Annotated in this window: 99 protein-coding genes, 3 tRNA genes, 1 other RNA gene and 5 pseudogenes (2 of these 108 only partly in view); 55 read left to right on the forward strand and 53 right to left on the reverse strand. The window is 68.0% G+C overall.

All coding sequences use genetic code 11. The features are described from left to right. A protein-coding gene (locus BKA16_RS20165) for an FAD-dependent monooxygenase (protein WP_183372356.1) crosses the window boundary here: on the forward strand, positions 1-942 show its 3' portion. The gene continues 276 nt to the left of window position 1, outside the view; only the last 942 of its 1,218 coding nucleotides appear in the window; its start codon lies off the left edge, out of view; it ends in the stop codon at positions 940-942. 19 nt (positions 943-961) lie between these two features. Here the strand turns inward: BKA16_RS20165 and BKA16_RS20170 are convergent, their stop codons facing one another. Together BKA16_RS20170 and BKA16_RS20175 are read right to left on the reverse strand one after the other, a co-directional pair. After that, positions 962-2,236: a glutaminase gene (locus BKA16_RS20170; protein ID WP_183372357.1), complete on the reverse strand. Its 1,275-nt coding sequence runs from the start codon at positions 2,234-2,236 to the stop codon at positions 962-964. Between the two features lie 160 nt (positions 2,237-2,396). Next, complete coding sequence (locus BKA16_RS20175; RefSeq protein ID WP_183372358.1) at positions 2,397-4,040, reverse strand: long-chain fatty acid--CoA ligase; 1,644 nt, start codon at positions 4,038-4,040, stop codon at positions 2,397-2,399. Positions 4,041-4,113: 73 nt separating this feature from the next. Between BKA16_RS20175 and BKA16_RS20180 the strand changes: the two genes are divergently transcribed. From BKA16_RS20180 to BKA16_RS20205, 6 genes are all read left to right on the forward strand, one after another. Further along, complete coding sequence (locus BKA16_RS20180) at positions 4,114-4,773, forward strand: nitroreductase family protein (RefSeq protein ID WP_183372359.1); 660 nt, start codon at positions 4,114-4,116, stop codon at positions 4,771-4,773. Positions 4,774-4,802: 29 nt separating this feature from the next. Continuing rightward, positions 4,803-5,144, forward strand: coding sequence for an EthD family reductase (locus tag BKA16_RS20185; protein WP_183372360.1), 342 nt, complete (start codon positions 4,803-4,805; stop codon positions 5,142-5,144). A gap of 86 nt (positions 5,145-5,230) precedes the next feature. Continuing rightward, positions 5,231-6,286 (forward strand): zinc-dependent alcohol dehydrogenase, encoded by a 1,056-nt coding sequence (locus BKA16_RS20190; RefSeq protein ID WP_183372361.1) that lies wholly within the window; start codon positions 5,231-5,233, stop codon positions 6,284-6,286. 167 nt (positions 6,287-6,453) lie between these two features. After that, positions 6,454-6,780, forward strand: a complete 327-nt coding sequence (locus tag BKA16_RS20195) for a carboxymuconolactone decarboxylase family protein (RefSeq protein WP_183372362.1) — start codon at positions 6,454-6,456, stop codon at positions 6,778-6,780. Positions 6,781-6,785: 5 nt separating this feature from the next. Beyond that, complete coding sequence (locus BKA16_RS20200; protein ID WP_183372363.1) at positions 6,786-7,223, forward strand: cupin domain-containing protein; 438 nt, start codon at positions 6,786-6,788, stop codon at positions 7,221-7,223. Beyond that, a complete protein-coding gene (locus BKA16_RS20205; protein ID WP_183372364.1) occupies positions 7,220-8,077 on the forward strand; it encodes an aldo/keto reductase in 858 nt (285 codons plus the stop codon). Before BKA16_RS20200 ends, BKA16_RS20205 begins: the two co-directional genes overlap by 4 nt. Before the next feature lie 130 nt (positions 8,078-8,207). Here the strand turns inward: BKA16_RS20205 and BKA16_RS20210 are convergent, their stop codons facing one another. Continuing rightward, positions 8,208-9,956 (reverse strand): ABC transporter ATP-binding protein, encoded by a 1,749-nt coding sequence (locus BKA16_RS20210; protein WP_183372365.1) that lies wholly within the window; start codon positions 9,954-9,956, stop codon positions 8,208-8,210. Next, positions 9,953-11,617, reverse strand: a complete 1,665-nt coding sequence (locus BKA16_RS20215) for an ABC transporter transmembrane domain-containing protein (RefSeq protein ID WP_183372366.1) — start codon at positions 11,615-11,617, stop codon at positions 9,953-9,955. Before BKA16_RS20215 ends, BKA16_RS20210 begins: the two co-directional genes overlap by 4 nt. Before the next feature lie 126 nt (positions 11,618-11,743). On the opposite strand from BKA16_RS20215, the gene BKA16_RS20220 reads away from it, so the two are divergent. The 8 genes from BKA16_RS20220 (at position 11,744) to BKA16_RS20255 (ending at position 19,983) form a co-directional block, all read left to right on the forward strand. Further along, positions 11,744-12,562 (forward strand): helix-turn-helix transcriptional regulator, encoded by an 819-nt coding sequence (locus tag BKA16_RS20220; RefSeq protein WP_183372367.1) that lies wholly within the window; start codon positions 11,744-11,746, stop codon positions 12,560-12,562. A gap of 125 nt (positions 12,563-12,687) precedes the next feature. Next, the gene (locus tag BKA16_RS20225; protein WP_183372368.1) at positions 12,688-13,737 is read left to right on the forward strand and encodes an iron-siderophore ABC transporter substrate-binding protein; all 1,050 of its coding nucleotides are present in this window, start codon (positions 12,688-12,690) and stop codon (positions 13,735-13,737) included. Between the two features lie 62 nt (positions 13,738-13,799). Continuing rightward, positions 13,800-14,696, forward strand: coding sequence for a siderophore-interacting protein (locus BKA16_RS20230; protein ID WP_183372369.1), 897 nt, complete (start codon positions 13,800-13,802; stop codon positions 14,694-14,696). Continuing rightward, the gene (locus tag BKA16_RS20235; RefSeq protein WP_183372370.1) at positions 14,693-15,748 is read left to right on the forward strand and encodes an iron chelate uptake ABC transporter family permease subunit; all 1,056 of its coding nucleotides are present in this window, start codon (positions 14,693-14,695) and stop codon (positions 15,746-15,748) included. Before BKA16_RS20230 ends, BKA16_RS20235 begins: the two co-directional genes overlap by 4 nt. Continuing rightward, positions 15,745-16,812, forward strand: a complete 1,068-nt coding sequence (locus BKA16_RS20240) for a FecCD family ABC transporter permease (RefSeq protein WP_343067543.1) — start codon at positions 15,745-15,747, stop codon at positions 16,810-16,812. Before BKA16_RS20235 ends, BKA16_RS20240 begins: the two co-directional genes overlap by 4 nt. Then, positions 16,809-17,615: an ABC transporter ATP-binding protein gene (locus tag BKA16_RS20245; RefSeq protein WP_183372371.1), complete on the forward strand. Its 807-nt coding sequence runs from the start codon at positions 16,809-16,811 to the stop codon at positions 17,613-17,615. Before BKA16_RS20240 ends, BKA16_RS20245 begins: the two co-directional genes overlap by 4 nt. A gap of 90 nt (positions 17,616-17,705) precedes the next feature. Further along, the gene (locus BKA16_RS20250) at positions 17,706-19,316 is read left to right on the forward strand and encodes a carboxylesterase/lipase family protein (protein WP_183372372.1); all 1,611 of its coding nucleotides are present in this window, start codon (positions 17,706-17,708) and stop codon (positions 19,314-19,316) included. 37 nt (positions 19,317-19,353) lie between these two features. Next, the gene (locus BKA16_RS20255; protein WP_183372373.1) at positions 19,354-19,983 is read left to right on the forward strand and encodes a TetR/AcrR family transcriptional regulator; all 630 of its coding nucleotides are present in this window, start codon (positions 19,354-19,356) and stop codon (positions 19,981-19,983) included. Positions 19,984-20,137: 154 nt separating this feature from the next. On the opposite strand, the gene BKA16_RS20260 is transcribed toward BKA16_RS20255, so the two are convergent. The 3 genes from BKA16_RS20260 to BKA16_RS20270 form a co-directional block, all read right to left on the reverse strand. After that, positions 20,138-20,941: a hypothetical protein gene (locus tag BKA16_RS20260; protein WP_183372374.1), complete on the reverse strand. Its 804-nt coding sequence runs from the start codon at positions 20,939-20,941 to the stop codon at positions 20,138-20,140. Positions 20,942-21,829: 888 nt separating this feature from the next. Beyond that, on the reverse strand, positions 21,830-23,425 hold the full coding sequence (locus tag BKA16_RS20265; RefSeq protein WP_183372375.1) for an ATP-binding cassette domain-containing protein: 1,596 nt from the start codon (positions 23,423-23,425) through the stop codon (positions 21,830-21,832). Further along, complete coding sequence (locus BKA16_RS20270) at positions 23,422-25,029, reverse strand: ATP-binding cassette domain-containing protein (protein ID WP_183372376.1); 1,608 nt, start codon at positions 25,027-25,029, stop codon at positions 23,422-23,424. Before BKA16_RS20270 ends, BKA16_RS20265 begins: the two co-directional genes overlap by 4 nt. A gap of 41 nt (positions 25,030-25,070) precedes the next feature. Here BKA16_RS20270 and BKA16_RS20275 point away from each other — a divergent pair, with 41 nt between their 5' ends. The 7 genes and pseudogenes from BKA16_RS20275 to BKA16_RS24350 all read left to right on the forward strand — a co-directional run. After that, complete coding sequence (locus BKA16_RS20275) at positions 25,071-25,682, forward strand: TetR/AcrR family transcriptional regulator (RefSeq protein ID WP_221246930.1); 612 nt, start codon at positions 25,071-25,073, stop codon at positions 25,680-25,682. Positions 25,683-25,752: 70 nt separating this feature from the next. Then, positions 25,753-26,736: an ABC transporter substrate-binding protein gene (locus BKA16_RS20280; RefSeq protein ID WP_246371836.1), complete on the forward strand. Its 984-nt coding sequence runs from the start codon at positions 25,753-25,755 to the stop codon at positions 26,734-26,736. Next, on the forward strand, positions 26,733-27,371 hold the full coding sequence (locus BKA16_RS24110) for an iron chelate uptake ABC transporter family permease subunit (protein WP_343067545.1): 639 nt from the start codon (positions 26,733-26,735) through the stop codon (positions 27,369-27,371). The genes BKA16_RS20280 and BKA16_RS24110 overlap by 4 nt, the downstream gene beginning before the upstream one ends. Then, complete coding sequence (locus BKA16_RS24115; RefSeq protein WP_281378503.1) at positions 27,353-27,742, forward strand: FecCD family ABC transporter permease; 390 nt, start codon at positions 27,353-27,355, stop codon at positions 27,740-27,742. Before BKA16_RS24110 ends, BKA16_RS24115 begins: the two co-directional genes overlap by 19 nt. Further along, entirely contained in the window at positions 27,739-28,620 is an 882-nt protein-coding gene (locus tag BKA16_RS20290; protein WP_183372378.1) for a FecCD family ABC transporter permease, read from the forward strand. The genes BKA16_RS24115 and BKA16_RS20290 overlap by 4 nt, the downstream gene beginning before the upstream one ends. Before the next feature lie 48 nt (positions 28,621-28,668). Beyond that, positions 28,669-29,957 (forward strand): IS3 family transposase gene (locus BKA16_RS20295; RefSeq protein ID WP_183369294.1). Its coding sequence is split into 2 segments (ribosomal slippage): positions 28,669-28,963 and positions 28,963-29,957, totalling 1,290 coding nucleotides; the frame shifts between segments, so codons are not numbered across the junction. An 87-nt stretch (positions 29,958-30,044) separates the two neighbouring features. Then, a pseudogene (locus tag BKA16_RS24350) lies at positions 30,045-30,419 on the forward strand (recombinase family protein); the annotation flags it as partial. A gap of 186 nt (positions 30,420-30,605) precedes the next feature. Here the strand turns inward: BKA16_RS24350 and BKA16_RS23685 are convergent. From BKA16_RS23685 to pgm, 4 genes are all read right to left on the reverse strand, one after another. Continuing rightward, on the reverse strand, positions 30,606-31,103 hold the full coding sequence (locus BKA16_RS23685) for a hypothetical protein (RefSeq protein ID WP_221246932.1): 498 nt from the start codon (positions 31,101-31,103) through the stop codon (positions 30,606-30,608). A gap of 76 nt (positions 31,104-31,179) precedes the next feature. Beyond that, positions 31,180-31,252, reverse strand: a tRNA-Ala gene (locus tag BKA16_RS20305). A 117-nt stretch (positions 31,253-31,369) separates the two neighbouring features. Beyond that, positions 31,370-32,113, reverse strand: coding sequence for a DsbA family protein (locus tag BKA16_RS20310; RefSeq protein ID WP_343067546.1), 744 nt, complete (start codon positions 32,111-32,113; stop codon positions 31,370-31,372). Positions 32,114-32,257: 144 nt separating this feature from the next. Next, positions 32,258-33,898, reverse strand: coding sequence for a phosphoglucomutase (alpha-D-glucose-1,6-bisphosphate-dependent) (gene pgm / locus BKA16_RS20315; protein ID WP_183372379.1), 1,641 nt, complete (start codon positions 33,896-33,898; stop codon positions 32,258-32,260). A gap of 67 nt (positions 33,899-33,965) precedes the next feature. On the opposite strand from pgm, the gene BKA16_RS20320 reads away from it, so the two are divergent. Genes BKA16_RS20320 through BKA16_RS20335 form a run of 4 tightly spaced genes read left to right on the forward strand, consistent with a single transcriptional unit; the run spans position 33,966 to position 36,831 of the window. After that, the gene (locus BKA16_RS20320; protein WP_183372380.1) at positions 33,966-34,589 is read left to right on the forward strand and encodes an alpha/beta fold hydrolase; all 624 of its coding nucleotides are present in this window, start codon (positions 33,966-33,968) and stop codon (positions 34,587-34,589) included. Further along, positions 34,586-35,440 (forward strand): ATP-binding cassette domain-containing protein, encoded by an 855-nt coding sequence (locus BKA16_RS20325; RefSeq protein ID WP_183372381.1) that lies wholly within the window; start codon positions 34,586-34,588, stop codon positions 35,438-35,440. The genes BKA16_RS20320 and BKA16_RS20325 overlap by 4 nt, the downstream gene beginning before the upstream one ends. A gap of 1 nt (position 35,441) precedes the next feature. After that, positions 35,442-36,482, forward strand: a complete 1,041-nt coding sequence (locus tag BKA16_RS20330) for an ABC transporter permease (RefSeq protein WP_183372382.1) — start codon at positions 35,442-35,444, stop codon at positions 36,480-36,482. Between the two features lie 10 nt (positions 36,483-36,492). Then, positions 36,493-36,831, forward strand: a complete 339-nt coding sequence (locus tag BKA16_RS20335) for a DUF488 domain-containing protein (protein ID WP_382425656.1) — start codon at positions 36,493-36,495, stop codon at positions 36,829-36,831. Here BKA16_RS20335 and BKA16_RS20340 read toward each other — a convergent pair. Next, entirely contained in the window at positions 36,821-37,369 is a 549-nt protein-coding gene (locus BKA16_RS20340) for a TetR/AcrR family transcriptional regulator (protein WP_183372383.1), read from the reverse strand. The two genes, BKA16_RS20335 and BKA16_RS20340, sit on opposite strands and share 11 nt — an antisense overlap. A gap of 158 nt (positions 37,370-37,527) precedes the next feature. Between BKA16_RS20340 and BKA16_RS20345 the strand changes: the two genes are divergently transcribed. The 8 genes from BKA16_RS20345 to mdlC all read left to right on the forward strand — a co-directional run bounded on the left by BKA16_RS20345 (position 37,528) and on the right by mdlC (position 49,862). Continuing rightward, on the forward strand, positions 37,528-39,174 hold the full coding sequence (locus tag BKA16_RS20345) for a long-chain fatty acid--CoA ligase (RefSeq protein WP_183372384.1): 1,647 nt from the start codon (positions 37,528-37,530) through the stop codon (positions 39,172-39,174). A gap of 334 nt (positions 39,175-39,508) precedes the next feature. Beyond that, positions 39,509-40,534, forward strand: coding sequence for a CocE/NonD family hydrolase (locus BKA16_RS20350; protein ID WP_183372385.1), 1,026 nt, complete (start codon positions 39,509-39,511; stop codon positions 40,532-40,534). 109 nt (positions 40,535-40,643) lie between these two features. Further along, positions 40,644-42,299: an FMN-binding glutamate synthase family protein gene (locus tag BKA16_RS20355; protein ID WP_183372386.1), complete on the forward strand. Its 1,656-nt coding sequence runs from the start codon at positions 40,644-40,646 to the stop codon at positions 42,297-42,299. A 111-nt stretch (positions 42,300-42,410) separates the two neighbouring features. Beyond that, the gene (locus BKA16_RS20360; protein WP_183372387.1) at positions 42,411-43,178 is read left to right on the forward strand and encodes an SURF1 family cytochrome oxidase biogenesis protein; all 768 of its coding nucleotides are present in this window, start codon (positions 42,411-42,413) and stop codon (positions 43,176-43,178) included. Continuing rightward, entirely contained in the window at positions 43,179-44,978 is a 1,800-nt protein-coding gene (locus tag BKA16_RS20365) for a molybdopterin-dependent oxidoreductase (protein ID WP_343067547.1), read from the forward strand. Positions 44,979-45,009: 31 nt separating this feature from the next. After that, positions 45,010-46,467, forward strand: coding sequence for an NAD-dependent succinate-semialdehyde dehydrogenase (locus tag BKA16_RS20370; RefSeq protein ID WP_183372388.1), 1,458 nt, complete (start codon positions 45,010-45,012; stop codon positions 46,465-46,467). Positions 46,468-46,547: 80 nt separating this feature from the next. After that, positions 46,548-48,203, forward strand: a complete 1,656-nt coding sequence (locus BKA16_RS20375; RefSeq protein WP_183372389.1) for an FMN-binding glutamate synthase family protein — start codon at positions 46,548-46,550, stop codon at positions 48,201-48,203. A gap of 27 nt (positions 48,204-48,230) precedes the next feature. Next, on the forward strand, positions 48,231-49,862 hold the full coding sequence (mdlC, locus tag BKA16_RS20380; RefSeq protein WP_183372390.1) for a benzoylformate decarboxylase: 1,632 nt from the start codon (positions 48,231-48,233) through the stop codon (positions 49,860-49,862). 75 nt (positions 49,863-49,937) lie between these two features. Here mdlC and BKA16_RS20385 read toward each other — a convergent pair whose 3' ends face one another. The 10 genes from BKA16_RS20385 to BKA16_RS20430 all read right to left on the reverse strand — a co-directional run bounded on the left by BKA16_RS20385 (position 49,938) and on the right by BKA16_RS20430 (position 57,816). Beyond that, positions 49,938-51,206, reverse strand: a complete 1,269-nt coding sequence (locus BKA16_RS20385) for an NAD(P)/FAD-dependent oxidoreductase (protein WP_183372391.1) — start codon at positions 51,204-51,206, stop codon at positions 49,938-49,940. A 320-nt stretch (positions 51,207-51,526) separates the two neighbouring features. After that, positions 51,527-51,899: a transfer-messenger RNA gene (gene ssrA / locus BKA16_RS20390) on the reverse strand. A gap of 126 nt (positions 51,900-52,025) precedes the next feature. Continuing rightward, positions 52,026-52,784: a hypothetical protein gene (locus BKA16_RS20395; protein WP_183372392.1), complete on the reverse strand. Its 759-nt coding sequence runs from the start codon at positions 52,782-52,784 to the stop codon at positions 52,026-52,028. 11 nt (positions 52,785-52,795) lie between these two features. Continuing rightward, the gene (gene smpB, locus BKA16_RS20400) at positions 52,796-53,269 is read right to left on the reverse strand and encodes an SsrA-binding protein SmpB (protein WP_183372393.1); all 474 of its coding nucleotides are present in this window, start codon (positions 53,267-53,269) and stop codon (positions 52,796-52,798) included. 34 nt (positions 53,270-53,303) lie between these two features. Further along, positions 53,304-54,209, reverse strand: a complete 906-nt coding sequence (gene ftsX / locus BKA16_RS20405) for a permease-like cell division protein FtsX (protein WP_183372394.1) — start codon at positions 54,207-54,209, stop codon at positions 53,304-53,306. 33 nt (positions 54,210-54,242) lie between these two features. Continuing rightward, complete coding sequence (gene ftsE / locus BKA16_RS20410) at positions 54,243-54,929, reverse strand: cell division ATP-binding protein FtsE (protein WP_183372395.1); 687 nt, start codon at positions 54,927-54,929, stop codon at positions 54,243-54,245. Positions 54,930-54,956: 27 nt separating this feature from the next. Further along, positions 54,957-55,415, reverse strand: a complete 459-nt coding sequence (locus BKA16_RS20415) for an Rv3103c transmembrane domain-containing protein (protein WP_183372396.1) — start codon at positions 55,413-55,415, stop codon at positions 54,957-54,959. After that, on the reverse strand, positions 55,408-56,337 hold the full coding sequence (locus BKA16_RS20420) for a mechanosensitive ion channel family protein (protein ID WP_183372397.1): 930 nt from the start codon (positions 56,335-56,337) through the stop codon (positions 55,408-55,410). Before BKA16_RS20420 ends, BKA16_RS20415 begins: the two co-directional genes overlap by 8 nt. A gap of 5 nt (positions 56,338-56,342) precedes the next feature. Beyond that, positions 56,343-57,455, reverse strand: a complete 1,113-nt coding sequence (gene prfB / locus BKA16_RS20425) for a peptide chain release factor 2 (RefSeq protein ID WP_183372398.1) — start codon at positions 57,453-57,455, stop codon at positions 56,343-56,345. A 4-nt stretch (positions 57,456-57,459) separates the two neighbouring features. Then, positions 57,460-57,816 carry a hypothetical protein gene (locus BKA16_RS20430; protein WP_183372399.1) on the reverse strand — a complete coding sequence of 119 codons (357 nt, stop codon included), beginning with the start codon at positions 57,814-57,816 and terminating at the stop codon, positions 57,460-57,462. A gap of 73 nt (positions 57,817-57,889) precedes the next feature. On the opposite strand from BKA16_RS20430, the gene hisN reads away from it, so the two are divergent. Beyond that, positions 57,890-58,687, forward strand: coding sequence for a histidinol-phosphatase (gene hisN, locus BKA16_RS20435; RefSeq protein WP_183372400.1), 798 nt, complete (start codon positions 57,890-57,892; stop codon positions 58,685-58,687). Positions 58,688-58,821: 134 nt separating this feature from the next. Further along, a complete protein-coding gene (locus BKA16_RS20440) occupies positions 58,822-59,154 on the forward strand; it encodes a VOC family protein (protein ID WP_183373216.1) in 333 nt (110 codons plus the stop codon). Between the two features lie 23 nt (positions 59,155-59,177). Here the strand turns inward: BKA16_RS20440 and BKA16_RS20445 are convergent, their stop codons facing one another. Next, the gene (locus BKA16_RS20445) at positions 59,178-59,837 is read right to left on the reverse strand and encodes an MBL fold metallo-hydrolase (RefSeq protein WP_183372401.1); all 660 of its coding nucleotides are present in this window, start codon (positions 59,835-59,837) and stop codon (positions 59,178-59,180) included. A gap of 123 nt (positions 59,838-59,960) precedes the next feature. On the opposite strand from BKA16_RS20445, the gene BKA16_RS20450 reads away from it, so the two are divergent. From BKA16_RS20450 to BKA16_RS20475, 6 genes are all read left to right on the forward strand, one after another. After that, positions 59,961-61,328 carry an acyl-CoA dehydrogenase family protein gene (locus BKA16_RS20450; RefSeq protein ID WP_183372402.1) on the forward strand — a complete coding sequence of 456 codons (1,368 nt, stop codon included), beginning with the start codon at positions 59,961-59,963 and terminating at the stop codon, positions 61,326-61,328. A gap of 25 nt (positions 61,329-61,353) precedes the next feature. After that, positions 61,354-62,580, forward strand: coding sequence for an acyl-CoA dehydrogenase family protein (locus BKA16_RS20455; RefSeq protein WP_183372403.1), 1,227 nt, complete (start codon positions 61,354-61,356; stop codon positions 62,578-62,580). A gap of 149 nt (positions 62,581-62,729) precedes the next feature. Continuing rightward, positions 62,730-64,382 (forward strand): AMP-binding protein, encoded by a 1,653-nt coding sequence (locus BKA16_RS20460; protein WP_183372404.1) that lies wholly within the window; start codon positions 62,730-62,732, stop codon positions 64,380-64,382. An 88-nt stretch (positions 64,383-64,470) separates the two neighbouring features. After that, positions 64,471-65,862, forward strand: a complete 1,392-nt coding sequence (locus BKA16_RS20465) for a lipase family protein (protein WP_183372405.1) — start codon at positions 64,471-64,473, stop codon at positions 65,860-65,862. Positions 65,863-65,891: 29 nt separating this feature from the next. Continuing rightward, positions 65,892-66,515 carry a TetR/AcrR family transcriptional regulator gene (locus tag BKA16_RS20470; RefSeq protein ID WP_183372406.1) on the forward strand — a complete coding sequence of 208 codons (624 nt, stop codon included), beginning with the start codon at positions 65,892-65,894 and terminating at the stop codon, positions 66,513-66,515. Between the two features lie 50 nt (positions 66,516-66,565). After that, positions 66,566-68,266, forward strand: coding sequence for a lipase family protein (locus tag BKA16_RS20475; protein WP_183372407.1), 1,701 nt, complete (start codon positions 66,566-66,568; stop codon positions 68,264-68,266). An 18-nt stretch (positions 68,267-68,284) separates the two neighbouring features. On the opposite strand, the gene BKA16_RS20480 is transcribed toward BKA16_RS20475, so the two are convergent. Continuing rightward, positions 68,285-70,075 carry an alpha/beta fold hydrolase gene (locus tag BKA16_RS20480; protein ID WP_246371838.1) on the reverse strand — a complete coding sequence of 597 codons (1,791 nt, stop codon included), beginning with the start codon at positions 70,073-70,075 and terminating at the stop codon, positions 68,285-68,287. Positions 70,076-70,104: 29 nt separating this feature from the next. Then, entirely contained in the window at positions 70,105-71,985 is a 1,881-nt protein-coding gene (locus BKA16_RS20485; protein ID WP_183372408.1) for a propionyl-CoA synthetase, read from the reverse strand. Positions 71,986-72,321: 336 nt separating this feature from the next. On the opposite strand from BKA16_RS20485, the gene BKA16_RS20490 reads away from it, so the two are divergent. Further along, positions 72,322-72,645 (forward strand): transglycosylase family protein, encoded by a 324-nt coding sequence (locus tag BKA16_RS20490; protein ID WP_183372409.1) that lies wholly within the window; start codon positions 72,322-72,324, stop codon positions 72,643-72,645. Between the two features lie 3 nt (positions 72,646-72,648). On the opposite strand, the gene BKA16_RS20495 is transcribed toward BKA16_RS20490, so the two are convergent. Then, positions 72,649-73,083, reverse strand: a complete 435-nt coding sequence (locus BKA16_RS20495) for a hypothetical protein (protein ID WP_183372410.1) — start codon at positions 73,081-73,083, stop codon at positions 72,649-72,651. 301 nt (positions 73,084-73,384) lie between these two features. On the opposite strand from BKA16_RS20495, the gene BKA16_RS20500 reads away from it, so the two are divergent. Continuing rightward, the gene (locus tag BKA16_RS20500) at positions 73,385-74,626 is read left to right on the forward strand and encodes an alpha-hydroxy-acid oxidizing protein (RefSeq protein WP_183373218.1); all 1,242 of its coding nucleotides are present in this window, start codon (positions 73,385-73,387) and stop codon (positions 74,624-74,626) included. Positions 74,627-74,921: 295 nt separating this feature from the next. Here BKA16_RS20500 and BKA16_RS20505 read toward each other — a convergent pair. The 3 genes from BKA16_RS20505 to BKA16_RS20515 form a co-directional block, all read right to left on the reverse strand. Continuing rightward, positions 74,922-74,995, reverse strand: a tRNA-Met gene (locus BKA16_RS20505). 246 nt (positions 74,996-75,241) lie between these two features. Then, a tRNA-Met gene (locus BKA16_RS20510) sits at positions 75,242-75,318 on the reverse strand. Positions 75,319-75,423: 105 nt separating this feature from the next. Further along, on the reverse strand, positions 75,424-76,671 hold the full coding sequence (locus tag BKA16_RS20515) for an MCE family protein (protein ID WP_183372411.1): 1,248 nt from the start codon (positions 76,669-76,671) through the stop codon (positions 75,424-75,426). 198 nt (positions 76,672-76,869) lie between these two features. Between BKA16_RS20515 and BKA16_RS20520 the strand changes: the two genes are divergently transcribed. Further along, positions 76,870-77,160: a hypothetical protein gene (locus BKA16_RS20520; RefSeq protein ID WP_183372412.1), complete on the forward strand. Its 291-nt coding sequence runs from the start codon at positions 76,870-76,872 to the stop codon at positions 77,158-77,160. Between the two features lie 70 nt (positions 77,161-77,230). Here the strand turns inward: BKA16_RS20520 and BKA16_RS20525 are convergent, their stop codons facing one another. After that, complete coding sequence (locus BKA16_RS20525) at positions 77,231-80,215, reverse strand: UPF0182 family protein (protein ID WP_183372413.1); 2,985 nt, start codon at positions 80,213-80,215, stop codon at positions 77,231-77,233. A gap of 121 nt (positions 80,216-80,336) precedes the next feature. Between BKA16_RS20525 and BKA16_RS20530 the strand changes: the two genes are divergently transcribed. Continuing rightward, entirely contained in the window at positions 80,337-80,906 is a 570-nt protein-coding gene (locus tag BKA16_RS20530; RefSeq protein WP_183372414.1) for a PPA1309 family protein, read from the forward strand. A 10-nt stretch (positions 80,907-80,916) separates the two neighbouring features. Here BKA16_RS20530 and BKA16_RS20535 read toward each other — a convergent pair whose 3' ends face one another. Beyond that, a complete protein-coding gene (locus tag BKA16_RS20535) occupies positions 80,917-81,969 on the reverse strand; it encodes a YlbL family protein (protein ID WP_183372415.1) in 1,053 nt (350 codons plus the stop codon). A gap of 71 nt (positions 81,970-82,040) precedes the next feature. On the opposite strand from BKA16_RS20535, the gene BKA16_RS20540 reads away from it, so the two are divergent. The 3 genes from BKA16_RS20540 (at position 82,041) to BKA16_RS20550 (ending at position 85,677) form a co-directional block, all read left to right on the forward strand. Continuing rightward, complete coding sequence (locus BKA16_RS20540; protein ID WP_183372416.1) at positions 82,041-83,396, forward strand: zinc-dependent metalloprotease; 1,356 nt, start codon at positions 82,041-82,043, stop codon at positions 83,394-83,396. Between the two features lie 74 nt (positions 83,397-83,470). Beyond that, positions 83,471-84,301, forward strand: coding sequence for a hypothetical protein (locus tag BKA16_RS20545; protein WP_183372417.1), 831 nt, complete (start codon positions 83,471-83,473; stop codon positions 84,299-84,301). Between the two features lie 62 nt (positions 84,302-84,363). Then, a complete protein-coding gene (locus tag BKA16_RS20550; protein WP_183372418.1) occupies positions 84,364-85,677 on the forward strand; it encodes an ABC1 kinase family protein in 1,314 nt (437 codons plus the stop codon). Positions 85,678-85,776: 99 nt separating this feature from the next. Here the strand turns inward: BKA16_RS20550 and BKA16_RS20555 are convergent, their stop codons facing one another. The 16 genes and pseudogenes from BKA16_RS20555 to BKA16_RS20630 form a co-directional block, all read right to left on the reverse strand. Next, a complete protein-coding gene (locus BKA16_RS20555; protein ID WP_183372419.1) occupies positions 85,777-86,055 on the reverse strand; it encodes a WhiB family transcriptional regulator in 279 nt (92 codons plus the stop codon). Positions 86,056-86,478: 423 nt separating this feature from the next. Then, positions 86,479-86,847 (reverse strand): tyrosine-type recombinase/integrase, encoded by a 369-nt coding sequence (locus BKA16_RS20560; RefSeq protein ID WP_281378504.1) that lies wholly within the window; start codon positions 86,845-86,847, stop codon positions 86,479-86,481. Beyond that, positions 86,831-87,094: pseudogene (locus tag BKA16_RS24355) on the reverse strand (tyrosine-type recombinase/integrase); the annotation flags it as partial. The gene BKA16_RS20560 and the pseudogene BKA16_RS24355, both read right to left, overlap by 17 nt. A 333-nt stretch (positions 87,095-87,427) precedes the next feature. Beyond that, a pseudogene (locus BKA16_RS20570) lies at positions 87,428-87,724 on the reverse strand (integrase core domain-containing protein); the annotation flags it as partial. A 4-nt stretch (positions 87,725-87,728) separates the two neighbouring features. Beyond that, positions 87,729-87,920: pseudogene (locus BKA16_RS20575) on the reverse strand (transposase); the annotation flags it as partial. 14 nt (positions 87,921-87,934) lie between these two features. Beyond that, positions 87,935-89,002 (reverse strand): IS110 family RNA-guided transposase, encoded by a 1,068-nt coding sequence (locus BKA16_RS20580; RefSeq protein ID WP_183372422.1) that lies wholly within the window; start codon positions 89,000-89,002, stop codon positions 87,935-87,937. A 179-nt stretch (positions 89,003-89,181) separates the two neighbouring features. After that, positions 89,182-90,350 (reverse strand): IS3 family transposase gene (locus tag BKA16_RS20585; RefSeq protein ID WP_183373082.1). Its coding sequence is split into 2 segments (ribosomal slippage): positions 89,182-90,063 and positions 90,066-90,350, totalling 1,167 coding nucleotides; the frame shifts between segments, so codons are not numbered across the junction. A 198-nt stretch (positions 90,351-90,548) separates the two neighbouring features. Beyond that, positions 90,549-91,712 (reverse strand): annotated as a pseudogene (locus BKA16_RS20590) (IS30 family transposase); the annotation flags it as partial. A gap of 253 nt (positions 91,713-91,965) precedes the next feature. Beyond that, positions 91,966-93,254, reverse strand: a protein-coding gene (locus tag BKA16_RS20595; protein WP_183369294.1) for an IS3 family transposase whose coding sequence is annotated in 2 segments (ribosomal slippage) — positions 91,966-92,960 and positions 92,960-93,254 — 1,290 coding nt in all. Because the reading frame shifts where the segments join, the coding sequence is not laid out codon by codon here. Between the two features lie 199 nt (positions 93,255-93,453). After that, positions 93,454-94,089, reverse strand: coding sequence for a hypothetical protein (locus BKA16_RS20600; RefSeq protein ID WP_183372423.1), 636 nt, complete (start codon positions 94,087-94,089; stop codon positions 93,454-93,456). Positions 94,090-94,244: 155 nt separating this feature from the next. Next, positions 94,245-96,251 (reverse strand): ATP-dependent DNA helicase UvrD2, encoded by a 2,007-nt coding sequence (locus tag BKA16_RS20605; protein WP_183372424.1) that lies wholly within the window; start codon positions 96,249-96,251, stop codon positions 94,245-94,247. 87 nt (positions 96,252-96,338) lie between these two features. Further along, a complete protein-coding gene (locus BKA16_RS20610) occupies positions 96,339-96,596 on the reverse strand; it encodes a mycoredoxin (RefSeq protein WP_183372425.1) in 258 nt (85 codons plus the stop codon). A gap of 30 nt (positions 96,597-96,626) precedes the next feature. Further along, complete coding sequence (nudC, locus tag BKA16_RS20615; RefSeq protein WP_183372426.1) at positions 96,627-97,532, reverse strand: NAD(+) diphosphatase; 906 nt, start codon at positions 97,530-97,532, stop codon at positions 96,627-96,629. Further along, positions 97,532-98,593 (reverse strand): NAD-binding protein, encoded by a 1,062-nt coding sequence (locus tag BKA16_RS20620; RefSeq protein WP_183372427.1) that lies wholly within the window; start codon positions 98,591-98,593, stop codon positions 97,532-97,534. The genes nudC and BKA16_RS20620 overlap by 1 nt, the downstream gene beginning before the upstream one ends. A gap of 9 nt (positions 98,594-98,602) precedes the next feature. After that, positions 98,603-101,971 carry an ATP-dependent helicase gene (locus tag BKA16_RS20625; protein ID WP_183372428.1) on the reverse strand — a complete coding sequence of 1,123 codons (3,369 nt, stop codon included), beginning with the start codon at positions 101,969-101,971 and terminating at the stop codon, positions 98,603-98,605. Beyond that, complete coding sequence (locus BKA16_RS20630) at positions 101,964-105,275, reverse strand: ATP-dependent helicase (protein WP_183372429.1); 3,312 nt, start codon at positions 105,273-105,275, stop codon at positions 101,964-101,966. The genes BKA16_RS20625 and BKA16_RS20630 overlap by 8 nt, the downstream gene beginning before the upstream one ends. 147 nt (positions 105,276-105,422) lie before the next feature. Between BKA16_RS20630 and BKA16_RS20635 the strand changes: the two genes are divergently transcribed. The 4 genes from BKA16_RS20635 to BKA16_RS20650 are packed head-to-tail and all read left to right on the forward strand — an operon-like array spanning position 105,423 to position 108,057. Then, complete coding sequence (locus BKA16_RS20635) at positions 105,423-106,520, forward strand: zinc-binding dehydrogenase (protein WP_183372430.1); 1,098 nt, start codon at positions 105,423-105,425, stop codon at positions 106,518-106,520. A gap of 20 nt (positions 106,521-106,540) precedes the next feature. Then, on the forward strand, positions 106,541-106,984 hold the full coding sequence (locus BKA16_RS20640) for an acyl-CoA thioesterase (protein ID WP_183372431.1): 444 nt from the start codon (positions 106,541-106,543) through the stop codon (positions 106,982-106,984). 3 nt (positions 106,985-106,987) lie between these two features. Next, the gene (locus BKA16_RS20645; RefSeq protein WP_183372432.1) at positions 106,988-107,779 is read left to right on the forward strand and encodes an alpha/beta hydrolase; all 792 of its coding nucleotides are present in this window, start codon (positions 106,988-106,990) and stop codon (positions 107,777-107,779) included. After that, complete coding sequence (locus BKA16_RS20650) at positions 107,767-108,057, forward strand: MGMT family protein (protein WP_183372433.1); 291 nt, start codon at positions 107,767-107,769, stop codon at positions 108,055-108,057. The genes BKA16_RS20645 and BKA16_RS20650 overlap by 13 nt, the downstream gene beginning before the upstream one ends. 302 nt (positions 108,058-108,359) lie before the next feature. Here BKA16_RS20650 and BKA16_RS20655 read toward each other — a convergent pair whose 3' ends face one another. The 4 genes from BKA16_RS20655 to BKA16_RS20670 all read right to left on the reverse strand — a co-directional run bounded on the left by BKA16_RS20655 (position 108,360) and on the right by BKA16_RS20670 (position 111,813). Then, positions 108,360-109,208: a TIGR02569 family protein gene (locus BKA16_RS20655; protein ID WP_183372434.1), complete on the reverse strand. Its 849-nt coding sequence runs from the start codon at positions 109,206-109,208 to the stop codon at positions 108,360-108,362. A gap of 78 nt (positions 109,209-109,286) precedes the next feature. Next, positions 109,287-109,565 (reverse strand): DUF2277 domain-containing protein, encoded by a 279-nt coding sequence (locus BKA16_RS20660; protein ID WP_183372435.1) that lies wholly within the window; start codon positions 109,563-109,565, stop codon positions 109,287-109,289. 104 nt (positions 109,566-109,669) lie between these two features. Then, positions 109,670-110,863: an adenylyltransferase/sulfurtransferase MoeZ gene (gene moeZ, locus BKA16_RS20665; RefSeq protein WP_183373219.1), complete on the reverse strand. Its 1,194-nt coding sequence runs from the start codon at positions 110,861-110,863 to the stop codon at positions 109,670-109,672. After that, complete coding sequence (locus BKA16_RS20670) at positions 110,842-111,813, reverse strand: DUF3152 domain-containing protein (RefSeq protein WP_183372436.1); 972 nt, start codon at positions 111,811-111,813, stop codon at positions 110,842-110,844. Before BKA16_RS20670 ends, moeZ begins: the two co-directional genes overlap by 22 nt. Before the next feature lie 115 nt (positions 111,814-111,928). Between BKA16_RS20670 and fasR the strand changes: the two genes are divergently transcribed. Continuing rightward, positions 111,929-112,579, forward strand: coding sequence for an HTH-type transcriptional activator FasR (gene fasR, locus BKA16_RS20675; protein WP_183372437.1), 651 nt, complete (start codon positions 111,929-111,931; stop codon positions 112,577-112,579). 91 nt (positions 112,580-112,670) lie between these two features. On the opposite strand, the gene BKA16_RS20680 is transcribed toward fasR, so the two are convergent. Together BKA16_RS20680 and BKA16_RS20685 are read right to left on the reverse strand one after the other, a co-directional pair. Next, positions 112,671-112,901 carry a DUF3107 domain-containing protein gene (locus BKA16_RS20680; protein ID WP_183372438.1) on the reverse strand — a complete coding sequence of 77 codons (231 nt, stop codon included), beginning with the start codon at positions 112,899-112,901 and terminating at the stop codon, positions 112,671-112,673. Positions 112,902-112,935: 34 nt separating this feature from the next. Next, complete coding sequence (locus BKA16_RS20685; protein ID WP_183372439.1) at positions 112,936-113,580, reverse strand: ferritin-like fold-containing protein; 645 nt, start codon at positions 113,578-113,580, stop codon at positions 112,936-112,938. Between the two features lie 224 nt (positions 113,581-113,804). On the opposite strand from BKA16_RS20685, the gene BKA16_RS20690 reads away from it, so the two are divergent. Further along, positions 113,805-115,343, forward strand: the 5' portion of a protein-coding gene (locus tag BKA16_RS20690; RefSeq protein ID WP_183372440.1) for a DEAD/DEAH box helicase. 21 nt of this gene lie beyond the right edge of the window; the window shows 1,539 of its 1,560 coding nt (coding positions 1-1,539); its start codon is at positions 113,805-113,807; the stop codon falls past the right edge of the window.

Raw genomic sequence — 115,343 nt, forward strand, 5'->3', positions numbered from 1 at the left:
CTCGGTCGCGACTACCAGCAGCGGTACGGCGGCGTGTACTTCGTCGTACACCGCTCCGACCTCCACTCCGCACTGGTGACGGCAGCACAACGCGCCGGAGCCGAACTGATCAACGATTCGACCGTGGTCGACGTCGTGACCGAAGGCGACCAGGCGTACGTCACACTCGGCGACGGCACGGTGCACACCGCCGACGTCGTGCTGGGCATGGACGGCCTACACTCCACACTGCGCAAGAAGCTGCACGACGACAAGCCCGTCGGCTCCGGATACGTCGCCTTCCGCGGCACCATTCCGATGGAGGAGGCCGAACTCGCCGCCGAACTCGACGACGTGGTGGGCTACATCGGACCGCACTGCCACTTCATTCAGTACCCGCTGCGCAGCGGAACCATGCTCAATCAAGTCGCGGTCTTCCAGTCGCCGGCGTTCCTACGCGGCGAGGAGAAGTGGGGCAGCGCCGACGAACTCCTCCCCGCCTACGACCACTGCCACGACACCGTGAAGTCTGCGCTCAAGCACATGTGGACCGACCGGTGGTGGCCGATGTTCGACCGCGACCCGGTCGACGAGTGGGTGGACGGCCGGATGCTGCTGCTCGGCGACGCCGCCCATCCCCCGCTGCAGTACCTGGCGTCCGGCGCTGTGATGGCGCTCGAAGACGCCAAATGCGTGGCCGACTACGCCGCGGAAGACCTGCACGGCGACAACGCGAACTGGCCGCAGATCCTGCGCGCGGTGAACGCCGAACGCGCCCCGCGCTGCAATCGGATCATCACCGTCGGCCGCATGTGGGGCGACCTGTGGCATCTGGACGGTGCGGGCCGCATCGCCCGTAACGAACTGTTTCGGACCCGCGACACCTCGAGCTACAAGTACACCGACTGGCTGTGGGGCTATGACTCGGCCCGCGACCGGGGGCTCGCCCACATCGGCGCCTGACGCTCCCGGCCGACCGGCCTCATCGGACGATGTCGTCGTGGCCGGCGACCACCGTCACTCGCCCGCCGTCGCCGGGGTCCGGATCCGGCAGCACCCCGTCGGGGTCGATGAGGTACACGTCGTGGCCGTCGAGCGTCAGCCGACGGAGGGCCTCGAGGAGCATGCGACGGCCGACCGGACCGATCGTCGCGACACGCGCCAGACTGATCGCGACCCGCTTCGCCGTGAGGGGATCGTCTTCGAGTTCTCGCAGGACCCGTTCGGCGCCCGCGAAGCGGATGCGTCCCTGCAACGACACGACCTGGACCGCGTCGTCGCCGGTGCCCACGATGCGACGTCCACGAACCACCGACGGGCCCGGCGGCGGCACCTCCATCAGGTGCAGTCCCATCTCCGAGGTGAACCGGCGGAACAGATCCACGCCACGGACACTGTTGCCGTGCCGATCCAGGCGCGGCGAGAACGTCGCGATGCCCACCTGTCCGGGCAGCGCACCGATCACTCCGCCTGCCACGCCGCTCTTGGCCGGGATCCCGACGTTCGTCATCCAGTGCCCGGCACCGTCGTACATGCCGCACGTGGCCATCACGCTGAGTACCTGGCGGACGACCTCGGCCGGCACCACGGGAGCCCCGGTCAGTGGGTTGACGCCGCGGTTCGCGAGCGTGGCGGCCATCAGGGCCAGGTCGTCGACGGTCACCAGCAGCGAACACTGACGCGTGTATCCGGTGACCGCGTCGAGCGGCTCGCCCTCAATGATCTCGTTGGCGCGCAACATGTTCGCCAACGCTCGATTCCGGTAGGCCGTCGCGATCTCCGACTCGTACACGGCACTGTCGACCGTCAACCGGCGTCCGGCGAACGCACTGAGACCGTCGATGATCCGCGACGTCCGCTCCTGTGGCGTCGCGCCGGACGGACCGGCCAACGTGTGCGCCGCGATCGCACCCGCATTGATCATCGGATTCAAGGGTCGGCCGGTGCCCGCCTCGAACGAGATCTCGTTGAACGCGTCGCCGCTCGGTTCCACACTCACCTTCTCCATCACGGCGTCGAATCCCCGATCGGCGAGCGCGAGCGCGTAGACGAACGGTTTGGAGATCGACTGAATGCTGAACGCGACGTCCGAGTCGCCCTGCGAGTAGAGGCGTCCGTCCTCGGTGCATATCGCGACGGCGAGACGGTCCGGATCGGCCGACGCGAGTTCGGGAATGTAGTCGGCAGTCTCCCCCGAGTGATCGGCTTCCACCGATCCGAGAGCTTCGGCTAGATAGTCAGGTATCGGCGATCGCACTCACTCAACGTACCCCGGGGGCGGTCGGCGCGGCGGCGATCGTCTCCCCGTGCGGTCACTGACGCGGGATCTTCTCCACGGCCTCGACGTGAGCCGACTCCTCGACCAGCTTGTCCGGATGACGGATCTCGTGCATCGTCGGCGCCGTCGGCCAGTGAGGTCACCGGCCCGTCTCGCGCATCACGTCGAGCGCGCCGTCCGCCCGCTGTCCGCGCAGCAGCTTCTTGTCGATCTTGCCGACGCTCGTCCGCGGGAGCGCGGTGGTGAAGACCCAGTTCTCGGGGATCCAGAACTTGGCGACGCGGCCGACGAGCCAGGTGCGCAGGTCCTCGGCGCCGACGGTCGCGCCGTCTTCGACGACGACCACCGCACACGGGCGCTCGTCCCACTTCTCGTCGGGAACGCCGATCACCGTGACGTCGCGGATCGCCGGATGCCCGGCCAGGGTGTTCTCCAGATCGACCGAGGAGATCCATTCGCCGCCCGATTTGATGATGTCCTTGGAACGGTCGGTGAGCTTGGCGAAGCCGTCTCGGTCGAGGGTGCCGACGTCGCCGGTACGCAGCCAGCCGTCATGGAACTTGTCGGCGGGACCGTCGGATTCGACGCCGAGATACCCGCCCGCGATCCACGGTCCGCGCAGTTCGAACTCGCCGATGGTCTCGCCGTCTCGCGGGAGCGGTTCGCCCGTCTCCTGGTCGACGATCCGGATCTCGACGCCGGAGATCACTCGCCCCTGGGTGAGGCGTTGTCGCCGGGCGGTCTCGGCGTCGACCCCGCGCGAGGTCCGGCCCACGGTGACCAGCGGCGACGACTCGGTCATCCCCCACCCCTGCACCACGTCGACGCCGTGGTCGGCGAAGCCGTCGAAGAGCGACTCCGATGCGGCGGCGCCGCCGATCACCAGGCGTTGCAGCGAGCCGAGGTCGTGGTCGGGTTCGGCGTCGAGCAGGCGCAGGACGTCGTTCCAGACCGTCGGGACACCGTTGCCGAAGGTCACCGAGAACGTCTCGATCGCCTCGACGATGGTCGGCGGCGCCAGGAAGCGGTCGAGGAGGACCAGGTCGGCGCCCGCCCAGAATCCGCTGTACGGATAGCACCAGGCGGTCGCGTGAAACATGGGGACCGCGACGAGGATGGTGTCGTTGTTGCCGATGCGGAGGGCGTCGACGGCGCTGGTGGCCAGACTCTGCAGCATGATCGAGCGATGACTGTAGGCGACGCCCTTCGGGTTGCCCGTCGTGCCCGTGGTGAAGCAGATGCTGGCCGCGTCCTGTTCGTCGACGACGGTCCACTCACGATCGGGTGATGCGGCGGCGAGGACGTCCTCGTACGACACGACACGCTGGGACGCACCGGCGAACACGGCGTCGTCGATCGTCCCGGAGACGACGATCGTCTCGACGGTGGTCAGCAGGGGCACCACCGGGGCGAACGTCGCGGCGAGCGAATCGTCGACGATCATCACGCGGTCGCCCGCGGCGTTGACCGTGTAGGCGATCTGTTCCGGGGTGAGCCGGATGTTCGCGGTGTGCAGCACCGCGCCCATCGACGGCACCGCGAAATAGGCTTCGAGGTGCTCCTGGTTGTTCCACATGAACGTGCCGACGCGGGCGTCGCCGACCACCCCGAGGTCTTCGAGGGCGTTGGCGAGTCGTCGCGCACGAGCGACGACGTCCGCGTAAGCAGCCGTCCGCCAACCGGTTTCGGTCTTGGTGACGACGGCTCTGTCTGAGCTGTACGCCGCCCCGTGCTCGGCGAGCGTCGAGATGGACAGCGGAGCGCTCATCATCGTGGATTTCATGCCAACTCCCTACGACCGATCGTTTGCTCGGTTACCGTACCGAACAAGCACTCGGCAGATGGGAAGGATCCATATGACAGAGCACCTCCTCGATCTCTCGGCTGAGGAAGTCCTGACGACCACGCGCAGCGTCCGCAAACGACTGGACTTCGACCGACCGGTCTCGCGGGAACTGCTCACCGACTGCGTGCGCGTCGCGCTGCAGGCGCCGTCCGGGTCGAACCGGTGGCTGACGCAGTTCGTGATCGTCACCGACGCCGACCGGCGCAAGGCACTGGCCGACGTCTACCGCAAGGGATACGAGATCTATCGGAAGACGCCGGGCTACATCGGCGTCGTCGACAAGGGCGACGACGCGCGCAACGCCAATCAGCAGCGCACCGCGGCGTCGGCCGACTATCTCGCCGAGAACATGCACCGCGCCCCGGCCCTCGTCGTCGCCTGCGGTCCGGGCCGCACCGAGTCGGGGCCGCCGATCGCCAAGACGACGCTGATGGGCAGCGTGCTGCCGCCGCTGTGGTCGTTCATGCTCGCCGCCCGCAACCGCGGCCTGGGCACCGCGTGGACCACGGTGATGCTGTTCTGCGAGCAGGAGGCCGCCGACGTCCTGGGTGTTCCCAACGACGAGGTGACGATGGCCGCGCTGACGCCCGTCGCGTTCACGAAGGGCACCGACTTCAAACCGGCCATGCGTCCCGACCCCGCAGAAGCCATCCACTGGGATCAGTGGTGACCCGAACCCCGCCGATGGAAGGAACACCCGTGTACAAGCTGTTCGCGTACTGGACCGCACCGAAGCCGGAGGATCGCGAGGCCTTCGAGGAGTATTACGTCAACGAGCACGTGCCGCGGGCGGCCGCCGTCCCGCACCTGGAGTCGATCGTCACGACGCTCACCTCCGACGGGCTCGAGGGCGGTGAGGCCGCGACGTACCGCGTCGCCGAGATGAGCTTCGCCGATCGCGCGGCCTACGAGGCCAGCGCGAAGTCGCCCGAGTGGGCCGCGATGCGCGAGTGTGCGGGCGACATCATCGCCGAGTACGGCGTCGTCATGACCGTCGCCCTCGGTGAGACCGTCGAGGGGACGCCGACGTACCGGGAGTGAGGTCTCCGATCGCGCACGGGTACACCGCGTCGGGACCGTACCGACGCGGCCCATGCGACGACACCGGCCGTCGGTAGTCTCGGGGGATGTCCACCAGTGACGACGCTCCGACGATGCGCGGCGCCCTTGTCCGCCCCACCCGCGACGTCGTTCTCGAAACGCGCCAGGTCCCGGCGGTCGCGCCGGGTCAGGTGCTCGTTCGCAGTCGGATGGTCGGCATCTGCGGTACGGACACCCACGCGCTCGCCGGTCGTCATCCGTTTCTCGACGGCGACTACGCACCGGGCCACGAGGCGGTCGGCGTCGTCGCCGAGGTCGGTGAGGGCGCTTCCGATCTGGTTGCGGGCCGACGAGTTCTACTCAAGCCGAACGTCGCCTGCGGGGAGTGCGCGAACTGCCTGGCCGAGCGGTCCAATGCCTGCGAGCGGCTGACGTGGATCGGATGCGACGTCTCCCGGCACTGGTCGGGCGGCATGGCCGAGTACTTCGTCGCCCCGTTGCGGAATCTGTTCCCCGTACCCGACGGCGTCGACGACGCGACCGCGGTGCTCGTCGAATGCCTCGCGACACCTGTGCACGCGGCGCGGATCGCCGGCGACCTCACCGGTGCGCGAGTCGCGGTGCTCGGCGCCGGGACGATCGGCGTCCTCGCCGTCGTCGCGGCGCTGCATGCGGGAGCCGGTCGCGTCGTCGTGACGGACATGGACGCGGGCAAGCTCGACCGCGCGGTGCGCATCGGCGCCGCCGCCGGAGTCCTCGCCTCGTCCGACGACGCCGACGAGCGGGTGCGCGCCGCCCTGGACGGTCCCGCGGACGTCGTGTTCGACTGCGTCGCAGCGGAGGCGTCGCTGCACCAGGCGGTGCGCCTGGTCCGTCGCGCCGGAACCGTACTGGTCGTCGGCGTCCCGCCGCGGGCCGCGTCGTTGCCGATGCCGATCGTCCAGGACTGGGAGATCCGCATACAGGGCTGTGCGGCCTACACCGAGGCCGATGTGGCCGCCGCGCTCGCCATCGCCGCCGAAGGCGGAGTGCCGACCTCCGAGATCGTGTCGCAGACCGTCGGACTGAGCGAAGTGGCCGCGGCCTTCGCCGCGGCGGCCGCCGATGCGTCCGGAAAGGTGATGGTCGATCCGCGGCGCTGAGCGACGTCCGGCCCGTCGGACCCGGTCGAGATCGGCCAGGTGCTCGCCATGAGCCCGATGCTCCGTCGAAGGAACTGCCAGTACACCCCTCAGCAGGGAATCCCACGCTCGCCTCGGGACGCGTTGAATAGAAGCGTCCGATAGATCCGAGCAGAACAGGAGCCGTCATGAGCGACGACGCTGAGAGCACGAGCGGGTGGACCGGCGGGCGGAACGCCTTCGGAGACTTCGCCCCCGGCATGGTGCACTACACCGACAAAGTCCTCTTCGACGAGGTCTGGGAGCGAGACGGTCTGTCCAAACGCGATCGGAGCCTGGTCACGATCTCGGCGCTGACAGCGCTGGGGAAGATGGATCAGCTGCGGTCCCGCATGTACTCGCGAGTGGCGGGCAGCGTCGTCGGCACGTCCCCGCAGGTCTCGCCGGTCGCGGCCTCGCAGGCCGTCGTGCCGGCGCCGAGATCCCCTGGCGACCCCAGAGACGAACAAGGATGAAAGACATGAGCAACCACTCATTCGAACAGATCTTCCCGCTCGGTCGGACGAACGACGCCTTCGCGCAGTACTTCGTCGGCCAGAGCTACAACGCCCCCGTCACGGATGGAAGCGTGCCGGTCAACAACATCACCTTCGAGCCCGGCTGTCGCAACAACTGGCACATCCACCACGGCAGCGACGGCGGTGGTGACCAGATCCTGCTGTGCACGGCGGGCTCCGGCTGGTATCAGGCGGAGGGTGAGAAGCCGGTCAGCATGGCGCCCGGCACCGCGGTCCGGGTCCCGGCCGGTACCAAACACTGGCACGGAGCCAAGGCCGACTCGTGGTTCAGCCATCTGGCTTTCATCACGCCCGGCGAAGGCGTCAGCAACGAGTGGCTGGAACCGGTCACCGACGACGAGTACGGCCGGCTGGCCGACGACGACGAGGCGAACGCATGAGCATCCTGAACGAGACCTACACCCTGTCCAACGGCGTCGAGATCCCGAAGCTGGGGCTCGGTACCTGGTTCATCGACGACGGCGACGCCGCCGACGCGGTGAGGGCCGCGATCGAGATCGGCTACCGCAACATCGACACCGCCCAGGCCTACGGCAACGAACGCGGCGTCGGCGAAGGCGTCCGCGCCTCCGGCGTGGCCCGCGACGAGCTGTTCGTCTCCACGAAGCTCGCCGCCGAGGTCAAGGACTACGATCGGGCCGTGGCCGCGATCGACGGGTCCCTGGCCGAGCTGGACATCGACTACATCGATCTCATGCTGATCCACGCGCCGCAACCCTGGGAGGACTTCCGCGGCGGCGACTACTCGGACGGCAACCGTGCCGCGTGGAAGGCGCTGGAGGAGGCCTATGAGGCGGGAAGGATCCGCGCGATCGGGGTCTCGAACTTCCTTCCGGACGAGTTGGACGACGTCCTCGAGAACGGCACCGTCGCGGCGCACGTCAATCAGATCCTCGTCCACGCGGGTAACACGCCCCGCGATCTGATCGCCCATTGCCAGGGCAAGGACGTCCTGGTCGAGGCGTACTCCCCCATCGCCCACGGTCAGATCCTGGGCAACGCGCGCATCGCGGCCATCGCGAGGAGGTACGACGTCTCCGTACCGCAGCTGTGCATCCGCTACACGCTCCAGCTCGGCGCGGTCTCGCTGCCCAAGACCGCCGACCCCGACCACATGCGCCCCAACGCCCGGGTCGACTTCGAGATCTCCGAGGCCGATATGGAGGCACTGGCCGACCTGGAGGAGAAGGACTACGGCGAGCACGCCGAGTTCCCCGTCTACCGAGGCGAGTGACCGTGGACGGACGAGTGTCAGCCCAGTCGGGCAGATGCATCTCCCGAGTGATCCGCTGATGAGAACCGCGTCCGGACGGCTCGACGACCGGGTGCCGCCGGGCGCGAACTCGTGGGCGGATCGGAATCGATCATCTGCCGAGGGTCGCAGCGTGCAGACGCGCGTACGCACCGCCTTCTCGGCGCACCAGGTGCCCGTGGCTCCCGCATTCGACGACGCGCCCGCGCTCCATCACGACGATGCGATCAGCCGTCTCCGCGTGTGCGAAGCGGTGGGCGACGATGACCGCGGTCCGCCCCCGGACCACCGCGTCCACGGCCCCGTCCAGAGCTCCGTCCACGCCACCGTGTGCGGTCGCCTCGTCGAGCACCACGACCGCCGGATCCGCCAGCAGCACGCGGGCCAGGGCGAGCTGTTGAATGCGAGCATCATCGAGGTCGTTCCCGAGGACGGCGTCCAGGCCCCCCTCGAGTCGGTGCGCCCAGTCGGCCTCCACCGTGTCCAGAGCCGACCACAGGTCGGTGTCCGAGGCATCGGGATCGGCCAGCCGGAGGTTGTCTGCGAGCGTGCCGGCGAACAGATGGGTGTCCTGCGTGACCAACAGAACCGCGCGCCGGTCGCCGCACCAGGCCTCCGCGGCCGGCACCCCTCCGATGAGTACTTCTCCCGATCGTGGGACGAGTACGCCCGCGATCAGTTGCGCGAGGGTGGACTTGCCCGAACCGGATGCGCCCACGAGTACCGCGGTGCCTCCCGCAGGCACGTCCACGGAGATCTCGTCGAGGACGTCGTCGGCATCCGGTCGATACCTGTACGTCAGCGAGCGAATGCTGATGCCGGCGTCCGCGACCTCCCTGCGGATCGCGCTGTCCGGGTCGACGAGGAGCACGCCCACCAGTCGTCCGAGACCCGCGGCGGCACGCTGCAGGTCGTCGATACTCGACAGCAGTGAGCCGATCGGGGCGAACAGTCGATGGAAGAACAGCGCGGCGGCGGTCACGGCCCCCACCGTCAGGCCCGCATCCGCGACGCGCCAGAAGCCCACGGCCAGAACCGCGGCCAGGCCTAAGAACTCACCCAGGTTGAGGCCGCCGTTGAATCGGTTGCGGGCCTGCGTCGTCTCACGCTGTGTCTCGACCGCGGTGAGGCTCCGCAGCGAGATCCGCGCCAGGTGCTGGGTGTGTGCCCGATCGGCCACCACCGTGTCGGAGCCGCGGACGCTCTCGATGATCGTCTGTCCCCGCGCGGCCTCCTCTCGGCGCAGCCGACGGTACAGCGGCCGGGATCGGCGCAAGAAGCGCATGGTCGTGAGCACCTCGACCGGTACGGCCACCAACGCCGCCAATGCCAACCACGGGTCCAGCGCCACCAGCCCCACGAGCGTCAGGACGATCACGAATGCAGCCTGTACGAACCTGGGCAGTACGCTCGACACGGACTGGGTGATCGCCTCGACGTCCCCGGTGACGCGGGAGACGACGTCCGACGTGCCTGCGTCCTCCACCAGTCGCTGGTCGAGTCGCACCGCGGCGGCGAACACCTCCTCCCGAAGCTCGGCGAGCGCCCGTTGCAGGCAGACGACCAGTAGCCGTCCTCCCACGAGCAGCAGAGCCGCCGACAAGGCCCCGGTCCCGGCGACGAGTCCGGCTCGAACGGCCACGTCGACGAGCTGCCCGTCGTCAAGGACCTCGTCGACGATCTGGCCGAGCAGAATCGGAGTGAGCAGCGACGTCGCGGACCCGAGCAGCAACACCACCGTGGCCGCCGTCAACATGGCCGCCTGACGCCGGAGGAGCGCAGCCAGATGTCGCCAGCTCTCGCGGCCGTCCGCGACTGGCAGATCGCCGGTCTCTGATCCGGCCTCGGAGTTCGGTGTCATCGATCGACTCCTGCCGACGACTCTTGACGGCTCTCGTTCGAGAGTGCGAGTTCTGAGCTGGTCAGGTCGACGACCCGGTGACAGGAGTGCAGCAGGAGACTGCTCGACGTCACGACCACGATCGTGCGACCGAGTCGGCGCAGGCCCTCGGCTACGTGCAGTTCGGTCAGCGGGTCCAGCGCAGACGTGGGCTCGTCGAGAACCACCACCTCCGCCGGCGAGTGCAGGGCGCGCGCGAGCAGCACGCGCTGGCGCTGTCCGCCGGAGAGCCGCCGTCCTCTCTCGCCGACTTGAGCGTCGGGCGATCCCACGTGTTCGAGGACGTCGTCGAGCGCCACCGCCCGGATCACCTCCGCGTCCCAGCCCTCGTCCCCGAGTCCGGTGACGTTCTCGCGCAGGGTGCCCGTGAACACGGCCGCATCGTGAGGCGGGGACGCCACCACCGTCCGATACTCGTCCGGCCCGGCCGCCAGCGCGTCCACTCCGTACACGCTCACCTCGCCTGACCCAGGCAGAGTGCGCAGCGACAGCCGAGCGGACACCGCTCGCGCCATGGCCGCTCCGCTGACCCGCACACCCACCAGGCGCCCGGTGATCGTCTCCACCACAGTGGAGTCCGTCGTCCAGGTCAACGCCGCGGCCTCGGATTCGCGCACCGCGGCGTCCCCGGCGGGAAGTACGAACGGCTCCGACAGAAGCGCGTGCACGCGGTGCGACGAGGCCCGCTTATGAGCCCAGTTGGCACCGAAAGTGCCGATGTACTCGAGCGCCCGCTGAAGGAACTGCGCGAGAGCCACGACGGTCACCAACTGTCCCGGAGTGATGTCTCCGCGTAGAGCCATCCACGCCGCGGCGAACGTGAGCACCCCCAGGTACACGACCGAGACCGCCGTACTCACCGCCTGATAGGTCAGCAGCCGATGTGCCGCCGCGACGGCGCCCCGCATCGATCCCGCGGACGCGACACGGTAACGCCGCACCACCTCGTCTTCTGCGCCCAGGCCGCGCACGATCCGCAGTCCCGACATCACGTCGGTCGCGACCTCGCTGGCAGCGGCGACCGAGGACTGTTCGGCCAGACCCACTCTCTCCAACGGCCGCGCGAGCACCTGCATGCCGAACAGGACCGCGAGGGCTCCCACGAAGACGCCGATCCCGAGCGGAACGGAGATCACCAGCAATGCGATGCCTGCCGTCGACAGAGCCGCCAGTGTCGCACCTTGCAGAGCGATGCTCCACGCCACGCCGGCGACCCGGTACGTGTCCGAACTGGCCACCGACAGCACCTCCCCCGTTCCTCGACGGGCCGCGCGGCCGCGGGGATGCAGCACCCGGCCGATGGCGAGCTGACGAAGATCGTGCTCGCCGTGTCCGTACACGCGAACCATCGCCAGCGCCGCGGACTGATAGCTCAGCGAGAGCACGACGAATACCGCGGCCAGCACCCCGATCCAGAGCGCGAGCGCCGCGGTGTCGCGACGGACGACGGCGAGGTCGACGACGACCCCGATGAGTATCGGGATCGCCGTCTCACATGCCTGGTGCAAGATGTAGCCGAAAGTCGCGAAGCCCAGGCGTCGGCCCCGCCCGTCTCGTGCCAGAGCGAGCGTGAGCATTGAGCCGACAGTGGCCGCCGCGGGAAGCTCGAGGGTGGTGTGCATGAACAGCAACACTAGGTACCGCGGCTTCCCCGGGGCGGACCGTTTCTGTCGTGTATCGGACACACGCGTGATCTCGCCCCGCCACCGGATAGTAAGGTGACCCTTACCGAATAGCGTGGAGGATGCATGACCGCACGAGTGAGCGAACGGCCGATCGAAGGACCGGAGCCCGACCTCTGCGGACGAGCAGTCCCCGAAGGGTTCCTGCTCACGACCACCAGCGAGAGCGTCTGGTGGCACCCCACGCTCGAGCACCGGTGTTCGAGCAGACCTCACCGCCACAGCGAGCACGTCGTCATGTGGCCCGACGTCCGCTCGGCGACGATCACCGTGAGCGGAGAGCTGTGGCCCCTCTCTCTCGGAGAAGGAGCCTGGCTGCCGGCCGGTACCCTCCACTCGGTCAATGAAGCGAACTCAGCCCTGGTGTGCTGCACCCACATCCATCCGCACGCGGTGGAAGCGGAGGCGGGCGAGCCGCATACGGTGACCATGAACACCGCCCTGCGCGAGATGCTGCTGCACCTGGCCCACACCGGAATGGAACGCGACCGCAGACTCCGCGCTCAACAGGTGTGCTTGGAGATGATCGCCGACGAAGCGCAGCCTCCCGTGCGGGTTCCGACACCGGAGGATCCTCGAATCCGCACTCTCGCCGAGGCGATCATGGCCGATCCCGCGGACGACAGTTCGTTGGAGGACTGGGCGTGGCGCACGTCCATGAGTGCGCGAACCATCGCCAGGGCCTTCCGTGCGGAGACCGGTATGACCTTCACGCAGTGGCGAACCCGGGTGCGCATGGTCGCGGCGGTCGAGCTCCTGGGCGTCGGAATGCCGGTGGGACTAGTCGCCAAACGCGTCGGTTACGCGACGACCAGCGCTTTCAGTGCCGCCTTCGGCCGAACGATGGGTCGCCCGCCGCGGCACTATCAGCCGACCCGTGTCTGAGCGACGACGATCGAGGTGTCTGATCTACGACAGGATGTGTCGGCCAGCCGACAGCCTCCCCTCCTAGGATCTTTTAGGTATCCCTAACCTCGTGTCGCATCTCTGCGCCTCCAGAAGGAACCTCCATGCATCGTCCCCGCCTCCCACGTCTCGCCGCTCTCGCCGCCGCAGCGGCCCTGCTCCTCGGAGGATGCAGCACAGCCGATCCGACAGACGACTCCGGCGGCGCACCGGCGTCGTCGGATGCGGCCTTCCCCGTGACCATCGAGCACGCACACGGCAGCACCACGATCGAGAGCAAACCCGAACGCATCGTGACCCTCGGCTGGATGGCCGAAGACGCCGTCGCCTCGCTCGGAGTCGCGCCGGTCGGAGTTCCGAAGAACTATTCGGGCGCCGACGGATACTCGGACTGGTTCAGCGAGTACGTCACCGACGAGCTGCACGCCGAGCTGCCCGAGATCATCGAGGTCGACGGGGAGGGCGAGTTCGACATCGAGCAGATCCTCACGCTGGAACCCGACCTGATCCTCGCGCCGCATTCGGGTATGACCGAGGTGCAGTACGAGCGGATGAGCGAGATCGCCCCCACCGTGCCCTACGCGAAGACCCCGTGGTTCTCCGCCCCGTGGCAGGACTTCACCCGCAACGTCGGACTCGCCATGGGAGAGAAGGAACTGGCCGAGACCCGGATCCGCGAGACCGAGCAGCTCATCGCGGACGCCGCCGCCGATCATCCGGACCTGAAGGGCACCGACTTCATCTACGGGGTGACCCTGTGGGAGGGCGAAACCGAGCTCGGCGTCTACGTCGCAGACGATCCGCGCGTCCAGTTCGTCCACGAATTCGGTCTCGTCGACAGCCCGAGTCTTGAGGCGGCGACGGCGGGCACCAAGGAGTTCACGGGCGGAATCAGTCTGGAGAAGCTCGACACGCTCAAGACAGACGTGTTCATCGGGTGGGAAGGCGGCGCGGGACGGACGGAAGCCACCCTGCAGAATCCGCTCGTGTCCCGCTGGGCGCCGATCGCACGGGGTTCGTACTACATCATGAACGACAAGGGCTTCGCGATGGCGACCAGTGCCCCCACGGTGCTGAGTATCCCGTGGGTTCTCGAACAGGGCTTTCTCGACGACCTGTCGAGCGCCGTCAACGGCGGCGCCGTCATCCGCTGAGCCCATCGCGCATTCCCTCGCCGCGCCCCGCACCTCCCGCATTCGAAAGGACCGACTCTCCCATGTCTGACCTGCCCGACCACTACGAACCGCGTATCCACCGAGCGGAGGTGACGTCGACACAGAGGCTGACGCCCGGCATGATCCGCGTCGTCTTCGGCGGTGCGGACCTGAACGACTTCCCGACCACGGGGGTCGGCGACGAGTACGTCCGGTTCTTCTTTCCCGAGGACCCCGACAAGGTCCCCGGACTGCCTCACATCTCCGGGCGAGGGTGGGAGTTCGCGGACGGGGTGGAGCAGTCGCAGGCGCGGGTGTACACGATCCGACGGCATTCGCCCGGCGCGCTCACCGTCGACTTCGTGGTCCACGACGGCGGTATCGCGGCCGCGTGGGCGTCTCAGGCACGTCCGGGACAGGTGCTCGGCATCAACCCGCCGTACGCGCTGTACGAGCGGCCCCCGACCACGAGGCGCCAGATCCTGGTGGCGGACGAACCGGGCCTGCCCGCGGCGCTGCGGATCGCCGAGCACACGGCCGCAACAGTGCCGACCACGCTGGTGCTCGAGGTCCGCGGTGAAGAACACCGGGTGTCCGCCGAGGTCGAGGGGGTGGACTACCGGTGGTTGTCCGGGACCGGTAACGGACACAAGCCGAGCCAGCTCGAGGACGCACTGCGCCACCTCACCATCGGCGACGACACCTATGTCTGGGTCGCGACCGAGGGCCGTCTGAACAGGGCGATCCGGAAACATCTCCGACACGGACTCGGACTGCCCGCGAGTCACTACAAGTGCATCGCCTACTGGCAGGACGACGCGGAGGCGTGGCGAGCCCGCTACGACGAACTGGGCACGGAGTTCCGAGACCGGATCCGTGCGTTGTGGGCGGACAAGGAACGCGACTCGGAGGAGATCTTCGACGACGTGCAGCGGCTGTATGAGGTCGCCGGCCTGTGACCGCACCGGTGGCCGCGAGCCGGCGACCCGAGACCGCCCGTGGTGTCGCTGCAACTAACCGGTTACGCCTGCTGGGTCTGGTGATCGCCGTCGTGGTTCTCGGGATCACCGTCGTCGTCAGCGTCTGCGTCGGTGCGCGGGACATCGCACCCTCCACGATCTGGGCCGCGATCACGAACTTCGACGTCGGGAACGACGAGCACGTCATGGTTCGCGAGCTGCGCGTGCCCCGCACGGTGGTCGGTCTCATCGTCGGACCGGCATTGGGCGTGTGCGGGGCGCTGATCCAGGCGTACACCCGCAACCCGCTCGCCGACCCCGGCGTTCTGGGCGTCAACGCGGGAGCCACCTTCGGGGTGGCGCTCGCCACCGGGCTGTTGGGATTCACCGCTCCGCTGGCCTATGTCTGGTTCGCGTTGGCCGGAGCCGCCGCGTGCACCATCGTCGTATACGTTCTGGGCGCGCTGGGGAGAAGCGGGGCCACACCGGTGAAGCTCACGATGGCCGGGGTGGCGTTCAGCGCCGTCCTCGGCGGCATGACCAGCGCGATCGTCCTGGCCAACCGCGAGACATTCGACGACATGCGGTTCTGGGGCGTCGGCGCGATCGGCGGCCGGTCGTTGGACACCGTGCTCTTCTTCTGTCCGCTGATCGTCCTCGGTCTGGTGCTGGCCGTGTACGTCGCACGACCGCTCAACGCGCTCGCTCTCGGCGACGACCTCGGTGTCACCCTCGGCGTGAAGACCGGACGGATTCGCATTCTGGTCGTGATCGCCGTGACCCTGCTCGCCGGGACTGCGACCGCGTTGGCCGGACCGATCGGATTCGTGGGCCTGATGGTCCCTCACGCGGTGCGCTGGTTCGTCGGACCGGACCAGCGATGGATCGTTCCGTTCACCGTCGTGATGTCTGCGATCCTGCTTCTGGTCGCCGACATCATCGGCCGCATCATCCTTCCCAGCGGAGAGCTGCGGGTAGGTCTCGTGACGGCGATCGTCGGCGCCCCGGTGCTCATCATGCTCGCCCGACGCCGGTCGGTGAGCTCCCTGTGAACGCTCGACGACAACAGGCCTCGCACTCCATCGACCACGGCTACCGGGCAGTCGCCGTCCGCCGCGGCCGAATCTCCGGCCTCGTCGGCGTCCGCAGCCTCGTGGTCTGCGCCGTCCTGGCCGTCCTCATCCTGGGGCTGGGGATCGTCGCACTCGGAATCGGTACGTACGAGCTGTCTCCGGTCCAGGTGATCAGCGCGTTGGTGGGATCGGACGATACGAAGGCCCGGCTGGTCGTGGTCACGTGGCGCCTGCCGCGGGTCCTATTCGCCGTCGTCTGCGGCGTCGCCCTGGCCGTCTCCGGAGCCATCTTCCAGTCCCTCACCCGCAATCCGCTGGGTTCGCCCGACATCATCGGCTTCTCGACCGGCTCGTACACCGGCGTGGTGTTGACGACGCTCGTGGTCGGCTCCACGGGCTACCTGGATCGGGCGGCGGCCGCGATCGTCGGGGGTTGCGTCACAGCCGCCATCGTGTACCTGCTCTCGTTGAGCCGCGGCAGCGTCCGACCTTTCCGGCTGATCATCATGGGGATCGGTGTCGGCGCGCTGCTGAGCTCCCTCAACTCGGGCCTCATGCTGACCTCGGACGTGGACGCGGCGATGCTCACAGCGGTGTGGGCCGCAGGATCCCTGTACGGCCTCGGCTACGCTCAGCTCTGGCCGATGGTCGTTCTGCTCCTGGTCCTCTTGCCCGTTGTCGCGTCCATCGCACCGGGGATGCGCCAACTGGAGCTCGGCGACGACGCCGCACGCGGTCTGGGCACCCGTGCGAACCGGGTGCGGGCGAGCGCGGTGATCCTCGGTGTGGCCCTGACCGCCCTGGTCACCGCGGCGGCCGGACCGATCTCATTCATCGCCCTGGCCGCGCCGCAGATCGCGCGCCGACTCACCGGCGGCAGCGGTCTCGAGCTCGCTCCCGCCGCACTGGTGGGCGGCTTCCTTCTCCTCGCCTCCGACACCCTCGCCCAGCGGCTCGGCTACCCCGTCGGGGTGGTGACGGTCAGCGTCGGAGGCGCATACCTGGTCTGGCTACTGGCATCGGAATACCGAAAGCGAACATGACACACATCGCAACCGCTCAACCGGCGATCCGGCTCGAGGACGTTCGAGTCGGCTACGACCGCCGCATCGTCTGCAACGACCTGAGCCTGTCCGTCCCCACCGGCAGTTACACCGCGGTCATCGGGCCGAACGCATGCGGAAAGTCGACCATGCTGCGGGCGATAGCCCGCATACTTCCGTACCGTTCCGGCAGCATCCTCCTGGACGGCGAACAGATCTCGGCCGTCCCCACCAAGCGACTCGCGACCAGGCTCGGTCTGCTGCCGCAGACCGCGATCGCCCCGGAGGGCATCCGGGTGGCCGATCTCGTCGCGCGCGGCCGACATCCTCACCAGAGCCTGTTCGACCGCTGGTCGTCGGCGGACGAGGGCATCGTCAATGAGGCGATGGAGGCCACGGGCATCGCCGATCTGTCCGGACGCCTTGTCGACGAACTCTCCGGTGGACAGCGGCAACGGGTATGGGTAGCCATGGTCCTCGCGCAGCAGACACCCATCCTGCTGCTCGACGAACCGACGACCTTCCTGGACATCACTCACCAGTACGGGCTGCTCGAGCTCTTCGAGGTACTGCGTCGAGATCTCAAGCGAACGGTCATCATCGTGCTGCACGATCTGAATCAGGCGGCGCGCTACGCCTCCCATCTCATCGTCATGAAAGACGGCGTCGTCGTCACCGCCGGTCCGCCGGCCGAGATCATCACCGAAGAACTGATCGCCGACGTGTACGACCTATCGTGTCGCATCGTCCCCGACCCGGAGACAGGCGCGCCGATGGTGATTCCCCGGGCGCACCGGACCTGACGGGGGATCTCGACTCTGCCGAGCGGTGCGAGCCGAGAGACGTCGTCTGAATTTCCCACATGTGAGAAATTTTTCCCTACACTGGTGGCCATGAGGCCGACACCGACGAACCTCAGCCCGACGACCACGACCCGACTTCCCGTCCTCGTCCTCCTCGCGACCCTGTGCGTCGTCGCGGGGTGCTCGACGACACCCGGACCGGAAGCGGACCCCTCCTCCACGACCGTGGCGACCACCAGCGGTCACCTGCACGGATCCGCAACGGACACCGGTCGCACGTTTCTCGGCGTCCCCTACGCTGAACCCCCGACCGGAGAGCACCGCTGGTCGCTCCCGCGGGCGGTGGCAGCACCGGACGCCGATGTCGACGCGACCCGCGCGGGCAGTCCATGCCCCCAGAGCCTGCCGGTTCCCGGCGACCACCCCGAGCCGTCCGAAGACTGCCTGACCCTCAACGTCACGACGCCCCATCAGACCGATTCCGACATGCACCTGCCGGTCATGGTGTGGTGGCACGGCGGCGGATACACCTCTGGAGCCGGAAGTTCGTACGACGCGCAACGGCTCGCCGACCGCGGGAACGTCATCGTGGTGACGGTCAACTATCGGTTGGGGATCTTCGGCTATCTGGGGATGCCGGGCATGACGGGCGGAGGCGATTTCGGTCTCGCCGATCAGATCGAGAGTCTGCGCTGGGTGCAGTCCAACGCGTCGGCGTTCGGCGGAGACCCCGACGATGTGACCGTGTTCGGTGAGTCGGCCGGCGCGATGTCGGCCTGTGCGGCGCTGACGTCGCCCACCACCGAAGGCCTGTTCGACAAGGCGGTCATGGCATCCGGGAACTGCATGCTGCGCTGGCCCGACGGCGGCCTCTATCCCGGCGTCCCCGCGCACACGCCGTACACGTCTCGCACCGACAACCAGTCGACCAGTGTCGCCGCGGCCCGACGCCTGGGCTGCGTCGGCGACGACGCCGTCGCCTGTCTGCGTCGACTGCCCGTCAGCCGACTCCTCCGTGAGAACGACGAGTTCTCCGACAACCTGACGTTCGGAACAGACCTCCTTCCCGACGATCCGGCGGAGGTCATCAGGCGTGGCGATCAGCATCGGATTCCCGTGATCACCGGCGGAAACCATGATGAGCAGCGATCATTCGTCGGTGGCCTGCTCACGGCCCAACCGGATGCCGTGACTCCGGCGACCTACCCCGCTCTGATTCGCACGGCGTTCGGCCAACGAGCGCCAGAGGTGCTGTCGAGGTATCCGCTGAGCCGGTTCCCGAGTGCGCCCATCGCCTGGTCGACGGTCACCACTGACGCCGTCTGGTCGTGCCCGACGCTCGAAGGCGCGCGACTGATGAGCGTGCGCGCACCGACCCACGTCTACGAGTTCGCCGACGAGACCGCGCCGAACGTCAACCAGATCACCACCATCCCGCAGGGGGCGGCCCATGCCACCGACACCCCGTACTACTTCGACCTCGGCGGTATGAATCTCCTCACCGAACCGCACCAACGACAGATCGCCGATCAGATGATCGACTACTGGACGTCGTTCGCACACACCGGAACACCCACGATCACGGGAGGTCCCGGCGTCACCGCGGCAGACGCCGACACGAGCCGGGTGCTCCAGTTCGGCACCGCCACGACCCGTGACGTCGACTACGCGGCCGACCATCAGTGCGACTTCTGGATCTGAGCCCCGAATCGCTACCGAGAGCTAGGCCCCGACTCATATGCCGTCCACCCGCGTCGACAACGACACGTTCATCCACCGTGCACGCCGTACCCAGATCATCGACGCCGCAATCGAGGTCGTCGCCGAGGTCGGCGCCGACCGCGCGAGTATCTCGCGGATCGCCGAGCGCGCCGGGATCACCCGCGGAGTGGTCACGTATCACTTTCGTGATCGCCGTTCGTTGTTCGCCGCCGTGGTGGCCCATGTCTACGGTCTCGCCCACGGCGCCCTCGGGGAACGGGTGGATTCTGCCGGGAGTCCACGGGAGTCGTTGCGCACGTTCATCGTCGGGAGTCTGGAGTTCTACGCCGAGTACTCCGTCGAGATGACTGCGCTCTCCGCCATCTACCGGACGCCGGATATACCACGCGCCGATCAAGGCGAACACAGATCCGAACTCACCGACATCGAGGCGATCCTCGACGACGGCATGCGGTCGGGCGACTTCCGTGCTCATGACCCCACGATCATGGCGGCGACGATCCGATCAGCGCTCGACGCCGCGCTCGTCCGCGTACGGGCGGGCGCCGACGTCGGTCACGAGGGCGCCGAACTCTGCGAACTGTTCGACGGCGCGACCCGGGTCCTCCCCGACCTGCCGACAACGGGGCGGATCAGGAAGCGGTGAACGCGCCGAATCCGTGTGGGTCGCGCCTGCCGCGGGTCGATCCTCTCGTGTTCGACTGGAACCGAACGTGTTTCGGGTGTCAGTCGGCACCTTCAGGGAAGTCGGACCGGAGGTCGTGAGCGCGTCACGCGACCCACGGAGTGTGCTCCGGCGATCAGTCAGTGTCTTCCTGCTTGGGCTCTTTGAAGCCGTCGATGCCGAGCTTCTCGCCGATCGCGGCGAGCGCGTCGACGACCGTGCGGCCGCCGAGTTGGGGCCAGCCGGGGTACTGGCCGGGCTGGGTGGAGCCGACGAGTTGTGCGCGAGCGTCGCGTGCATCGTCGAAGTCAGACATGGTTCCTCCTGTGGTGACGCCGCACTGCGCGGCGAACTGGTCGGATGTGAGGGTGGTCGAGTTCATGTCACAGCGCGCCCACGGCGGTGCTCCCTGGGGCCAACCTGCGGGCCCGTAGCCTTGGCCGTCGGTGTATTGCCAGGAGATCTGTCCGGGAACCGATGGGCGGTTCGACGAGTACGCGGCGACGACCAGACGCAGCCCGGCGGGCCGCTGCGGGTACAGGTTCGCGAGGTCGCCTCGGTTGCCGTAGGCGATGACCCGTCGCCGGTCGCCGAGCCATGCCGTGACGCCATCGACGAGATGGTTGATCAGCGTCGAGTGGTCGCCGGTGATCTGCCCGCCCCACGACTCGACGTCGACCATCACGATCATCTTGCGGTGCGGTGTCCCGACCTGTGCCTTGAGTGTCGAGAGGACGTCCTGCCAGTTGGATCGGTACACGACGTAGACGATGAAGCAGTCGAGGCGGCCGGCATCCGCGGCGCGTCGACACCACGCATGGTTGGTCGCCCAGTTCTTGTCGCGGTAGTCGCCATCGTTCGAGCGGATCGCGACGAGCCGGTGCGGATAGGCGTCAGTGATCGGCGTCTGCCATTCGGAGACATCGGCGTACACGGTCATCGGGTGACCTCCTCGCGGATCGCTGCGATGGCGCCGGCGACCGTGCGGCCACCGAGCTGGGGCCAGCCACGATAGTCGCCCCGGAGCGGAGCTGCCGACGCGGCTTCGCGTGCGCAGGTGAGGGAGGATCGTCCGCGGTGTGTCTCCGAGGTGAGCGACGTCGATCGCTCGACCCTCGGCCACAGCGCGTCCAGAGTAGCGGGGGCTCTCGGTCTCGTCTAAGTGGCGGCGGGTAGTCAGTTCCCGCGATTCGTATTCAGAAGCTCGTCTCCGCATGGAATCAAGAGATTCGCGGGGAGGACGCAGACTCCGAGGGTCGAGCCGACGACCCGTTGATCGGCGCTGCGGTGGAACCACGTAGACGACCTCGAACACGGCTCACGAACAAGGAACTAGACGCCATGCGACCAGCTCGTGCACAGGGTATGAGCGTCACGGGATCGCTCGACGAATCGGTATCGGTACACGGTACGGGCGAAGACCCGGTGACGCTCTCCGCAAACGGCGCGGGAGCGTTCGTCCACGGAGGCGCCTCCCAGAACCGAGGTGCGACACCGGGACCCACCGCTGGGCGTTCAACCCCATCGCGATCAGACAGGTCCCCCGCCGGAAACGCCCAAACAGCACGCTGAGGGGTTGCTGTTCCCGGACGCCCGGACGATCGTGGCCACTGCGCGGAGTGTGCTGGCGTCAGCGATGAGGAGATGTTCGGCGATGTCGATGCCATCTGCGGGCAGCGTGGGTTCGTAATCGGCCGGGTCCGCGGAGGTGAGGGTGACGCGCGTGTGTCGCTGGAGGCGATGCTGCGGATGCTGGTGATCTCGGCGTTGGCGGAGACGAGACGCACGTTCTGTTGAGCGAGTTCGCGGACGCGGTGTCGGATGGTGGTCATGCCGGCTGTGGCCCTTGCAGAGTGATGGTGCGGTCAGGGCGCCAGATGGCGGGGTCGCGGTGCGTGACGAAGACGAGAGTCGCATCGAGGTCGGCGAGGGCGTCGGCGATCCGCTCCTCTGTGGCCGCGTCGAGGGCGGAGGTGGCCTCGTCGAGCACGAGCACCGGCGCGTTCTTGAGGAGAGCGCGTGCGATCGCGACGCGTTGACGTTCACCTCCGGAGAGCGCCTGCCCATGAATACCGAGGTGCTGATGGATGCCCAGCGGGTTGCGAGCGATCACCTCGCCCAGTTGGGCGCGCTCGGCTGCGTGAAGGATCTCATCGTCGGAGGCTCCGGGGCGGCCGAGTCTGATGTTGTCGGCAAGCGTACCCGTGAGCACGACTGGGTCCTGGGGGACGTAAGCGATTCTTGCGGTGATCTCTGCCTCCTCGAGTGCAGAGAGCGAGACGCCGCCAAGAGTGACAGCGCCCGCGGCGGGATCATCGAAACGCTGCAACAGTCCGAGGAGCGTACTCTTGCCCACGCCGCTGGATCCGGCGACGTGCACGCGTGCCCCTACGGGAATGGCCGCGGTGATCGCGCGGAGCGCGGGCGGATGCGCGACGTCCCGAAGTCGGATCTCAGAACCTGCCGGAGGGACGGGGTCAGCGGGGACGGGCAGACTCGGCGCCGTCGCGGCCGAATGGTAGGCCGAGCTGTGTGAACGTACCTCGTTGAAGTTCACGCCTGCGAGGGCGAGTTCGTCGATCGGGGCGGACGCCCGGATGGTGAGCACCAGCAACGCAAGAGCTTCCGGCGGGGTCGTGAACTGTCCGGAGACGGCGAGCAGGATCAGCATCCCGGCAATGGGCATGACCGACGCGAGAGAAGACGCGAGGGTTGCGGGCGCCGCGGCCCGGTTGGTGCGCGCCATCGCCTGTTCCTGTCGCGCCCAGACCTCATCCGCGCGGACGAGACCTCGGGTGCCGGCGGCGGTGCGGATCAGCTCGAGGTGGTCGACGAACTCCATCGTCGCTCGCATCGCCTCCTGTTCGATGCGATGACGCTCGGCGTCGGCGCGTTGCAGGTGACTCTGCGCGAGCATCTGCGCGGCGAGGGCGGCCAGCAGCAGGAGGGCGAGCACGCCCGCCTCTCGAGCGCCTGACACGAACCCGACCGCAGCGACCATGAGAAGAGGGGCAAGCGGTGCGCAGATCAACGTCTGCAGCTGGTGGGCGGGCACACCCATCAGCGCCGGTATGCTGCGTCCGGCAACGGTGGTCACGAGCGCACGGTTCTCTGCCGTGAACCATGACAGCTTCGCAGTTGAAAGGGATCGGCCGAGCTGGGCATAAAGGTCGCCGGCCAACCGGGCGCCGCCCAGGTATCCGGCGCGGGAGACCAGCACGGTGGCGACCAACGACACAGCCGCCGCGGCGACCACGGGCAAGACGCCGCCCCGGTCGCGGACCGCGACGGCAAGGACCGTGTAGGCGGTGGCTTCGGCGAGGACCGCGAGCACCCAGCCGGCGCCGATCCAGGCCATCCGCCGTCTCGCCGCGGCCGGAAGACCCGGCCGCACGTGCTCGGGTGCCGAGGTGCTGCGATTCATCGGTCGTCTCCTTCCGCAGGTGCGGCCGCCGGGGCGAGCCTGAGGACATGGTCGGCTCGGAGGGCGAGGCGCGGATCGTGGGTGACCGCCACGACGGTCTTCCCGTCAGCCCGCGCGAGCTCTTCGAGTTCGTCCCAGAAGCGGGTGGCTGTCGCGTCGCCGAGGGCGCTCGTGGGCTCGTCGAGCAGGATCGCGCCCGTCTGCGCGAGGAACGCGCGGGTCAGCGCGACGCGCTGGCGCTCGCCACCGGACAGCAGAGCGGCGTCCGTGTCGAGCGGGAGATCGAGCTGGGCGCGAGCAAGGGCAGCCGTCAGCGTCGCGTCGTCGGCATCGGGGGCGGTCAGGCGAAGGTTCTCGCGGATGCTTGCTGGGAGCACGTCGCCGCTCTGCGGGATCAACAGCACCGCCTCCGGCCGTGCCTCTTCGGAAAACGCTGACACGTCGGTTCCGCCGACTCTGACGATGCCACTCACGGGCGGCTGGAGGCCCGCGAGCACGCGAAGGAGGGTACTCTTTCCCGCACCACTCGGACCCGTGATCGCCGTCACCGCGGACGCCGGTGCGGTCAGGGCGAGCCCGTCGAGGATCGTCCGACCTTCCGCCGAGACCACGATCCCGTCCGCCAGAATGTCTCCCGGCCCATCGACTGCGTTCGCGTCGCCGTGCGGTAGCGCGGGTTCGGCGAGGAGCGCACCGATGCGTGAGGCGGCGTTCCGTCCCGCGGTGACGTAGTCGAGGCCGTGTCCGAGTCGGAGTGCGGGTGTGACGAGGGCGAGGCCGAGCAGGAGGATCGCCGCGAGCACGGCGGACTCCCGGGCGGAGCCGACCGCGTAGGCGATGGCGTAGCTGGACACCGCCTGTAACAGGCCGATGGCGACCGCGGCGGGAGTGGCGACGCGGCGCACCCAGGCGAGCATGCCGGAGGTGAAGCGCCGTGTGGCGTCCGTGTAGTCCGCGAGGGCGCCGTCCGCTGAGCCGTAGCTACGGAAGACATGAATCCCACGGGCGTAGTCATCGACCGCAGTCGTGATCTCGCCCATCACCCGGCCCCGTTCGGCACCGTGTTTCGCCGAGAGCCCCGGGATCCACATGAGGTAGGCCGCCCCGGCAAGCGCCCCCGGGATGAGGGCGAGGAGGGATGCGGGCCCGGCAAGTGTCAGCATCAGAATCACGGAGCACACGGGGACCGCGACGAGAGTGGCTGCCTCCGCGGGGAGGTGAGCGATCATATGGTGCAGCGCAGCGACGTCCTCTGAGACGAGCCGGCGCGAGTGATCCGTCGGGTACGCGGCCAAGCGAGCGGTCGGCAGCCGGAGCAGGCGACCGGCCACCTCGCGCCGCACACGCGCCTCGAACCTCCCCTCGACAGCGTGCGCGAGCCACGAAGCGCCCGCGGCCAGGAGCGCCCCGCACAGCGAGGCGCCGCTGGCCCAACCCACCGGCGCGGGCCCTGGAGTGTCGATCATGCGCACGATCTGCCACATCGCGGCCAGGCCGAACAGGCCTGAGAGCGTCGTGCCGGCCGCTGCGACGGCCAGTGTCGGGAGGGAGGGACGCAGCAGTCGCAGGACGGCCGGGTCGAGGAGAGGTGTCGTAGTTGCCACACCCTAACTATACGCGTATAGTTAGGGTTAGCTAAGACAGAATGGACGACATCGTGAGCAAACTGGATCCCGTGCAGGTCGTGGACGAGGCCCTCGCCGTCGTGCGCTCCGATGGCGAAGCCGCGCTCTCGATGCGGTCCCTCGCCACGAAGCTGGGCGTGACCCCGATGGCGCTGTACCACCACTTCGCAGATCGCGACGCGCTGCTGCTCGCGCTGGTGGAGCGGGTATCCGAAACGATCGTGTTCCCGACGCCGTCGCACGATCCCGCGCGGGACTCTGTCGACCTCGCCCTGTGTCTGCACGGCTTCCTCGTCGAACACCCATGGATGATCCGCCTGATCTCCACCGGCAGGCTCGCAAGCCCGGCCGGCCTCCGGTTTCCGGAAGGGTTCCTCTCCTGCGCACGCCACGCCGGGCTCGATGACGAGGCGGCATTCGTGTTCTACCGCACCATGTTCGCGACCATCCTCGGGCAGGCCACCATCACCTGCGCCAAGCGGAACCGCCCGAGCGTTCTCCCCGAACACGCCGGAGCCCGCCCGCTGCTCCCCGTCGTCACGGAACTGACGCCGCGCTGGCCGGAACTCGACGCGGCGCAGACCCCGGCACGTGTGTTCGAAGCCGTAACAGGCATCCTGCCTTCCGCCTGAGGCCATACCCCACCAGAGAAACGAGAAAAGACCCATGCCCAGATCCGTTCATACCCGTACCGCCTCCGCGATGGCTGCAGTGCTGGTCGGCGCACTGTTGCTCGCCGGCTGCGCCTCCGGACCCGCTGCGCCTTCCACGGACGGATCCGCGCCCGGCGACGGCGCATTCCCGGTGACCATGCACAACGCCTACGGCGACGTCGCAATCAAGAAGAAGCCCGAACGGATCGCCGCCCTCGGCTACGCCGACGTGGCGCTGGCATCGGCGATGGGTGCGGAAGTGGTGCTCGTGCCCGAATCGTTCACGTCGGTCGCCGGAGTAGGCGATGACAAGAACCTTCCGTACATCGACCCGCTCCCCGAGGACACGACCTGGGTGAACCCGATGAGCATCAACGTCGAGCAGGTCGCTTCCACCAAGCCCGACCTCATCCTCGCCACCGCCGCATTCACGCTGGACGAAGCCATGTACCAGCAACTCAGCGACATCGCACCCGTCGTCACCTACGAGAAAGGCCTCTACCAGGCCGCCAGCAAGGAATCCGCGGTACGCGTGGGCCAGGCCCTCGGTGACCCCGGGGCCGCCGATCAACTGATTCAGCAGGCCGACGACGCCATCGCGAAGACGAAGGAAGAACTGCCGAACCTCGACGGCGGCACCTTCCTGTACGGGCAGGCCCGCGACGGCGTGGTCGTGTTCCTGGTCGATCAGGAGAACGTCACGGCCCGGTTCATGCAGCAGCTCGGGCTCGTCTCCCTCCCCGCGATCACGGAACTCGGCGGACAGGGCTCCGTGCCCGGCTCGATCGACGTGAGCTTCGAGCAGGCCCCGCTGTTCAACGACGCGGGCGTGCTGTTCATGACGTACCAGTCCGACGCCCTGCAGCAGAAGTTCGAGTCCGACCCGATCGTGTCCCGGCAACCGATCATGCGGCAGCGGTACGTCCCCGTCGGCCTCGATGCCGCGACCGCCCTGCAAGACCCCAACGTCGCGGCCGTGCCGTGGCTGCTCGAAGAGCTGCGCCCCGGCCTCGAACTCATCCCCGCGACGTGACCCGCCCGCTCGAGGAGGCGGCGGCTGCCCGCCGGCCACGACTCCTCGCAGCGGTGCTCATCGCAGCCATCCTGGTGGGCCTGCTCGCCTCCGCCAGCATCCTGATCGGTTCCCGACCCATTGGCCCCGCCGAGATCATGGCGATCGTCGACGGCAGAGGGTCGGAGGAGGTGCGCACCCTCATCGGCCAGGTACGTCTCCCGCGCACCCTCGCCGGGTTGCTCGTCGGTGCTGCGTTGGCCTGGGCCGGGACGCTCATGCAGGCGATGACCCGGAACCCCCTCGCAGACCCGGGACTGCTCGGCGTCGGATCAGGGGCCGCGTTCGCGGTGACGATCGGTATGAGCTGGCTCGGGCTCCGCTCCGCCCTCGGGATCGCGGCCTCCGCGATCATCGGTGCCGCAGCGGTCACCACGGTCGTGCTCATCCTCGGCCTCCGGGGGCGTGCGGACGGGTCTCAGCTGATCCTCGCCGGAGTCGCCTTCAGTATGACCATCTCCGGCATCCAGTCGGCCATCACCCTGCTGAACCCCCGAGCTCTCGACGCGATGCGAGCCTGTCCGCCGGATCGCTCGCAAGCCCCGACCGCGAGGTCATCACCCTCTCACTCCCGATACTGGCCGCCGGCGCTCTGATCGCACTTCTGCTGGTCCGCCCGATGGACGCGCTCGCTCTCGGCGACGACCTCGCCCGCGGCCTCGGCTCACACCCCCTGACCACCCGAGCGGGCACCGGGCTCGCGGCCGTATGCCTCGTCGGTGCCGCCACCGCGATCGCCGGGCCCATCGGATTCATAGGCCTCATGGTGCCGCACATCGTCCGCCCCTTCACCGGCCCCAGCACCGCACCGCTCCTACTCGTATCCGCGTTCACGGGCGCCGGCTTGGTCCTCACCGCCGACATCCTGTCCCGGATCATCCTCTGGCCGGGAGAGATCCCCGTCGGGATCGTCTGCGCAGCCCTCGGGGCGCTGGCGATGCTCTTTCTCCTCCAGAGACGCCGATGAGCCGAAGCTCGATCGATCACAAACCCGGCGATCGGACCGCATGGCGGTGGGCCGCCGCGTTCCTCGCACTCGCCGGTCTGATCCTCGTCTCGCTCGCTTCCGGCGACCTGCCGCTGACCCCGCAGGAAGTACTCGACGCGTTCCTCGGACGCGCCGACGACTTCACGACGACCGTCGTTCTGTCCTGGCGGCTGCCGCGCGCGCTCACCGCCCTCGCGTTCGGCGCAGCCCTCGGCACAGCCGGCGCGATCTTCCAATCCCTCACCCGCAACCCGCTCGGCAGCCCCGACGTGATCGGCTTCAACACCGGCGCGTACACCGGTGTTCTCCTCATGCTGCTCCTCCTACCGGCGAGCGGGTTCCTCACTATCGCGGTGGCCTCCATCGTCGGTGGGCTCACGACAGCGATCCTCGTGCTCGCCCTCGCTCGTCACACGGGAAGCGGCGGCCGCGGCCTCATTCTCACCGGGATCGCCATCAGCGCCCTTCTCGCCGCGGTCAACACCTGGCTGCTCTACCGCACCGACACCGCCACCGCGACAACCGGTTCCATCTGGGCCGCCGGCACCCTGGACAACATTCGCTGGGCGCAGGCCTGGCCCGCCCTCACAACCCTGGCCGTCATCGGAATCGCCACCGCCGCCGTTCTCCCGACACTTCGCATCCTCACCCTCGGCGACGACCTCGCGACCGCACTCGGCTTACGAGTGCCCCGCACGAGAACAACGCTCACCGTCTCCGCGGTGCTCCTCACCGCCACCACCACCGCGGTCGCCGGACCGATCATGTTCATCGCCCTCGCCGCCCCGCACATCGCGAACACGCTGCTCCCACGCGAACGACCGATCCTCGCCGCAACCGTCTCCGGGGCGATCTGATCCGTCCCGGGATTTCCGGAGGGTTCGTCTCAAGGGAAGATGGATCTCATGGCAGCAGGAACGAAGCACTACTCGGCGGAGTTGAAGCGTGACGCGGTGACGATGGTGGTGGAGTTGGTGGGTCAGGGTTCGACGGAGTGGGCGGCGATGAAGAAGACCGCGGACCTGCTCGGTGTGGGCGCAGCCGAAACGGTGCGCCAGTGGGTGCGTAAGGCCCCCGGCGTCGGGGCCGCCTCGGTCTCCTCGGGCGGCGCTTCGGCCGATACGGCTGAGGAGGTGCGTCGGCTCCGCAAGGAAGTCGCCGAACTCAAACGTGCCAACGGCATCCTGAAGGCGGCATCAGCTTTCTTCGCGGCCGAGATCGACCGGCCACATCGCTGATCGTGGGGTTCATCGGCGCTCACCAGGGAAACCGGGTGGGCGCCGATGGTCTTGTCTGGGGAGTCGATTCGATGTGCCAGGTGCTCACCGAGCACGGTATGGCCATCGCCCCGTCCACGTACTACGAGTACCGTCGGCGGAGTCCGTCGGCGCGCATGCGGGCGGATGCTCGCGTCATCGACGCGATTTTCACCATGCGCCGGCAGCACCCGCTGACCCGCGTCCTGGGCTCACGCAAGACATGGATCATATTGCGCAGCAATGGAATTGATGTGGCGCGCTGCACCGTCGAGCGTCTCATGAGTGAGATGGGCTGGCGCGGGGCGTCGAAGAAAAAGTCCCCGCGCACCACGACCCCCAACCCCGAGCATCACCGGCCGGCCGACCTGGTCGACCGCCACTTCTACGCGGCCGCACCCAACCGGCTGTGGGTGGCCGACTTCACCTACTGCCGCACCGTCGGCGGCTGGGCCTACACCGCGTTCGTCACCGACGTCTTCGCCCGCAAGATCGTCGGCTGGAAAGTCGCCGCGGAGATGACCTCCGACCTGGTCACCACCGCTATCGACAACGCGATTGACAACCGGAAACGTTGTGGCACAACGGCTTTCGATCATCTGATTCATCACAGCGATGCGGGGTCGCAGTACACGGCTCTCGCGTTCGGGCAACGGCTGGCCGCAGCGGGGATCGCCGCCTCGATCGGCAGCATCGGTGACAGCTACGACAACGCGTTAGCCGAATCGGTCAACGCCGACTACAAGAACGAACTCGTCGACAACCAGCCCCGATTCCACGGCGTCGCGGAACTGTCACTGGCCACCGCCGAATGGGTCGCGTTCTACAACCGGCAGCGGCCTCACAGCTACTGCCACGACCTCACCCCCGACCACGCCGAGCGACTCCACTACGATCGGATCGCCACCCTCAATCCGGAGGAGGCACTCACGACCTGAGCTCTCCGGAAACACCGGGATGGATCAGTCCTCGCGTCCATGGCCGAGTTCTACTCCCTCAACCTCGCCCAAGAAGTCCTCAAAGGCATGACCCAGAAGGCGACCATCGGTGGCACGCCCACCAAAGCTCCCATCGGCTACCTCAACGTGCGCACCGCCGACGCAGGCGGCCGCGAGGTTCGAGACATCCAGATCGATCCCGAACGTGCCGACCTCATCCGGTTCGCGTTTACTGCCTACGCCACTGGAGATTGGTCCCTGTCCTCCCTGGCACGAGAGCTGGAGACTCGGGGACTGACGACACGGCCCACACCATCACGACCCGCCAAGCCAGTCACCACGACCGGGCTGCACAAGATCCTTACCAACCCGTACTTCCAGGGCACCGTCACCTTTGGCGGTGTCACCTACGACGGCACCCACGAACCTCTTGTCGATACCGAGACATGGCTGCGCGTCCAAACTCAACTCGACGCCAAGAACGCACGCGGGGAACGAGCCCAGAAGTACGACCACTACCTGAAAGGATCGCTGCACTGCTCCTGCGAGGCCAAACTCATGATCGAACGCCCGCGGGACAACCAAGGCGACCGCTACGAATACTTCACCTGCACCGGCAGGCGCCGCAAACGCAACGGTTGCACACGCTCAGCAGTCCTCGCCCCGCGCATCGAACAACGCATCGAAGCCACCTACGGCACCAATAGCATCACTGAGCAAGAAGCTGCCGCCGTGCGCGCCGTGCTGAACAAGGTGTTCGACCAACTCGAAGCCTCCAGCGACGACGAACGGAAACTCCTCGAAACCCAGCGAGACAAACTCGACGCCGAACGGCTCAAACTCGTCCAGGCCCACTACGCCGACGCGATCCCACTCGACCTGCTCAAGAGTGAACAAGACCGCATCCGTACCGGCCTCGACATCATCAACACCCGGCTCGACAACCTCACGGACACATACGCCACCGCACGCGAAGGACTCGACCAGATCACCAGCATCCTCACCGACCTGGACGACCTCTACAGCAAGTGCGAACCCGCCGAACGACGCCTCCTCAACCGCGCCCTGTTCGACAAGATCGTCATCGACGAAGAGGAAAACGTCACCTACAAAGCAACTGAGCCCGTCGCCGGCATCCTCAGCCACGCCACGGCCGATCGGGGGCTAGAAACGAACCTGCCCCGCCATCAGACGGGGCAAGTTTCGATTTTCTCAACTTACGTGGAGCTAAGGGGACTCGAACCCCTGACCCCCACACTGCCAGTGTGGTGCGCTACCAGCTGCGCCATAGCCCCGTGTTCACTTGTTCGCACTGTTCGCGTGGCCGCCCTGAGTGCGTTGATTAAGTTACCGTATCGGCGAGCGGGCGGCCAAATCGGCAGGTGGGACGGCTACGCGACGGCAGAGCAGGTTCAGGACGGCGACTTGCGGGCCGACGGCGGGTTGGCGATCACATCGTCGAGCCAGCCCGTACCGTCGGTGATTCCGTCGACGCGGGTGCCGGCCGAGAGGACGGTCGGCGTGGCGACGTTGCCGTCGTTCGAGTTGGCGAGCTGCTTGCTCGACTGGTCGGCCATGCTGCGCGCCTCGTCGACCAGGGCGCCGTCGGTGATGCACTTCTGCGCCTCCGGCGTCGCACCGGCATCGGCTGCGAGAGTGGCGATCTCGGCGTTGGACGGGTCGTCGCCCGACTTCGCGAACAGTGCCGAGTGAAGCTTCCAGAAGACGTCGCGGTCTCCCCCGTTGCGAGCCACACAGAGGACGGCGCCCGCACCTCGCGAGGAGAAATCGCCCGAGTCCGATTCGGAGTCCAGGAAGTTGAGCATGTGAAAGCGGACACGGATCGCACCGTCGGCCACCTTCTGCTGAATCGCGGCACCGGAGGAGGCCTCGAAGTCCTTGCAGTGCGGGCACTGGAAGTCTTCGAAGACATCGATCGTGTCCGGAGCGGCTTTGTCGCCGACGATGAAGGCCGCGTTCTCGGCGAGCACCTTGTCGTCGACCGGACCGCCCTTGTCTCGGGTCATGTACAGGACACCGAAGACCACGAGGGCCACCACGATCACCGCGCCGAGACCCATCAGGACATACGACGACCTGCTCGACGTCGCCTGCGGCTCGTACTTGGAATTGACCCGTTCACTGCTCTTGCCCACGGTGTCGACTGTAGCGGTGCGCCCGGTCCCGCCGGATCGGCGTGGGGTTCGCGCCGGTCACAGTCCTCGGCCCGCTCGCTTCCCGGCTCGGACCGCAACCGGCGGAAGACACTCGACCGACAGGCGCGTCGACCGGGCCGGCCTCTACCCCAGCACCGAATCGACCAGCGCCTGGGCCTGCTCCTGAACGCGCGAAAGGTGCTCGGCGCCGCGGAAGCTCTCGGCGTAGATCTTGTAGACGTCCTCTGTCCCCGACGGACGCGCGGCGAACCAGGCGTTCTCGGTAGTCACCTTGAGGCCGCCGATGGCTCGACCGTTGCCGGGCGCCTCGGTGAGGATCGCGGTGATCGACTCCCCCGCCAGCTCGGTGGCGCTCACCTGACCGGCCGAGAGCGCACCGAGACGGGCCTTCTGCTCGCGGTCGGCGGGTGCGTCGATCCGCGCGTACGCCGACTCGCCGTACTGCTCGGCCAGTTCGGCGTACCGCTCCGACGGAGTCTTGCCGGTCACCGCCAGGATCTCCGACGCGAGGAGATCCATGATGATGCCGTCCTTGTCGGTCGACCACGGCCGACCGTCGAACGTCAGGAACGACGCCCCCGCGCTCTCCTCCCCGCCGAACGCCACGGATCCGTCGAGCAGACCGTCGACGAAGTACTTGAAGCCGACCGGCACCTCCATGAGCGGTCGCCGGAGACCGTCGACCACCCGGTCGATCAACGACGACGACACCAACGTCTTCCCTACCGCGGCGTCGGCTCGCCAGCCGTCGCGGTGCGAGAACAGATAGTCGACGGCAACGGCCAGATAGTGGTTGGGGTTCATCAGTCCGGCGTCGCCGGTCACGATGCCGTGACGGTCGGCGTCGGCGTCGTTGCCGGTCGCGATGTCGAACTCCTCGCGTCGGTCGATCAGCGACGCCATGGCATTCGGCGACGAGCAGTCCATCCGGATCTTCCCGTCGGTGTCGAGCGTCATGAATCCGAACCGCGGGTCGACACGCGGATTGACCACCGTGAGCCCGTCGAGGCGGTAGACGTCCTTGATCTCCGCCCAGTAGTTCACCGACGCCCCGCCGAGCGGATCCGCACCGATCTCGACGCCGGCCGCATCGATCGCCGCGAGGTTCACCACCTCACCCAGCGAGGTCACGTACTCACCGGCGAACGGGTACTCGATCACCAGTTCCGACTCGCGGGCACGCTCGAACGGGATCCGCTGCACATCGCGCAGCCCGCCTTCGAGGATCTCGTTGGCGCGCTCCGCGATCGGCGTGGTGATCGGGGTGTCGGCGGGTCCGCCGTTGGGCGGGTTGTACTTGAAGCCGCCCTCGGCGGGCGGATTGTGCGACGGCGTCACCACGATCCCGTCGGCCCGCACACCCGGGTTCTCCGTGTTGAACCGCAGGATCGCCCGTGAGACGGCGGGGGTGGGCGTGTAGTCGTCGTCGACGGCGGTGAAGACGGTGACACCGTTGCCGCAGAGCACCTCGATCGCCGACCGCCACGCGGGCTTCGACAGCAGGTGCGTGTCGAACCCGATGAACACGGGACCCTCGATGCCGGCCTTCTCCCGATGTTCGACGATCGCCTGCGTCATCGCGAGCACGTGATGATCATTGAATGACCCGGCCAGCGACGATCCGCGATGCCCCGACGTCCCGAACACGACCCGCTGACCGGGGTCGGCCGGATCGGGTCGACGCTCGTAGTACGCGTTTTCGACCGCTGCGACGTCGATGAGATCCTCGTCGCGGGCGGGGGTTCCAGCTCTCGGGTGCGCCATGGATCCGATTCTGCCACCCGAGTTCCCCTATTGTCGGTGTCGACCGATCACCGATTGTGGGGCACTCATGGACTTGTCGATATCCGACCCCGAGCTGGCCGTCCTCGTGCTGCCCGGCGGCACCGACTTCAGCTACCGACCGTTCTCCCGGTTGCAGGGATCGGCGATGCGGATGTACCCGTTCACCGTCTCGATCCAGGCCAGGTTCGGCTCCCGCGTCCGGGTCCGCCAGCCGCGCTATCGCGTCTACGGCTGGAACGGCGGACAGGCGAGCCCGATGCCGTATGCGCGCCGGGCCCTCGATCGCCTCGCCGACGAGCACCCCGACACGCCCATCGCCGTCATCGGACACTCCATGGGCGGCCGGATCGCCGCTCAACTCGGCGACGACGCGCGCGTCACCGACATCCTGGCCCTCGCGCCGTGGTGGCAGTTCGCCGACTGGCGGCAGATCCACGACCAGGCGCGGGTGGTGGCCGTGCACGGCGAGGCCGACACCGTCACCCGTCCCGCGCGCACCGCCAAGGGCATCGCCGAACTCGCCGACCGAGGACTGGACGCCTCCTACGTCTCGGTGCCCGGCGGCGGTCACCCGATGCTCGACCACCTCGGCCTCTGGCACGGCGAAGCCCTCGCCTTCGTCGACCAGGCCCTCAGCAGGGCACGGGTCCGGCACGGCGCGACCCGGTGACCGCACCCGTGCCCGTCCTGTCCGGCACCGGGCTGGCCCGCGCGTTCGGCGGTCACCACGCCGTCGTCGGCGCCGACATCGCTCTGCACCGCGGTCGGGTGACCGGTCTGGTGGGGCCCAACGGTGCGGGCAAGACCACCCTTCTGCTGATGCTCGCCGGTCTGCTGCGCCCCGACACAGGCACCATCCTGTTGGACGGTGCGCCCGCCGAGCCGGCCGCCGCACGCGCCCGCATCGGCTGGATGCCCGACGTCTTCGGCACCTGGGAGTCGCTGACGCCGCGCGAGATCCTCACCGCCTTCGCCCGCCTGCACGGCGCCGACGCCGCGGCCGCCGATCTGCGCGCCCGCGAACTGCTGCACCAGGTTCACCTGGTCGAGTTCACCGATGCCCCGGCGTCCGGGCTGTCGCGCGGACAGAAGCAACGACTGGGGCTGGCCCGCGCACTGGTCAACAGGCCGCAGATCCTTCTTCTCGACGAGCCCGCGTCCGGCATGGACCCCCGCTCGCGCATCGAGTTGCGCGCTCATCTGCGGGCCGTCGCCGACGCGGGCGCCGCGGTCCTGGTGTCCTCGCACATCCTCGGCGAGCTCGAAGAGATGGCCGACGACGTCGTGATGATGACCGGTGGTCGCACCCGTGTGCCGCCGCCGACGACGGCGAGCCGTTGGCGCATCCGCCTCGTCGACCAGGCGCCCGATGCCGCGCACATCGTCGAACTGGCCGACGACGCGGCGGCCGCCGCATACCTGGCCCACTACGTCCGACAGGACATTCCGATCGCCGAGTTCACCCGCCTCGGCACCGGGCTCGAACAGGCCTACCTCGACCTCGACGCGGACAGGACCTGATATGACGCCGACAGCCGTCGCCACGATCGCCGGGCTCGAAATCCGTCAACGCATCCGCTCCACCCGCTGGATCGTCACCGCGGTCCTGCTCTTCGCCCTGGTCAGCATGCTGGTCCTCGGCTCCCTGTACCTCGCTGTCGGCGTCGTCGGCGCCTCGTACCGGGGCTGGGCCGAGAACCTCCTCGACATCGTGCTCGGCGTCGTCCTGTTCCTCGGCTTCGCCGCCGCACCGACATTGAGTGCGACGTCGATCAACGGCGACCGCCGAGACGCGACCCTCGCCCTCGTACAGGCGACTCCGATCTCGTCGTGGGACCTCGCGCTCGGCAAACTGCTCGGCTCCTGGCTGTCGTCGCTCGCCTTGATCGGTGTCGCCCTCCCCTATCTGATCTGGGGCGTCGTCTCGAGCAGGACGTCCATCGGATACGGAGTCCTCGCGGTGGTGGTGCTGGCCGCGATCATGGCGTGCTACTGCGCGATCGGACTCGGGTTCTCCGCGCTGACCACCCGCCCCGCCGCCTCGGCGATGCTCACCCAGGCGGGCGTCCTGCTGCTGTTGATCGGCCTGCCGATCGCCTTCGGGTTCAGTTATCCGCTGACCGCGCAGAACCATTCGGTCCTCGTCGCCCAGCGCGACTACACCGAGGACTCCTCGGTTCCGTCGTGTCGTCTGGTGGAGCAGGACAAGGAGTTCAACCACACCGAGCGCTCGTGGTGGCTGCTCGCACCCAACCCCGTCCTGCTGGTCTCCGATGTACTCGCCGCGGGCGACGACGCCGCGCGCGACGGCCGCGGAACGGGTATCGCGGGCATGCTGGCACGGCTGCAGTCGTCCGCGCGGATCGGACCGGACGTGCGCGACGAGACCTGCGGCGACCTGTATGTGCGGACCGATGATCGGAACATGTCCGTGCGGATCGGCGACAGCTGGTTCATCGGACTCGCCGTGACGATCGCACTCGGTGCGGGCGGACTCTGGACGGCGGCTCGCCGGCTCCGCGTGCCCGCGGGTCCGCTCCCCCGCGGCGTTCGGGTGGCGTAGCGTCGACGGTGTGATCACCGTCGCCCGCGTCTACGATCCGCCGAACCCCGACCGGGTGTTCGTCGACCGGCTCTGGCCGCGCGGCATCCGCAAGGACGACCCGCGGATCGGGCACTGGCTCAAAGACGTGACCCCGTCGAACGATCTCCGGAAGTGGTACCACGCGAATCTCGACCGGTACGACGACTTCGTCGCGCGATATCGCGAGGAACTGTCCGACGGACCGGCCGCGACGGCGTTGACACAGTTGCGCACGATGGCCGAGTCCGGCGACGTGGAACTGGCGACCGCGGCCAAGGACGTCGAGCATTCGCACGTTCCGGTCCTGGTCGACGCCCTCACGTCCTGACGCCCAGCATGGCGCCGCACGCCTGGGCGACCTTGTCCGCATCGGGCTCCTCGCCGGTGATGGCCGTCGCGTAGACGAACGTCTCGGTGATCCGCACCAGGATGAGCGCCAGGTCGCCGACCGGCAACGGCGGATGCAGCCGCCCGGCGTCCACCTCCACGGCGATCGACTCCGCGACCCGGTCGACGATGCGCGGCTGCACCCCGCCCGCCCGGGTCGTCATGATGCGCCACGCCCGTTCGACATCCTGGTTGAAGAAGGCGCGAAAGTAGTCGGCACCGATCGCGAGCGTCGCGAACCCGTGCATCATCGACACGATCCGCGCGCCTCCCACACCGTGCGCCCGCCGGTCCGCCGCGGCCATCGACAGCTCCGTCAACGACCAGATGACCTCGGCGATGAGGCCGTCGCGGCCGTGGAACCGGCGATACACCGTGCTGCGATTGACGCCCGCGGCCGCCGCGATGTCGCCGACCTCGAGTCGTTGCCCGGAGACGAACCGCTCACGCGCGATCGCGAGCACTTCGTCCGATTTCATGCGCCGTTCATCTCCTCGATCCGCCACTGCACCATCTCAGTGGAATGGTGCACCACGATGTGACTAGTGTAGGGAATCAGCCGGAAGGGCGTGAAGCCGCTCACTTTTCGGTGGACATCGAGCGAGGCGACTCGTTCGGCGCGAACTAAGGAGACTTGATGATCCAGTCCACGATGCAGCACGGTGCACTCACCCTCTCGAGTCTGGTCGAGTACAGCCGACGCAGCTTCCCGGAGGCCCGAATCCGAACGTGGACAGGCGAGGGCTTCCGTGACCAGTCGTTCGCCGAGATCGGCGACCAGGGCGCCCAGATCGCCAACGCGCTGACCAAGCTCGGCGTGGAGCGAGGCGATCGCGTCGCGACCTTCATGTGGAACAACAACGAGCATCAGGCGCTGTACGCGGGCGTCCCGTCGATGGGCGCGGTGCTGCACACCCTGAACCTGCGGCTCTCCCCCGAACAGGCCGTCTTCATCATCAATCACGCCGACGACAAGGTGATCTTCGTCGACGCGACCGTCGCGCCGATGCTCGGCAAGTACCTCGAGGGCACCCCGAAGGTGCAGCACGTCGTGGTGGTCAACGGCCCCGCGGACGCGATCACCGCACCGGAGGGCATCACCGTCCACCAGTACGACGAGCTGATCGCGGGCGAGTCGGCCAGCTTCGACTGGTCGACGATCGACGAGAACGACCCCGCCGTCATGTGCTACACCTCGGGCACCACCGGCGACCCGAAGGGCGTCGTCTACTCCCACCGCAGCATCTACCTGCACTCGATGATCATCACCACGACGATGGGCATGCGGCTCTCGAGCCAGGACACGATGCTCGCGATCGTGCCCATGTTCCACGTCATGTCGTGGGGTCTGCCCTACGCCGCGATGATGGCGGGCGCGACGCTGATCATGCCCGACCGCTTCCTGCAGCCCGAGCCGCTGCTGGCCATGATGGAGGCCGGTCGTCCCACGCTGGCGGCCGCGGTCCCGACCATCTGGCAGGGCGTGTCGGCGCTGCTCGACGCCAAGCCGCAGGACATCACGCACCTGCGTGAGGTGGTGGTCGGCGGCGCCGCGGTCCCGCCCGCGATGATCAAGAAGTTCGACGGCTACGGCGTCCGCATCATCCACGCCTGGGGCATGACCGAGACCTCGCCGCTCGGCACCGTCGCACGGCCTCCGATGGGCGTCGAGGACGAGGAGAAGGAGTTCGCCTACCGCGTCACCCAGGGCCGCTTCCCGTCGCTGGTCGCCGCCCGCATCATCGGCGACGACGGCCAGGAGCTGCCGTGGGACGGCGACGCCTCCGGCGAGCTCGAGGTGTCCGGTCCGTGGATCACCGGCGCCTACTTCGAGCCCGAGGGCAACGTGGTCGACGACAGCAAGTTCGACGACGGCTGGCTGCGCACCGGCGACGTCGCGACGATCACCCCGGACGGGTTCATGACGATCGTCGACCGCGCCAAAGACATGATCAAAACCGGCGGCGAGTGGATCTCGTCGGTCGAGTTGGAGAACATCATCGCCTCCAACCCCGCCGTCGTCGAGGCCACCGTCATCGGCGTCCCCGACAAGAAGTGGGACGAGCGTCCGTTCGTCCTGGCCGTCGTCCGCAGCGAGGACGATACGGACGTCGAGTCGCACAAGAAGTTCCTCGAAGACCTGGTGCCGCGCTGGCAGATCCCCGAGCGCTGGTCGTTCGTCACCGAGGTGCCCAAGACGTCGGTCGGCAAGTTCGACAAGAAGCGGGTCCGCCAGCACTACGCCGACGGCGACTACACGGTCCTCGGCGATCCGGAGGCGTAAGCCGGAGAAGCCGGATCCGCGAAGACTCGCATCTTCCGGTTACCGACGGTAGCGTTGAGCTTGTTGTCGATCAACCGAGTGACGAGGAGAACACCATGATTGATCACGCACTGTGGGAAGCCCTGCAGAACAACCCCGACATCCTCGGCTTTCTCCGGATGATCTTCTCCGGACTGGCCTGATACGGACCACCCGACGGCCCGTGCACCGATTCACCCGGTGCGCGGGCCGTCGTCGTGTCGGCGACCGAGGTCGTCGTGCGCCTCACACGCGATATCGTTCAGTGCGCGTGCTGCTGCCGGTCTCCCGAGTGGACTCCGATTAAACTCGCGGTGTGAGCCGGAGGAAGAAACTGATGCTGACGGCGCTCGGGGTCGTCGTCGCGCTCGTCCTCGGCTGCACCGTGTGGATCCTGATCGCCAAGGATTACGCGTTCCACGAGGAGCGCGTCACGATTCCCGGGCCGCGAGGCGAACTGCACGGGGTTCTGGCCACACCGGCCGACGACGACGGACCGTACGGCCTCGTGGTCTTCGTGCACGACGACGGCGCGGTCGACGCCGCCGACGGCGACGCCTACAAGCCGCTGTGGGACGCCTTCGCCAAAGCGGGATTCGCCAGTCTGTCGTGGGACAAGCCGGGCGTGAACGACTCTCCCGGCGACTGGCTGGACCAGTCGATGCACGACCGCAGCGCAGAGGTCGACGCGGCGATCGCGTGGGCGCACACCCGAGACGACATCGACACCACACAGATCGGCGCGTGGGGTCTCGGCCAGGCCGGATTCGTCCTGCCCGTCGTCGCACAGGCCCGCCCCGACCTCCGGTTCATGATCGCCGTCGATCCCGCGATCAACTGGGCGCACCGTGAGGAGTTCGCCATCCGCGCCCGGGCGCACACCGACGACAAGTCGCCCGCCGAACTCGCCGCCGCCCTCGACCGCAACGCGCGACGCGTGCAACTCATGAACTCCGACGCCGACTACGCCGCCTACCTCGCCGCGGGCGTCGACGACGAGCCGGTGTCCGCAGCCCGGTGGGGGTTCCTCAAACGCAACCGTCTCGCCGATGCGACCGCGTCCCTGCGAACGGTCCCGATTCCCACCCTCCTGGTCCTGGGCGGCCGCGACCGCGACGTCGACATCACGCTGGCCGAACGGACCTACCGCGCCGAAGTGCCGCGCGATCTGCTGACCGTCAAGTCTTTCCCGGACGCGACGCACAACATGTCCCGCAACGACATCGAGTACCGCTCGGGCGACATCCGCACCGCGGGCCGCCGCCTCCTCTCCCCGAAGAGCGTGTACGCGCCGGACTATCTCGAGACCCTGCGCGTCTTCGCCAAACGCCAGACCGAGTGACCACGCGAGACGACGTGTCCGCCGACGGCGCGGTGATCACCGCTGGTCGCGCCTTCGTCCCGGGCTGCTCGACCGGTAGCCGCTAGGGTGGCACGGGAGGTTCTCGCACATGCTCAGATGGCTTGCTGTTCTCGCCGTATGGATTCTCGGCGGTTGTTCGATCCTGTTGGGGCTCTTCGTGTCCTGGTGGTGGCTCGTGCTGACCGCCGCGTTGGCTGCGGTGGCGCTCATCGGCTCGTACGATCTGCTGCAGCGCTCGCACAACATCTTGCGCAACTATCCGGTGCTGGGGCATTTCCGCTTCCTGATGGAATCGATCCGACCGGAGATCCAGCAGTACTTCATCGAGCGTGACGACGACGGCACCCCGTACGACAGGGACACGCGCACCGCCATCTATCAGCGGTCGAAGAATGAGAAGGACGTCGATCCGTTCGGCACCCAGCGCGACGTGTACCGCGGCGGCCACGAGTTCGTCCGCCATTCGGTGGCCGCGCGCCCCGCACCGGACGGCACCCCGGTGGTGCGCATCGGTGGTCCCGACTGCACGCAGCCGTACGACATGTCGCTGTTCAACGTCTCCGCGATGAGTTTCGGCGCACTCTCGGCGAATGCGATCCTGGCGTTGAACGGCGGCGCGAAGCTCGGCGGCTTCGCCCACGACACCGGCGAGGGCGGACTCAGCGACCACCATCTGGAGCCGGGCGGCGACCTGATCTGGGAACTCGGCACCGGCTACTTCGGCTGCCGGACCTCCGACGGTCGATTCGACCCGGATCTGTTCGCGCAGAAGGCGGCGACCCCGGCGGTCAAGTGCATATCGATCAAGCTGTCCCAGGGCGCCAAGCCCGGCCTCGGCGGGGTGATGCCCGGCCCGAAGGTCACCGCGGAGATCGCACAGATCCGGCACGTCCCCGCGGGTGAGACCGTCGTGTCTCCACCGTCGCACAACCGGTTCGACACCCCCGTCGGACTGTGCGAGTTCATCGGACAGCTCCGGGAGCTGTCCGGCGGCAAACCGATCGGCTTCAAACTGTGCCTCGGTTCGCGCAGCGAGTTCCTCGGCATCTGCAAGGCGATCCGACAGACCGGGATCGCGCCCGACTTCATCATCGTCGACGGGTCCGAGGGCGGCACCGGCGCGGCACCGATCGAATTCGAGGACAGTGTCGGCATGCCGCTGACGCAGGGGCTGATGACCGTGCACAACGCACTCGTCGGCACGGGTCTGCGCGAGAGCATCCGCATCGGAGCCTCCGGCAAGGTCACGAACGGAATCGACATCGTCACCCGCGTGATCCAGGGCGCCGACTTCACTCTCGCCGCCCGCGCGATGATGATGGCCGTCGGCTGCATTCAGGCCCAGGCCTGTCACACCAACAAGTGCCCGGTCGGCGTCGCGACCCAGGATCCGCGCCGCGCCCGCGCCCTCGACGTGGCCGACAAGACCCAGCGCGTCTACAACTATCAGCGAAATGTGATCGACAACGCCAAGCAGGTCGTCGCCTCGATGGGGTTGGAGAGTTTCGCCGAACTCCACCCGTCGATGCTGATGCGCAATGTGGGTCCGAACGAGTCGCGCACCTACGCCGACCTGTACGAGTGGCTGGCTCCGAACGAACTCCTCAGTCACACGCCGATGTCGTGGCGCGAGGACTGGGCGTGCTCGAGCGCGGACGAGTTCGTGATGACGGCCCACCACCATCCCACCCGCTCACACCGGACCCCGGCCATCACGACGGTGCACGGGCACCTGGCCGTGTAGCCCGGGCGGCGCTCCTCGGCGGCCGACGGCTCGACGCAAAGCCGTGCCGCGTAAGCGACAAACAGGTGCAACGGAGCGATACCGGCATCGGGATGTCGCACCGTTGACGGTGTGAACCGTCTCCGTACCCTGACACGGCCGGCCTGGCTGCTCGCCGCCGTCGCCACCCTGGGTTTCACACTCGCGTGTCTGCTCGTCCTCGCGCCGTGGCAGCTCGGCAAGAACGCCGCGGTCCACCAGCGGAACGAGACGATCGCCGACCCGACGGCCCCGATTCCGATCGAGGAGTTGCGGTCGCCGGACGCCTCTCCCCTCGCGACCGACGAGTGGCGCATGGTGACCATGACCGGCCGCTATCTGCCCGATCGGGAGATCGTCCTGCGTCGACGCTCCGCGCAGGGTCGCTCCGCCGTCGAGATCGTCAGCCCGTTCCAGCTGCCCGACGGAACGACGATCATGGTGAACCGCGGATACCTGCTCCGCGGGGCCGATGATCCGACGGACGCTCCGGCGCCGCCGACGGGCGACACGACCGTCGTCGGTCGGCTCCGTGCGCCCGAGGACACCGGGCGGTTCTCACTTCCGCGGGTCGACGACGACGAGGTCGTCGCTTATGCGCTCGACCCGACCCGCCTCGGCGACGCCGTCGGTCTGCGCGTCCCGCCGATGGCCGTGCAACTGGTCGCCGACCAGCCGGGGGTGCTCGGCGTCGTCGCTCCGCCCGAACCGGACGCCGGACCCTACCTGTCGTACGGCGTGCAGTGGATCGCATTCGGCGTCCTCGCGCCCCTCGGCCTCGTCTACGCCGCCCTCGCCTACACCCGGCGCAAGCCGGACCCGCGCCACAGGCCCACCGCACTGACCACGAAGGAAGGCTAAGTGACCACACACGAGTCCGGACGCACCGGCTCTTATCCGGAGTCGCTCGTCCCCCAGTCCGATCCCGTCGGCGTGACGGACGAACGGGTCGACATCCGCGAGTTCGCCGGCGGCCTGCCCCAGCACAAGGCGCGGCTGCCTCAGATTCGGATCGGCACCCGCTGGTACAACCCGTGGCTCGCATTGATCGTCGTCTCGGCGGTCGGCGCCCTCGTCTTCATCGCGATCTGCCAACAACTGCGCCAGTACGACTGGATGCAGAGTTTCATGGACACCTACCCCGGTACGTCCGACAGCTACGCGCAGACCGTCGACTCGGGTTTCCCGGCCTGGCTGCGTTGGCAGCATCTGCTCAACGCGATCTTCATGCTGTTCATCATCCGCGCGGGCATCCAGATCCTCGCCGATCACCCTCGCCTCTATCTGAACTCGGGCAGCACCCCCGGCACCGACTGGTTGCGCATCCGCGGACCTATTCCGGCCGACCGGCTCGACCAGAGCCGGCCGGACAAGGTCTGGACCGCCAAAGACGACGCCGTCGCCCTCCCGAAGTGGCTCGGCATCCCCGGTATCCGGCACTCCATCGGGCTCGCCCGCTGGGTGCACTTCAGCTTCGACCTGCTCTGGCTGATCAACGGGACGGTGTTCGTCGTCCTGCTGTTCGTCACCGACCAGTGGCACCGTCTGATCCCCACGTCGTGGACCGTCTTCCCGAACGCTCTGTCGGCGGCGATCCAGTACGGGTCGCTCGACTTCCCCGCCAATGAGGGCTACACGAATTTCAACGGCCTGCAGATCATCGCCTACTTTCTGACGATCTTCGTCGTCGCGCCCCTCGCACCGATCACCGGTCTGCTGCAGGCCCCGGCCGTCGCGGCGAAGCTCGGCACCGGACGCGGCCCGCTCAACCGCCAGGTGGCCCGCACACTGCACTTCTTCGTCCTCGCCTGGATGGTGTTCTTCATCCTCGTGCACACCGTGATGGTGTTCGTGACCGGTCTCGTCGGGAACCTGAACCACATCGTCCTGGGCGCGAACACCCAGTCACTGTGGCCCCTGCTCGTCTACGTCCTGGTGATGATCGCCGTCGTCGCGGTGTGGCTGGCGGCGAGCCCGTTCACCCTGCGCTATCCGCGACTCGTACAGAAGACCGGTCGCTTCCTGGTCGGGTGGATCAAGGGGCTGATGGAGTGGAGCAATCCGCGCGCGGACTACTCCGAGAAGGACATCTCGCCGTACTTCTGGCCCAACGGCACCATCCCGGTGTCGGACCGGTACCGCGAGATGCGGTCGAACAACTGGAGCGACTACACCCTCCTGGTGAACGGTCTCGTCGAGAACCCCACGACGTTCACGTACCGACAGCTCCTGGACATGCCCAAACACGAGCAGATCACCCAGCACTTCTGCATTCAGGGCTGGTCGGCGGTCGGCAAGTGGGGCGGCGTCCGGATGGCCGACATCCTGAAGATCGTGCAGCCCACGCCCGAGGCCAAGTACGCGGTCTTCTACTCGATGGCCTACGGCGGCGACGGCCCCGCCGCCGGACGGTACTACGACTGCCACAAGATCGAGCACATGAGCCGCGATCTGACGATTCTGGCGTACGAGATGAACGGTGAACCCCTCACCGAGACGCACGGTGCGCCGCTGCGCCTGCGCAACGAGGACGAACTCGGGTTCAAGCAGGTCAAGTGGATCGAGGCGATCGAGTTCGTCGAGTCGTTCGAGCACATCGGCCGCGGCCAGGGCGGCTACAACGAAGACCACGAGTTCTACGGCTACCGGATGCCGATCTGACAGCCCCACCGGAAACCCACGAAAGGTCATCATGACTGACAAGCAGACCCTCCTCTCATCCGTGCCCACCGGCCTGTGGATCGACGGCGCATCGGTCCCCGCCGCCTCCGGCAAGACGTTCCCGGTCACCGATCCGGCCACCGGCGACGTCCTGGTGGAGATCGCCGACGCCGGCGTCGACGACGTGCGGCGTGCCTTCGACATCGCGGTGACCGCCGGGCGGGCGTGGGCGACGACCCCGCCGCGCGAACGGGGTGAGATCCTGCGCGCCGCCTTCGAAGCCGTGATCGCGCGCACGGACGACTTCGCGATGCTCATGACATTGGAGATGGGCAAGATCCTGTCCGAGAGCGTCGGCGAGGTGAACTACGGCGCCGAGTTCCTCCGCTGGTTCAGCGAGGAGGCCGTCCGGATCCACGGCCACACGTCGACGGCTCCCGCGGGCAACGGGGAGATCGTCGTCGTCAAGGAGCCCGTCGGCCCGGTGCTCGCGGTGACGCCCTGGAACTTCCCGCTCGCGATGGGCACCCGCAAGATCGGTCCGGCCCTGGCCGCGGGATGCCCGATCGTGGTGAAACCCGCCCGCGACACTCCGCTCACCATGCTGTTGCTCGCGCAGGTGTTCGCCGACGCGGGACTGCCGCCCGGAGTGCTCACCGTCCTGCAGACCACGCATTCGGGCGACGTGTCGAGCACGTTGATGGCCGATCACCGTCTCCGGAAGATCTCGTTCACCGGGTCGACCGGCGTCGGGCGCGTGCTGATCCGCCAGTCCGCCGACCAGATCCTGCGCACCTCGATGGAGTTGGGCGGCAACGCACCGTTCCTCGTCTTCGACGACGCCGATCTCGACGCCGCCGTCGAGGGCGCCATGGCCGCCAAGATGCGCAACGGCGGCGAGGCCTGCACCTCGGCCAACCGTTTCATCGTGCAGAACGGCATCAGGCCCGCATTCACCGAGGCGCTCACCGCGCGTCTGGCCGCGATGAGGGTCGGCCCCGGATACGACGCCGACAGCGACCTCGGTCCCATCGTCAACGCCAAGCAGGTCGATCACATCGCCGGACTGGTCGACGAGGCCGTCACCGCGGGCGCCACGCTGCACACCGGCGGTCGCCGCGTCGACGGTCCGGGCAGCTTCTACGAGCCCACCTTGTTGACCGACGTGCCGGCGGGCTGCGCGATCCTGACCGAGGAGATCTTCGGGCCGGTGATCGTGATCTCCGGTTTCGACACCGACGACGAGGCGATCACCCGGGCCAACGACACCGACTACGGACTCGCGTCGTACTTCTTCACTCGTGACCTCGACCGCGCTAAGAGAGTGGCGCGCGCCCTCGACTACGGCCTGGTCGGGGTGAACCGCGGCGTCATCTCCGACCCGGCGGCGCCGTTCGGCGGCGTCAAGCACTCGGGTATCGGCGTCGAAGGCGGATTCGAGGGCATCGAGGAGTACCTCGACACCAAGTACATCGCGCTGACCAGCTGATCTCTCCTCGCCCGCTTCGTGTTTCTCCCGCGTCGGCCACAGCCCGTGCCGACGCTCCGTCAATCCAGGAGGTCCTTGTCATGGTCCGATGGCTCACCGTTCTCGCGACGTGGATAGTCGGCGCCGCCGGAATCGTCTTGACCGTCATGATGTCCCCGTGGTGGCTGTTCCTCGCGGTGCCGCTGCTACTGATCGCACTGCTCGGCACCTACGATCTGCTGCAGTCCCACCACAGCATCCTGCGGAACTACCCGGTACTCGGGCACTTCCGGTTCCTGCTCGAGTTCATCCGCCCGGAGATCCAGCAGTACTTCATCGAACGAGACAGCGACGGCACCCCGTACGACCGGAGTACGCGCACCACGCTGTACGAGCGCGCCAAGAACGTCAAGGACGTCGACGCCTACGGCACCCAGCGCGACGTGTACCGCCCCGGCTACGAGTTCGTCCGTCACTCGATCGGTGCCCGCCCCGCCGTCGAGGGCACCCCGCGCGTGCGCATCGGCGGACCGGACTGCACTCAGCCGTACGACATGGCCCTGTTCAACGTGTCGGCAATGAGCTTCGGAGCCCTGTCGGCCAACGCGATCCGCGCGCTCAACACCGGAGCCAAACGCGGCGGCTTCATCCACGACACCGGAGAGGGCGGGCTGAGCCCGTACCACCTGGAACCGGGCGGAGATCTCATCTGGGAACTCGGCACCGCGTACTTCGGCTGCCGGACCGCGGACGGTCACTTCGACCCGGACATGTTCGCGCAGAAGGTCACCGCGCCATCGGTCAAATGCGTGTCGATCAAGCTGTCGCAGGGCGCCAAGCCGGGGCTCGGCGGCGTCATGCCCGGTCCGAAGGTGACTCCGGAGATCGCCGAGATGCGTCTGGTGGAGCCGCACAAGACCGTCGTCTCCCCGCCGTCGCACAACCGCTTCCACAGTCCGGAGGGACTGTGCGAGTTCATCGGGCAGCTCCGTGAACTGTCCGGCGGCAAGCCGGTCGGTTTCAAGCTGTGCGTCGGCTCGCGCAGCGAGTTCCTCGGCATCTGCAAGGCCATGCTGACGACCGGCATCGCCCCGGACTTCATCATCGTCGACGGCGCCGAAGGCGGCACCGGCGCCGCCCCGATCGAGTTCGAGGACAATGTCGGTATGCCGTTGACCGAGGGCCTGATGACCGTCCACAACGCGCTCGTCGGTGTCGGTCTGCGGGACCGGATCCGGATCGGCGCCTCGGGCAAGGTCACCAACGGCATCGACATCGTCAAGCGAGTCATCCAGGGCGCCGACTTCACGCTCGCCGCGCGCGCCATGATGATGGCGGTCGGCTGCATCCAGGCGCAGGAGTGCCAGACCAACCGGTGCCCGGTGGGCGTGGCCACACAGGACACGAAGCGGTCGCGGGCACTCGACGTTCCGGACAAGGCCGAACGCGTCTACAACCTGCAACGCCACGTCGTCGACAACGCCAAGCAGTTCGTCGCGTCGATGGGGTTGGAGGACTTCGACGACCTGCACCCGTCGATGCTGATGCGGACGGTGGGACCGAACGAGTCCCGCTCGTACGCCGACCTCTACGAGTGGCTGGCCCCGGGCGAGCTGCTGTCCGATCCGCCGCAGTCGTGGCGAGAGGACTGGGAGGTCGCCCGGACGGACGCGTTCGTCCTGTCCGCCGCCCACCACCCCGATCCCAGCAGGCGCACCCCGGCGATCACCACCGTCAACGGCAAGCTCGCCGTCTGACCACCGACCGAAAGGCTTGAGAAGACGATGCCAACCGTACGCGAGGCCACCTTCGACCTCCTCCGCGAACTCGGTCTGACCACCGTGTTCGGCAATCCCGGCTCCACCGAGGAGACGTTCCTGCAGAACTACCCGGACGACTTCCGGTACGTCCTCGGCATCCACGAGGCGTCGGTGATCGGCGCCGCCGACGGCTATGCGCAGGCCACTCGCAAGCCGGCGCTGGTCAACGTGCACACGTCGGCGGGTGCCGCGAACGCGATGGGCACCCTGCTCAGCGCGTTTCAGAATCGGACACCGCTGATCGTCACCGCCGGTCAGCAGACCCGGGACATGCTGCTGCTCGATCCGTGGCTGGCCAATCACGATCCGCAGACCATCCTGCAGCCGTATGTGAAGTGGGCGTATCAGCCGGTCCGTCCCGAGGACGTGCCCGCGGCGTTCATGCGCGCGTACGCCGTCGCACTGCAGCCGCCGGCCGGTCCGGTCTTCCTGTCGATTCCGCTGGACGACTGGGACGCCGACTGTCCGATCCCGCTGGCCGTCCGTTCGGTCGCCGAGCGAGTGGCGCCGGATCCGGCGCGGCTCGCCGAGTTCGCTCAGGCGTTCGCGGCAGCCGAGAATCCGGCGCTGGTATTGGGCTCGGACGTCGCACGCGGCGACGGCTGGCAGCAGGCGGTGGCCCTCGCCGAACGGCTCGGAGTCAAGGTGTGGGCGGCGCCGAGCAGTGAACGGCCGCCGTTCCCCGAGGACCACCCGCTGTACGCGGGCGGTCTGCCGTTCGCGCAGGGGCTGCTGTCCGAGAAGCTCACCGGTCACGATGTCATCCTGGTGATCGGCGCGTCGGTGTTCCGCTACTACCCGTGGGTGCCCGGCCCCTACATCCCCGAGGGCTCCCGCCTGCTGCACATCACGTCCGATCCGGACGAGTCCGGGCGAGCACCGGTCGGCGACAGCCTCATCGGCGACGCCGTGCTCGCGATCGAGGCGCTGACCACTCTGGTTCCGCGGCGGTCGACGCAGATCACCGTCGAGCGGCAGGAGCACGGCATGGCGCCGCATCCGCCGATCGAGGGCTCGATCGACGATCCCGCCGACGACGGTCCGATGTCGGCACGCGCCCTGTTCCGAGTCCTGCGCGGCGCCAGTCCCGACGACACGGTGCTCGTGGAGGAGACGCCGTCGAATCTGGCCGATCTGCATGCCGAGTGGCCGATCACCCGGCCGGACTCGTTCTACGCGTTCGCCAGCGGCGCACTGGGCTGGGATCTGCCCGCGGCGGTCGGCGTCGCGCTCGCCGAGCGCGACAGCGGACGCAATCGTCCGGTCCTCGCGGTGATCGGCGACGGTTCGATGCAGTACTCGGTCCAAGCGCTCTACACGGCCGCACGGCAGGAGCTGCCGCTGGTCGTCGTCGTACCCGCCAACAGCGAGTACGCGATCCTCAAGGCGTTCGGCGCCCTCGAGAACAGTCCGAACGTTCCGGGCCTGGACATCCCCGGAATCCGACCGGCGGTTCTGGCGCAGGGCTACGGCGCCGAGGGCGTCGTCGCCCGGACGCCGTCGGAGGTCAGGGCGGCACTGGCGCAGGCGTGGACCCGCTCGGGTCCGACGCTGATCGAGGTGCCGATCGATCCGTCGGTTCCGAAGCTCGCCTGAGCACACGACGAGGGCCGCACGCGGGGTGCGGCCCTCGTCGTCAGGTATGCCGCCGTCAGGTACGCCGCCGTCCGGTCAACGCGGCCGGTTGCCGACGACGAACTGAGAGCGGCTGCGGGACAGGTAGTCGCGCGGCCAGCTCGCCAGGGCGCCGATCCGGGCCCGCGCCTGCGGGAGGAGCGCGGCGTGAACGGCCAGCCAGCTCGCGAAGGCGAGCGGCCCCGTGAGTTCGATCCGTTTGGGGCCGACCTCGGCGACGGCGGACATGCGGCCGATCATCGCCATGAACCCCTTGTCGACGTAACCGAACGGGCGTCGCTGTCCGCCGGTCAGATCGGCGACGATGTTGCGTCCCGCCCACTTCCCGGACTGCATGGCAACCGATCCCAACTGCGGCAGTGTTCCGCCCGACCCATCGGGGATGTTCGCCGCGTCGCCGAGGACGTAGACGCCGGGGACCCCGGGCGCGGTCAGATCCGCGTCGACGTCGACGCGGCCGCCGCGGCCGGTCTCCAGGCCCGCGCTCGCCACCACCGACCGGGCCTTGAGGCCGCCCGCCCAGACGACGACGTGCGCGGGCAGAGTGCTTCCGTCGGAGAGCGTGACGCCGTCGGCGCGGACCTCGCTGACGCCGGTGCCCATCAGCATCACGACCCCGAGCCTCTCCAGGCTGCGGCGGGTGTACCGCTGCAGCTTCTCGGAGAACGGTTTGAGGACTGTGTCGCCGTGGTCCACCAGGTGGACGGTGCAGCGACGGGGGACGGCGTCGTGGAAGTAATGCGGCAGCACGCGTTCGATGGTCTCGCCGATCGCTCCCGCGGTCTCCACTCCGGTGGGGCCGCCGCCGACCACGACGACGTCGATCGGTTCGCAGTCGCCGTGCGTGGCCGCCGCCGTGTCGGCACGGTCGAGTTGCTCGACCAGGCTGCTCGCGAGCGCGGTCGCATCGTCCACCGAGTACAGCGGGTAACTGAACTCGTCGGCGCCCGGTGTGCCGAAGTAGTTGACCTCGGCGCCCGCCGAGATCACCAGGACGTCCGACCGGAACACGGTGCCGTCGGGCAGCGTCACCGAGCGGTCGCGCGCATCGATCGAACTCACCTCGGCGGTGAGGACACGGACACTCGGATGCTTGCGGAACAGCGACCTCAGCGGGGCCGCGACATCGTTGGCGGCCAGCTGCGCGGTGGCGACCTGGTAGAGCAACGGCTGGAACTGCTGATAGTTGTTGCGGTCGATGAGCAGGGTTCGAATCCGCTCCTTGGCCAGACGCTGTGCGGCTGCCACACCGGCGAACCCGGCGCCGACGATGATGACCTGATAGTCGCGGACGGTGTCGGACATGCAGAAGCTCCCCTTGATTAGACGGTGAACCTGAAGCGTATGAGACGCGTTGCGCCACGGCATCGCATGGCGTGGATCGGCCTCCGACTGGCACGGCGTGGCGCGCGGACCGCGCTTCTCGCGCGAGTCCGTTCGGTTCGGTGACCCACCGCCGGTTCACGGCCCGCGAGCGTCGGCGAGGCGGCGTCCCACGGACTCGACCCGTCGTGTCCCTGATCCGCCCGGCCGCGACCTGTGGGCGCGATGTGGGCAGAACTCCGGATCGGGCCCGCCGACCGTCGAGAAAAAGCCCCTCACCTGCGGTGCAGGTGAGGGGCCTCGGGTGGAGCCGCCGGGAATTGAACCCGGGTCCTCCGTCACGTCAGTGGGGCTTCTCCGTGTGCAGTCCGCTGTGTCTCTACTCGGATCTCCCGGTCTCACGAACAAGCCGGGATGACGATCCCAGTCGCTGTTTGATGTCCTGCCTCCGTCCGCGACCGACGGCGACAGTGAGTTCCCTAGCTGATGCCGGCATCCGGTTCCGGGAACTTAGAACCGGGCCGACAGACTAGCCTCGCTGATCAGGCAGCGAGTGCGTAGTCGCGCTGATTGGAATCGGCGCTTAATTGGTTGCTGCGACGCTTACGGTGGTCTCCAGCCTGCACCGACACGCTTCCCCCACCTCGATGCACGTAGTCGAAACCGATCGGCCCCGAGATGGTGTCCCCTGTTTCCAGGAGACACCCCATCATAACCAATCCGACCGACACATTTCATCCCGATATCGACGGAGGGGTCTCGACTCCGCTCGACCGGCGAGAGAATCGGGCCGACCGGGACTCAGCCGATACGCAGCAGGGCGCTGTCGGTGGAAGCGACGAGGACGGTGAGCGCACCGCCGGAGGAGCGGATCCGGCGGCCGGTCCACACGTCGGTCGCCATGACGGAGTCGTCGCCCGCGAGGTTCACCTCGTCGATCTGAATGGACATCTCCCGCGCCGTGGAATCGTCGTTCGTCAGCGAGACGACGAGCCCCTGCGAACCGAGCGCCCGTGAGAAGCGGTTCGCGTCACCGCCGATCGGAGCTCCCGCGGTACGGCGGGCGTCCTGACTCACGGCGAGCACCTGCGCGTTCGTGACGGTCGCGATGTGCGCCGGGTCGAGCAGAGCGGCGTCGCCGGTGAACACCAGCGGCTCGGCCCCCATCACGTGCCGGGTGATCGCCGTCCTCAGCGCGGGCAGATCGGTGTCTGCCGCCATCGCCGAGGCGATCTCCTCGTCGCCGGTCGACACGACGTCCATCGACAGCCCGCGTTCGTCGAGATAGCCGTGGAGGGCACGATCGTCGAGAGGCGCCGGACGCTCGGCGTCGTCGCACAGGACGTACAGGGTCCGATAGCCGGCGTTCACCACTCCGTGGGCCACCAGGCCGTCGGCGTCGGCGCGGATCCGCTCCGGGGTCGACGCGCAGCCGTCGCCGACCACCCACCCCAGTACCGGTGCCGGGGGCGGCGCGGGAACTTCGGATGACGAGCACGCCGCCAGGACCAACGCGGCCAGCCCCGCGCCGACCGCCACGACCACGCGTGCCCCGATCATGTCGCGGTCCCTCACATGCCCTTCACGCGGCGGCCGACGACCCGCTCCACCTCGCGCTTGGCGGTACGCTCGGCGATGTCACGGCGCTTGTCGTGCGCCTGCTTTCCGCGCGCCAACGCGATCTCGACCTTGGCGTATCCGTCGGAGAAGTACATCTGCAGCGGTACCAGGGTCAGGTTGCCGTCCCGAATCTTGCCGATCAGGTTGTCGATCTCGCGGCGGTGCATCAGCAGTTTGCGCTTGCGGCGCGGCGCGTGATTGGTCCATGTGCCGCTTCCGTATTCGGCGATGTGCACGGCGTTGAGCCAGACCTCGCCGTCGTCGATCGTGGCGAACGCGTCGACGAGCGACGCCTTACCCTCGCGCAGCGCCTTGACCTCGGTGCCCCGCAGGACCATGCCCGCCTCGTAGGTGTCGAGAATGGTGTAGTTGTGCCGAGCCTTGCGGTTCGTCGCGATCACCGACTTGCCCTTGTCTCTGGGCACGGCTGACCTCCTTCGAGAATGTTCGTGCGTTCCATCATTCCCGAACGTAGACGCGCAGCGTCCCGTAGGCCGTCACACCGGCCAGGACGATGCCCGCCACGACCAGCCACGGCGAGACGAACCACACGTCGGCCGCGGTGATCCGCGCCAGGATGTTCACACCGTAGAGGTCCTCGAGCGCTTTGTCGAAGAAGAATATCTTGCCCAGGAACAGTCCGCCGATCGCCAGCAGCGCACCGATCACCGCAGCGATCACCGCCTCCAGCAGGAACGGCAGCTGGGTGTACCACCTCGTGGCGCCGACCAGTCGCATGATCGACACCTCCGTCCGTCTCGTATAGGCGGCTATCTGCACGGTGTTGACGATCAGCAGGATGGCTGCCACAGCGAGCACCGCGGCCACCGCGAACGCGGCGTTGCGTGCGCCGTCGAGCACACTGAAGATACGTTTGACCAGGTCACGTTGGTCCAGAACGCCGTCGACCCCTTCTGCCCGGGAGAATTTGTCGAGCACCGCGCCGAACCGGTCCGGATCCTCCATGCGGACGCGGAGTGCGCCCTGGTAGGCGTCCTTGCGGATGAAGTCGGCGAGTTCGGGCGAGTCCTTCTCCCACGACGCCTTGGCCGTGCGGAACGCCTGGTCCTGACTGATGAAGGTCACCGATCCGACGCCGGGCTCGGCTTCGAGGTCGTGCCGGAGCGTGGTGCACGGCGCCTCGAGACAGTTGGGGTCCTTCTTCGTCACCGCGTCGTTGATGAAGAACTGCATCTCGACGCGGTCGAGGAAGATCTTCTGGCTCTTGTCCGCCATCTGGATCACCAGCATTCCGCCGCCGAGCATGCCGAGGGTGATCGCCGTCGTCAGGATCATGGCGACGGTCATGGTGATGTTGCGGCGGAATCCGTTGAGGACTTCGCCGATGATGAAGTTCGCGCGCATCTGCTCGCTTTCTCGTTGGTCTGCGAAGTCGTCTCAGCCGATGCCGTACACGCCGCGCTCGTCGTTCCGGACCAGCTTGCCGCCCGAGAACTCGAGGACACGCCGCCGCATCGAGTCGACGATGTGACTGTCGTGGGTCGCCATCACGACGGTGGTGCCTCGACGGTTCACCCGGTCGAGCACCTCGACGATGCCCTCGCTGGTCTCGGGATCGAGGTTGCCGGTCGGTTCGTCCGCCAGCAGCAGTGCGGGTCGGTTGACGATGGCCCGGGCGATCGCCACCCGCTGCATCTCACCACCGGACAGTTCGTGCGGCATCCGCTCCGCCTTGCCCTCGAGCCCGACGTATTCGAGCGTCTCGGGCACCGCTTCACGGATCGTCGACGCGGGTTTGCCGATCACTTCGAGCGCGAACGCCACATTGTCGGCGACGTTCTTCTGCTGCAGCAGTCGGAAGTCCTGGAACACGCAGCCGATGGACTGCCGCAGCTTCGGCACCTCACGATTGCGGAGCGTGTTGACCTGGAAGTCCCCCACCTGGATGTCACCGGATGTCGGCTTGTCCTCTTTGAGCAGCAGACGGAAGAACGTCGACTTACCCGAGCCCGACGGGCCGATCAGGAATGCGAACTCGCCCTTGTCGATCTCGAAGGACAGGTCCGACAACGCGGGCCTGGTCGATTTCGGGTACTGCATCGTCACATTCGACAGCTTGATCACGTTGTCCAAGTGTACCGATCCCAGCGCTCATGCCCCGCCGTCGCTCGGCTGTGTCGCCTCCGGAACCGCGGTCTGCTGGGGTGTCGTGGTCGGCGTGGTCTGCTCGGGCGTCGATCGGCGCGGCTGTGCCGGGTTCGTCGTCCTGGTCTCCTGCTGTTCCTGCGCCGGGTCGGTCGTCTCGGTCGTGGTCTCCTGTGTCGACGGCTCATCCGTGGTGCTCGACGTCTCCGGCGTCGTCTCCACGGGTGTACTGCTGGTCGGCTCCTCGGTGGTCTCCGGTTCCTGTGTGGTGTGCGCCGGCGTCGTCGCGGACGACTGCTTCGCCGGGTAGTGCTCGGAGGAGAAGCCGTAGAACGCGAGCAGCGCGAACCATGCGACGATCAGCACCACCGTCGTCGTCCGCACGCGGGTGCGGTAGACGTGGCTGAGCTTGTCCATCAGCATCTCGAGACGTGTCCGCCCGTCCGGGGTCTGGTCATCACTCATCGCTGCCGTCTCCCACCACCTCATCGGCCACGGTCTGCGTGGCGGACGCGTTCTGCACCGGTTTGGCGACCATCACGCCGTGCTGGCCGAGTGCGAAGATGATCTCCGACCGCAGCGCCCGCCCGATGTCGAACTGCTGGCCGGGCAGCGTGCGCGCGACCATCCGAACGGTCGCCGAGTCGAGTTCCAGGCTGGTCACGCCCAGCGGCTGCGGCGGGTCGAGGAGCAGTCGGTGCCAATGCGGATCGTGATAGAACTTCTGGCCGACCTCGCGCAGCGTCGCGTTGACGACGTTGATGTCCGCATCGAGCGGCACCGGGACGTCGACCACCGATCGCGCCCAGTCCTTCGACAGATTGGTCGCCTTGATCATCTGACCGTTCGGGACGGTGATCAGCTCGCCGTCGGAGTTGCGCAGACGTGTCACACGCAGTGTCACGTCCTCGACGGTGCCCTGCGCCTCGAGTCCGCCGGTCACCGTCAGATTGACCACGTCGCCGTAGCCGTACTGGTGCTCGGCGATGATGAAGAAGCCCGCGAGCACGTCCTGCACGATGCGCTGGGCGCCGAAGCCGAGCGCACCACCGAGCACCGCGCTCAGTCCGACGAGACTGGACGTGGGCACCCACATCGCCAGCATCTTCAGTCCGACGACGATCACCACGACGGCGATCAGCGCCCACGCCACCACGTCGACCAGCGCGCGACGGTGTTTCATGTCCTCGGACTGGACGATGTCCTCACTGCGCTCGAAGCGCTCCAGAACATGCCTCGAATACCGTCCGGCCGCCCAGCGGATCAGGCGCGCGACGAGCACCGCGCCGATGATCCACAGAAGGATCTGCACGAAGTCGACCGCCAGCCACCGCTCCCACGCCCGCATCCACGACGGCAGGCCGAGTTCATCGACGAGGTAAGTCATGGGGGCTACTCGTTCTCGTCCATCCGCCAGCGGATTCCGGCCTCGATGAACTGGTCGATGTCGCCGTCGAGGACGTTGCTCGGGTTGTTGCTCTCCACGTTGGTCCGCAGATCCTTGACCATCTGGTACGGGTGCAGGACGTACGAGCGCATCTGATTGCCCCAGCTCGCGCCGGTGTCGGACTTGAGCGCGTCCATCTGCGCGCGCTCCTCCTGGCGTTTGCGTTCGAGGAGCTTGGCCTGCAGGACGCGCAGCGCCGCCGCCTTGTTCTGCAGCTGGCTCTTCTCGTTCTGACAGGTCACGACGATGCCGGTCGGCACGTGCGTCAGGCGGACAGCGGAGTCGGTGGTGTTGACCGACTGTCCGCCGGGGCCGGACGAGCGGTACACGTCCACGCGCAGGTCGTTCTCGTCGATGTCGATGTGGTCGGTGGTCTCGACGACGGGCAGGATCTCGACCTCGGCGAACGACGTCTGGCGCCGCCCCTGATTGTCGAACGGACTGATGCGCACCAGACGGTGGGTGCCCTGCTCCACCGACAGCGTCCCGTACATGTACGGCGCCTTGACGGCGAAGGTGGCCGATTTGAGGCCCGCTTCCTCGGCGTACGAGGTGTCGTAGACCTCGACGGAGTGGTCGTGCTGTTCGGCCCAGCGGATGTACATGCGCATGAGCATCTGCGCCCAGTCGGCGGCGTCCACGCCACCCGCACCCGCCCGGATGTTGACCACGGCTTCGCGAGCGTCGTACTCGCCGGCGAGCATCGTCTTGACCTCCATCGCCTCGATGTCGCGGCGCAGATCGGCACGCTCGGTGTCCGCATCGGCGACGGCCTCGGCGGCGGCGTCGCCCTCCTCGGCCTCGGCGAGTTCATAGAGGACCGGCAGGTCGTCCAGACGCGACCGCAGCTCGGACACACGACGCAACTCGGCCTGAGTGTGCGAGAGCTCGCTGGTCACCTTCTGCGCGTGGTCCTGGTCGTTCCACAGATCGGGGTCGGACGCCTGCATCTCCAGTTCGTCGATGCGGCGGCGAAGCTCATCGAGGTCGATCACCTTTTCGACGGTGGTGAGGGTCGCGTCGAGCGCTTCGAGGTCGGCAGAGGCTTCAGGATGCACCGATTCAGCCTACCGAGTCGGGCAGGGTGCCGAAGCGCCAGGTGGAATCCTCCTTGCCCGGCTTGTACACGACGGGCTGCTCGAGACCCGGATACGGTTCTGTCGCACCGGCGGGCAGGACGATGCGGCCGTACACTTCGGCGGGCGCCGATCCCGAGGCCACGATGGTCCCGGTGACGGTGCAGTTGCGGGCGCCGTTCTTGTCCGGGTCGCCCAGGACCGCACTGGTGACGGTGAGAGTGCCCTGCGCGTAGCCGCGGCCCGCGCTCACCGCTCCCCTGCCCGGTCCCCGCCGCATGATCAGGGAGATCGCACTGACGATGAGCAGCGCCACGAGCAGCACGGGAATCCAGGTCGGCATGGCGCCATGGTACCTGTGCGAGCTCGCCACGGCCGCCGCCGAGCCGCGGTGACGACTGGTAGCGTCGTCAGCCGTGGCTGCACTCTCCGACGGTTCCGTGTACGCGTCCGATCTGACCCTCGCCCTCGACCTCGCCGCTGCCGCCGACGAGTTGACGACGGCCCGATTCGGCGCCCTCGACCTGCGGGTCGACGCCAAACCCGATCTGACTCCGGTCTCGGACGCCGACCTCGCGTGCGAGCGACTGCTCCGCGACCGGCTGTCCGTCGCCCGTCCCGCCGACGCCGTGCTCGGCGAGGAGTTCGGCGGCGACCAGATCCTGACGGGTCGCCAGTGGGTGATCGACCCGATCGACGGCACCAAGAACTTCGTCCGCGGCGTGCCGGTGTGGTCGACGCTGATCGCACTGCTCGACGACGGCGTGCCCGTCGTCGGGGTGGTGAGCGCCCCCGCGTTGAACCGACGGTGGTGGGCCTCGGCCGGTGACGGCGCCTTCGCCGCGCACGACGGCGAGTCCCGCGCGATCGGAGTGTCGGGGGTACGCGACGTCGCCGAATCGTCGTTGGCGTTCTCGTCGCTGTCCGGCTGGGCCGACCGCGGAATCCGGGATCGGTTCGTCGATCTGACCGACCGGGTCTGGCGGGTCCGCGGCTACGGCGACTTCTTCAACTACTGCCTCGTCGCCGAGGGCGCCGTCGACGTCGCCGCCGAGCCCGAGGTGTCCCTCTGGGATCTGGCGCCGCTCGACATCCTGGTTCGCGAAGCGGGCGGGCGTTTCACCGCCCTCGACGGCGCACCCGGCCCGGCGGGCGGCAGCGCCGTCGCCTCGAACGGGCTTCTGCACGAGGAGATCCTCGCCGCGCTGCGGTGACGAATCGCCGGTCGCTGCCGCATCCGCGAGCCGGAGGACCGCAATTCCCTACCGCTGGCCGTCGATCACGCGTAGAGGTGGAGTCGACAACCGCCACCGACCACGAGGAGAACCACGTGACCGCCGAAGTGAAGATGATCATCCTGTCCACCGACGACCTGGACGCGTCCATCGCGTTCTATCAGGAGGCCGCGGGCATGGCGCTGAAGTTCCGCGACGGCGCACACTTCGCCGCCCTCGACGGCGGCGCCGTCACTCTCGCGCTCGCGACGAAGGTCGACCATCCGATCCACGGCCAGGTGGTCGTCGGCATCAAGACCGACGACGTCGACGCCGCGGCCAAGGCCGTCGAGGCGGCGGGCGGCGGCATCGTCGCGCAGCCGTACGACGACGCACACGAGCGCCGCGCCGTCGTCTACGACAACAAGGGCAACGGGCTGGTGTTCTACAGTCCGCTCCAGCGCTAGCCTCGGCCGTCAGACCTCAGCCGTCACACCTCGGTCGCCACACCCGCCTCGAGCACCTGGAACGTCGTTCCACTCGGCGCCATCCCGCCGATCCGCGCGTTGTGCGTGGCGATCCCGGCCGCCGACTGCACCGCCTGATGGATCGGGAACGCCACCCGCGGGTTCACCGCGCGCAGGTAGTCGACCGGCTCGCTGACTTTGAGCCACGGCGCCGCGGCCGGGATCGCGAGGACGTCGATCCGCTCGAACGGAATGTAGAGAGAGTCGCCGGGATGGCAGAACGCCCCGACCATCTCGTCCGTGTCGAGGACGTACGAGATGTTGTCGACCACGGGCAGTTCCGGGTGGATCACCGCATGGCGACCGCCGGTGCCGCGCACGGTGAACGCCCCCACCGACAGCACTTCGCCCGGTCCGATCACCGACCACGTGCCCGCGTCGCCCCGCTCGTTGAGCTGGGCCGCGGTCTGTGGATCGGCATAACGGACGGCGGCCGGGTTCGCGGCGACCAGCGCGGGCAGTCGCTCCGGATCGGCGTGGTCGGGGTGCTGATGGGTCACCAGGATCGCATCGAGTCCGGTCAGTGCCTCGAATCCCGACGAGAACGTGCCGGGATCGAACAGAACCCGTGTGCCGGCATGTTCGACGAGGACGCAGGAGTGCTGAAAGTGTGTGAATCGCATACCTTTAGACGGTAGTGGCCGAATGGGGGTGACAACCTTCTTACCGACGAGTAAGGTCTGTTCTTACTACGGAGTAAGAACATTGCTCCACCGTTGAAGTCCGATCGAGACACTGGTGAGGAAATGACCACGAACATCGAACCCCGCGACGAATCTTCCGTCGGCGCAGCCCCCCACAAGCGCAGTCCGATCGGCGCAGCCATGCGTGTGCTGACCGCGATCACCGGCTCCGACCTGGCCGAGAAGTACGGCCTCCGTGAGCCGATCAACCGTGTCGCCTACGAGGCCACCAAGACCGGCTTCAAGACACTCGGCGCCGCGAACCGCGCGTTCACTCAGGTCACGAGCTCGGGCAAGCCGCAGCGCCCGAGCACGCCGTCCAAGGGATTCTTCGATCTGACCCCGGACGAAGAGCAGGGCATGATCGCCGAGACGGTGAAGGAGTTCGCCACCGAGATCCTGCGCCCGGCCGCCTACGACGCCGACGCCGCGGCCACCGCGCCCGAGGACATCCTCAAGCGGTCGGCCGAGCTCGGCATCACCATGATCAACGTCCCCGAGGAACTCGAGGGCGCGGCCACCGATCGCAACGTCGTGACCAACGCGCTCGTCGCCGAGGCGATGGCCTACGGCGACATGGGACTGGCCGTCCCCCTGCTGGCCCCGAGCGGTGTGGCGACCACGCTGACCAACTTCGGCAGCGACGGCCAGCAGAAGACCTACCTTCCCGATTTCGCCGGTGAGAACGTTCCGACGTCGGCGGTCGTCATCGCCGAGCCGAAGCCGCTCTTCGACGCGTTCAACCTGGCCACCAAGGCCGCCCGCGTCCCGAGCGGATACCGCCTGACCGGCGTGAAGAGCTTCGTTCCCGCCGCGGGCAGCGCTGAGCTGTTCATCGTCGGCGCACAGCTCGACGGCCGCCCCGCCCTGTTCATCGTCGAGTCCGACACCGACGGCCTGTCCGTCGAGGCCGATCCCGGCATGGGCCTGCGCGCCGCGGGCATGGGCCGCCTGGTGCTCGACAACGTGTCGGTGCCGGCGAACGCGCTTCTCGGCGAGTCCGAGGGCGACGCCGCCGAGGCCTCGTACCGCGATGTGGTCCGCCTGTCGCGCCTGGGCTGGTCGGCGCTGGCAGTCGGAACGGCGACCGCCGTACTCGACTACGTCGTCCCCTACGTCAACGAGCGCGAGGCGTTCGGCGAGCCGATCTCCAACCGCCAGGCCGTGGCGTTCATGGTCGCGAACATGGCCACCGAGATCGACGGGCTGCGCCTGGTGACCCAGCGCGGCGCCTCGCGTGCCGAGCAGGGCCTGCCGTTCGCCCGCGAAGCGGCGCTGGCGCGCAAGCTGACCATCGACAAGGGTCTGCAGGTCGGCCTCGACGGCGTGCAGCTGCTCGGCGGCCACGGCTTCACCAAGGAGCACCCGGTGGAGCGGTGGTACCGCGACCTGCGCGGTGCGGGCATCGGCGAGGGCGTCGTCGTCCTCTAGGGGACCGACGAGCTAGGAGTAACGCATGGCTATCAATCTGGAACTGCCGAAGAAGCTGGACAACACGATCGACCAGGCGCGTCAGGCCGCCCTGCAGATCTTCCGACCCATCAGCCGCAAGTACGACCTCGCCGAGCACAGCTATCCGGTGGAGCTCGACACGCTGGCCAGCCTGTACAACGGCCTCGCCGCGACCGGCCAGGCCGGCGCCGGTGCCGCGGGCGGGCGCGGCGACGCGAACAAGGAACGCCCCGAGGGCTACGTCGCCAACGGCGGCAACATGCAGTCGGTGCTCAACTCGATGTGGGCCTCGTACGGCGACGTCGCCCTGATGCTGTCGATCCCGTACCAGGGACTGGGCAACGCGGCGATCGCAGCGGTCGCCACCGACGAGCAGCTCGAGATGCTCGGAGGCGGCGACGAGGTGTGGGCCGCGATGGCGATCACCGAGCCGAGCTTCGGCTCCGACTCGGCGGCGGTCACCACGACCGCCACCCCAGACGGCGACGACTACGTGATCAACGGCGAGAAGATCTTCGTGACCGCCGGATCGCGCGCCTCCCACATCGTGGTCTGGGCGTCGGTCGACCGCAGCCTCGGCCGCGCGGCGATCAAGAGCTTCGTCGTGCCGCGCGAGCACCCGGGCGTCACGGTCGCGCGGCTCGAGCACAAGCTCGGCATCCGCGCGTCCGACACCGCGGTGATCCGCTTCGAGGACTGCCGCATCCCCAAGGAGTACCTGCTCGGCTCGCCGGAGGTGGACGTCAAGAAGGGCTTCGGCGGCGTCATGCAGACCTTCGACAACACCCGCCCGATGGTGGCGGCGATGGCCGTCGGAGTCAGCCGGGCCTCTCTTGAGGAACTGCGCAAGCTCCTCGAGGACGCCGGTATCGAGATCGACTACGACAAGCCCGCCGCCGATCAGCCCGCGGCCGCCGCCGAGTTCATCCGCCTGGAGGCCGACTGGGAGGCGTCGTACCTGTTGACGCTGCGCGCGGCGTGGATGGCCGACAACAAGAAGCCGAACTCGCTCGAGGCCTCGATGTCGAAGGCCAAGGCGGGCCGCACCGGAACCGACGTGACGAACAAGGCCGTCGAACTGGCCTCGACCGTCGGCTACTCCGAGCGGACGCTCCTGGAGAAGTGGGCGCGCGATTCGAAGATCCTCGACATCTTCGAGGGCACCCAGCAGATCCAGCAGCTGATCATCGCTCGACGCATCCTCGGAAAGAGCAGCGCCGAACTCAAGTGAGCCGATCGCCCACAGCGCCTCCGCCCCCAGGGCGGGGGCGCTGTCGCGTCTCCACCCCAGCAGGTAGAGACAAATCTACAAATCTGTTCCATAATGAAACTTACGCCGCACACGGGGTGCGGCGCGAGCGACATCGCAAGGGAGCACGCATGGGCATCGGCAGCATCATTCACGAGATCACCGAGAACCCCCGGGTGACCGACGTCGTCGAAGCCGCGAAGGCGGTGCGTGTCCTCACCTCGTCCGGACTCGTCGACCTGAGCAAGCCCGCCCACATCGCCGCCGTGCTGCGGTCGAACCGGACCAACGGCCCCGCGGTCGGCCTGATGACCAAGGCCGTGCTGGAGTATCCGGACTCGGTCGCCGTGACCGACGAGCGCGGCAGTCTGACCTACCGTGAGCTCGACGAGCGATCGGACGCTCTCGCGAACGCCCTCCTGGACATGGGCGTTTCGGCGGGAGCCGCCGTCGGCATGCTCGCCAGGGATCATCGCGGGCTGCTCACCACCGTCGTCGCAGCGGGCAAGGCCGGATTCAACCTCGTCATGTTCAACACCGGTTTCGCCGGGGCGCAACTCGCCGACGTCGCCCGCCGCGAGAAGGTGTCGGCGGTCCTGCACGACGCGGAGTTCACCGACCTGCTCAGCGACCTCGACGACCTGCCGCGCATCATCACCTGGCTCGACGACGAACCGCCCGCCGGCGCGATCGTCCTGGACGACCTCGTCGCCCGGGCGCCCCGACCGGTTCCGACGCCCGCGTCGCCGTCGCGCCTGACCGTGCTGACCAGCGGCACCACCGGCACCCCGAAGGGCGCGCCGCGCGGCAAGGTGTCCCCACTGGGAAGCGCCATGCTGCTGGACCGCCTGCCGATCCCCCGGGAGTCGGCCGCGGTGATCGCCACGCCCATGTTCCACGGCACCGGTTTCGCGCTCTGGCTGGTCTGCGCGGGCCTGGGCAACAATGTGGTCACCATGCGCCGGTTCGACGCCGTGACGACGCTCGAGGCGATCGCCGCCAACCGCGCCGAGATGCTCGTGGCAGTGCCCACCATGCTCAGCCGGATCCTCGACCTCGGGGCCGACGAGATCGCCCGTCACGATCTGAGCTCGCTCCGCGGCATCGTGGTGGCCGGCTCCCCGCTCACCCCCGAGCTGTCCGAGCGGATCCAGGACCGGTTCGGCGACGTCCTCTACAACCTGTACGGCTCAACCGAGGTGTCGGTGGCCGCCGTGGCCACCCCGGACGAGCTCCGTCTGGCACCCGGCACGGCCGGACGCCCGCCGGTCACCGCGCGGCTGCGCCTGATCGACCGCGGCGAACAGGTCGTCGAACCGGGCCGTCGCGGCGAGATCTTCGTTCGCTGCGCGGTCGCGTTCTCCGGCTACACCGACGGGACCGGCAAGCCGATGCAGGAGGGCTACATGTCCACCGGCGACGTCGGACACCTCGACGAGAACGGCCTGCTGTTCGTTGACGGACGCGCCGACGACATGATCGTCTCCGGCGGCGAGAACGTGTACCCGCAGGAGGTGGAGCAGCTGATCGCCGCGCACGACGACGTCGAGGACGCCGCGGTCCTGGGCGTCCCCGACCCCGAGTACGGGCAGCGACTGCGCGCGGTGATCGTCCTGCGCGCGGACGCGACACTCGACGCCGACGGCGTGCGCGCCCACGTGAAGGCGAACCTCGCTCGACACAAGGTGCCTCGCGACGTGTTCATCGTCGCCGACCTCCCGCGCAACCCGACCGGCAAGGTGATGCGTGGCGCGCTTCTGGAGATGACCGCCGACTCCGCCTGAGCGCGAGAGCGGTTTGTGTTCCGAGTCACTGTGACATATGCTCCCCCGGTATTTGAAATATTCGTGTTTCACACTGGGGGAGTAGAACATGCACAGATCACTGGCGACCGCGTTCGCCGCATTGGCGACGGTGACACTCGCCGCGAGTCTGGCGGTCGGACCCGCCGCCGCGGCACCCGCGAGCACGCCCATCGCCCCGGCGCCTCTCGTGCCGCTGCCCTCCGAACTCGATCCGTCGTTCTATCGCCCGGCGCCCGCGAAGGTCGCCGCCGCCGCGCCCGGCGAGATCATCGCGGCCCGGCGCATCACCCCGGCGAACTTCGGTGCGGTGCCGATCAACGTCGACGCCTGGCAGCTCTCGTTCCGATCCACTGACACGTCGGGTCGGGCGATTCCCGCCGTCACGACGATCCTCAAGCCTCGCGGCACGACCCCGACCGGGCCGCGCAAGGTGATCTCGATGCAGATCGCCGAGGACTCGACCGCGGGCTATTGCGCGACGTCGTACGCCGTGCAGCACATGAACGCCGGCGCGCTCCTCGGACAGGTCGTCGCCCCGGCCGAACTGCTCATCGCCCAGGGATTCCTCGCGCAGGGGTACGCGGTGGTCATGCCCGATCACGAGGGCCCGAACCACGCGTACGCCGCGGGACCGCTCGGCGCACGGATCACCCTCGACAGCCTCCGAGCCGCGAAGTCGTTCGCACCGTCGAGCATCACTGCCGCCTCGCCGATCGGCCTGTACGGATACTCCGGTGGCGCCATCGTCACCGGTCACACCGCCGAACTCAAGCAGACCTACGCTCCGGAGCTGAACATCGTCGGGGCGGCCGAGGGCGGCGTGCCCGCCGATATGAAGCCCGTGCTCAACGCCGCACAGAACAGTGCCACCAGCGGTCTGGTCCTCGGCGCGATCATCGGGCTCGCACGCGAGTACCGCTACTTCGACGCCTTCCTCGACAAGCACCTGAACCCGCTCGGCCGGGCACTTCGAGACGTCAAGGGACCGCTGTGCGTTCAGCACCAGTCGACGGTCCTGCCGTTCCTGAACAACAAGGGCCTCATCAACTGGCCCGGCGACCCGCTCGACGCCCCCGCGGTCAAACGCGTGCTCGCCGATACGAAGATGGGCCGGGCCCGCCCGGACATGCCGATGTACATCTGGAACTCCGCCCTCGACGAGATCATTCCGGTCGGCCAGGTGAACACGCTGGTCCGTACCTACTGCCGCAGCGAGGGCCCGTCGATCACGTACACGCGCGACCACCTGTCCGAGCACATCCTCGCCGAGATCGCGGGCGCACCGCTCGCCCTGCTGTGGCTCAAGGACCGCCTCGACGGCAAGCCCGCGACACCCGGGTGCACCACGCGCGACGAGACGACGATGACCAGCGACGCCCGCTGGTGGCCGGCGTTCTCCGACACCGTCGGAAACGACCTGTCCGCACTGTTCGGCGCGGCCATCGGCCGAGGACGGTAGCCGTGTCGTACCCCGGGTAACCTGGGCCTATGGCCGAGGCGAGGAGTTACCGAGGGCAGTCGATCGAGGACCGACGCCGTCAGCGCCGCGGCCGATTCCTCGACGCCGCGCTGACGCTGTTCGGCAGGGACGGATACGCGGCGACATCGGTCCCGGCCGTCTGCAAGGAGGCCGGTCACTCGTCCCGCCAGTTCTACGAGCTGTTCTCCGACCGCGAGCAACTCCTGCGCGCCCTGTACGACCAGTTGCAGACCGAGTCGAGAGCGGCCGTGTCGGATGCGCTGACCGCCGCGCTGCGCGATGAGGTCGGGCTCGAAGCCCTCCTCGATGCGGGGGTCGGCGCGTTCGTCGACTACTACGCGGCGAGCCCCGAACGCACCCGGGTGAACTTCATCGAAGCCGTCGGCGTGAGCCCGGACTTCGAAGAGCATCGGCACGCGGGCCGGGCCGAGTGGTCGGCCCTGTTGGGGTCGGTGACCGAAGCCGGGCAGGAACAGGGACTCGCGGTGGCCACGACGTCGCCGCTGGTGTGGGCCGGCTACATCGGGGCGGTGAACGCACTGATCGTCGAGCGTTCGGTCACCGAGTCGGTGACCACCGCCGAGGTGATGGACGCGATGCGACGGCTACTCCGGCCGGGCGTCATCGGCTAGGAGACGCGCTTCGGCCGATAGTCGCGGCCGCGGCCGTCTACTGTCGGTGGATGGCTTCTCGCGTGCGCAACGGCGTGGTCGGCGTCGTCACCATCGCTGTCGGCGTCGTGTTCGCCCTCCGCCCGTTCGCCTCGGTTCCGGTCCTCGCACTCGTCGTCGCCGTCGGTCTCGTCGTCTCCGGTGTCGGCGAACTGATGCGGGCGACGACCGAGGCACGGGTGCTGCGCGGAGTCGGCGGCGGCGCGCTCGTCGTCACCGGTGCGGTACTGCTGATCTGGCAGGGGCTGTCGATCGTGGCGGTCGCCGTCGTCGCGGATGTCGGGCTGATCGGGTGGGGCGCCGCCCGCCTCGTGGCCGCGGCACGGCCCGGCGACGCGGTGCCGCGAATCGGCGACGCACTCCTCGGCGTCGCGGCCGTCGCGGTCGCCGTGGCCGCCCTGGCGTGGCCCGGCGTGACGGTGTTCGCCGCCGCCTTCGTCGCGGGTCTAGCGCTGATCTGGTTCGGTGTCACCCTCTGCGGTCGCGCGATCCGCGGTGACCACGAGCATCGACCCCGGACCCACCGCGTCCTCCGGCTCGCCGCCGGCGTCATCGCCGTCGCCGTCGCGGTTCCACTCGCCGTGCTGAGTCTGCGCGCGCACGAGGCCGCGCCGACCCCCGACGACTTCTACACGGCGAGCGTCGATCCCGCGGCCGCCCCGGGAACGCTGCTGCGCAGCGAACCGTTCTCCCGCGGCCTCCCGCCCCATGCGCGCGCCTGGCGCATCCTGTACACGACCACGCTCGTGGAGGGGCGTCCGGCGTTGGCCAGTGCGCTGGTCGTCGCACCGGACGACCCGCCGCCCGGACCCGCACCGGTGATCGCCTGGGCGCACGGCACGACGGGTATCACCCGAGGATGTGCGCCGTCACTGGCCGCCGATCCTTTCCAAGCCGGTGCGACGCCCGCCCTGCCCCAGGTGATCGCCTCCGGGGGTGTGATGGTCGCGACCGACTACGTCGGGCTGGGCACGGAGGGGCCGTCGCCGTATGTGATCGGGCAGGGCGAGGCCCGCTCGGTGCTCGACTCGGTGCGCGCCGCACACCAGATGCCCGAGCTGGAACTGGCGCGACCGACCATCGTCTGGGGTCACTCGCAGGGCGGCCACGCCGCCTTGTGGACCGGTCTGCTCGCCCCCGCCTATGCGCCCGATGTCGACCTCACCGGCGTCGCGGCGATCTCGCCTGCGTCCGATCTGGTGTCCCTGGCGGGCGATCTGACGACGATGACCGGCGGACCGCTGCTGGCCTCCTACGTCGTGGACGCCTACTCGCGCGCATATCCGGACGTACGCGCCGAGGACTATCTCAAAGTCCAGGCACGGCTGCCGATGCGCGCGATGGCCGCTCGCTGTCTGCACCAGCCCGCGGCCACGGTGTCGGTGATCGAGGCCCTGATCCTCGGTGACGATCCGTACGCGCAGCCGCCGAACCAGGGGCCGCTCGCCGCTCGGTTGACACAGAACACTCCGTCGGCCGAGCTCACGATGCCGGTCTTCCTCGCTCAGGGAGCGGCCGATCCGTTGATCAATCCTCAAGGTCAGCGACAGTATGTGGCGGCGCAGTGCGCGACCGGGAGCACGGTGCAGTTCACGATGTATCCGGGCCTGGGCCACCTCGACATCGTCGATCCGGACTCCCCCGCCGTCGCCGACCTCCTCACCTGGACGAAGGCCCGCGAAGAAGGCGAGGCCGCACCGAGCACCTGCTGACCCCCGGCGGCCGCTCCGCTACGACCGAACCGGCAGTGTCAGCGAACCACCCGAGGCCGGAATCGACACCGACGCCGACGGCTCGCCGGGCCGATAGTTCGACGAGTTCCCGGCGATCACGAGGCGCACCCGATGACCGGCTCCGAAGCGGTGTGCGACGGCGGGCATCGTGACGGTGAACGGCCGCGCCGGATCGCCGATCCGAGCGGGTGCGACGAGGTCGCCGACCGTCGTCGCCGTCCCGTTCGGCGCGACGTCGACGACTTTCAGGAACAGGACCAGCGAATCGCGACGGACCGCGCGGCCGTTCTCGCGAGCGTCGACGCTCAGCGTCGCCGACGGCGATCCGACCACGTCGATCGCATCGGTCAGTCGTGCCGACGTCCACCGGACGAACGTTCCGGGATCGTCGTCGATCGTGGCACCCGCCACGCCTATCCCGTCGGCGGCGTCGCTGCCCGCCGGGATCGGAATCGCAGGCGTCGTCAGTCGCGCGCGTCCGGGGCGGGTCTGCGAGCGGTCGGACACGAGCGCATTGGTACCGGAGAACGCCAGTCGGATGTGATCGGGCGCGGCGACGGAGTCGGCGAACGCGTACGCCGCCCGGGCGTCTCCCCGGTCGGCCCACGGTCGGTAGTACGAGAACGTCGGTCCGCCGGGTGCGGAGTTCCTCTTCAGGTGGGTGTCGAACCATTCGACGATGCGTCCCGTGACGTACTGGCGTCGCGGATCGGGTGCGCTCTCGTCGATGTCACCGGTGGCGGCCGTCCCCGAGTGGCCGCCGGAGTACCAGATCAGCTGAGTCGGCACGCCCCGCTCGGCCAGCGCGGCGTACGTGGCGGACGATTCGTTGAGGTTGAACAGCGTGTCCTGTTCGCCTTGGACGAGCAGCGTCGGAGTCCTCACCCGGTCGATGTAGGTCGACACCGACGCCGAGCGCAGCCGGTCGACGACGGCGCGCGAAGGAACTCCGGTGGCGACGCCCTGCGCGATTCCGTCGCACACCTCGCGCGGAAAGTTGGGACAGCCGGTGAGCCGGTCGGGTGTCACCGTGGCGTGAGCGACGCCGGCCGCCACACCCGCGGCGGCGAATGTGACACCCCAGTTGAGTTTGAAGGCGCCCGGCGCGCTCGTGGTGACGCCGGAGGTCTGTCCGGTGTTGTTCGGAACGATCGAGTACGACAGGTCGTTCCACGTCGCCATCGGAACGATCGCGTCCAGCCTCGGGTCCGTCGCAGCGGCGGCGAACTGCACCGCCCCGCCGTACGATCCGCCGAACATGCCCACGCGCGGATCGTGGACCCGCCCCTCCGAGGCGTCGTCGCGAATCACGAAGTCGACCGGCGGCGCGGTCGTCCGGTGGCCGGCGTCGGTGTAGGCGATGCCGGACGCCCCGCCGAGATAGCCGATCAAGGTCGACGCCGCCCGGCCGTCGGGAGTGGGACTGTCCAGGGTCACTCGGCAGCTCGACCCGCCGAAGCCCAGCCCGGAGTACGCGAGCACCGCGTAGCCCCGCGCGGCGAACATCTCGGCCATCGGCGCGAGATCGTCCTTGGATCCGGCGAATCCGTTGGTGCCCATCACCGCCGGCACCGGACGGCTTCGACTCGCGCCCGCGGGACGGTACAGGTCGCCGACCACGTCGCAGCTGCCGCCGTGGCCGTCGGGCACACGGAAGTGCAGTGTGGTGGGCGCGGCGGCCTGCCGCTCGGCCGCCGCGGTCGGCGGATGCACCGCCGTCGCGACGAGTGCCGTCAACGCGACCGCGACGCCGACCGTCCGTGACATCGATGGTGTGACCGTCCTCATACCGGGACTGTATACGGTCGATCGATCGATCAGCTCCCCAGTTGGTCGATCAGCGCCTCCAACACGGCCGGATCCTCGATGGTCGACGGCACCGTGTACTTCTCGCCGTCGACGATCTGCCGCATGGTCTTGCGGAGGATCTTGCCCGACCTCGTCTTCGGCAGCGCCGCGACGACGGTGACGTCGCGGAAGGTCGCGACGGCACCGATCTCCTCGCGCACGCGGGCGACCAACTCCGCTCGGAGCGTGTCCTCATCGATGTCCGCTCCGGCCTTGAGGACCACGTATCCACCCGGCCGCTGCCCCTTCAGATCGTCGTGGATGCCGACGACCGCGCATTCGGCCACCGCCGGATGCGTCGCGACCACCGCCTCGATCGACCCGGTCGAGAGCCGGTGACCTGCGACGTTGATGACGTCGTCGGAACGCCCCAGGACGAACACGTAACCGTCGGCGTCGATGTAGCCGGAGTCGCCGGTGAGGTAGTAGCCGGTGAAGGTGTTCAGGTACGAGGAACGGTATCGCTCCTCGTCGCGCCACAGACCCGCGAGAGTCGCGGGCGGCAGCGGCAGCTTGACGACGATGTTGCCTTCGGTCCCGGCCCCGACCGGCGTCCCCTCCGCGTCGAGGATCTGGACGTCGTACCCGGGGACCGGGACGCTGGGCGACCCGGCCTTGAGCGGCATCGGGTCGAGTCCGCGGAGGTTGGCGACGATCGCCCAACCGGTCTCGGTCTGCCACCAGTGGTCGACGACGGGCACGCCGAGGACCTTCGAGGCCCACTCGTAGGTGTCGGGATCGAGTCGCTCACCGGCCGCGAACAGGGTGCGCAGCGACGACACGTCGTACTTCGCGAGTTCGGCGGCGTCCGGATCGGCCTTGCGTACGGCGCGGATGGCGGTGGGCGCGGTGAACAGGGCGGACACTCCGTGGTCGGCGACGACGCGCCAGAACGCACCCGCGTCGGGTGTGCCGACCGGCTTTCCCTCGTACATGACGGTGGTGGCGCCGACGAACAGCGGCGCGTAGACGATGTAGCTGTGGCCGACCACCCAGCCGACATCGGACGCCGTCCACCACACCTCGCCGGGCGATATGCCGTAGACGTTGTACATCGACCAGGTCAGCGCGACGGCGTGGCCGCCGTTGTCCCGGACCACACCCTTGGGCTTACCGGTCGTCCCCGACGTGTACAGGATGTACAACGGGTCGGTCGCGGCGACCTCGACGGGTTCGGCGGGCTCTGCCGAGCCGATCTCGGTGTCCCAGTCGAGCCAGCCCTCCTGGTCGGCGGCCGATCCGGGGACCTCGTCCCGGTTCTTCACGATCACGGTCCGCGGGGTGGCCGACGCCTGTTCGACAGCCGCCGCCACGAGCGGCAGATACTCGACGACACGGCCCGGTTCGAGTCCGCCGGACGCGGTGACGACGGCGACCGGCTCGGCGTCGTCGATGCGGGTGGCCAACTCCGGCGCCGCGAATCCGCCGAATACCACCGAGTGGACGACACCGATCCGTGCGCACGCGAGCATCGCGATCGCCGCTTCGGGGATCATCGGCATGTAGACGACGACGCGGTCGCCCTTGCCGACCCCCTGCGCGGCGAGCACACCGGCGAACCGCGCGACCTCGTCGAGGAGGTGGGCGTAGGTGTAGGTCCGGACGGTCCCGGTCATCGCCGAGTCCCAGATCAGTGCGCTCTGTTCGCCGCGCCCGGATGCGACGTGCCGGTCGAGGGCGTTGACGCTGGTGTTGAGGGTCGCATCGGGAAACCACCGGTAGATCGGCGGCGCGGCGTCGTCCAGAGCCGTGGCGGGCGCAGTGATCCAGTCGACGCCGCGCGCGGCGTCGAGCCAGAACCCGTCGGGATCGTCGATGCTGCGGGCGAACTCATTCGCGTAATCGGACATGAGTCAACGGTATCGGTACCGGTGCCCGGCGCGGGTCCCGTTCGGAACCGAAACGACGGTTCGAATCGGCCGGCGGTCACCTTCTCGCGGTGAGCGGCGCCACTCACCGACGGTGCGTCCCATCACATTTCGACACGGCTGGATCACAGCTTCATAACGGTTCGATCACTCGCTTGACCAGGAACGACGCGTCCCCCGCGACCGCTTGCAACAGCTAGCGAAGTGTGGCGGCGACCACTCACGTCGACGTGACCTCGGCGTTCTCGATCCGTAGGGTCGCCTCCGGCCCACACGAGCGGCCCGTATCCCGCACCGCAGACTTGGAAGGAACGACCTATGAGCATCACGAAGATCGCGATCCGCACCGCTGTCGCGGGCGCCCTGACCATCGCACCCCTGGCGGCCACCGCCGCCGTCGCGTCCGCCGACACCGGACACGACTGGGACGCCGTCGCACAGTGCGAGAGCGGCGGCGACTGGTCGATCAACACCGGCAACGGCTACTACGGCGGCCTGCAGTTCACGCCCGAGACGTGGGCGGCCAACGGCGGTTCCGGCAGCCCCGCGGACGCCTCGCGCGAGGAGCAGATCCGCGTCGCCGAGAACGTTCTCGCCACACAGGGCCCCGGCGCGTGGCCGGTGTGCGGCGCCTACCTGTAGGCGTCACCCCCAGGTTCGCGCCTGGTCGACGATGAAGCCCGCGATGATCACGGCGCTTCCACCGACCTCGCCGACGATGAGCGCGATCATGGACGCGGTCATCACCGGCGAGGTCGGGTGCATCTGATTCTCGGTGTCGCGCAGCGCGCCGTGGAGGCAGTACGACGCGATCGCCGTGACGAAGAAGAACACGACGACGCCCAGCGCGATTAGGTTCACCACCGTGTTCCACGCATTGAACTGGACGAAGACGGCCAGCATCGCCGTCGCGAACGAATACATCAGTGCGGCACGGTGGGCGATGTCGACGTAGACGTGCGCCTGTCCGGTCGGGCTGCGCATGATCTGAGCGAACTTCCATGCGCCGAGGAGCAGCGCCCACAGAAAGATCACGGCGGCGGCGATCAGCGCGGTCTGCGCCGGAACTGTCAGGATCATGGCGTCGAGCATGTCACGCCACACACGCGACGGCGTCCGCGGATGTCTCGGTAGCCGTTGGGAAACGCCTTGTGCAGCGCGGCGTGCCGATCGCCGCGGGCGGCCGCCACCGCCGAACTCTTCCCGACTCACTCGCGCACGCTGGCCGAGCGCGTGAGAATGACCTGCGTCGGAGACGACCATGTCGACTACAATCTCGGATTACCACTGTGCGTCAGAAGACCAATCCCACCCGAGACGGGGGTCGCGCACCGTTTAGCGACGTCCCTCTCGCGTGTTCGTATCGAGAGGATGTGCCCCGATCGTGCAACGTCAGTTCCCACGTCCACGAGAGGTTTTCGAGCTCCTGCGGTTCAAGAAGCCGACCTGGAACGCCAGACGTCGACGTTTGGACGCGGCGCTGACGATCTACGACCTGCGCCGTATCGCCCAGCGTCGTACGCCCCGGGCCGCGTTCGACTACACCGACGGGGCGGCCGAGCAGGAGCTGTCGCTGGCGCGGGCTCGCCAAGCCTTCGAGGACGTCGAGTTCAACCCCCGCATCCTGCGTCCGGCCGTCGATGTCGACACCACGACCACCATGCTCGGCGGCTCGTCACGCCCGCCATTCGCCATCGCCCCCACCGGCTTCACCCGACTGATGCAGACCGAAGGCGAGACGGCCGGAGCCGGCGCAGCAGCGGCCGCCGGCATCCCCTTCACCCTCTCCACCCTGGGCACGACCTCGATAGAGGACGTCCGAGCGGCCAACCCGGCCGGCCGCAACTGGTTTCAGCTCTACATCATGCGCGACCGCGAGATCTCATACGAGCTCGCTCGCCGAGCCGCGGCGGCCGAGTTCGACACACTCCACTTCACCGTGGACACGCCCGTGGCCGGTGCTCGCCTGCGCGACAACCGAAACGGGTTCTCCATTCCCCCACAGATTTCGCTGCGCACCCTGCTCAACGCGGCCGTGCGCCCCTGGTGGTGGTTCGACTTCCTCACCACTCCGAAGCTGGAGTTCGCGTCCCTGTCGTCGACCGGCGGGACAGTCGGAGAACTGCTCGACGCCGCCATGGACCCGACCATCTCATATGACGACCTTGACGTCATACGAGACATCTGGCCCGGCAAGATCGTCGTCAAGGGCGTACAGAACGTCGACGACGCCAAAGACCTCGCTAGTCGAGGCGTCGACGGCCTGGTCCTGTCCAACCACGGCGGACGCCAACTCGACCGAGCACCCGTCCCGTTCCATCTCCTTCCCGAGGTCGTGCGCGAAGTAGGCAACGACGTCGAGATCGGCGTGGACACCGGCATCATGACCGGGGCCGACATCGTCGCCTGCATGGCACTCGGCGCCAGTTTCACCATGATCGGCCGGGCCTACCTCTATGGACTCATGGCAGGTGGACGTCAAGGGGTCGATCGAACCATCGACATCCTCGAGGCCGAGATCGTCCGCACCATGAAGCTGCTGGGAGTGAGCACCATCGCCGAGCTCGAACCTCATCACATCACCCAACTCCGTCGGCTCACACCGGGACCCAGCCACTCGTAGCCCCGTCCTCGGGAGATCGCGTGAGCGACCGAGTCTCGCGCGGCTCGGTTGCGGCCCCCACCGGAGCCGAGGACACTTCCATCGCCGTGGTGTCGACGGCATCGGCCAGTGATCGACGGTGGCCGCCGCCCGCCATCAGCGATCGACGAGGACTGGCCGACCACCCGTGTCCAGCACTGCTGCCTTCGCATCGTCCACACCGTGCGCCGACACCGCACACATTCAACGCCCGCACCGATGCACGGAGCGAACACGACAGTGGCCCGGACCATCAGGTCCGGGCCACTGTCTGTAGTAGCGGGGGCAGGATTTGAACCTACGACCTCTGGGTTATGAGCCCAGCGAGCTACCGAGCTGCTCCACCCCGCGTCGCCTTCTTGCACCATTATCGTAGCGCACTACCCCGCCCGGACTCGAATCGGGCCGGGACGGTCCGACGGTGATTCCCGCGACACCGAGTCGCGAGTCGACGTGTCGACACCCGGCGACGGCGGCGCCTGTGCGGCTGGACGCTCGTCCACCGGCCACGCTCCAAGGCGACTGCCGTCGTCGCACACGCAGGGATCTGTGAGACATGACGAAGGCCCGACCGGAATCCGGTCGGGCCTTCGTGAATGGTAGCGGGGGCAGGATTTGAACCTACGACCTCTGGGTTATGAGCCCAGCGAGCTACCGAGCTGCTCCACCCCGCGTTGCATCGACAACGTTACACAGCGGTGAACGGCAGAGGCAAATCGACTAGCCGACAGGGTGATCGGGATCTCGACTCCGACCTCCCCGAGCGGCGATCGGAGTCGTCACCGCGTCCGCACGCCCATCAGACGGGCGAGCTGAGTCGCGATCGGATTCAGATTCAGCTTGTCCGGATCCTTCTTCGGCGTGTCGTCCCAGGGCTGGACGAAGTCGGGATTCGCCAGATCCGCGTTGTTGGCGCCACGCACCGCCGTCGGATTCCCCGTCGGCACCGAACATCCGGCGTCGGTGTTGAACGGGAAGTCGTCGTAGTTGACGTCGAAGTCGGGGTTCTTTCGCTTGATCTCGTCGAGCATGGCAGTCGTGCTCTCGTAGCCGCGTGTGCAGCTCGGCGGATTCTCGGTCTCGAGGACGATCCCGAAATGAATTTCGCCGTCACCGGGCGACGTGGAGCCGCCTTGACCGGACAGGATCGACAGCATCGCGAACAACTGCCCCGCGGCGAACGACGCGGGCCGCACCGCGTGGACCGTCCCGCCGAGCTGACCGATGAGCTTGGTCGCGTCGTCGCCGTTGCTGTCGAGGAAATGCTGAAGAGTGCTCGCCGCACGGGGACCGTCGGAGAGGATTCGTCGGACCGCGGGATCCGACGACGCCAACGTGGCGGCCACGGCGTCGAGCCCCTTCGACCATTCGAGGATCTCATCCGACTGCTCGGCCTGCGTCTCCAGGACCGGATTCGCGTTCGTGATCAGCGAGATCGTCTCGTCCAGCGAGTCGACTCCGGTCTTCGACAGGTCTCCGAGAGCGTCGACGAGCCTGGTCAGATCCTCGCCCTTGCCGTCGAAGGCCTTGCCCAGCTCGGTGATCGTGGTCCGCAGTGCGTCGGTGGGAATCGTCTTGGTGAGGGCGATCGTCGACGACAGCACGTCGTCGAGCTCCGGCGGATAGCGGACATCGTGGATCACCGACCCGTCGTGCAGGTACGGGCCGCCGTGCGTCGTCGGCTGCAGATCGAGGTACTGCTCGCCGATCGCGGACCGGTTCGCGACCACGGCCACCGCGCTGTCGGGAATCTGCTCACCGCCGGAGTCGAGGACCAGTGTCACCTCGACACCGTCGGCGGTCATCGCCATATCGCGTACGCGGCCGGCCGCGACGCCGCGATAGGTGACCTGAGCTTCCGGAAACAGGCCACCGGCCTGTTCCATCTGGACACTCACCCGGTACACACCGACGCCGACGGCCTCATCCATCCGCGCGTACCGGACACCCCCGTAGAGTGCAGCGACGAGCCCGAGCACGACGACGATCACGAGCTGCGCCTTCACCAGGCGAGAGAGTGGCGGCATGCCCGACCTCCAATGCGACACATCAGATCCCGACAACCCGATGGGTGAACCCTAAAGCCGACCACCCTGATTCTCCGAGTCCCAGAGGCCCCCCGGTGAGCAAATATGACAATATTCGTTGATGTGACTTCTCTCACAGGGAGGTATGGTGAGACCACACGGACCGACTCCACGGCCCACGCAACCTCAGGAGGCGACATGTCAAACTCTGATATCCACCGTCACGAGTCCCACGGCAATCACCCGATGGGCCTCCTCGCGTTCGTCCTTCTCCTCGTGGGCGGGGCGCTCTCGGCCCTGTGGCTGATCACCCTGTCCGACCTGCCCGCCAACCAGACGATGAACATCACCTACGGGGTGCTCGCACTCGGCAGCCTGGTGTTCTCGGCGATGATCTTCGGATATCTCACGCGACACCTGCACCATTCGCCGGTGCTGCCCGACAACACTCCGGCAGAGATCGAACGGTACCTGGCCAAGGTGCGCTGAAGCAGCCGCCAACGACGACGGTGCCCTCCCCGACGACGATCGGGGCGGGCACCGTTGCGTTCGGACTCGGTCAGTTGCCGCCGTTGTACTTCGCGAGGGCTTCCTTGAGATTCTTCAGCGCATCGCCGATCTTCCCGAGGTCACCGCTCTTCTCCGCCTCCGTCATCTGATCGACGGCCTTCTGAAGCGCCTCGACGGACGCCTCGTTCGGAGTATCGGACGGCGGAGTCGGCTGCGCGGTCGTGCCACCGGGCGTCTGCTGCTCGCCCTGATCGCCCTCCGGACGCTCGGCCTCCGGTTCGGTCGCCAGACGCGGATCGATGCCGGACTGCATCAACGCCTCGCCGATGGTCGGAGCCGCTCCGATCTCGACCTTGCCCGCAGGCGTCTTGTAGTAGGTCAACATCCGGAAGACCTTCGGCATCGCCGAGTCGGCGGCCTTCGACTCGGTGTACACCGGCTGCACGTACAGCACGCCGTTCTTACCGACCGGCAGCGTCAACAGGTTGCCGTAGATGACGTTGACCGACCCCGCGACGAGGGTGATCTCCCGCGCGACGGCGCTCTTCAACGCCTCGAACACCTGCCGCGGCCCCTCGGTCTGCTGACCGCTGGTCGGCGTCATCTTGACGGTCAACTTGCCGTAGTCGTCCGGGTCGGACGCCGCCGTGATGTACGCGGCCAGGTTCTGGCGGCGCAGCGGCGTCGTGACCGACGTCAACTGGAAGGACGGCTTGTCGTTGTTCGGACTCGCCGCGGTGAAGTAGTACGGCGGCTGCGGCAGGTTGCTGTCATCGGCGACCGGATCGCTCGGCACCGACCAGAAGTTGTTCGCCTGATAGAAGTCGGACGAGTTCCGGACGTGATACTTCGTCAGCAGTTCCCGCTGCAGTTTGAACAGGTCCTCCGGGTAGCGGAGGTGATTCATCAGGTCGGTCTGCTTGGCCAGTTCCGACTTGGGCTTGACCGTCCCGGGGAACACCTTCATCCAGGTCTTGAGGACGGGATCGCTCTCGTCGAACTGATACAGCTCCACCTTGCCCGTGTACGCGTCGACGGTGGCCTTCACCGAATTGCGGACGTATGCGACGTCCTCGTCGACCTGCGTCCGACCCGACTGGCCCGCGGTCTGTGCCCGCGAATCGGTCGTGGCCGCCGCCAGCGGCATCTGCTGCGCGTACGGGTAGCTCTTCAACGTCGTGTAGCCGTCGACGATCCACTTGATCGATCCGTCGGCCATGACCGCCGGATACGTCTTCGAATCGGTCTTCAACCACGGCGCGACCTTCGACACGCGGTCCCGGGGATCACGGTTGTAGAGGATCCGGGAGTTCCCGTTGATCGCATCCGACAACAGGAAGTTCCGCTCGCCGTACTTGATTGCGTACAAGAGTCGGGAACCGAAGTTTCCGAGCGAGACGCCGCCACCGCCGGTGTACGTGTAGCGGACGTCGTCGGAGTCGTACTCCTTCTTGTCGCCGTTCTCCGATCCGACGATCGCATAGTCGGGGTCGACGTTGGCGATGAGCTCGCCGAAGTAGATGCGCGGCTGCTTCACCTGGATCGGCGCGTCCTTGTAATCCGGCTTGCCGATCGTGTTCAGGTCCGAGACGTAGAACTTGGGCAGACCGCCGCTGTCCGAGCTCGCCGCGTCGGTCGGCGGCGCGTCGACCGTGTTGGCGGGCGCGGCGATGAATCCGTTGCCGTGCGTGTACACGGTGTGCTTGTTGATCCAGTTCTGCTGATCCTCGTTGAACCTCGACGGGTCGAGCTCACGCGCGGCGACGACGAAGTCGCGCATCTGCTTCTGCGGGCCGCCACCGTCGTCGGCCACCATGTACCGGTCGACGGCCAGCTGGCTGGGGAAGCCGTAGAAGTTGCGAAGCGACTGGCGCTGCACGAAGGCCTTCGAGACGACGGCCGGATCGAGGACACGGATGTTCGACAACGTGGCGACGTCGCCGTTGACCGCGGCGGGCGTCGCGGGGTCCTGCGTCCAGTTCGGCTCGTACTCGACCTCCTTGCCCTCCCGGATCCGGTAGGCAGAAGTGGTCGCCGCGATGTTGCGACTGATGTAGTCGGCCTCCTTGGTCGCCGCGCTCGGCTTGACCGAGAACTGTTCCATCGCGGCGGGCCAGATGACGCCGATGACCAGCGCCGACAGCAGCATCAGAACGGTGGCCATGGCCGGGATCCGCAGATCGCGCAGGAACACGGCGGCGAAGAACGCCAACGCGCACACGATCGCGATCGCCATCAGGATCAGCTTGGCGGGCAGCATCACGTTGATGTCGGTGTAGGTGCCGCCGGTGAAGATGTCGCCTCGGCGATCACTGCTGAGCAGGTCGTACCGGTCGAGCCAGTAGCCCACCGCCTTCAGCAGGATGAACAGGCCGATGATCACGGCGAGCTGGATGCGCGCGCTGTTCGACACCATCCCGCGTCGACCGCCGCCGCCCAGGCGGATGCCGCCGAAGACGTAGTGCGTCAACAGATTGCCGACGAAGGCGATGCCCACCGCGACGAACGCGAGGTTGAGCACCAGCCGGATGAACGGCAGCGTGAACGCGTAGAACCCGATGTCCATCCCGAACTGCGGGTCCTTCTCGCCGAACGACTCGGCGTGCAGGAACGTCTGGATGGTCGTCCAGGACGCCTGTCCGATGAGTCCGCCGATCAGTCCGACCAGGACGGCCGGGATCAGTGCGGTGAGCCACGGCTTGGCGCCGGCGACGGCCCGGTACCGCTCCAACGGATCACCGGGACCGGACATCGGCACGAAGTCCGGGCGGCCGCGGTAGGCGGCGTACACACCGGCGAACACGATGCCGCCGACGACGATGCCCGCGACGATGAACGACACGACGCGCGTCCACACCATGGTGGACATGACGTTCGAATAGCCCAGGTCCGAGTACCAGAGCCAGTCGGTGATCAGCGACACCAGCCTCGGACCGATCAGCAGTATCAGCAGAAGCGCGACACCGATTCCGATCAGTATCTTCGATCGGCGGGACAGCGTAGGTCGTCGTATCGGACCACGCGAAGCAACCACGTTGAGGTCTCCTGTTTCATCGGAAGCCACCGGAGCAGGCACCGGCTCTGTGCACCACACTACTGATCCGACGAAACCGGCTGCCTGCACCTTGTGCGGCGCGGGCTGTGACAATGGCGTGGTGACTTCTGGCGCCTCGTCTTTCCAACGATTCTCTCAGGCCGATCTCGGCAACGCACTCGCCCAGTGCGCGGGCTACGTCGCGGCGGGTCCGTGGGGGTCTCCGGCGGTCCTGTTCGGACTGGTCCCGACCTCGCTGCTCGCCGAGCAGGCGCCCGATCTCGTCGACGCCGCCGACGACTCGGCACTGAGCCCGATCGTCCAGGAGTCCGGCGACGTCGACCTCGAAGAGCTCCTGACCTCCGTCTCCTGGCCGGACGCGGTGGTCGGCTGCGCGATCGTCACCGAGATCACGGTGCTCCCTCCCGATGCGGAGTCGGCCCTCGATGACGCGTTCGAGCCTCTGCTGGCCGATCCGGAGGCCGCGGACGCCGCCGCACGCGATGCCGCCCACACTCACCCGGAGCGTCGCGACGCCCGACTCATCGCCGGGGTGCTGCGCACGGGTCAGCGCATGGCCCTGCTGTCGTTGCGGGCACGCGAGGGTGAGGACCCGGCCGTCGAAGCCGATCTGCGAACCCATCCGACGCTCGCCCCCAACGTGCTGGACGCCCTGGCGTCGACGTTCTGAACGACGCGCGCTAACAGTGCGGGCGCGGCTTGTCCGTGCCGAGCGTGTTCAACGCGTCGACCGCGCCGGTAAGGGTGTCGATCTTGACCAGCTCGATGCCGTCAGGCGCCTTCGACGTGGCCAGCGAGCAGTTCTCCGACGGCACCAGGAACACGGTGGCGCCCGCATCCTTGGCCGCCTTGATCTTGTGGTCGATGCCGCCGATCGGACCGACCTTGCCGGACGGGTCGATGGTGCCGGTGCCCGCCACGAACTCACCGTGCGACAGGTCGCCGGGCGTCATCTGATCGATGATCGCCAACGTCATCATGGTGCCCGCCGACGGTCCGCCGATGTCTCCGATGTCGAAGGTCACATCCAGTCGCGGGTCGGCGGGGACCGAGCGCATCGTCACCCCGATGTAGGCCGCACCCGGCCGATCCGGGCGTTCGCTCAGCTTCACCTGGGCGGTCTGCGGCTTCCCGTCGCGGAGGAACTCGACGTCGACGGTCTCTCCCGGCTCGCGGTGACCGATCGCGGCGCTCATCTCCTCCATCGTCGTCACCGCGGTGCCGCCGATGGAGGTGATGCGGTCGCCCTCACGCAGCACCCCGGAGGCGGGCCCCTTGTCGACGACCTCCTTGACGCCCACCGCGGTCGGCTTGTTCAAGAAGTTGAGTGCGGCGAGGGTCGCATCGTCCTCCGAAGTCGTCATCTGCTGCAGATTCTCCTGCCGCACCTCGTCCTGGCTCTGCCCCGGCTTGTACTGGAGTTCGCGTGGCTGCAGCTCCGACGACGGCGACAGCCACTTGCCGATCGCCTGGAAGAGCGTCAGCCCGTCGAGCAGCGACACCGTCGTCAGATTCAGGTGCCCCTTCGGATTCGGGTCGACGGCGCCGTCCACCGTCACCACTCGCTGCGGCCCCTGCTCGGTCTCGATGGTTCCGAGGGTGTTCACGGTCGGTCCCGGGCCGAGCGCCACATAGGGGACGCGGACGAACATGCCGAGGCCGATGAACACCGCCAGCAGAGCGACCGCCACATAGATGGTGATCATCCTGCGGTGGCTGGGATTGCTCATCATTGGGCCCAGGGTAATCGAGTCCGCCGCGCCGAGCCCGACAGGATCGCGTGTGCGGACGGTACCGTGGAGACATGAACGATCTCCCCTTCGGATTCTCCTCGAGCGGCTCGGGCGACGACGACCACGACGACAACGGCCGGAATCAGGGCCCGGCGGGCGGATTCGACCCGGATATGCTCGGTCAACTGTTCAATCAGCTCGGCAGCATGTTCAGCGGCATGGGCGCGGGCATGGGTCAGGGCGGACCGTCGGGCGCGGTGAACTACGAGGTCGCGGCGAACCTCGCGCGGCAGCAGATCGGCTCGTTCACCCCGATGCTCGAGAAGGAGGCGACCGCCGTCGCCGACGCCGTGCGCCTGGCCGAACTGTGGCTCGACGATCAGACGACCCTGCCCGCGGGCATCACCACCACCGCGGCGTGGACACCCGTCGACTGGCTGGAGAACACGATGCCGACCTGGCGGACGCTCTGCGATCCGATCGCCGAGCAGATGGCCCGCGGTATGACCGACAACCTGCCCGAAGAGGCCAAGGCGATGGCCGGCCCGATGATGGGCATGCTCGGTCAACTGTCGGGAAGCATGTACGGCAGTCAGCTCGGTCAGGGTCTCGGCACGCTCGCCAAGGACGTTCTGACCTCCACCGACATCGGTCTGCCGCTGGCCCCGGAGAACACCGGTGTGCTGCTTCCCGAGGCGATCGCCCGTTTCTCGGAGGGGCTCGACCTGCCCGCGCAGGAGATCATCGTCTTCGTCGCCGCCCGGGAAGCCGCGCACGTCCGTCTGTTCTCGCACGTCCCGTGGCTCAAGCAACGTCTCCTCGCCACCGTCGAGCAGTACGCGCGCGGCATCAGCATCGACTTCTCCGGAATGCAGGATCTGGCGCAGGGCATCGACCCGCAGGAACTGTTCACCAACCACGAGAAGATGGAGGAGCTGATGGGGTCGGCGGCAGCGTTCGAGCCGAAGACCACACCCGAGCAGCAGGCCGCGCTCAGCCGCCTCGAGACCCTCCTGGCGCTGATCGAGGGCTGGGTCGAGACCGTCGTCTCCGATGCTCTCGGCGACCGGATCCCGGCGACCGCGGCCCTCACCGAGACCATGCGTCGACGCCGCGCCACGGGCGGACCCGCCGAGCAGACGTTCGCCACTCTGATCGGTCTGGACCTGCGTCCACGCAAGCTCCGCGAGGCCGCCGACCTGTGGCGCAGACTCGCCGAAGCGTCCGACGTGACCACGCGCGACGGGGTCTGGGGCCACCCCGACCTGCTGCCCGACGCCGACGACATCGACGCGCCCGCAGGCTTCATCGACTCGGTGATCGGCGGCGGCACGTCGACCTTCGACGATCCGATCGCCGAACTCGAACGCACCATCGCCAAGGAGAAGGAGAAGGAGGAGCGCGGCGAGGACGACGCCTCCTCCTGACCCCGCCGCTCGCGGTCGCGCGCCTGTGGAATTCGCTCTCGACGGATCGGTCGCGCCGTGACACTGTGACCGGTATGACGTCGGGGGGCGATCGGACACTGCCAGTGCTGGCACCGGGGACACCGGTGCTGGCCCGCCTGGACTCGGGAGTTCATGTCGGCTGCGATCCGACATCGGCCGTCGTTCTGCGTCCGCCCGCCGGAGTCGATCCACGAGCCGTGGCCGACCTGCTCCAGTCGATCCGGGTTCCGGTGTCGTACCGGGAGATAGCCAAACGCGTGCGTGCGGCGGGCCTCGACGCCGCGTCGTTTCGGGCCCTGCTGGAACCGCTCGTCGCCACCGGCAAGGCAGCACTCCCGTGTCCGCGCCGCCCACTGCCGGTTCACGTGTCCGGTACCGGCGACCTCGCCGCCGGGCTGGCCGCCGCGCTGCGGTCGGCAGGCCACGATGTGGACGACGTCGATCGCGGGACCGGTCTCGTCGTCCTCGTCGACCGCCCGGTCCCCGACCCGACGCAGATCGCCGCCCTCATGGAGGCGGGCACACCGCATCTGAGCGTTCATCTCCGCGACGGTGTCGGCGTCGTCGGCCCGCTGGTGCTACCCGGTATGTCGAGCTGCCTGCACTGCATCGACCTCCATCGCGCCGATCTCGATCCGCAGTGGCCGGTACTGGCGGCGTCCTTGTCGAGGATGTCCGGGTCGGCTCCGGCCACGGTGCGCCAGGCGACGGTCGCGACCGCCGTCGCGCATGTCGACGAGATCGTCGCGCTCCGCACGTCGGGCAGTCCGGGACTGCCGACGGCCGTCGGTCGAACGTTCGAGTACGCGGTCGGTCCGACCCGGATGTCCTCGCACGTCATCGCCCCGCACGCGCGGTGCGGATACTGCCGGGGGCAGCTGTAGCCCAGTTCACTCGTACGACCGGTTACAGCTTCCACTATCCTGAGTGCCGGGGAAAGGACACCATGAGCGACATCACACGCGGTTCCGGCAGACGCAACGCGAAACTGGCCTCGCTGCCACTGGGCATGGCCGGTCGCGCCGTCGGCGGATTCGGTAAGCGCATGACCGGCAAGAGCAAGGACGAAGTCAACGCCGAGCTCATGAACAAGACCGCGGAGCAGTTGTTCTCCGTACTCGGCGAGCTCAAGGGCGGCGCGATGAAGGTCGGTCAGGCCCTGTCGATCATGGAAGCCGCGATCCCCGACGAGTACGGCGAGCCGTTCCGCGAAGCCCTCACCAAGCTGCAGGCGGAGGCCCCGCCGATGCCGGCCGCCACCGTGCACAAGGTCCTCGATCAGCAGCTCGGCACCCGCTGGCGCGAACGGTTCGAGTCGTTCGACGACGAGGCGGCCGCGTCGGCGAGCATCGGCCAGGTGCACCGCGCGGTCTGGAAGGACGGCCGCGCCGTCGCCGTCAAAGTCCAGTACCCGGGCGCCGACCACGCGTTGAAGGCCGATCTGAAGACGCTCAGCCGCATGTCGGGCCTCATCCAGAGGCTGTCGCCCGGCACCGACGTCAAGGGGATGTTCGACGAGCTGATCGAGCGTACCGAGGACGAACTCGACTACGTGTCCGAGGCGAACAACCAGCGCGCGTTCGCCAAGGCCTTCGACGGCGACCCCGACTTCGTCGTGCCCAAAGTGGTCGCCAGCGCGCCCAAGGTGATCGTATCCGAATGGGTCGACGGAACGCGTCTGTCGAAGATCATCGTGGAGGGCACCCAGGACGAGCGCAACGCGGCCGCCACCAAGATGACGACCTTCGAGGTGAGTTCCCCGGCCCGCGTCGGTCTCCTGCACGGCGACCCGCACCCGGGCAACTTCTTCGTCCTCGACGACGGACGGTTCGGCATCCTCGACTTCGGTGCCATCGGCCACTATCCCGACGGCCTGCCCGCCAAGACCGGCGAGATCCTCGCCCTGGCCCGAGACAAGCGCTACGACGAACTCCGCGACCTCATGGTCGAGACCGAGTTCATCCGTCCCACCCACGCCGACCGGGTGACCGCCGACGATCTCGCGAACTACCTTCAGCCCTATGTGGATCCGCTCTACAGCGACACCTTCCACTTCACCCGCACCTGGCTGCAGCGTGCCGCGGGGCAGGCCACCGACATCACCGGCGACGTCTACAAGACCTCCCGCAATCTCAATGTGCCGCGTGAATACGTGATGGTGTTCCGCGTCCTCATCGGCTGCGTCGGCATCGCCGCCCAGCTGAACGCGGAGGCACCGTACCGGAAGATCATGGCCGACTGGGTGCCGGGCATCGCCTGACCGCGTCCCGCCGACCCGGGCAGTCGATTCAGTCATCCGCTCGGAACGCCGGTGGGAACCATCAGTCGGTTCCCACCGGCGTCCCGAGGACGTCCGGCCTCATGCGGCCGGGTTCTTCCGCGGACGGCCGCGGGGCCGCTTACGCGCGACGACCGCCCCGGCGGAGAAGATCTCGCCGCCCCACACACCCCACGGCTCGGCGTTCTCGAGGGCGACTTCGAGGCACTGGACGCGGAGCGGGCACTCCTGGCAGAGCGCTTTGGCCTGTTCGAGGTGGACGGGGGCTTCAGCGAACCAGAGGTCGGCGTTCGCGCTCTGGCACGGAAGCTCGACGGCTTGTCGCCCGGTCGTGTTCTGGGAAAGGGTGGGGGTACTCATGTAAGTCGGGCTCTCTCATCATGTGATGAACGGGTGTTCGTGTGGAGAAGAACCCCGGCCGACTCGCTCGGTGAAACGAATGGGCCACGGGTCCGCTGTCGCGATTCGCCGTGGCCTCGTCTGTTCCGTCTAGTGCGTGACTGTGTGTGACGCGTGACTAGGGGGTTCGGAACGGCTGTCGATAGCCTGAACGGGTCGAGGGGAATCGCCGGCGCTCTCGCGCCACAGCTCCTGCTGGTGCACTGGCTTCTAGTGCCTGATGCCAAGTGTTCTTGATCATTTCTGCGACTCCTTCCGTTCCGAATCTCCACCACACGCCGAGAGGGGCGTGTCACTTACTCGAACTACTGTATGTGTCTGTCGAAAAGCGCACAACCTATTTTCTACCTGCGGATATAGATCTAACGAAGGGCCTCCGCCACGTCAGGGCAGGGATCGAATCGCCCCAGGCGTCTCCGTACGCCCTTCGTTTACGCCCTTACTCCCTCGCTGTGCCTCGGCGAGTTGTTCGACGGCGCTTCGAGACGAGCCCGGCAGCACGTGAGCGTAGGTCGAAAGCGTGGACGTCACGGACGAGTGACCGAGCAGGTCCGCGACCGCGCGAACGTGCACCCCGGCTTCGAGCCACGCAGTCGCCGCCGAGTGACGCAGGGTGTGGGGCGTGATCGACTCGGGATCGGCCACTCCCCCGTTCTGGGCAGCAGCGTGTACGACCGGCAAGAGGTTCTGGGCGGAGACGAAGTCACCGAGGTGGTTGGTGAACACCATCTCGTCATCACCATGCCGTGCCAGCCTTCAACCGCTCCTCGAGTTGGCGCTTCCTCAGCGACCGCAGTTCGCGCACCATCTCGTCAGTGATCGGGATACGACGCCGCGAGCGTTTCGTCTTGGGCGCAGACAGAACGTGCTCCCCGTTCACCCGAGTCAGGGTGTGGCAAATACTGATCTCTCGCTTGTCGAGGTCCACGTCCGACCACATGAGCCCCGCTGCCTCACCGCGCCTGAGGCTGCTCTGTGCGAGTAGCAGCACAGCGACGTAGTAACGCTCGTGCGCGCGTCTTCCAGGAGCCGACGGACGTCCTCAGGGGTGAGTACGCGCGCCTCTTCACGGTCGATGCGAGGACGCGACACCGATGCAGCCGGGTTCTTGGCGATCAGCCCGTCACGCACCGCACCATCGAGCGCAGCGCGGACCACCGCATACATGGACCGGAGGGTCGAGTCCGCGTACCCCTCGCGACGCTTCTCCACGATCAGCGCTTCGATGTGTGTGGGCTTGAGCCGGTCGAGGGGCACCCGCGCGAAGTCGCCGGATTCCAGGTATCGCATGCTGATGTGCGAGTACTGAAGCGCCCTGGGTTTCGTTCCGTGGTTACACGGTCGCGGTCGTCGTGGTGTGAGTGTAGGTCGCTTCGACGTTCGCCGGGGTGCGGTAGCCGAGAGCTTCGTGGAGCCGGGAGGTGTTCCACCAGTGGACCCAGCCCATCGTGGCGAGCTCAACCTCGCTGACTGACTCCCAGATCCGCTTGGAGTAGATCAACTCCGCCTTGTATAGGCCGTTCACTGTCTCGACCAGCGCGTTATCGTAGCTATCGCCGACGGTACCTACTGAAGCCGTAACTCCCGCGGCGAGCAGAGCGTCCGAATAGGCGAACGAAACGTATTGGGCGCGTTCAATCGGTCGTTGCAACACCGGGTTGTTGGATCGAGCATAGCTGCTCGGCGAACACCTCGGCGGGAGTGCGCCAGCCCAGGCTCTTGCGGGGCCGGTTGTTGAGCGCGAGAGCGACGGCTTCGAGGTCGTCGGCGGACCACCGGGACAGGTCCGTGCCCTTCGGGAAGTACTGACGTAACAATCCGTTCGACGCTCCTATGTATGTCAAGCCGCTGCGGGCGTGGTCACGAGCTGGGCTGCGGCTTCGATTCGTCGGTAGAGGCGTCGAGCGAGTGCGCGCTTGACGGAGCGTCGGATGTCGCGGTGTGTTTTGCCCTCGGCGGTGCGTCGAATCTCGTAGGCACGGGTCTCGGGGTGGCACCTCATCCGAGTGATGGCGACCGTGTGTAGGGCGCGGTTCAGTGCGCGGTCGCCACCGCGGTTGAGTCGGTGCCGGGAGTGTTGTCCGCTGCTTGTTTCAAGAGGGGCGACGCCGGCCAGCGATGCGAAGGCTGCTTCGTTGCGGACGCGTCCGTGGTGGGACCAGCTGATCAGCAGTTGCGCGGCGACCACCGGGCCGACACCGGGCTCGTCAAGCAGGACTGGTCCTGCCGGGTGCTGCTTGATCAGCTCCAGCAGCTGGGGATCGAGCTCTGCCAGTTGAGTAAACAAGAACTTCACTCGCGCAGCGATGGACTGCAGGCTGAACACGCACAGGCGGTGCTCGATCGATGCTGTCGCTGAAACTTGTAGCTCTTCGATCCGGGTGAGCTGGCTGCGCAGCGTCCGTCCGCGCAACTGCGCACGGATCTGTTCGGGTGCAACGACGATCAGGCTCTTGAGCTCGTTGATGGCCTTGGTCCGGCTGACCAAAACACCTTCCCGACAAGCGAATACCATTCGTAACGCTTCGCGTAGGCCGCCGGCTCTCGGCGCGCCCTGCTCATCTCGAGCCAGTGCCTGGCGTGCGGCGCGGATAGCGTCGATACGATCGTTTTTAGCACCGTGGGACCGTTTGAGAGCGCCGACCTCGGCTACTGTCTCGTCGGCATCGATGAGGACAGCGGCCAGGCTGGCAGCGAAGCTGCCGGTCCCTTCCAATGCCCAGATCCGCCGACCAGGAGCGTGTTCGTCGGCCCAGGTGAGCATCCGTTCGTAACCAGCGCCATCTGCCGCCTCAGCCACGTGGGCGAGCACGCGCCCGGTGCCGGTATCGAGTACGGCGAGGTCGATCGTGTCGCGGTCCGGATCGCCACCGATGACGAAGTCGTAGTCCTCTGCGAGCATGGCCATTGCGGTTGTCCTTCCTGTTGAAGTCATCGTGGAAGGCATCGGCCTGGGTGAAGGTCACAGGTCGCGGCAGCACTGTGAGGGGTCACGCCGGCGAACGGCGGACAAGCTCCTAATCAAGCCAAGACGAGTGGGCCAGGTCGGTGCCGGGTCTGCTGCACGGATAGGTGACAGTTTCGGTGTCATGCCGCGGTGAGCGCGGCGGTGTTGAGAATGGCCTCGAATTCGATAGGTGTCAACCGGCCCAGGCGGGCTTGCCGACGTCGGCGGTGGTAGGTCCGTTCGATCCAGGTGACGATCGCGATCCGCAGCTGTTCACGGGTGGCCCAGCGTTGGCGGTCGAGAACGTTGCGTTGCAGCAGCGCAAAGAACGATTCCATCGCGGCGTTGTCCCCAGCAGCACCGACCCGCCCCATCGATCCGACCAGACCGTGCCGATTCAATGCGAACACAAACTTCCGTGCACGGAATTGAGATCCCCTGTCCGAGTGGACAACACAACCGGCAACGCTGCCTTCTCGGCGGGCGATGGCGTTGTTGAGCGCATTCACGGCCAGGCCGGACTGCATGCGGGAGTCGATGCTGTATCCGACGATACGACCGGAGCAGGCGTCTTTGATCGCGCAGAGATACAGTTTGCCCTCGTCGGTCCAGTGCTCGGTGATGTCGGTGAACCACAGTTGATCGGGTGCGTCGGCGGTGAAGTTGCGTTCGACCAGGTCGTCATGCACCGGCGGGCCCGGTGTTTTGCCGGCCCGGCCAGGCTTCTTCCCGAAGCTCGACCACCACCGATTGGCCGAGCAGATCCGCCAGGCCGTTCGTGAGCTCATCGGCTGACCAGCATGTTCTGCTTCATCGGCGAGGAACCGGTACCCGAACTCCGGGTCATCACGATGGGCGTCGAACAGGGCATCCGCCCGTTGCGCTTCGACACGATCAGAGGTGGTGACCGGGTCTTTGAGCCACCGGTAGTAAGGCTGGCGGGAGAGCTTAAGCACCCGGCACGTCACCGTCACAGGAATCCCAGCTTCGGCGAGCTCTGTCACGAGCGGGTAGAGCCTTTTCCCGGCAGGTTCGCCTGCGACAGATACGCCGCGGCTCTGCGCAGGACCTCATTCTCCTGCTCCAGCAACCGGATTCGCTTGTTCGCTTCCCGTAGCTCCGCCCACTGCCCGCTCGTCACCCCGGGCTTGTTGCCGTCGTCGATATCGGCGCGGCGCATCCACTTCTGCAAGGTCATCGGGTGCACCCCGAAGTCCTTCGCAATCTGCTCGATCGTCACACCGATTTCACGGTCCCGGGCAACCCGAACCACGTCATCACGGAACTCTTTCGGATAAGGCTTGGGCACGATGGTCATCCTTCCAGGCCGGCCTTCCCAGGCAAGCCAGATCAGATGTCACCTATCCGTGCAGCAGTCCCCCGACAACCCCAGGGACAGGTCAAACGAAAGACACGCCAACGAGGCCGGTCAGTATTCTCGAGAGTCACCTCGAGTTGTCGGTACCAGCCTGGCTCAACAACCCAACCGAGCCGCTTCGATACTCACAGTGTTCTCGTTCGTCGGCCGTTGCCAGGGCGAGTGAGGGTCGGCGAAGAACACTTTCGTGCCCGTTTCGAGCGCGAACTGGGCGTGGGCGGACAGTTCCTTGCCGCGGTCCCAGGTGAGCGTCCTACGGAGCTGTTCGGGAAGCTTCATCATCGACGCTGTGAGCGCGACGTTCATCGCGACGGCGCCATAGCCGGCGAGCGCCGGGCCGTTCTTCACCGGCGGGCTCTGGCCATAGCCCTCCAGCCGCGGCAGATGCACCAGCAGGGTCGAGCGGCTCGCGCGTTCGACGATCGTGCCAATCGCGGTCTTGTTCTGCTCCCCGGTGATCAGATCGCCCTCCCAGTGCCCGGGAACGGCGCGGTCGGCTGCCTCTGCGGGGCGCTTGGAGAACACGACGTCGGCGGTGACATGCCCGTGTGGTCGGTTCTGTGCTCGAGCCCGTGGCCGACGCAGTGCACGGCCTGTTCGCAGACAGGTGACGAGCTCACGTTCGAGGGCGCCACGGCCCTGGATGAACAGCGACTGGTAGATCGCTTCGTGGCTGATGCGCATGGACTCATCATCGGGGAAGTCGACCTTCAGGCGGTGCGATATCTGCTCCGGGCTCCACGCCAGCGCCCACCTACGGTCCTGCCGGTGCGGCTTGTTCAGCCCCTTCCATGCCGGCGGCTCAGGCCCGACGACAACCCTGCCGTCCGGTCGACGGATGTTGCCGGCCAGTCGTTCCTGGACGTACCCACGCAACCGGTCGTTGGTCACCAGCTTCGCTGTCTTCGGTCGCTTCGCCGCCTGCTGGGCTTTCCACTGCGCCACCAACGCGCGGTACTCCTGCTTCCCACCGCGCGTGGCTGCGTTGCGGCGCAACTCACGCGAGATCGTTCCCGGGTCGCGGCCAGTCCTGCGTGCGATCTCACGCACGCCGACCTGCCTGGCGCGCAGGAGCGCGATCTCCTCACGCTCGGCGAAAGACAGATAGCGGCCGGTAGGTTCAGCAAGCGAGATCGGAGCCATACCGCCAGCGTGACGGAACCAGCGAGCGCCAACCGGCACAGACACGCCCACCGTCAACGCCGCTTCGGCCGAGTTGATGCCCGTCGCGATCAGGCGCCAGAACTGCCGCTGCACCGCCCGAGAGGGTTCGGGCCGTCCGGGCGAGCGCATCGGCGGGCGCAATGCCCGATCGGCACGCCACTGCCGCCGAGCCCCTTCCAGAACCCCGCTCGTCTTCGCAGACCAGTCCTTTGTCGCCACTGCTGAACACCTCCACAGTCAAGGTGTTGCGACGACCATTTGAATCCGCCTTGACTTCCGGCATCGCTGTGATGCACCAAACCGGTCGGAGTGAAAGCGAATTCACCTCTCCGACGAGTGAACAGTGCTTGCTCTATGATCCATCCCGGTGTTTCCGGAGAGCTCAGGTCGTGAGTGCCTCCTCCGGATTGAGGGTGGCGATCCGATCGTAGTGGAGTCGCTCGGCGTGGTCGGGGGTGAGGTCGTGGCAGTAGCTGTGAGGCCGCTGCCGGTTGTAGAACGCGACCCATTCGGCGGTGGCCAGTGACAGTTCCGCGACGCCGTGGAATCGGGGCTGGTTGTCGACGAGTTCGTTCTTGTAGTCGGCGTTGACCGATTCGGCTAACGCGTTGTCGTAGCTGTCACCGATGCTGCCGATCGAGGCGGCGATCCCCGCTGCGGCCAGCCGTTGCCCGAACGCGAGAGCCGTGTACTGCGACCCCGCATCGCTGTGATGAATCAGATGATCGAAAGCCGTTGTGCCACAACGTTTCCGGTTGTCAATCGCGTTGTCGATAGCGGTGGTGACCAGGTCGGAGGTCATCTCCGCGGCGACTTTCCAGCCGACGATCTTGCGGGCGAAGACGTCGGTGACGAACGCGGTGTAGGCCCAGCCGCCGACGGTGCGGCAGTAGGTGAAGTCGGCCACCCACAGCCGGTTGGGTGCGGCCGCGTAGAAGTGGCGGTCGACCAGGTCGGCCGGCCGGTGATGCTCGGGGTTGGGGGTCGTGGTGCGCGGGGACTTTTTCTTCGACGCCCCGCGCCAGCCCATCTCACTCATGAGACGCTCGACGGTGCAGCGCGCCACATCAATTCCATTGCTGCGCAATATGATCCATGTCTTGCGTGAGCCCAGGACGCGGGTCAGCGGGTGCTGCCGGCGCATGGTGAAAATCGCGTCGATGACGCGAGCATCCGCCCGCATGCGCGCCGACGGACTCCGCCGACGGTACTCGTAGTACGTGGACGGGGCGATGGCCATACCGTGCTCGGTGAGCACCTGGCACATCGAATCGACTCCCCAGACAAGACCATCGGCGCCCACCCGGTTTCCCTGGTGAGCGCCGATGAACCCCACGATCAGCGATGTGGCCGGTCGATCTCGGCCGCGAAGAAAGCTGATGCCGCCTTCAGGATGCCGTTGGCACGTTTGAGTTCGGCGACTTCCTTGCGGAGCCGACGCACCTCCTCAGCCGTATCGGCCGAAGCGCCGCCCGAGGAGACCGAGGCGGCCCCGACGCCGGGGGCCTTACGCACCCACTGGCGCACCGTTTCGGCTGCGCCCACACCGAGCAGGTCCGCGGTCTTCTTCATCGCCGCCCACTCCGTCGAACCCTGACCCACCAACTCCACCACCATCGTCACCGCGTCACGCTTCAACTCCGCCGAGTAGTGCTTCGTTCCTGCTGCCATGAGATCCATCTTCCCTTGAGACGAACCCTCCGGAAATCCCGGGACGGATCAGAGCCACGTCAGCGCTGTGACCAGCAACGACTCTCGCAGGACGTCCACACGGGCGCCTGAGCGCGACGGTGGACGCCTGGCTGCGCGATGCGCGCACATCGGCGTGCACACGCACACGCGAGGCGCACGGGACGAACGGGCACCTACCTCAGCGCTTACCGCCGATGGGCTCCCAGTCGTCCCACCAGTCAGTCCAATTCATCTCGACGCGTATCCACTCCATGCCGGACATCTGATCGAGGAAGTCTTGTTCGCGGCCCCACCATTCGCCGATCGGGTAGACCCAGTCCCTCCACGACAATTGGTAGCCAGTGGGCACAACCTGCCCGACGTTCTCAGGAGCAAAAACTGCAATCGCAAGCAGCCCGAGTACCACGGACGCCGGGAACCTCGCCGTTTCATTCTCGAAGCTGTACTCGTGAACACCGCTACGGTTCTTGTAAGGCGTGAGTTCAAAGCCGTCCGGAAGTTCGTCGCCGTGGCCGTGCGAACAGCGATGGATACCGTAGATGACGTCGGCGACGTCCGGGCGCTTGTCGGGAAGGTCCGATCTCACACGCAGAGGGAACCGTGTCTTGTCGAGGTCGATACCGGGAATACCCAGTATCGCCATGACCTCCATCGAGTCACGGATCGCCGACTTGAACCGGTCTCCCACCCCTTTCTTGGGGTAGCGCTTCTTCCCGGTTCCATCGACGGCGTTACAGGCGTGGAGCATGGCTGGCTCCCACTCCTGACGATCCCAATGATCGAGGGAGTAACGAACAGAGTCCCCCACCTTCATACCAGAAACACTAGTCGAGCACGGTTCGCGTACGCCCTCAGATACGCCCTTTCGCGCACATCCCGTCACGTTCGCCTTGGTAGCGATCAGGTGCCTGACGTGCACGACCGAACATCACCGGACATCGTGCGCATAACCTGCGGTTTTGTCCACCCCTAGCCGAAGAGGCTGTCGTCGACGACGGCGAGGACCGCGTGCCCGATGGCGTCGACGCGCTCGGCGCCGAAGCCCTGCACCGCGGCGAGTTCGTCGAGGGTCGACGGGAGCTCGGTGGCGATCCGGCGGACCATCATCGTGCTCATGACGTTGACGGGGGCGATGTTCTGCCTCGCCGCGTAGTCGCCGCGCCAGGCGGTGAGCGCCTTGAGCACATTGCGATCGGGTTCCTGTCGAGGTTCGGCGAGCCGAGTCCTCGCGGTGTCGGGCAGGAGTCCGTCGAGGAACTGGGAGCGTTTGCGGGAGGATCGTCGACCGTCACCGCGAGACAGACTCCACGACAGGTGCAGGTGCTCGCGTGCTCGAGTCACACCGACGTAGAACAGCCGGCGTTCCTCTTCGATCTCTTCGCGCGTACCGGTGGCCCGCGCGAGCGGGACAGAGCCCTCGTGGAGCCCGGTGAGGAACACCGCGTCCCATTCGAGCCCCTTGGCCGCGTGCATGGACGAGAGGGTGACACCGTCGACGACGAGCGCGTGCTTCGACCGGGAACGCGTCTCGAGTTCCTTGACGACGCCGGCGAACTCGGCCGACGGCTGCTCGGCGACGATGGCCTCGACGAGTTCGACGAGCCGCAGCAACTGTTGCCAACGCGCCTTGGCGTTGGCGCCCGCGGGCTCGGCGTCGGTCAGTCCGACCGCTACGAGGGCTCGTCGTACCGCGTCGACCACACCCATCGGCGGCGGCGGTCCCTCGGCGAGGGTCGTGAGTCGACGCATGCCCGCGACGATCTCGGGGCGTGAGAAGAATCCCTGATCGCCGCGCACCTGGTAATCGATGCCCGCTTCGCTCAACGCCTCCTCGTATTGTTGCGACTGCGCGTTGACGCGGTAGAGGATCGCGATCTCGGTCGGCGGAACTCCGGCGCGCAGCAGCCGTTTGCACTCGGCCACCACGCACACCACTTCGCTCTCGGCGTCCTCGTTCTCCGAGAACACCGGTGCCGGCCCGCCGTCGCGCTGCCCGACGAGTTTCAGTCGCGTCCCGGCGATCCGTCCGACGGCGTTGCCGATCACCCGATTGGCGAGATCGACCACCTCCGGGGTGGATCGGTAGTCGCGCTGCAGTCGTACCAAGGTGGCGTCGGGGAACCGCCGAGTGAAGTCCAGAAGGTAGTCGGGGGTGGCGCCGGTGAAGCTGTAGATGGTCTGGTTGGCGTCGCCGACCACGGTGAGGTCGTCGCGCTCCCCCAGCCAGGCGTCGAGGAGGTTCTGCTGAATGGGCGTGACGTCCTGATACTCGTCGACGACGAAGCTCCGATAGCGGGACCGGAACTCGTCGGCGATCGCCGGTTCGGCCTGCAGGATCATCGTGGTGTAGATGATGAGGTCTTCGAAGTCGAGGAGCCGATCTCCGTCGGGGGAGACCTTCGCGTCCTCGTAGGCGGCGAACACCTCGGCGACGGTTCGCGCGTCGGTCGGCAGGTCGCGGTGACTCGCCGCGGCCGCATCCGGGTAGTCGGCGGGACCGAGGTTCGACGATTTGGCCCATTCGATCTCGGACGCGAGATCACGGATGAGGTCGCGGTCGGCGGCGTCGAGGCCGCGGTCGCGTGTCACGCGCGTGAGGAGGCGGAACTTGTTGTCCATGAGTTCCCAGCGCGCCGACCCCATGACGCGCGGCCAGAAGTAGCGGAGCTGCCGCAGAGCGGCCGCGTGGAACGTCTGAGCGACCACGGCGCCGCCCGGCCCGGACACACCGAGCCCGGCGAGCCGTTCGCGCATCTCGGCGGCCGCGCGTGCGGTGAACGTCACGGCCAGGACCTGGCTGGGGTTGACCTGCCCGGACTCGATGAGGTGTGCGATCCGCCGGGTGATGGTCCGCGTCTTACCGGTCCCCGCACCGGCGAGTACGCAGACCGGCCCACGCGGCGCCGTCACCGCCGCCGACTGCTCGGGGTCGAGCCCCTCCAACGCCTGTGCTCTCACCTGCTCCATCACCGTCATGCCCTCACGGTCTCATCCGCCTACGACAATTGATGCGCCGCAGCCCTCAAGAAGACGCAGCGAAACGGGGACGCGCCCGCAGAAGAACTAGAGGAGCCCCAACTTGCTCATGACCTCCCCCACCGCCGGGTTGGTCGCCGTCGAACCGTCGGCGTACCGGGCGGTCGGGACGACGTGGTTCCCGCCGTTGACCGACCCGACGAACTCGGCGGCTTCGGGACTGGCCTCGATGTCGATCTCGGTGTACTCGACCTTGTTCCGGTCCAGTCCCGCCTTGAGGCGGCTGCAGAACGGACACCAGCTGGTGGTGTACAGGGTCAGTTCGGGGCTTGCTGCATCGCTCATGGGTTCAATCCCAGCACATCCCGGGCTCGGTCACGAGCGCGGGGCGCGGGCCCAGCCGTCGATGAGACTGCGGGCGATCGAGATGGAGCCCGGCAGCATGAGTCGGCCGTCGGGGTTGTCGCCTGCCCAGTCGTCGCCGCGTTCGAGGGCGGTGAGCACTTCGTCGCGGTGGAACCACTGTGCGTCGGCGAGTTCGCCGTCGCGGAGTTCGAGGGGCTGCGTCGGGTCGGCGACGGCCTCGAAGCCGCACATGAGCGAACGCGGGAACGGCCACGGCTGAGAGCCGAGGTAACCCGGGCTGTGGACGATGATGCCCGCTTCCTCGTACACCTCCCGCTGCACGCACTGCTCCAGGGACTCGCCGGGTTCGACGAAGCCGGCGAGCGTCGAGAACCAGCGGTCCGGCCACACCGACTGGCGGCCGAGGAGGACCTGGTCGGCGCCGTCGTGAACAACCATGATGACGGCCGGGTCGGTGCGCGGGAACTCGTCGGCGCCGGCCGCGGTGCTCAGCAGCCAGCCGCCCTGCGACGGCGTCAGCTCGCTGCCGTCGACGGGTGAGAAGCGGGCGGTCCGATGCCAGTTGAGCATGCCGACGGCGGTGGCGAGCAACCCGGCCTCGTCGTGGGAGAGCCGGTGCGCACCGGTACGCGCGTCCGCGCTCGGGCCGGTCACCTCGTCGACGCGCAGCGCCCAGCGGTAGCCGTCGGCGTCGCCGAGGAACAGCGCACCCGCCGGGGGCTCGTCGCCCGTGGCCTCTTCCCAGGCGATGGCGCCGTCGGCGGTGACCGGGTAGCGCCCCCGGTGATCGACGTGCAGGACTCGTGCGCCGGCCCAGGCGGTCGCCAATCGCTCCGGATGCTTGCGGATCTGGTCGGCCCGATCGAACTCGGCGCGCGCCATCGTGGGCGGGACGGTGAACTCGAACGATGCCATCAGGCGGGTCCTCCTTGTCGGACGTAGAGCAGTCGGTCGCCGATCTCGATCGCCTCGACCTCGGCGTCGCCGACGCGGTAGAGCTTGCCCTCGCGGACCACCCCGAGGACGAGGTCGCGGGTGTGCGCGGGTGAGCCGCCCGCCTCGGACGGATCCACCTCGCGTTCGGCGATCGCATAGCCCTCTTCGGGGCTCAGCAGATCCTCGACCACTTCGACCACGGACGGAGTGATGGTCGCGATGCCGAGCAGACGGCCCGCGGTCTCCGAGGAGACGACCACCGAGTTGGCGCCGGACTGCCGCATGAGGTGGGTGTTCTCGGCCTCTCGGATGGACGCGACGATCTTCGCGCGCGGATTGATCTCGCGGGCGGTGAGGGTGGCGAGCACGGAGGTGTCGTCGCGGTTGGCGGCCACGACGATCGACGCCGCGTACTGCACGCCGGCCAGGCGGAGCACATCCGATTTGGTCGCATCGCCGCGGACGGTGACCAGACCGTGGGCCGCGGCGTGTTCGAGAGCCGTCGGGTCGTTGTCGACGACGACGATCTCGGAGGGCTTGCCGCCGTCGGCGATGACCGCGTCGACAGCGGTGCGACCCTTGGTGCCGTAGCCGATGATGATGGTGTGGTTCCGCACGCGGTTCCTCCAGTTCTGGATCTTGATGGCCTGTCGGGACCGTTCGGTGAGGACTTCCAGCGTCGTGCCGATCAGCACGATCAGGAACAGGACGCGCAGCGGGGTGATGAAGATGACGTTCACCAGGCGCGCCGATTCGGTGATCGGTGTGACGTCGCCGTATCCGGTCGTGGAGAGCGTCACCGCGGAGTAGTAGAGCGAGTCCAGATAGCCGAGCGGGGTGCCTTTGGCGTCGCGGTAGCCGCCGCGGTCGAGATAGACGACGATCGAGCAGACGAACAGTGCGATCAGCGCCCACAAGATGCGTCGTCCGATGGCCCGGGCAGGACTCTTCTCGACTTCCGGGATTCGGACGACGCCGACGAGTGCGTAGTCGGGTTCGTCTACGAGGCCGCCTCTGCGGCGGCGCAGTCGTTTGCGCACAGGCTGAGGCTACTGCATCGGGGTCCGCAGCATGGCTGCGAGTTCATCGGCGTCGGGCAGGTGCTCGGGTTCGAGGGTGAATCCGTGCCGCACGTAGACGAAGGCGGCGCGTACCCGGTCGAGATCGACGTCGGCCAACTGCGCCCACGCGATCCGATAGGCCGCGAGCTGCACGAACAGTGACGCGCGTTTGGCCGGCTCGGGCACCGCACCGGTCTTCCAGTCGACGACGAGCCAGTCGACGCCCGGCTCGTCGCTGCGGAACACCGCGTCCATGCGGCCGCGCACGACGGTCTCGCCGATGACGGTCTCGAAGCCGACCTCGACGTCGACCGGGGTGCGATCGGCCCACTCGGACGCCAGGAACGCCGAGCGCAGCACCGCGAGGTCGTCGTCGGCGACGTCACCGGTGGCGGCGTCGGCGGCCCCCGGCAGCTCGTCCATGTCCAGAAGACGGGTGGCGCCGAACCGTCGTTCGAGCCAGGCGTGGAAGGCGGTGCCGCGTCGGGCCAGCGGATTGGGGCGGAACGGGACGGGTCTGCGCAGTCGAGCGGCGAACGCCTGCTCGTCGGTGTCGAGTTCGACCAGTTGGCTGACCGACAGGTGACCGGGCAGTTCGACGTCCACGACGCGATCGTGGTCTCGGGCGTGTTCGTCCAGGAGCACGGCCACCTCGTCGCGCCAGGCCAGGATCTCCGGGTCGTGGGTGGGGGCATCGTCGACGGTGAACAGTCCGTCGGCCGCGCGCGCGGCGGCGACGAGGTCGGCGGCGACCGCCATCGAGGCCCGTCGATCACCGAGTCGGTCGACGGGCCAGGGCACTGCCACCTGATGCTCGACGAGCGGATTCGCCTGTCCCGGTTCGGGGTCGGGTGCATCGGCGTCGATCGAGAACGCCCCCGGGTCGACGCCGCTCACCGTCCCGTTCGCGGCACCGGCGACGAGTTCGGCCAGTTCGCGGTAGAACGGTGATCCGCCGCGGGGCTTGTCACCGGTCTCGGACCAGTGGTGGGCGGAGACCAGCAGTGTGTGCTTGGCGCGAGTCAGGGCCACGTACAGGAGTCGGCGATCCTCATCGAGCCGCCGCTCGTTCACCGCGGCCTTGTGATCGTCGATCGCCGCCTCGAGCTCCTTACGATCGGCCAGTCCCGCGAGATCGATCGGCGGATAGCCCTCACCGCCGGGTTCGTCCGCGAGATCACCGCGCAGTTCGACGGGCAGTTCCCGCGCCGAACCGAGCCAGGTGCTCTCGGCCTTACCGCTGGGGAAGATCCGATCGGCGACGTGCGGCAGCGCCACCACATCCCATTCGAGGCCCTTCGCGGCGTGGACGGTGAGGATCTGGACGCGTTCCTCGGCCACTTCGACGTGCCCGGCCTCAAGCCCCTTCTCGACGGTCTCGGCGGTGTCGAGGAAGGCCAGCAGACCCGGCAGCGTCGCCCCGGACCGCTCGGCATAGTGCGTGACGTAGTCGGCGAACGCGTCGAGGTGTTCGCGCCCGGTGATCCGACCGCGCATGCGGCGCGCCCGGATCTGTGCCTCGACGGCCACGCCGATGGTCTGCTCGACGTCGGCGACCAGTTCGGGCAGCGGCTGACCGATGCGTCGGCGCAGGGACTCCAACTGTCTGCCGAAGGTGACGATCCGCTGGTACCCGGGAGCGCTGTAGCGATCGGCAGGTCCCGGATCGGCGAGGGCGTCGCACAGTCCCGCCGAGTCGACGGCCTCCCCCGGCAGCGCCGCGTCGAGGGCGTCACCGAGCGCGTCCGGAGTGGTCACCGCGCCGGTGGTGGCCCCCGCGTTCCCGGCCGCGAGCTCGCGTGCGCGCCGCCAGAGGGCCGCGATGTCGGCGGCGCCGAGCTGCCAGCGGGCTCCGGTGAGCAGTCGCATGGCGGCGGTGCCCGCCATCGGATCGGCCATCAGGCGCAGTGTCGCGACGATGTCGGTGATCTCCGGAACATGCAGGAGTCCACCGATGCCGACCACCTCGGCGGGAATGCCCCGTCGTTCCAGTTCGGCGGCGAGGGGCGCCGAGTCCTCGTTGCGGCGCACCAGGATCGCGGTGGTCGGCGGCGAGGCGTCCTCGCGCTCGGCCGATCGGTAGTAGTCCTCGACACGATCGGCGATCCATTCGCGTTCGGCGACGACGGTGTCGGTCAGCGCCAGCCGGACGGTTCCTTCGGGTGCATCCGGTCGGGCCCGCAGCACGCTGACCGGGACGCCCCGTCGTCGGAGCTCGTCGGAGGTCTGATTGGCCAGGTACAGGGCGGCCTCGCAGTTGCGCCAGCTGGTGAGCAGTTCACGCCGATGCGCACCGGTCCCGTCGTTGCGAGGGAAGTCGAGCGCGAACCGCGGCAGATTGGCCGCCGACGCTCCGCGCCACCCGTAGATCGACTGAATGGGGTCGCCGACGGCGGTCACCGCGATCGACGGACTGCCTGTCGGCTGCGTACCGCCGAACAGTGTCGACAGCAGAACGCGCTGGGAGTGTCCGGTGTCCTGGTACTCGTCGAGCAGCACGGCCTTGATCTCCGCGCGTTCGGCGGTCACGACCTCCGGATGGGTGGCGACCAGGCGCGCGGCCAGGGACATCTGACTGCCGAAGTCGAGCGCGCCCTGCGCGGTCATCGCCTCGCGGAGGGCGACGACCAGCGGAATCAGTTCGCGTCGCTCATCGATCACCGCCTGATATCCACGCAACGTCTTGCTCGGCTCGTCACGTTGACGCGGCCCCTTCGGGAGGGTGTCGATCAGCTCGTACAGCTTCTGACCGCCGCGCGCGAGATCATCGACGTCGACGAGGTGCTCGGCCATCTCCGAATACAGACGCAGCACCGATTCGGTGACCGACGACGGCACCTTCGCGGTGTTCAGCTCCCCCGGCCAGGAGGCGACGACGGAGAACGCGAGCTGCCACAGTTCGGTCTCGCTGAGCAGTGTGGACGTCGGCTCCACCGGCAGCAGGAGTCCGTAGTCGGCGATGAGCCGCCCGGCATAGGCGTGATAGGTGCTGACTTCGGCATCGGCGCTGCGCAGCCGACTCGCGAGGATCCCGGACGGATCCCATTCGAGCAGCGCCGGGCTGCCCGCCAGCATCGACAGGCGACGGCGGATGCGCGCGGCGAGCTCGCTGGCCGCCTTGCGGGTGAACGTCAGGCCGAGGATCTCCTCCGGTCCGACGAGTTGGTTGGCGACCAGCCACACCACGCGCGAGGCCATCGTCTCGGTCTTGCCCGCGCCTGCTCCGGCCACCACGAGCATGGGTTCGAGTGGTGCCTCAATCACCTCGACCTGCTCGTCGGTGGGCGGCGGCAGCCCGAGGGCTGCGGCGAGCGACCGCGCACCGATCCGCGGAGCATCCGTCACCCCCTCAGTCATCGGTCACCGCCTTCCCGCGCAGTTGGGCCGGGCACGCCGAGTGCAGACTGCAGTGTCCGCAGCCGGGATTGGGGGTCGCGGTGAACACCGGTCCCACGCTCGCCGCGGCGGCCTCGCGCACCGTCTCGATCCACTCGGTCACCTGTTCCTCGGTCAGCGGAGCCTGCAGCCGCTGCGCCGCACCGGTCTTCGTGTTGGCCGAGTTCACGTACACCAGGCGACCGCCGCCGGGTGTCGACGGCGGTACGCCCTCGACACCGCCGAGCTGCAGCGCCAGTTGGTATGCGGCCAGTTGCGGGTGCTCCTGGGCGTCGGCGACGCTGATGACGGTCTTGCCGGTCTTGACGTCGACGATCACCGGTCGACCCTGGTCATCGGTCTCGAGACGGTCGATCCGACCGATCAGCCGAACCGGCATGTCGGCGTCGGAGTCCTGCGGCAGATCGGCCGACAGTTCCACCTCCACCCCGGCTTCGGTGAGTTCCGAGCGGGACATCCGCAGCCAGTCGCGGAAGTGCGTCAGCATGGCTTCGGCGCGCTCGAGCTCTCGAGCGGAATACCATTCGGCGGGCGAGGCCACCCGTCCCCAGACCTCGTGCAGGGCCGCCGTGACCTCGGCCGGGTCCATCCGGCCCGCGACGGCCTGCACCAGCGTGTGCACCAGAGTCCCGGTGACGGCCTGTTCGGCGTCGCCGTCGCGCCCGCCGTGGCGTTCCATCATCCACCGCAGCGAGCACCGCGACAACGCCTCGACGTTCGACGGTGACAACGACCGCGCACCGCGATCGGGAGTCCACAGCGGTTGTTCGGTGCTGGGGCCGACGAGGCCGAACCATTCGGCGGGATCGGCGCCGGGCACACCGGCCTGCGCGAGTCTCGCAAGCAGTGACGCCGCCGCCGAGGTCCGCTCGTCCGCGTCTCCCCCATCGACGAGCGTGCTCTCGGCGCCCGCGACGACGGCGGCACGGAGGTCGGCCACCAGCGACGGCAGGGACAACACCCGGTCGACCCCCGGGTCGAGGGGGATCTCATCGGTCTCGTCGCCGTCGAGTTCGTCACCGTATCCGCCCAGTGCGTCGGCGATCTCGGGGACGAACCGCGACGGCGACGCATCGCCGGTTCCGTCCTCGACGGCCGTGACCAACAGCTGCGACCTGGCGCGCGAACACGCGACCAGGAGCAGTCGACGTTCGTCGGCGAGCATCACCGATCCGCGCGAGACGATGTCGAGGGCGTCGGCGTCGACGCCGTCGAGCAGGTCCAGGAGGGCGGGGGTGTGCAGGATGCTCCCGCGGCTGCGCAGCGACGGCCACAGCCCGTCGAGCACACCGGGTACCGCGACGACGTCCCATTCGCGGCCGGCCGCGGCGTGTGCGGACAGCACGGCGACGGTCTCCCCGGCCGCGACGGTCACCCGGGACTCACGCGGGATCTGCAGCTGGCCGAGGTAGTCGACGAAGCCGATCAGCGACGCCGACGGCAGATTGTCGGTGAACGATCCCGCCGCCTCGAACATCGCCATCATGGCGTCGAGGTCGCGGTCGGCCTGATCTCCCACGCGGCCGCCGCGCAACGAACGCGCTCGCCAACGTCGTTCCAGTCCACTCGACTGCCACGCCCGCCACAGAGTCTCCTCGACGCCGACTCCCGCCTGCTCGGCGCGCCGGGCCGCGCCGACCACCTTGGTGACCTGTCTGAGCGGCAGTCCTTCGAAATCGGTCATCGACTCGAGGTACTGCTCGGCGGCCTCGGGAGACACGAGTGCCAGACCGAGCGAGGTCAGCGAGTCGCGATCGGTGCCCGACGCGTCGTCGATCCGGCGAACGCCTCGACGCAGTCGGCGCAGCTGCGCCGGATCGGCCGAACCGATCGGGCCCGAGAACAGCGCGATCACCTCGTCCGGTTCCACGGTCTGCCCTCCGGCAAGGCGCAGCACCAGGGTGAACGCCTCGACCGCCCGCTGACGGTGGATGGGGACGTCGCTGCTCGGCGTGGCCATCGGCACCCCGGCCGAGGAGAACGCGCGACGCAGCGCGGGCAACGCTCGCGGCACCGATCGCACGATCACCGCCATCCGCGGCCAGGGCACGCCGTCGAACAGGTGCGCACGGCGCATCATGTCGGCGACGGCGGTCGCCTCCTTCGCATCGGAGGAGAAGACGCGCACACTCGCCCGCCCGTCCGTCGTCTGATCGGGCGAAGTCGAGACCACCGGAGTCGCCGTCCCGTGCGGCCGCGCGCCCGGCAGCCGTCGGGTCAGTGCCTGCACCACCCGGTTGATCGGGGCGGCACTGCGACGGTCGACGCCGAGCTCCACATCGCGCTGCCCGTCGGCGGCGAGTCCGTCGGCGAAACGCGGGCTCGCGCCACGGAACCCGAAGATCGACTGGTCGGTGTCGGCGGCCACGACCACCGAGTCGGCGCCTGCGCCGAGCGCCTCGACGAGCCGCGCGGCCTGCGGATCGAGGTGCTGGGCGTCGTCGACCAGCAGATGCCGGATGCGTCGGCGCTGTGCGGCGAGGAGTTCGCGGTCGGTCGCGAACGCCGACAGCGCCGAGCCGATGAGCTCCGCGGCGTCGACGGCGGTCGCGCTCGCCAGCGGCGCGTCGAGGCCGACGGCACCGCGCAGGAGCATGCCCTCCTCGTACTGGCGGTACGCCCGCGCCGCGGCGACCCATTCCACCCGATCATGCCGCCGGCCCAGTTCGGCGAGGTCTTCGGGACCGAGGCCTCGTTCGGCGGCGCGCATGAGCAGATCGCGCAGGGCCTGGGCGAAGCCGTCGGTGGTCAGCGCGGGCCTCAGATGCGACGGCCAGTAGTCGGCGCCGTCTTCGACGTCGCCGGCCAGGAGTTCGCGAAGCACGACGTCCTGTTCGGATCCGGTCACCAGCCGCGGCGGCGGATTCCCGTGTGCCTGCGCCTGCAGCCGGAGCACGGCGAACGCATACGAGTGCACCGTCCGTACGAGCGGTTCGCGCAGCGCACCGCCCAGGCGCCCGCCCGCCGACAGCACACGTCGGGTGATCTCGTCGCGCAGCGCCGTCGACGCCCGCCGGTCGGCCGCCAGCACCAGGACCGACTCCGGGTCGACGCCCGGATCGAGGAGACGCGCGACGGCCGCGTCGACGATCAACGACGTCTTGCCGGTGCCCGGACCACCGTGCACGCGGTACGGGTGCCACGGTCGCGCCGCATCGGCGGTATGCGGTCCGCGGAGAAGACCCTGCGCCGACTCCGGCCACTGCCGCTCACCCGCATCGGCGGGTGCCGCTGCGGGGATCAGTCGAGTGTTCGGGCGGGCCATGCACACATGGAACCATGCGAGTCCGACACGATCGCCGAGACGGTTGCGTCGACTCGGATCGCGCACGCCGCGGGTGAGACCCCCGCGTGTGAGACCCCGATGGATCTCCCGATCGAAGGCTCGGTGAGCCCTCCTACACTCGACGGTATGAGGATCCGCGGAGCAGTACTCGAAGAAATCGGCCGCAGCACCCCGTACTCGGACTCGCTTCCGTTGACGATCTCCGATGTCGACCTCGACGATCCCGCACCGGGCGAACTGCTGGTCCGCATCGAGGCCGCGGGACTGTGCCACTCGGATCTGTCCGTCGTCGACGGCAATCGAGTACGTCCGGTCCCGATGCTGCTCGGTCACGAGGCCGCGGGCATCGTCGAAGGGGTCGGCGCTGCGGCGGACGAGGCGCTGATCGGACGCCGCGTGGTGATGACGTTCCTCCCCCGCTGCGGCGACTGCGACGGCTGCCGGACGCAGGGCCGCACCCCGTGCACGGTGGGCTCCGCGGCGAACAACCAGGGTGTCCTCCTCGCGGGCGGCACCCGACTCGATCGGGGCGGCTCGCCGGTGGCTCACCACCTCGGTGTCTCCGGCTTCGCGACGCACGCCGTGGTGGACCGTCGTTCGGTGGTCCCCGTCGACGACGACGTCCCGCCCGCCGTGGCGGCCGTCCTCGGCTGCGCCGTCCTGACCGGTGGCGGCGCCCTCCTGAACGCCGCGCCTCCGGCCGAGACCGACAGCGTGATGATCGTCGGTCTCGGCGGAGTGGGAATGGCCGCGCTGCTCGTGGCCGCGGCCCTCGGTGTGCGCGAGGTGATCGCCGTCGACGCGGTGCCCGAAAAGCTCGCGCTCGCGCGCCGGCTCGGCGCGGACCGTGCGTTCGCCCCGCACGAACTCGACGGCGTCCGCGCCGACGTCGTCGTCGAGGCGGCGGGCAGTGCGCGCGCGTTCGAGACGGCGGTGGCCGCGACGGCGGTCGGCGGCACCACCGTCACCGTCGGGCTGCCCGCACCGTCGGCGACGGCGACGATCTCGCCGCTGACCCTGGTGGCCGAGGCGCGCACCGTCATCGGCAGCTATCTGGGGTCCGCCGTGCCCTCGCGGGACATCCCGCGCTACGTCGAACTGTGGCGCGCGGGCCGACTGCCGTTGGAGAAGCTGATCACCGCACGCGTCGGCCTGGACGAGATCAACGAGGCGATGGACGCGCTCGCCGCCGGCCTGCAGATCCGCCAGGTCATCGAGTTCTGACCCGGGATACGGTGGCTCCCATGACTTCCGCGTTCGACGCCCACGAGCTGAGCAGCTACCGTGCGACCTGGTCGCTCGACACCAGGTGGGAGGACAACGACCACTACGGACACGTCAACAATGTGAAGTACTACTCGTACTTCGACACCGCGGTGAACGGCTGGCTGATGGAGGCGACGGGCGTCGACACCCGCGATCTGTCGGCGATCGGCGTCGTCGCCGAGTCGGCGTGCAGTTTCCTGTCCTCGGTGTCGTTCCCGGACAAGGTGACCGTCGGCATCGCCCTGGAACGTCTCGGTCGCAGCAGCATCACCTACAGCCTCGCGCTGTTCGTCGACGGCGACTCTCCGGTCTGCGCCGCCACCTGTCGATTCGTCCACGTGTACGTCGACGGGCAGTCCCGTCGCCCGGTCCCGGTGCCCGCCGAGATCGCCGCCGTCGCCGCACCCCTGGTCGTCGGCTAGATCATGCTGCACACGCATCTGTTCGGCTCCGACGATCCGGCAGCGCCGACCGTGCTCGCGCTGCACGGGCTCACCGGCCACGGACGGCGGTGGGGTCGCCTGGCCGATCTGCTGCCCGGCGTGCGGATGATCGCGCCCGATCTTCTCGGGCACGGGCACAGCCCGTGGGAGCCGCCCTGGGGTGTCGCCGACAACGTCGCCGCGGTCGCCGCGACGCTGAACGAACATCATCGCGGCGACCGTCCCGTCGTCGTGGTGGCGCACTCGTTCGGCTCGGCCGTCGCGATCGCACTGGCCCACGCGCGGCCCGACCTCGTCGCAGGCCTCGTTCTCCTCGATCCGGCACAGGGCCTCAATCCGACCCAGGCGAGGGTGTACGCCGAACTCTCCCAAGCGCATTGGGGTCATCCCGACGCGGAGTCGGCGGTGGCCGCCAAACGCTCCGAGGGCTGGTCGCAGGTGGCCGACGAGATCCTCGCCGATGAGGTGGAGCATCATCTCGCCCCGGGCGGCCCCGGCGTGGTGTGGCGGGTGTCGGCGCCCGCTGTCGCGACCGCGTGGAGCGAGATGGCGCGGCCGTTCCGGCTCCCGCCGGAAGGCCTCCCGACGCACGTCGTGGTCGCCGACCGGGTGAACCCGCCGTTCGTCCGTCCCGAATTCCTCACCGCGTGCGCCGCGGACCGTCCGACGACGGTGACCGTGCACCACGTCGACGCCGAGCACATGGTGCCGTTCCTGGCGCCTGACGTCTGCGCGCGGCTGGTCCGCGACCTGGTGGACGCATGCCTGCGGTGACCGAGGAACAGGTCGAGACGGTTCGCGCCCTCGTCGCGGCCATCCCGTCCGGCCGCGTCCGGACCTACGGCGACCTCGCCGACGAGGCAGGCCTGTCGAATGCGCGCATCGTCGGCTGGATCATGCGTACCGACGGCTCAGATCTCCCGTGGCACCGCGTGGTTCCGGCGAGCGGTCGCCCCGCGTCGGCCGTCCGCAGCCGTCAGCTGGAGTTGCTCCGCGCGGAGGGGACGCCGTTGGTCGACGGCCGAATCGTCATGAGTCGAGCGCGAGCATAGGCCATCGGCGCCGACCACGGATGCACTACTGATCGAACGGATTCACGAGGTCGACGCCCATCCGATCGAAATCCCGAACACTCCGGGTGACGACGGTCAGATCGTGGACCAGGGCAGTACCGGCGATCAACGCATCCTGCGCGGGGAGCGGATCACACTCAAGAACATGTCGTCCGCGTCACGCTCGGCGATCCACGCACGGAGCGAACGCGTCACCACATTTCTCCAACACATGCGGTATTCACTCGGCTCAGACCCGCCGTTTTCGACGAATACGTCTCGGAAAAAATTCGGCGCCCGACTCAGACCATCATCCGGACGATGTCGACCACGCGCAGAAGTCCGGGTAACGCACCCGCGGTGGACCGCGGGTGCAGAGCATGCACCGCCAGACGGAACATGGTGGCGCGCAGCAGCATCTGCGGCCACTCCGGAAGGTGTGCCCAGCGTTCGACGAGTTCCTCCTCCGCGCCGCCCCACGCCAACGCGTCGACGACGATCACCGCGGACGCCCACGACGCCGGTCGCCAGTACGGCACCACATCGGTGATCGCGGGCGCGGCCGCACCGGCGAACAGAACTGTGCCGAACAGGTCGCCGTGTACGACCTGCGACGGCAGATCGACGGACTTGCGGAGTGCGGCGAGGGTCTTCACCTCCGCGGCACTGCGCTGACCGTCCTCGCTGCTCGGCTCGGCCATGCCCGCGCCCCGCGCCGATCGCATCGGAGTGTCCTCCCACGCGGCGCGGTCCGCGGCGGTGAACACGTCGACGTCGCTGAACGGCGGAGCGGGCGGCTGCAGCAGGAATCGCGGGCGCTCGAACTTCGCGGTGGCCGCGTGGAGTCGGTCGGCGACGGCCAGGACCTCGTCGTGTCGCGGCTCCGGGCTGCCCGCCACATAGGTGTCGGCGCGCCACCCGGAGACGACGTACCTTCCGTCGGACGCTCGGATCGGGCGCGCGATGCGCATGCCCTCGACGTACAGGTTCTCCCTCGCGGTGGCCGACCACGCGGCCCGCGCATGGTCGGGGACCAGCGACAGCACCACTTCGCCGACCCGCCAGCCGACGCCGTCCATCGCGATCGGCGGATGCGCGGTGAGTCCGAACGTGGTCAGGACCTGCTCGGGCGGCTCGACAATGGTGGTCACGACGCCAGATTACCCACGCAGACGGAGGTTTCGCGGCAACCACACCGCCGCCGCGTGTGCGCGGTGATGGTTACAGCGTCATCCCGCCTGTGATGCGAATCGCTTCTCGGCCCGCGCGCGTGCCTTCTGCGCCTCGATCGCACGGTCCTTCGGCGGGGCCGCGGTGGTCAGATCGGCCATCAAACGGCGGGTGACCTCGGCGATCTCGTCGACGGCCCGCTCGAACGCGGCCGCGTTGGCCTGGCTCGGACTGTTGTAGCCGGACACTTTCCGCACGAACTGCAGACTCGCGGCGTGCACCTCGTCGTCGGTGACGGGCGGCTCGAAATTGAACAGTGGCTTGATGTTGCGGCACATGGCGGCATCCCTTCGTCCGGAGTCCATGATGCCAGGAGTCGGGCGGGACGGGTCTCGACCGCGGAAGGTCTCGACCGCGCTCGACCGGGGAAGGGTCTCGGCCCTCAGTACACCGGCATCTCGGGGTCGACGGTCGACGCCCACGCCGCGATGCCGCCGCCGAGGTGGACGGCGTCGTGGAACCCCTCGCGGTGCAGCGCCGCCAGCGCCTGCGCCGATCGGACGCCCGTCTTGCAGTAGACGACGATACGGCGATCGTGGGGCAGATCGCCGAGCGCACGGCCGCCGATCACCTCGTCGCGCGGAATCAGGACCGCGCCGGGGATCCGGTTGATCTCGAACTCGACGGGCTCGCGGACGTCGATCACCGCGGGAGGCTCGGGCCCGTCGAGCGCCGCGCGCAGCTCGGCGGGCGTCCACGTGGCGCCCTCGGCGGCCGCCGCCGCATCGTCGGCGACGACTCCGCAGAACTCGTCGTAGTCGATCAGCGCGGTGATCTGGACGCCCGCCGGATCCTTCTCGATCCGCAGCGTGCGGTAGTTCATCGCCAGCGCATCGTAGGTCATCAGCCGCCCCAGCAGTGACTCGCCGAGGCCGCAGATCAGCTTGATCGCCTCGGTCGCCATAATCGAGCCGACGGATGCGCAGAGCACACCGAGCACACCGCCTTCCGCGCACGACGGGACGGTCCCCGGCGGCGGGGCCTGCGGGTACAGATCGCGCAGATTCACTCCGCGACCGTCGGGAGCGGCCTCCCAGAACACCGAGACCTGGCCGTCGAACCGGTAGATCGACCCCCACACGAGCGGTTTCCCGGCTAGTACTGCCGCATCGTTGCACAGGTACCGGGTGGCGAAGTTGTCGGTTCCGTCGACGATCAGGTCGTACCGGGAGAACAGGTCCACCGCGTCGGCCGGCTCCAGACGCTGCTCGTGCAGCACCACGTTCACCGACGGGTTCAGCTCACCGATCGAGTCACGGGCGCTGTGGGTCTTGGGCCGATTCAGATCGGCCACGCCGTGGATGATCTGGCGTTGCAGGTTCGACTCGTCGACGGTGTCGAAGTCGACGATCCCGATGGTCCCCACGCCTGCGGCGGCCAGATAGAGCATGGTGGGCGAGCCGAGTCCGCCCGCGCCCATCACCAGGACCCGGGCGTTCTTCAAGCGGCGCTGCCCGGTCGTCCCGACGTCCGGGATGATCAGGTGCCTGCTGTACCGCGCGACCTCGTCGCGCGTGAGCTCATCGCCGGGTTCGACCAGCGGCGGCAACGCGGTCACAGCGTCGGGAAGGGCCATGCGTTCGGCTTGCACACCAGCGAACGGTCGGCCTTCATGTCGGGATCGAGCGCCAGGATGTCGCTGTTGGCGGTGCCGAACGTCTGCTGCATCATGATCGGCGCCAGCGCGCCGTTCTCCTCGCACGGGCGATGGTGCTCGTAGCCGATGCCGTGGCCCACCTCGTGATTGATCAGGTACTGCCGGTAGGTCATGTCGTCGCCCGCGAACACGGTGGCCCCGCGCACCCAACGCGCCTCGTTCAGGGTCACTCGCGCCTCGGGCGGGTAGTAGCAGGACGTCTCGATCTTGATCTGATACCCGCACAACTCCCGCGCGGTGTCGGTGGAGGTCAGCGTGATCCGCAGATCCGGTTCGCCCGAATCGACGCGCCGGAAGGACACCTTCCCGTCGCCGATCCAGCTGCGCTTGTTGGCGAGCGTGGTGTCGACGAGTTTCGCGAACGACGCGTCGCCGGAGTACTGGGTAGGGTCGATCCCCTTCTCCACCTCGACCGTGTAGGTGTACTCCTGGCCGCCGGTGCCGACCTTCGGGCCGGTCCCTCGGACCACCCGGTACTCCTTGTCGCCCTTGGCGGTGTACGGCCCGCCCTCGGGCAGCGCGCCTGCGGGCAGCGCGTCCTCCTGCACCTCGACGGTCGGGGCACCGATCGCATGGGTCTGCTCGTTGATGTTCGTGTTGCGCGCGTCGGTCGGCGTGGCGACCGACGCGGCGTCGCCTCCGCCGCCGCGCACCGTCATCACCACCAGGACGACGGTGACGATCACCAGCACCGGGATCGCGTACGCGCGCCAGCCGAAGGCTTGCACGAAACGGGTGAACGCACCGGTCTCGGACGCCTCGTCGCCGGACGCCGGGTCGTCGACGATCGGGTCCCAGCGCGCACGCAGCGGCTGATCGGGCCGCGGTCGACGGGGGCCACGCGCCCCGGGCTCAGGATTTCCGGTCACGGGAACAACTGTGTCATAACGACCCGTCGGCTCCGAGCAACGACCCCGCGCGCCGACATGCGCACGCGACCGCCTGTCCGCGAGCGAACAAGTGACCCGCGAGTATCCTGGGATGATGTCGACCGCTAATTCCGCCGCGCCCGCCACTCCCCAGGGGCGCGGGCAGACGCGACTCCCCCGCAGCGCCCGGCGCCGCCAACTCCTTGACGCAGCCAGCGAGATCTTCGTCGAACGCGGATACCACTCGGCGGGTATGGACGAGATCGCCATCCATGCCGGGGTCAGTAAACCCGTTCTGTACCAACATTTCCCGTCGAAGCTGGATCTCTACATCGCGGTGGTCGACTCGCACGGGGAGAAGCTCGTCTCCGATGTGACCCGCGCGCTGCAGGCCACCACCGACAACCGACAGCGCGTACAGGCCGCCGTGCAGGCGTTCTTCGACTTCATCGACGAGGACAATTCGGGCTACCGTCTGATCTTCGCCTCCGACGCCATGGATCCCGCGGTGATCCGCCGGGTGGAGGGCGCCTCAGACGCCTGCGTCGACGCCGTGTACGGGCTGGTCATGCAGGATTCCGGTCTCGACCCGTACCGATCGCGCATGCTGGCGGCCGGACTGGTCGGGGCTAGTCAGGTGAACGCGCGCTACTGGGTGGAGGCCAACCGCCCGATCGACAAGGCGTCGGCCGTCGAGACCACCGTCGCGCTTCTGTGGGGCGGTCTGGCGGGCGTGCCGATGCAGGACCTCGCCGCACAGGACTGACTCCGTCGACGCGGCGCGGCGTATACGAGAAGACCGCCGGTGGTGATCCACCGGCGGTCTTCTCGTATACGCCTGGTTACCCGTGTCCTCCTCAGGCGCCGAATCCGACGCGACGCGATTCGCTGCTGCCGACCTCGATGTAGGCGATCTTCGCGGACGGCACGAGCACCCGCGAGCCCTTCTCGTCGACCAGAGCCAGAACCGACTCCGTTCCGTCGAGTGCGGCGGCGACCTTCGCTTCCACCTCCTCGCTGGTGGCGGGGGTGGTCAGTGCCAGTTCCCGGGGATTGTTGTCGATGCCGATCTTCACCTCAACGCTCATGGCGACCGACTCTACTCGTGCTCCGCCGGGCCGCTCACGCGAGACCGAGATCGGCCATGCGCTGGGCGTGTCGAGCCGCGATGCCGTCGAAGAACGTCGCCGCGGTCGCCAGCGTTCCGTCGCCTGCGAACAGCAGGTCCATCACCGCGTCCTCCTCGGCGAGCACCCACTGCATGTGCGTGATCGCCTCCCCGAGGAGTCGACGGCCCCAGAGCGCGAGCGGCGACCGCAGCGACGGGTCGGCGGCCAGCGCGGCGCGCACCCGGTCGACGGCGAACTCCGACGAGCCGGTGCTGCCCATGACCGATGCCGCCACCTGCTCGACCGAACTCGGCATCGCATCGGCGAGCTCGGCGTAGAAGTCCGCGGCCAGCCCGTCGCCGATGTACATCTTGACCAGGGCTTCGAGCCACGAGCTCGGAGTGGTGACGTCGTGGTAGTCGTCGAAGACCTTCGCGTAGGCGGCCACCGCCGCCTCCGGGTCGCCGCCAGCCGCCGTCACCTGCTGCGCGAGTTCCTCGAAGTGCGCCATCTCGGCGGCGATCAACCGCGCGATGGCGATCCGGTCCGGCGTCGTGGGCGCCATGGCCGACTCGTCGACCAGTCGGTAACAGGCCGCGAACTCCCCGGCCAGAAGGAGTCCGTACAGCTTGGCGTCAGCGTTCGAGGTGTTCGACATGGGAGCAAGAGTATGCAAGGCGGTACACTGTGGGCCAGACGTGGGGAATTTCCGCCCAGCGCAGCGCCCCGACCGCAGGTCGTCGCCGGCCCGCCGCAGCGGCCGCGTCGTACATTGAGCGCGCACTCGTCGACGACGCCACGCGTGAGGGACTGCCCGGCGCAGACCCCGCGGAGCGTCTCGTGTGCGTGCATCGAGAGCACACGAGAGGCATACAACCGCACATGAGCACTGACGCAACCGTCACCGACGACGATTCGATCCAGACGACGATCGTCGACGAGGACCACCAGGCGCCGACCTTCACCGAACTCGGCGTCGACCCGCAGATCGTCGCCGCCCTGGAGGCCGACGGCAAGGTCCGTACCTTCGCCATCCAGGAGTTGACTCTCCCGCTGGCCCTGGCGGGCAGCGACCTGATCGGGCAGGCCCGCACCGGCATGGGCAAGACCTACGGGTTCGGAGTACCGATGCTGCACCGCCTGGTCAACGCCGAACAGTCCGGTCTGCGTGCGCTCGACACCACGCCGCGCGCCCTGATCATCGTCCCCACCCGCGAACTGTGTGTGCAGGTGACCGAGGATCTGGAGACCGCAGCGAAGGGCGTGCAGGTCACCGTCGACGGCACCGAGCGCCCGGTCCGCATCACCTCGATCTACGGCGGCCGTCCGTACGAGCAGCAGATCGCCGAGCTGCAGAAGGGCGTCGACCTCGTCGTCGGCACCCCCGGCCGACTGCTCGACCTCGCCCAGCAGGGCCACCTCGTCCTCGGCAAGGTCGGCATCCTGGTGCTCGACGAGGCCGACGAGATGCTCGACCTCGGCTTCCTCCCCGACATCGAGCGCATCATGGGCGCGCTGCCGACCGACCGGCAGACCATGCTGTTCTCGGCCACCATGCCGGGTCCGATCGTCACCCTGGCCCGCACGTTCCTCAACCGGCCGATGCACATCCGCGCCGAGCAGGCCAACGACTCGGCGGTGCACGAGCGCACCACGCAGTACGTCTACCGCGCGCACGCCCTCGACAAGGCCGAACTCGTCGCCCGCATCCTGCAGGCCGACGGCCGCGGGGCCACGATGATCTTCACGCGCACCAAGCGCACCGCCCAGAAGGTGGCCGACGACCTCGCCGAACGCGGCTTCAAGGTCGGCGCCGTGCACGGCGACCTCGGTCAGGTGGCCCGCGAGAAGTCCCTCGGACGGTTCCGCGACGGGACCATCGACGTCCTGGTCGCCACCGACGTCGCGGCCCGCGGCATCGACATCGACGACGTCACGCATGTCATCAACTACCAGTGTCCCGAGGACGACAAGACCTATGTGCACCGCATCGGCCGCACCGGTCGGGCCGGCCGCACCGGTACGGCGGTGACCCTCGTCGACTGGGACGAACTGCACCGGTGGGAGCTCATCGACAAGGCGCTCGGCCTCGGCATGCCCGAGCCGGTCGAGACCTACTCGACATCCGACCATCTGCGCGAGGAGCTCGGCATCCCGGCCGAGGCCGACGGCCGCGTCGCCGGGGCCCGGCAGACGTCCGAGGAGCGACGCGAGGCACGCGCCGACCGCCCGGCCCGCAAGTCCACCCGCACCCGCCGTCGCACACGCGGCGGACAGACCGCCGACGGTGCGGCCGCGGCCGCCGAGACCGCTTCGGACACCGCCGATTCGGCCGAATCGGAACCGGTGGCGGAGTCCGGCGACGACAAGCCGCGTCGCCCGCGTCGCCGTCGTCACCGTTCGGGCGGCAAGCCCGCAGAC

This window comes from Gordonia humi (genome assembly GCF_014197435.1).
Classification (GTDB): Bacteria; Actinomycetota; Actinomycetes; order Mycobacteriales; family Mycobacteriaceae; genus Gordonia; species Gordonia humi.

Bases quoted from the DNA above. Each gene is read 5' to 3' on its own strand.
- BKA16_RS20555 (WP_183372419.1), bottom strand. From the start codon at position 86,055: ATGAGTACCCCCACCCTTTCCCAGAACACGACCGGGCGACAAGCCGTC.
- BKA16_RS20220 (WP_183372367.1), top strand. From the start codon at position 11,744: ATGACCGCACGAGTGAGCGAACGGCCGATCGAAGGACCGGAGCCCGAC.
- BKA16_RS20685 (WP_183372439.1), bottom strand. From the start codon at position 113,580: ATGTCGAACACCTCGAACGCTGACGCCAAGCTGTACGGACTCCTTCTG.
- BKA16_RS20545 (WP_183372417.1), top strand. From the start codon at position 83,471: ATGACGTCGGGGGGCGATCGGACACTGCCAGTGCTGGCACCGGGGACA.
- pgm (WP_183372379.1), bottom strand. From the start codon at position 33,898: ATGGCGCACCCGAGAGCTGGAACCCCCGCCCGCGACGAGGATCTCATC.
- BKA16_RS20190 (WP_183372361.1), top strand. From the start codon at position 5,231: ATGTCCACCAGTGACGACGCTCCGACGATGCGCGGCGCCCTTGTCCGC.
- BKA16_RS20290 (WP_183372378.1), top strand. From the start codon at position 27,739: ATGAGCCGAAGCTCGATCGATCACAAACCCGGCGATCGGACCGCATGG.
- BKA16_RS20395 (WP_183372392.1), bottom strand. From the start codon at position 52,784: ATGATCGGGGCACGCGTGGTCGTGGCGGTCGGCGCGGGGCTGGCCGCG.
- BKA16_RS20415 (WP_183372396.1), bottom strand. From the start codon at position 55,415: ATGAGTGATGACCAGACCCCGGACGGGCGGACACGTCTCGAGATGCTG.
- BKA16_RS20490 (WP_183372409.1), top strand. From the start codon at position 72,322: ATGAGCATCACGAAGATCGCGATCCGCACCGCTGTCGCGGGCGCCCTG.
- BKA16_RS20485 (WP_183372408.1), bottom strand. From the start codon at position 71,985: ATGTCCGATTACGCGAATGAGTTCGCCCGCAGCATCGACGATCCCGAC.
- BKA16_RS20600 (WP_183372423.1), bottom strand. From the start codon at position 94,089: ATGAAGGTGGGGGACTCTGTTCGTTACTCCCTCGATCATTGGGATCGT.
- BKA16_RS20470 (WP_183372406.1), top strand. From the start codon at position 65,892: ATGGCCGAGGCGAGGAGTTACCGAGGGCAGTCGATCGAGGACCGACGC.
- BKA16_RS20250 (WP_183372372.1), top strand. From the start codon at position 17,706: ATGAGGCCGACACCGACGAACCTCAGCCCGACGACCACGACCCGACTT.
- BKA16_RS20480 (WP_246371838.1), bottom strand. From the start codon at position 70,075: ATGAGGACGGTCACACCATCGATGTCACGGACGGTCGGCGTCGCGGTC.
- BKA16_RS20680 (WP_183372438.1), bottom strand. From the start codon at position 112,901: ATGAGCGTTGAGGTGAAGATCGGCATCGACAACAATCCCCGGGAACTG.
- BKA16_RS20520 (WP_183372412.1), top strand. From the start codon at position 76,870: ATGTCAAACTCTGATATCCACCGTCACGAGTCCCACGGCAATCACCCG.
- BKA16_RS20200 (WP_183372363.1), top strand. From the start codon at position 6,786: ATGAGCAACCACTCATTCGAACAGATCTTCCCGCTCGGTCGGACGAAC.
- fasR (WP_183372437.1), top strand. From the start codon at position 111,929: ATGTCGACCGCTAATTCCGCCGCGCCCGCCACTCCCCAGGGGCGCGGG.
- BKA16_RS20260 (WP_183372374.1), bottom strand. From the start codon at position 20,941: ATGACCGTGTACGCCGATGTCTCCGAATGGCAGACGCCGATCACTGAC.
- BKA16_RS20215 (WP_183372366.1), bottom strand. From the start codon at position 11,617: ATGCACACCACCCTCGAGCTTCCCGCGGCGGCCACTGTCGGCTCAATG.
- BKA16_RS20495 (WP_183372410.1), bottom strand. From the start codon at position 73,083: ATGATCCTGACAGTTCCGGCGCAGACCGCGCTGATCGCCGCCGCCGTG.
- nudC (WP_183372426.1), bottom strand. From the start codon at position 97,532: ATGGCATCGTTCGAGTTCACCGTCCCGCCCACGATGGCGCGCGCCGAG.
- BKA16_RS20540 (WP_183372416.1), top strand. From the start codon at position 82,041: ATGAACGATCTCCCCTTCGGATTCTCCTCGAGCGGCTCGGGCGACGAC.
- BKA16_RS20645 (WP_183372432.1), top strand. From the start codon at position 106,988: ATGCTGCACACGCATCTGTTCGGCTCCGACGATCCGGCAGCGCCGACC.
- BKA16_RS20450 (WP_183372402.1), top strand. From the start codon at position 59,961: ATGACCACGAACATCGAACCCCGCGACGAATCTTCCGTCGGCGCAGCC.
- BKA16_RS20265 (WP_183372375.1), bottom strand. From the start codon at position 23,425: ATGAATCGCAGCACCTCGGCACCCGAGCACGTGCGGCCGGGTCTTCCG.
- BKA16_RS20180 (WP_183372359.1), top strand. From the start codon at position 4,114: ATGACAGAGCACCTCCTCGATCTCTCGGCTGAGGAAGTCCTGACGACC.
- BKA16_RS20475 (WP_183372407.1), top strand. From the start codon at position 66,566: ATGGCTTCTCGCGTGCGCAACGGCGTGGTCGGCGTCGTCACCATCGCT.
- BKA16_RS20195 (WP_183372362.1), top strand. From the start codon at position 6,454: ATGAGCGACGACGCTGAGAGCACGAGCGGGTGGACCGGCGGGCGGAAC.
- BKA16_RS20430 (WP_183372399.1), bottom strand. From the start codon at position 57,816: ATGCCGACCTGGATTCCCGTGCTGCTCGTGGCGCTGCTCATCGTCAGT.
- BKA16_RS20340 (WP_183372383.1), bottom strand. From the start codon at position 37,369: ATGAAATCGGACGAAGTGCTCGCGATCGCGCGTGAGCGGTTCGTCTCC.
- BKA16_RS20580 (WP_183372422.1), bottom strand. From the start codon at position 89,002: ATGGCCATGCTCGCAGAGGACTACGACTTCGTCATCGGTGGCGATCCG.
- BKA16_RS20465 (WP_183372405.1), top strand. From the start codon at position 64,471: ATGCACAGATCACTGGCGACCGCGTTCGCCGCATTGGCGACGGTGACA.
- BKA16_RS20255 (WP_183372373.1), top strand. From the start codon at position 19,354: ATGCCGTCCACCCGCGTCGACAACGACACGTTCATCCACCGTGCACGC.
- BKA16_RS20225 (WP_183372368.1), top strand. From the start codon at position 12,688: ATGCATCGTCCCCGCCTCCCACGTCTCGCCGCTCTCGCCGCCGCAGCG.
- BKA16_RS20275 (WP_221246930.1), top strand. From the start codon at position 25,071: ATGGACGACATCGTGAGCAAACTGGATCCCGTGCAGGTCGTGGACGAG.
- BKA16_RS20635 (WP_183372430.1), top strand. From the start codon at position 105,423: ATGAGGATCCGCGGAGCAGTACTCGAAGAAATCGGCCGCAGCACCCCG.
- BKA16_RS20605 (WP_183372424.1), bottom strand. From the start codon at position 96,251: ATGACGGTGATGGAGCAGGTGAGAGCACAGGCGTTGGAGGGGCTCGAC.
- BKA16_RS20440 (WP_183373216.1), top strand. From the start codon at position 58,822: ATGATCATCCTGTCCACCGACGACCTGGACGCGTCCATCGCGTTCTAT.
- BKA16_RS20370 (WP_183372388.1), top strand. From the start codon at position 45,010: ATGACTGACAAGCAGACCCTCCTCTCATCCGTGCCCACCGGCCTGTGG.
- BKA16_RS20610 (WP_183372425.1), bottom strand. From the start codon at position 96,596: ATGAGCGATGCAGCAAGCCCCGAACTGACCCTGTACACCACCAGCTGG.
- BKA16_RS20515 (WP_183372411.1), bottom strand. From the start codon at position 76,671: ATGCCGCCACTCTCTCGCCTGGTGAAGGCGCAGCTCGTGATCGTCGTC.
- BKA16_RS20385 (WP_183372391.1), bottom strand. From the start codon at position 51,206: ATGTCCGACACCGTCCGCGACTATCAGGTCATCATCGTCGGCGCCGGG.
- BKA16_RS20660 (WP_183372435.1), bottom strand. From the start codon at position 109,565: ATGTGCCGCAACATCAAGCCACTGTTCAATTTCGAGCCGCCCGTCACC.
- BKA16_RS20650 (WP_183372433.1), top strand. From the start codon at position 107,767: ATGCCTGCGGTGACCGAGGAACAGGTCGAGACGGTTCGCGCCCTCGTC.
- BKA16_RS20640 (WP_183372431.1), top strand. From the start codon at position 106,541: ATGACTTCCGCGTTCGACGCCCACGAGCTGAGCAGCTACCGTGCGACC.
- BKA16_RS20355 (WP_183372386.1), top strand. From the start codon at position 40,644: ATGCTCAGATGGCTTGCTGTTCTCGCCGTATGGATTCTCGGCGGTTGT.
- BKA16_RS20630 (WP_183372429.1), bottom strand. From the start codon at position 105,275: ATGGCCCGCCCGAACACTCGACTGATCCCCGCAGCGGCACCCGCCGAT.
- BKA16_RS20345 (WP_183372384.1), top strand. From the start codon at position 37,528: ATGATCCAGTCCACGATGCAGCACGGTGCACTCACCCTCTCGAGTCTG.
- BKA16_RS20205 (WP_183372364.1), top strand. From the start codon at position 7,220: ATGAGCATCCTGAACGAGACCTACACCCTGTCCAACGGCGTCGAGATC.
- BKA16_RS20375 (WP_183372389.1), top strand. From the start codon at position 46,548: ATGGTCCGATGGCTCACCGTTCTCGCGACGTGGATAGTCGGCGCCGCC.
- BKA16_RS20460 (WP_183372404.1), top strand. From the start codon at position 62,730: ATGGGCATCGGCAGCATCATTCACGAGATCACCGAGAACCCCCGGGTG.
- BKA16_RS20280 (WP_246371836.1), top strand. From the start codon at position 25,753: ATGGCTGCAGTGCTGGTCGGCGCACTGTTGCTCGCCGGCTGCGCCTCC.
- BKA16_RS20455 (WP_183372403.1), top strand. From the start codon at position 61,354: ATGGCTATCAATCTGGAACTGCCGAAGAAGCTGGACAACACGATCGAC.
- mdlC (WP_183372390.1), top strand. From the start codon at position 48,231: ATGCCAACCGTACGCGAGGCCACCTTCGACCTCCTCCGCGAACTCGGT.
- BKA16_RS20230 (WP_183372369.1), top strand. From the start codon at position 13,800: ATGTCTGACCTGCCCGACCACTACGAACCGCGTATCCACCGAGCGGAG.
- BKA16_RS20330 (WP_183372382.1), top strand. From the start codon at position 35,442: ATGACGCCGACAGCCGTCGCCACGATCGCCGGGCTCGAAATCCGTCAA.
- BKA16_RS20245 (WP_183372371.1), top strand. From the start codon at position 16,809: ATGACACACATCGCAACCGCTCAACCGGCGATCCGGCTCGAGGACGTT.
- BKA16_RS20550 (WP_183372418.1), top strand. From the start codon at position 84,364: ATGAGCGACATCACACGCGGTTCCGGCAGACGCAACGCGAAACTGGCC.
- ftsX (WP_183372394.1), bottom strand. From the start codon at position 54,209: ATGCGCGCGAACTTCATCATCGGCGAAGTCCTCAACGGATTCCGCCGC.
- BKA16_RS20320 (WP_183372380.1), top strand. From the start codon at position 33,966: ATGGACTTGTCGATATCCGACCCCGAGCTGGCCGTCCTCGTGCTGCCC.
- BKA16_RS20420 (WP_183372397.1), bottom strand. From the start codon at position 56,337: ATGACTTACCTCGTCGATGAACTCGGCCTGCCGTCGTGGATGCGGGCG.
- BKA16_RS20210 (WP_183372365.1), bottom strand. From the start codon at position 9,956: ATGACACCGAACTCCGAGGCCGGATCAGAGACCGGCGATCTGCCAGTC.
- BKA16_RS20175 (WP_183372358.1), bottom strand. From the start codon at position 4,040: ATGAAATCCACGATGATGAGCGCTCCGCTGTCCATCTCGACGCTCGCC.
- BKA16_RS20445 (WP_183372401.1), bottom strand. From the start codon at position 59,837: ATGCGATTCACACACTTTCAGCACTCCTGCGTCCTCGTCGAACATGCC.
- BKA16_RS20625 (WP_183372428.1), bottom strand. From the start codon at position 101,971: ATGACTGAGGGGGTGACGGATGCTCCGCGGATCGGTGCGCGGTCGCTC.
- BKA16_RS20535 (WP_183372415.1), bottom strand. From the start codon at position 81,969: ATGATGAGCAATCCCAGCCACCGCAGGATGATCACCATCTATGTGGCG.
- moeZ (WP_183373219.1), bottom strand. From the start codon at position 110,863: ATGGCCCTTCCCGACGCTGTGACCGCGTTGCCGCCGCTGGTCGAACCC.